Annotated in this window: 108 protein-coding genes, 3 pseudogenes and 1 riboswitch (1 of these 112 cut by a window edge); of the genes and pseudogenes, 59 read left to right on the plus strand and 52 right to left on the minus strand. The window is 73.1% G+C overall.

What is annotated here, in order from left to right; all coding sequences use genetic code 11:
- Positions 1–216 precede the first annotated feature (216 nt).
- Both ACIRJT_RS32825 and ACIRJT_RS32830 read left to right on the plus strand, forming a co-directional pair.
- Entirely contained in the window at positions 217–933 is a 717-nt protein-coding gene (locus tag ACIRJT_RS32825) for a lysophospholipid acyltransferase family protein (RefSeq protein WP_403916501.1), read from the plus strand.
- 64 nt (positions 934–997) lie between these two features.
- A complete protein-coding gene (locus tag ACIRJT_RS32830; protein ID WP_403916503.1) occupies positions 998–2,050 on the plus strand; it encodes an NAD-dependent epimerase/dehydratase family protein in 1,053 nt (350 codons plus the stop codon).
- Between the two features lie 100 nt (positions 2,051–2,150).
- Here the strand turns inward: ACIRJT_RS32830 and ACIRJT_RS32835 are convergent, their stop codons facing one another.
- The 7 genes from ACIRJT_RS32835 to ACIRJT_RS32865 form a co-directional block, all read right to left on the minus strand.
- The gene (locus ACIRJT_RS32835; RefSeq protein WP_403916506.1) at positions 2,151–2,939 is read right to left on the minus strand and encodes an urease accessory protein UreD; all 789 of its coding nucleotides are present in this window, start codon (positions 2,937–2,939) and stop codon (positions 2,151–2,153) included.
- Positions 2,936–3,613: an urease accessory protein UreG gene (gene ureG, locus ACIRJT_RS32840; RefSeq protein WP_403916509.1), complete on the minus strand. Its 678-nt coding sequence runs from the start codon at positions 3,611–3,613 to the stop codon at positions 2,936–2,938. The genes ACIRJT_RS32835 and ureG overlap by 4 nt, the downstream gene beginning before the upstream one ends.
- A 21-nt stretch (positions 3,614–3,634) precedes the next feature.
- Positions 3,635–4,297, minus strand: coding sequence for an urease accessory protein UreF (locus ACIRJT_RS32845; RefSeq protein ID WP_403916512.1), 663 nt, complete (start codon positions 4,295–4,297; stop codon positions 3,635–3,637).
- 11 nt (positions 4,298–4,308) lie between these two features.
- On the minus strand, positions 4,309–6,030 hold the full coding sequence (locus tag ACIRJT_RS32850; RefSeq protein WP_403916515.1) for an urease subunit alpha: 1,722 nt from the start codon (positions 6,028–6,030) through the stop codon (positions 4,309–4,311).
- On the minus strand, positions 6,023–6,334 hold the full coding sequence (locus ACIRJT_RS32855) for an urease subunit beta (RefSeq protein WP_403916518.1): 312 nt from the start codon (positions 6,332–6,334) through the stop codon (positions 6,023–6,025). The genes ACIRJT_RS32850 and ACIRJT_RS32855 overlap by 8 nt, the downstream gene beginning before the upstream one ends.
- Positions 6,335–6,347: 13 nt before the next feature.
- Positions 6,348–6,650, minus strand: a complete 303-nt coding sequence (locus ACIRJT_RS32860; protein WP_403916521.1) for an urease subunit gamma — start codon at positions 6,648–6,650, stop codon at positions 6,348–6,350.
- Between the two features lie 138 nt (positions 6,651–6,788).
- Positions 6,789–7,409, minus strand: coding sequence for a TetR/AcrR family transcriptional regulator (locus ACIRJT_RS32865; protein WP_403916524.1), 621 nt, complete (start codon positions 7,407–7,409; stop codon positions 6,789–6,791).
- A gap of 126 nt (positions 7,410–7,535) precedes the next feature.
- Here ACIRJT_RS32865 and ACIRJT_RS32870 point away from each other — a divergent pair, with 126 nt between their 5' ends.
- Positions 7,536–8,519 carry an ABC transporter permease gene (locus ACIRJT_RS32870; protein WP_403916527.1) on the plus strand — a complete coding sequence of 328 codons (984 nt, stop codon included), beginning with the start codon at positions 7,536–7,538 and terminating at the stop codon, positions 8,517–8,519.
- An 85-nt stretch (positions 8,520–8,604) separates the two neighbouring features.
- Here the strand turns inward: ACIRJT_RS32870 and ACIRJT_RS32875 are convergent, their stop codons facing one another.
- Positions 8,605–8,889 carry a type II toxin-antitoxin system Phd/YefM family antitoxin gene (locus ACIRJT_RS32875; RefSeq protein ID WP_069753014.1) on the minus strand — a complete coding sequence of 95 codons (285 nt, stop codon included), beginning with the start codon at positions 8,887–8,889 and terminating at the stop codon, positions 8,605–8,607.
- Between the two features lie 84 nt (positions 8,890–8,973).
- On the opposite strand from ACIRJT_RS32875, the gene ACIRJT_RS32880 reads away from it, so the two are divergent.
- The 3 genes from ACIRJT_RS32880 to ACIRJT_RS32890 all read left to right on the plus strand — a co-directional run bounded on the left by ACIRJT_RS32880 (position 8,974) and on the right by ACIRJT_RS32890 (position 10,935).
- On the plus strand, positions 8,974–9,579 hold the full coding sequence (locus ACIRJT_RS32880; protein ID WP_403916531.1) for an ATP-dependent Clp protease proteolytic subunit: 606 nt from the start codon (positions 8,974–8,976) through the stop codon (positions 9,577–9,579).
- Positions 9,580–9,616: 37 nt separating this feature from the next.
- Entirely contained in the window at positions 9,617–9,922 is a 306-nt protein-coding gene (locus tag ACIRJT_RS32885; RefSeq protein ID WP_403916533.1) for a hypothetical protein, read from the plus strand.
- Positions 9,923–10,275: 353 nt separating this feature from the next.
- Positions 10,276–10,461, plus strand: a riboswitch (cyclic di-AMP (ydaO/yuaA leader).
- Positions 10,462–10,464: 3 nt separating this feature from the next.
- Positions 10,465–10,935, plus strand: a complete 471-nt coding sequence (locus tag ACIRJT_RS32890) for a C40 family peptidase (RefSeq protein ID WP_403916536.1) — start codon at positions 10,465–10,467, stop codon at positions 10,933–10,935.
- A gap of 66 nt (positions 10,936–11,001) precedes the next feature.
- On the opposite strand, the gene ACIRJT_RS32895 is transcribed toward ACIRJT_RS32890, so the two are convergent.
- Positions 11,002–11,661 (minus strand): LysE family translocator, encoded by a 660-nt coding sequence (locus tag ACIRJT_RS32895; RefSeq protein ID WP_403916539.1) that lies wholly within the window; start codon positions 11,659–11,661, stop codon positions 11,002–11,004.
- 72 nt (positions 11,662–11,733) lie between these two features.
- Between ACIRJT_RS32895 and ACIRJT_RS32900 the strand changes: the two genes are divergently transcribed.
- Positions 11,734–12,657: a LysR family transcriptional regulator gene (locus ACIRJT_RS32900; protein WP_403916542.1), complete on the plus strand. Its 924-nt coding sequence runs from the start codon at positions 11,734–11,736 to the stop codon at positions 12,655–12,657.
- A gap of 14 nt (positions 12,658–12,671) precedes the next feature.
- On the opposite strand, the gene ACIRJT_RS32905 is transcribed toward ACIRJT_RS32900, so the two are convergent.
- Positions 12,672–13,103 (minus strand): ATP-binding protein, encoded by a 432-nt coding sequence (locus ACIRJT_RS32905; RefSeq protein ID WP_403916545.1) that lies wholly within the window; start codon positions 13,101–13,103, stop codon positions 12,672–12,674.
- A gap of 235 nt (positions 13,104–13,338) precedes the next feature.
- On the opposite strand from ACIRJT_RS32905, the gene ACIRJT_RS32910 reads away from it, so the two are divergent.
- Positions 13,339–14,193 carry a helix-turn-helix domain-containing protein gene (locus ACIRJT_RS32910; protein ID WP_403916548.1) on the plus strand — a complete coding sequence of 285 codons (855 nt, stop codon included), beginning with the start codon at positions 13,339–13,341 and terminating at the stop codon, positions 14,191–14,193.
- A gap of 9 nt (positions 14,194–14,202) precedes the next feature.
- Positions 14,203–14,454, plus strand: a complete 252-nt coding sequence (locus tag ACIRJT_RS32915; protein ID WP_403916550.1) for a DUF397 domain-containing protein — start codon at positions 14,203–14,205, stop codon at positions 14,452–14,454.
- Here ACIRJT_RS32915 and ACIRJT_RS32920 read toward each other — a convergent pair.
- The gene (locus ACIRJT_RS32920) at positions 14,447–15,607 is read right to left on the minus strand and encodes an 8-amino-7-oxononanoate synthase (protein WP_403916553.1); all 1,161 of its coding nucleotides are present in this window, start codon (positions 15,605–15,607) and stop codon (positions 14,447–14,449) included. The two genes, ACIRJT_RS32915 and ACIRJT_RS32920, sit on opposite strands and share 8 nt — an antisense overlap.
- A 202-nt stretch (positions 15,608–15,809) precedes the next feature.
- Here ACIRJT_RS32920 and bioB point away from each other — a divergent pair, with 202 nt between their 5' ends.
- The 4 genes from bioB to ACIRJT_RS32940 all read left to right on the plus strand — a co-directional run bounded on the left by bioB (position 15,810) and on the right by ACIRJT_RS32940 (position 19,963).
- Complete coding sequence (gene bioB / locus ACIRJT_RS32925; RefSeq protein ID WP_403916556.1) at positions 15,810–17,096, plus strand: biotin synthase BioB; 1,287 nt, start codon at positions 15,810–15,812, stop codon at positions 17,094–17,096.
- Positions 17,089–18,432 carry an adenosylmethionine--8-amino-7-oxononanoate transaminase gene (locus tag ACIRJT_RS32930; protein ID WP_403916559.1) on the plus strand — a complete coding sequence of 448 codons (1,344 nt, stop codon included), beginning with the start codon at positions 17,089–17,091 and terminating at the stop codon, positions 18,430–18,432. Before bioB ends, ACIRJT_RS32930 begins: the two co-directional genes overlap by 8 nt.
- Before the next feature lie 6 nt (positions 18,433–18,438).
- Complete coding sequence (bioD, locus tag ACIRJT_RS32935; protein ID WP_403916562.1) at positions 18,439–19,134, plus strand: dethiobiotin synthase; 696 nt, start codon at positions 18,439–18,441, stop codon at positions 19,132–19,134.
- A 151-nt stretch (positions 19,135–19,285) separates the two neighbouring features.
- A complete protein-coding gene (locus ACIRJT_RS32940; RefSeq protein ID WP_403916565.1) occupies positions 19,286–19,963 on the plus strand; it encodes a class I SAM-dependent methyltransferase in 678 nt (225 codons plus the stop codon).
- A 62-nt stretch (positions 19,964–20,025) separates the two neighbouring features.
- Here the strand turns inward: ACIRJT_RS32940 and ACIRJT_RS32945 are convergent, their stop codons facing one another.
- Together ACIRJT_RS32945 and ACIRJT_RS32950 are read right to left on the minus strand one after the other, a co-directional pair.
- A complete protein-coding gene (locus ACIRJT_RS32945; protein ID WP_398361448.1) occupies positions 20,026–20,397 on the minus strand; it encodes a fic family toxin-antitoxin system, toxin component in 372 nt (123 codons plus the stop codon).
- Positions 20,394–20,621, minus strand: a complete 228-nt coding sequence (locus tag ACIRJT_RS32950; protein ID WP_010062312.1) for a hypothetical protein — start codon at positions 20,619–20,621, stop codon at positions 20,394–20,396. Before ACIRJT_RS32950 ends, ACIRJT_RS32945 begins: the two co-directional genes overlap by 4 nt.
- A gap of 117 nt (positions 20,622–20,738) precedes the next feature.
- On the opposite strand from ACIRJT_RS32950, the gene ACIRJT_RS32955 reads away from it, so the two are divergent.
- The 6 genes from ACIRJT_RS32955 (at position 20,739) to mug (ending at position 26,830) form a co-directional block, all read left to right on the plus strand.
- Entirely contained in the window at positions 20,739–21,173 is a 435-nt protein-coding gene (locus tag ACIRJT_RS32955; protein ID WP_403916568.1) for a GNAT family N-acetyltransferase, read from the plus strand.
- A 245-nt stretch (positions 21,174–21,418) separates the two neighbouring features.
- Complete coding sequence (locus ACIRJT_RS32960) at positions 21,419–22,756, plus strand: hemolysin family protein (RefSeq protein WP_403916571.1); 1,338 nt, start codon at positions 21,419–21,421, stop codon at positions 22,754–22,756.
- Positions 22,753–23,772 carry a hemolysin family protein gene (locus ACIRJT_RS32965; protein WP_403916574.1) on the plus strand — a complete coding sequence of 340 codons (1,020 nt, stop codon included), beginning with the start codon at positions 22,753–22,755 and terminating at the stop codon, positions 23,770–23,772. The genes ACIRJT_RS32960 and ACIRJT_RS32965 overlap by 4 nt, the downstream gene beginning before the upstream one ends.
- A gap of 43 nt (positions 23,773–23,815) precedes the next feature.
- Entirely contained in the window at positions 23,816–24,685 is an 870-nt protein-coding gene (locus tag ACIRJT_RS32970; RefSeq protein ID WP_403916576.1) for an SGNH/GDSL hydrolase family protein, read from the plus strand.
- Positions 24,686–24,783: 98 nt separating this feature from the next.
- Positions 24,784–26,226 (plus strand): adenylosuccinate lyase, encoded by a 1,443-nt coding sequence (gene purB, locus ACIRJT_RS32975; protein ID WP_403916579.1) that lies wholly within the window; start codon positions 24,784–24,786, stop codon positions 26,224–26,226.
- A 19-nt stretch (positions 26,227–26,245) separates the two neighbouring features.
- Positions 26,246–26,830 (plus strand): G/U mismatch-specific DNA glycosylase, encoded by a 585-nt coding sequence (gene mug / locus ACIRJT_RS32980; RefSeq protein WP_403916581.1) that lies wholly within the window; start codon positions 26,246–26,248, stop codon positions 26,828–26,830.
- A 32-nt stretch (positions 26,831–26,862) separates the two neighbouring features.
- Here the strand turns inward: mug and ACIRJT_RS32985 are convergent.
- A pseudogene (locus tag ACIRJT_RS32985) lies at positions 26,863–27,219 on the minus strand (ABC transporter permease); the annotation flags it as partial.
- On the opposite strand from ACIRJT_RS32985, the pseudogene ACIRJT_RS32990 reads away from it, so the two are divergent.
- Together ACIRJT_RS32990 and ACIRJT_RS32995 are read left to right on the plus strand one after the other, a co-directional pair.
- Positions 27,219–27,512 (plus strand): annotated as a pseudogene (locus ACIRJT_RS32990) (response regulator transcription factor); the annotation flags it as partial. The pseudogenes ACIRJT_RS32985 and ACIRJT_RS32990 overlap by 1 nt on opposite strands.
- Positions 27,513–27,612: 100 nt before the next feature.
- Positions 27,613–28,770 carry an ROK family transcriptional regulator gene (locus tag ACIRJT_RS32995; protein WP_403916584.1) on the plus strand — a complete coding sequence of 386 codons (1,158 nt, stop codon included), beginning with the start codon at positions 27,613–27,615 and terminating at the stop codon, positions 28,768–28,770.
- Between the two features lie 222 nt (positions 28,771–28,992).
- Here the strand turns inward: ACIRJT_RS32995 and ACIRJT_RS33000 are convergent, their stop codons facing one another.
- Both ACIRJT_RS33000 and sigJ read right to left on the minus strand, forming a co-directional pair.
- Positions 28,993–29,763, minus strand: a complete 771-nt coding sequence (locus ACIRJT_RS33000; protein ID WP_403916586.1) for a GntR family transcriptional regulator — start codon at positions 29,761–29,763, stop codon at positions 28,993–28,995.
- A gap of 285 nt (positions 29,764–30,048) precedes the next feature.
- On the minus strand, positions 30,049–30,933 hold the full coding sequence (gene sigJ / locus ACIRJT_RS33005) for an RNA polymerase sigma factor SigJ (RefSeq protein WP_403916589.1): 885 nt from the start codon (positions 30,931–30,933) through the stop codon (positions 30,049–30,051).
- Between the two features lie 122 nt (positions 30,934–31,055).
- Here sigJ and ACIRJT_RS33010 point away from each other — a divergent pair, with 122 nt between their 5' ends.
- Positions 31,056–31,886 carry an alpha/beta fold hydrolase gene (locus ACIRJT_RS33010; RefSeq protein WP_403916591.1) on the plus strand — a complete coding sequence of 277 codons (831 nt, stop codon included), beginning with the start codon at positions 31,056–31,058 and terminating at the stop codon, positions 31,884–31,886.
- 75 nt (positions 31,887–31,961) lie between these two features.
- On the opposite strand, the pseudogene ACIRJT_RS33015 reads toward ACIRJT_RS33010, so the two are convergent.
- Positions 31,962–32,804, minus strand: a pseudogene (locus ACIRJT_RS33015) (DMT family transporter); the annotation flags it as partial.
- Positions 32,805–32,851: 47 nt separating this feature from the next.
- Between ACIRJT_RS33015 and ACIRJT_RS33020 the strand changes: the two are divergent.
- The 5 genes from ACIRJT_RS33020 to ACIRJT_RS33040 all read left to right on the plus strand — a co-directional run bounded on the left by ACIRJT_RS33020 (position 32,852) and on the right by ACIRJT_RS33040 (position 41,864).
- The gene (locus ACIRJT_RS33020; protein ID WP_403916593.1) at positions 32,852–34,309 is read left to right on the plus strand and encodes a PLP-dependent aminotransferase family protein; all 1,458 of its coding nucleotides are present in this window, start codon (positions 32,852–32,854) and stop codon (positions 34,307–34,309) included.
- Positions 34,310–34,437: 128 nt separating this feature from the next.
- Positions 34,438–36,030, plus strand: a complete 1,593-nt coding sequence (locus ACIRJT_RS33025; protein ID WP_403916595.1) for an alkaline phosphatase D family protein — start codon at positions 34,438–34,440, stop codon at positions 36,028–36,030.
- A 52-nt stretch (positions 36,031–36,082) separates the two neighbouring features.
- Complete coding sequence (locus ACIRJT_RS33030) at positions 36,083–37,465, plus strand: SWIM zinc finger family protein (protein WP_403916596.1); 1,383 nt, start codon at positions 36,083–36,085, stop codon at positions 37,463–37,465.
- Positions 37,462–40,302 carry a DUF6493 family protein gene (locus ACIRJT_RS33035; protein ID WP_403916599.1) on the plus strand — a complete coding sequence of 947 codons (2,841 nt, stop codon included), beginning with the start codon at positions 37,462–37,464 and terminating at the stop codon, positions 40,300–40,302. The genes ACIRJT_RS33030 and ACIRJT_RS33035 overlap by 4 nt, the downstream gene beginning before the upstream one ends.
- A gap of 101 nt (positions 40,303–40,403) precedes the next feature.
- Positions 40,404–41,864: a GNAT family N-acetyltransferase gene (locus ACIRJT_RS33040; RefSeq protein WP_403916829.1), complete on the plus strand. Its 1,461-nt coding sequence runs from the start codon at positions 40,404–40,406 to the stop codon at positions 41,862–41,864.
- Here the strand turns inward: ACIRJT_RS33040 and ACIRJT_RS33045 are convergent.
- Positions 41,764–43,011, minus strand: coding sequence for a trans-sulfuration enzyme family protein (locus ACIRJT_RS33045; protein WP_403916600.1), 1,248 nt, complete (start codon positions 43,009–43,011; stop codon positions 41,764–41,766). The two genes, ACIRJT_RS33040 and ACIRJT_RS33045, sit on opposite strands and share 101 nt — an antisense overlap.
- Positions 43,012–43,070: 59 nt before the next feature.
- Between ACIRJT_RS33045 and ACIRJT_RS33050 the strand changes: the two genes are divergently transcribed.
- From ACIRJT_RS33050 to ACIRJT_RS33060, 3 genes are all read left to right on the plus strand, one after another.
- Positions 43,071–43,550, plus strand: coding sequence for an Lrp/AsnC family transcriptional regulator (locus ACIRJT_RS33050; protein WP_371622254.1), 480 nt, complete (start codon positions 43,071–43,073; stop codon positions 43,548–43,550).
- Positions 43,551–43,649: 99 nt separating this feature from the next.
- Complete coding sequence (locus ACIRJT_RS33055; protein ID WP_403916603.1) at positions 43,650–45,338, plus strand: DUF885 domain-containing protein; 1,689 nt, start codon at positions 43,650–43,652, stop codon at positions 45,336–45,338.
- A 55-nt stretch (positions 45,339–45,393) separates the two neighbouring features.
- Positions 45,394–46,275 (plus strand): ATP-grasp domain-containing protein, encoded by an 882-nt coding sequence (locus tag ACIRJT_RS33060; protein ID WP_403916605.1) that lies wholly within the window; start codon positions 45,394–45,396, stop codon positions 46,273–46,275.
- Positions 46,276–46,300: 25 nt separating this feature from the next.
- On the opposite strand, the gene ACIRJT_RS33065 is transcribed toward ACIRJT_RS33060, so the two are convergent.
- Positions 46,301–46,795: a rhodanese-like domain-containing protein gene (locus ACIRJT_RS33065; protein WP_403916607.1), complete on the minus strand. Its 495-nt coding sequence runs from the start codon at positions 46,793–46,795 to the stop codon at positions 46,301–46,303.
- Between the two features lie 88 nt (positions 46,796–46,883).
- On the opposite strand from ACIRJT_RS33065, the gene ACIRJT_RS33070 reads away from it, so the two are divergent.
- Entirely contained in the window at positions 46,884–47,330 is a 447-nt protein-coding gene (locus tag ACIRJT_RS33070; protein ID WP_403916610.1) for an Lrp/AsnC family transcriptional regulator, read from the plus strand.
- A 22-nt stretch (positions 47,331–47,352) separates the two neighbouring features.
- Here ACIRJT_RS33070 and ACIRJT_RS33075 read toward each other — a convergent pair whose 3' ends face one another.
- The 3 genes from ACIRJT_RS33075 to ACIRJT_RS33085 all read right to left on the minus strand — a co-directional run bounded on the left by ACIRJT_RS33075 (position 47,353) and on the right by ACIRJT_RS33085 (position 52,516).
- Positions 47,353–50,406 carry an AAA family ATPase gene (locus ACIRJT_RS33075; RefSeq protein ID WP_403916612.1) on the minus strand — a complete coding sequence of 1,018 codons (3,054 nt, stop codon included), beginning with the start codon at positions 50,404–50,406 and terminating at the stop codon, positions 47,353–47,355.
- Positions 50,403–51,572 (minus strand): exonuclease SbcCD subunit D, encoded by a 1,170-nt coding sequence (locus ACIRJT_RS33080; protein ID WP_403916614.1) that lies wholly within the window; start codon positions 51,570–51,572, stop codon positions 50,403–50,405. The genes ACIRJT_RS33075 and ACIRJT_RS33080 overlap by 4 nt, the downstream gene beginning before the upstream one ends.
- A 317-nt stretch (positions 51,573–51,889) precedes the next feature.
- Complete coding sequence (locus ACIRJT_RS33085) at positions 51,890–52,516, minus strand: YigZ family protein (protein ID WP_403916617.1); 627 nt, start codon at positions 52,514–52,516, stop codon at positions 51,890–51,892.
- 75 nt (positions 52,517–52,591) lie between these two features.
- Here ACIRJT_RS33085 and ACIRJT_RS33090 point away from each other — a divergent pair, with 75 nt between their 5' ends.
- Positions 52,592–53,044, plus strand: coding sequence for a CoA-binding protein (locus ACIRJT_RS33090; RefSeq protein ID WP_403916619.1), 453 nt, complete (start codon positions 52,592–52,594; stop codon positions 53,042–53,044).
- A gap of 46 nt (positions 53,045–53,090) precedes the next feature.
- Positions 53,091–53,912, plus strand: a complete 822-nt coding sequence (locus ACIRJT_RS33095) for an aminoglycoside N(3)-acetyltransferase (RefSeq protein ID WP_403916621.1) — start codon at positions 53,091–53,093, stop codon at positions 53,910–53,912.
- A gap of 66 nt (positions 53,913–53,978) precedes the next feature.
- Here the strand turns inward: ACIRJT_RS33095 and ACIRJT_RS33100 are convergent, their stop codons facing one another.
- The 3 genes from ACIRJT_RS33100 to ACIRJT_RS33110 form a co-directional block, all read right to left on the minus strand.
- Positions 53,979–54,533, minus strand: a complete 555-nt coding sequence (locus tag ACIRJT_RS33100) for a YbaK/EbsC family protein (protein WP_403916624.1) — start codon at positions 54,531–54,533, stop codon at positions 53,979–53,981.
- A 44-nt stretch (positions 54,534–54,577) separates the two neighbouring features.
- On the minus strand, positions 54,578–55,150 hold the full coding sequence (locus tag ACIRJT_RS33105; RefSeq protein WP_403916627.1) for a helix-turn-helix domain-containing protein: 573 nt from the start codon (positions 55,148–55,150) through the stop codon (positions 54,578–54,580).
- A 173-nt stretch (positions 55,151–55,323) separates the two neighbouring features.
- Complete coding sequence (locus tag ACIRJT_RS33110; RefSeq protein WP_403916630.1) at positions 55,324–56,073, minus strand: acyltransferase; 750 nt, start codon at positions 56,071–56,073, stop codon at positions 55,324–55,326.
- Between the two features lie 178 nt (positions 56,074–56,251).
- Between ACIRJT_RS33110 and ACIRJT_RS33115 the strand changes: the two genes are divergently transcribed.
- Complete coding sequence (locus tag ACIRJT_RS33115; protein WP_403916633.1) at positions 56,252–56,782, plus strand: gamma carbonic anhydrase family protein; 531 nt, start codon at positions 56,252–56,254, stop codon at positions 56,780–56,782.
- 138 nt (positions 56,783–56,920) lie between these two features.
- On the opposite strand, the gene ACIRJT_RS33120 is transcribed toward ACIRJT_RS33115, so the two are convergent.
- Positions 56,921–57,358 carry a DUF4442 domain-containing protein gene (locus tag ACIRJT_RS33120; protein ID WP_403916831.1) on the minus strand — a complete coding sequence of 146 codons (438 nt, stop codon included), beginning with the start codon at positions 57,356–57,358 and terminating at the stop codon, positions 56,921–56,923.
- A gap of 121 nt (positions 57,359–57,479) precedes the next feature.
- Here ACIRJT_RS33120 and ACIRJT_RS33125 point away from each other — a divergent pair, with 121 nt between their 5' ends.
- On the plus strand, positions 57,480–58,574 hold the full coding sequence (locus ACIRJT_RS33125) for a hypothetical protein (RefSeq protein ID WP_403916636.1): 1,095 nt from the start codon (positions 57,480–57,482) through the stop codon (positions 58,572–58,574).
- 47 nt (positions 58,575–58,621) lie between these two features.
- Here ACIRJT_RS33125 and ACIRJT_RS33130 read toward each other — a convergent pair whose 3' ends face one another.
- From ACIRJT_RS33130 to ACIRJT_RS33145, 4 genes are all read right to left on the minus strand, one after another.
- Positions 58,622–59,467, minus strand: coding sequence for a spermidine synthase (locus ACIRJT_RS33130; protein WP_403916638.1), 846 nt, complete (start codon positions 59,465–59,467; stop codon positions 58,622–58,624).
- Positions 59,468–59,540: 73 nt separating this feature from the next.
- Positions 59,541–60,716, minus strand: coding sequence for an elongation factor Tu (tuf, locus tag ACIRJT_RS33135; protein ID WP_403916641.1), 1,176 nt, complete (start codon positions 60,714–60,716; stop codon positions 59,541–59,543).
- Positions 60,717–60,811: 95 nt separating this feature from the next.
- Complete coding sequence (locus ACIRJT_RS33140) at positions 60,812–60,967, minus strand: hypothetical protein (RefSeq protein WP_403916644.1); 156 nt, start codon at positions 60,965–60,967, stop codon at positions 60,812–60,814.
- 53 nt (positions 60,968–61,020) lie between these two features.
- Complete coding sequence (locus ACIRJT_RS33145; RefSeq protein WP_403916646.1) at positions 61,021–61,734, minus strand: DNA alkylation repair protein; 714 nt, start codon at positions 61,732–61,734, stop codon at positions 61,021–61,023.
- A 49-nt stretch (positions 61,735–61,783) separates the two neighbouring features.
- Here ACIRJT_RS33145 and ACIRJT_RS33150 point away from each other — a divergent pair, with 49 nt between their 5' ends.
- The gene (locus ACIRJT_RS33150; RefSeq protein WP_403916648.1) at positions 61,784–62,506 is read left to right on the plus strand and encodes a TVP38/TMEM64 family protein; all 723 of its coding nucleotides are present in this window, start codon (positions 61,784–61,786) and stop codon (positions 62,504–62,506) included.
- 178 nt (positions 62,507–62,684) lie between these two features.
- The gene (locus ACIRJT_RS33155; RefSeq protein ID WP_402018045.1) at positions 62,685–63,566 is read left to right on the plus strand and encodes an undecaprenyl-diphosphate phosphatase; all 882 of its coding nucleotides are present in this window, start codon (positions 62,685–62,687) and stop codon (positions 63,564–63,566) included.
- Between the two features lie 143 nt (positions 63,567–63,709).
- Here ACIRJT_RS33155 and ACIRJT_RS33160 read toward each other — a convergent pair whose 3' ends face one another.
- From ACIRJT_RS33160 to ACIRJT_RS33180, 5 genes are all read right to left on the minus strand, one after another.
- Positions 63,710–64,852 carry a hypothetical protein gene (locus ACIRJT_RS33160; RefSeq protein ID WP_403916651.1) on the minus strand — a complete coding sequence of 381 codons (1,143 nt, stop codon included), beginning with the start codon at positions 64,850–64,852 and terminating at the stop codon, positions 63,710–63,712.
- Entirely contained in the window at positions 64,849–65,424 is a 576-nt protein-coding gene (locus ACIRJT_RS33165; protein WP_403916654.1) for a sigma-70 family RNA polymerase sigma factor, read from the minus strand. The genes ACIRJT_RS33160 and ACIRJT_RS33165 overlap by 4 nt, the downstream gene beginning before the upstream one ends.
- A complete protein-coding gene (locus ACIRJT_RS33170) occupies positions 65,421–65,657 on the minus strand; it encodes a hypothetical protein (protein ID WP_403916656.1) in 237 nt (78 codons plus the stop codon). Before ACIRJT_RS33170 ends, ACIRJT_RS33165 begins: the two co-directional genes overlap by 4 nt.
- A 173-nt stretch (positions 65,658–65,830) precedes the next feature.
- Entirely contained in the window at positions 65,831–66,397 is a 567-nt protein-coding gene (locus ACIRJT_RS33175) for an AAA family ATPase (protein WP_403916659.1), read from the minus strand.
- Positions 66,398–66,415: 18 nt separating this feature from the next.
- Positions 66,416–70,693 (minus strand): molybdopterin-dependent oxidoreductase, encoded by a 4,278-nt coding sequence (locus ACIRJT_RS33180; protein ID WP_403916662.1) that lies wholly within the window; start codon positions 70,691–70,693, stop codon positions 66,416–66,418.
- Between the two features lie 427 nt (positions 70,694–71,120).
- Between ACIRJT_RS33180 and ACIRJT_RS33185 the strand changes: the two genes are divergently transcribed.
- The 4 genes from ACIRJT_RS33185 to ACIRJT_RS33200 are packed head-to-tail and all read left to right on the plus strand — an operon-like array spanning position 71,121 to position 75,487.
- Positions 71,121–71,861: a class I SAM-dependent methyltransferase gene (locus ACIRJT_RS33185; protein WP_403916665.1), complete on the plus strand. Its 741-nt coding sequence runs from the start codon at positions 71,121–71,123 to the stop codon at positions 71,859–71,861.
- Positions 71,858–72,988 (plus strand): pyridoxal-phosphate dependent enzyme, encoded by a 1,131-nt coding sequence (locus ACIRJT_RS33190; RefSeq protein WP_403916668.1) that lies wholly within the window; start codon positions 71,858–71,860, stop codon positions 72,986–72,988. Before ACIRJT_RS33185 ends, ACIRJT_RS33190 begins: the two co-directional genes overlap by 4 nt.
- A complete protein-coding gene (locus tag ACIRJT_RS33195) occupies positions 72,985–74,208 on the plus strand; it encodes an ATP-grasp domain-containing protein (RefSeq protein ID WP_403916671.1) in 1,224 nt (407 codons plus the stop codon). The genes ACIRJT_RS33190 and ACIRJT_RS33195 overlap by 4 nt, the downstream gene beginning before the upstream one ends.
- Before the next feature lie 10 nt (positions 74,209–74,218).
- Complete coding sequence (locus ACIRJT_RS33200; protein WP_403916674.1) at positions 74,219–75,487, plus strand: MFS transporter; 1,269 nt, start codon at positions 74,219–74,221, stop codon at positions 75,485–75,487.
- Between the two features lie 46 nt (positions 75,488–75,533).
- On the opposite strand, the gene ACIRJT_RS33205 is transcribed toward ACIRJT_RS33200, so the two are convergent.
- A complete protein-coding gene (locus ACIRJT_RS33205; RefSeq protein WP_403916835.1) occupies positions 75,534–76,157 on the minus strand; it encodes a sigma-70 family RNA polymerase sigma factor in 624 nt (207 codons plus the stop codon).
- Positions 76,158–76,607: 450 nt separating this feature from the next.
- The gene (locus ACIRJT_RS33210; protein ID WP_403916677.1) at positions 76,608–77,279 is read right to left on the minus strand and encodes a hypothetical protein; all 672 of its coding nucleotides are present in this window, start codon (positions 77,277–77,279) and stop codon (positions 76,608–76,610) included.
- A 237-nt stretch (positions 77,280–77,516) separates the two neighbouring features.
- Here ACIRJT_RS33210 and ACIRJT_RS33215 point away from each other — a divergent pair, with 237 nt between their 5' ends.
- From ACIRJT_RS33215 to lnt, 4 genes are all read left to right on the plus strand, one after another.
- A complete protein-coding gene (locus ACIRJT_RS33215) occupies positions 77,517–78,578 on the plus strand; it encodes a ferric reductase-like transmembrane domain-containing protein (RefSeq protein ID WP_403916679.1) in 1,062 nt (353 codons plus the stop codon).
- Positions 78,579–78,659: 81 nt separating this feature from the next.
- Positions 78,660–79,529, plus strand: coding sequence for a universal stress protein (locus tag ACIRJT_RS33220; RefSeq protein ID WP_403916682.1), 870 nt, complete (start codon positions 78,660–78,662; stop codon positions 79,527–79,529).
- Between the two features lie 82 nt (positions 79,530–79,611).
- Positions 79,612–80,124: a nuclear transport factor 2 family protein gene (locus tag ACIRJT_RS33225; protein WP_403916684.1), complete on the plus strand. Its 513-nt coding sequence runs from the start codon at positions 79,612–79,614 to the stop codon at positions 80,122–80,124.
- 194 nt (positions 80,125–80,318) lie between these two features.
- Positions 80,319–82,031 (plus strand): apolipoprotein N-acyltransferase, encoded by a 1,713-nt coding sequence (gene lnt / locus ACIRJT_RS33230; protein WP_403916687.1) that lies wholly within the window; start codon positions 80,319–80,321, stop codon positions 82,029–82,031.
- On the opposite strand, the gene ACIRJT_RS33235 is transcribed toward lnt, so the two are convergent.
- On the minus strand, positions 81,955–82,860 hold the full coding sequence (locus ACIRJT_RS33235) for a Gfo/Idh/MocA family protein (protein WP_403916690.1): 906 nt from the start codon (positions 82,858–82,860) through the stop codon (positions 81,955–81,957). The two genes, lnt and ACIRJT_RS33235, sit on opposite strands and share 77 nt — an antisense overlap.
- Positions 82,861–83,003: 143 nt before the next feature.
- On the opposite strand from ACIRJT_RS33235, the gene ACIRJT_RS33240 reads away from it, so the two are divergent.
- Both ACIRJT_RS33240 and ACIRJT_RS33245 read left to right on the plus strand, forming a co-directional pair.
- On the plus strand, positions 83,004–83,516 hold the full coding sequence (locus tag ACIRJT_RS33240; RefSeq protein WP_403916692.1) for a DinB family protein: 513 nt from the start codon (positions 83,004–83,006) through the stop codon (positions 83,514–83,516).
- A 113-nt stretch (positions 83,517–83,629) separates the two neighbouring features.
- Positions 83,630–84,100, plus strand: coding sequence for a hypothetical protein (locus ACIRJT_RS33245; RefSeq protein ID WP_403916695.1), 471 nt, complete (start codon positions 83,630–83,632; stop codon positions 84,098–84,100).
- A 30-nt stretch (positions 84,101–84,130) separates the two neighbouring features.
- On the opposite strand, the gene ACIRJT_RS33250 is transcribed toward ACIRJT_RS33245, so the two are convergent.
- The 7 genes from ACIRJT_RS33250 to ACIRJT_RS33280 all read right to left on the minus strand — a co-directional run bounded on the left by ACIRJT_RS33250 (position 84,131) and on the right by ACIRJT_RS33280 (position 90,284).
- A complete protein-coding gene (locus tag ACIRJT_RS33250) occupies positions 84,131–84,652 on the minus strand; it encodes a hypothetical protein (RefSeq protein ID WP_403916698.1) in 522 nt (173 codons plus the stop codon).
- Between the two features lie 133 nt (positions 84,653–84,785).
- Positions 84,786–85,469, minus strand: a complete 684-nt coding sequence (locus ACIRJT_RS33255) for a uracil-DNA glycosylase (protein WP_403916700.1) — start codon at positions 85,467–85,469, stop codon at positions 84,786–84,788.
- Between the two features lie 92 nt (positions 85,470–85,561).
- The gene (locus tag ACIRJT_RS33260) at positions 85,562–87,142 is read right to left on the minus strand and encodes an ABC transporter substrate-binding protein (protein WP_403916703.1); all 1,581 of its coding nucleotides are present in this window, start codon (positions 87,140–87,142) and stop codon (positions 85,562–85,564) included.
- Between the two features lie 118 nt (positions 87,143–87,260).
- The gene (locus ACIRJT_RS33265) at positions 87,261–88,016 is read right to left on the minus strand and encodes an SDR family oxidoreductase (RefSeq protein WP_403916705.1); all 756 of its coding nucleotides are present in this window, start codon (positions 88,014–88,016) and stop codon (positions 87,261–87,263) included.
- Positions 88,017–88,047: 31 nt separating this feature from the next.
- A complete protein-coding gene (fabG, locus tag ACIRJT_RS33270; protein WP_030582031.1) occupies positions 88,048–88,809 on the minus strand; it encodes a 3-oxoacyl-ACP reductase FabG in 762 nt (253 codons plus the stop codon).
- Positions 88,810–89,028: 219 nt separating this feature from the next.
- The gene (locus ACIRJT_RS33275) at positions 89,029–89,412 is read right to left on the minus strand and encodes a DUF3037 domain-containing protein (RefSeq protein ID WP_403916708.1); all 384 of its coding nucleotides are present in this window, start codon (positions 89,410–89,412) and stop codon (positions 89,029–89,031) included.
- Positions 89,409–90,284, minus strand: a complete 876-nt coding sequence (locus ACIRJT_RS33280; RefSeq protein ID WP_403916711.1) for a HipA family kinase — start codon at positions 90,282–90,284, stop codon at positions 89,409–89,411. Before ACIRJT_RS33280 ends, ACIRJT_RS33275 begins: the two co-directional genes overlap by 4 nt.
- Before the next feature lie 211 nt (positions 90,285–90,495).
- Between ACIRJT_RS33280 and ACIRJT_RS33285 the strand changes: the two genes are divergently transcribed.
- The 8 genes from ACIRJT_RS33285 to ACIRJT_RS33320 all read left to right on the plus strand — a co-directional run bounded on the left by ACIRJT_RS33285 (position 90,496) and on the right by ACIRJT_RS33320 (position 96,579).
- Positions 90,496–90,915, plus strand: a complete 420-nt coding sequence (locus tag ACIRJT_RS33285) for a hypothetical protein (RefSeq protein ID WP_403916714.1) — start codon at positions 90,496–90,498, stop codon at positions 90,913–90,915.
- Positions 90,912–91,379 (plus strand): hypothetical protein, encoded by a 468-nt coding sequence (locus ACIRJT_RS33290; protein WP_403916717.1) that lies wholly within the window; start codon positions 90,912–90,914, stop codon positions 91,377–91,379. The genes ACIRJT_RS33285 and ACIRJT_RS33290 overlap by 4 nt, the downstream gene beginning before the upstream one ends.
- 380 nt (positions 91,380–91,759) lie before the next feature.
- On the plus strand, positions 91,760–92,458 hold the full coding sequence (locus ACIRJT_RS33295; RefSeq protein WP_403916720.1) for a hypothetical protein: 699 nt from the start codon (positions 91,760–91,762) through the stop codon (positions 92,456–92,458).
- An 11-nt stretch (positions 92,459–92,469) separates the two neighbouring features.
- Positions 92,470–92,619, plus strand: coding sequence for a hypothetical protein (locus tag ACIRJT_RS33300; protein ID WP_403916723.1), 150 nt, complete (start codon positions 92,470–92,472; stop codon positions 92,617–92,619).
- Positions 92,620–93,130: 511 nt separating this feature from the next.
- Positions 93,131–93,436: a hypothetical protein gene (locus tag ACIRJT_RS33305; protein WP_403916726.1), complete on the plus strand. Its 306-nt coding sequence runs from the start codon at positions 93,131–93,133 to the stop codon at positions 93,434–93,436.
- A 235-nt stretch (positions 93,437–93,671) separates the two neighbouring features.
- Positions 93,672–94,688: a winged helix-turn-helix domain-containing protein gene (locus ACIRJT_RS33310; RefSeq protein ID WP_403916729.1), complete on the plus strand. Its 1,017-nt coding sequence runs from the start codon at positions 93,672–93,674 to the stop codon at positions 94,686–94,688.
- 147 nt (positions 94,689–94,835) lie between these two features.
- Positions 94,836–95,549, plus strand: coding sequence for a C39 family peptidase (locus tag ACIRJT_RS33315; protein WP_403916731.1), 714 nt, complete (start codon positions 94,836–94,838; stop codon positions 95,547–95,549).
- Positions 95,550–95,589: 40 nt separating this feature from the next.
- Positions 95,590–96,579: an alpha/beta hydrolase gene (locus ACIRJT_RS33320; RefSeq protein WP_403916734.1), complete on the plus strand. Its 990-nt coding sequence runs from the start codon at positions 95,590–95,592 to the stop codon at positions 96,577–96,579.
- A 92-nt stretch (positions 96,580–96,671) separates the two neighbouring features.
- On the opposite strand, the gene ACIRJT_RS33325 is transcribed toward ACIRJT_RS33320, so the two are convergent.
- Positions 96,672–98,450: a S8 family serine peptidase gene (locus ACIRJT_RS33325; RefSeq protein ID WP_403916737.1), complete on the minus strand. Its 1,779-nt coding sequence runs from the start codon at positions 98,448–98,450 to the stop codon at positions 96,672–96,674.
- A 203-nt stretch (positions 98,451–98,653) separates the two neighbouring features.
- Complete coding sequence (locus tag ACIRJT_RS33330; protein WP_403916838.1) at positions 98,654–101,455, minus strand: ATP-binding protein; 2,802 nt, start codon at positions 101,453–101,455, stop codon at positions 98,654–98,656.
- A 198-nt stretch (positions 101,456–101,653) separates the two neighbouring features.
- Here ACIRJT_RS33330 and ACIRJT_RS33335 point away from each other — a divergent pair, with 198 nt between their 5' ends.
- A complete protein-coding gene (locus ACIRJT_RS33335; protein WP_403916740.1) occupies positions 101,654–102,103 on the plus strand; it encodes a Rieske (2Fe-2S) protein in 450 nt (149 codons plus the stop codon).
- Here ACIRJT_RS33335 and ACIRJT_RS33340 read toward each other — a convergent pair.
- The gene (locus ACIRJT_RS33340) at positions 102,090–102,767 is read right to left on the minus strand and encodes a cysteine hydrolase (RefSeq protein WP_403916743.1); all 678 of its coding nucleotides are present in this window, start codon (positions 102,765–102,767) and stop codon (positions 102,090–102,092) included. The two genes, ACIRJT_RS33335 and ACIRJT_RS33340, sit on opposite strands and share 14 nt — an antisense overlap.
- 158 nt (positions 102,768–102,925) lie before the next feature.
- Here ACIRJT_RS33340 and ACIRJT_RS33345 point away from each other — a divergent pair, with 158 nt between their 5' ends.
- Positions 102,926–103,396 (plus strand): pyridoxamine 5'-phosphate oxidase family protein, encoded by a 471-nt coding sequence (locus ACIRJT_RS33345; protein ID WP_403916746.1) that lies wholly within the window; start codon positions 102,926–102,928, stop codon positions 103,394–103,396.
- A gap of 52 nt (positions 103,397–103,448) precedes the next feature.
- Here ACIRJT_RS33345 and ACIRJT_RS33350 read toward each other — a convergent pair whose 3' ends face one another.
- Complete coding sequence (locus ACIRJT_RS33350; RefSeq protein WP_403916749.1) at positions 103,449–104,375, minus strand: LysR family transcriptional regulator; 927 nt, start codon at positions 104,373–104,375, stop codon at positions 103,449–103,451.
- A gap of 74 nt (positions 104,376–104,449) precedes the next feature.
- On the opposite strand from ACIRJT_RS33350, the gene ACIRJT_RS33355 reads away from it, so the two are divergent.
- A complete protein-coding gene (locus ACIRJT_RS33355) occupies positions 104,450–105,526 on the plus strand; it encodes a DMT family transporter (protein WP_403916752.1) in 1,077 nt (358 codons plus the stop codon).
- Here ACIRJT_RS33355 and ACIRJT_RS33360 read toward each other — a convergent pair.
- Positions 105,513–106,844, minus strand: a complete 1,332-nt coding sequence (locus tag ACIRJT_RS33360) for an aminotransferase class I/II-fold pyridoxal phosphate-dependent enzyme (protein WP_403916755.1) — start codon at positions 106,842–106,844, stop codon at positions 105,513–105,515. The two genes, ACIRJT_RS33355 and ACIRJT_RS33360, sit on opposite strands and share 14 nt — an antisense overlap.
- Positions 106,845–106,879: 35 nt before the next feature.
- Between ACIRJT_RS33360 and ACIRJT_RS33365 the strand changes: the two genes are divergently transcribed.
- Positions 106,880–107,575, plus strand: coding sequence for a pyridoxamine 5'-phosphate oxidase family protein (locus ACIRJT_RS33365; RefSeq protein ID WP_403916758.1), 696 nt, complete (start codon positions 106,880–106,882; stop codon positions 107,573–107,575).
- A gap of 81 nt (positions 107,576–107,656) precedes the next feature.
- Here ACIRJT_RS33365 and ACIRJT_RS33370 read toward each other — a convergent pair whose 3' ends face one another.
- Positions 107,657–108,613 (minus strand): DMT family transporter, encoded by a 957-nt coding sequence (locus ACIRJT_RS33370; RefSeq protein ID WP_403916761.1) that lies wholly within the window; start codon positions 108,611–108,613, stop codon positions 107,657–107,659.
- Between the two features lie 159 nt (positions 108,614–108,772).
- Positions 108,773–109,687, minus strand: partial view of an EamA family transporter gene (locus tag ACIRJT_RS33375; protein WP_403916763.1) — the 3' portion only. 117 nt of this gene lie beyond the right edge of the window; only the last 915 of its 1,032 coding nucleotides appear in the window; its start codon lies off the right edge, out of view; it ends in the stop codon at positions 108,773–108,775.

Consider the following 109,687-nt stretch of genomic DNA (forward strand, 5'->3'; position numbering starts at 1 on the left):
AGGCCGGCGCCGGGGGGGAGGGGCCCCGGCCGGGGGTGCCCCCGCGGGCGGGGCCGGGGGGGGGGTCCGCGGGGGGCGCCGGGTGGGCTCGGGGCGCCGGGGGGGGCGGGGGCCTCGGGTTGGGCCCCCGCCACCACCGTGACCTGGTAGTACGCAGCCCTGAACCCGGCAGTACAGCCCTGACGCCGACCCGGCAGAGCGAGGTGCACCCGCAAGGTGTTCTATTACGTCCTGAAATATGTCGTGCTGGGGCCCGTACTGCGGCTGCTGTTCCGGCCCCGGATCGAGGGCTTGGAGAACATTCCTACGGGCGGCGCGGCGATCGTCGCGGGCAACCACCTCTCCTTCTCCGACCATTTCCTGATGCCGGCCATCATCAAGCGCCGCATCACCTTCCTGGCGAAGGCCGAATACTTCACGGGCCCGGGGATCAAGGGCCGGCTCACCGCGGCCTTCTTCCGCAGCGCGGGCCAGATCCCGGTGGACCGGTCCGGCAAGGACGCCGGGCAGGCGGCCATCCGCGAGGGGCTCGGTGTGCTGGGCAAGGGCGAGCTGCTGGGGATCTACCCGGAGGGCACCCGCTCGCACGACGGCCGCCTCTACAAGGGCAAGGTCGGGGTCGCGGTGATGGCGATCACCGCCCAGGCTCCGGTGATTCCCTGCGCCATGGTCGGCACCTTCGAGATCCAGCCGCCCGGCCAGGTCGTGCCGAAGATCAAACGGGTCGCGATCCGCTTCGGCGAACCGCTCGACTTCTCCCGCTACGCGGGCATGGAGAACCAGAAAGCGGCGATCCGGGCCGTGACGGACGAGATCATGTACGCGATCCTCGAACTCTCCGGCCAGGAGTACGTGGACGAGTACGCGGCCAAGGTGAAGGCGGCCGAGCAGGAGGCCGCGCCGCCGAGGAAGTTCCCGGGGCTCCGACGCTGAGCGCGAATACGCCACCGGCAGAGCGCCCTCGCCCCCGGCGGGTCCGCTCCCCTAGCGTCGGGTCATGAGTAGAGGACACGCGTGGGTGCTGGGTGCGACGGGCCAGATCGGGCGGGCCGCGGTGCGGGCGCTCGCCGCGGACGGCTGGGAGGTCACCGCGGCCTCGCGCGGCGGCGGCCGGGACGAGGGTTGGGACGCCGGGGTCCGGGCGGTGGGGCTCGACCGGGACGAGGAGGGGGCGCTCGGCCGGGCGCTGGGCGACGGCTGTGACGTGCTGGTCGACATGGTGGCGTTCGACGGCGCGCACGCCCGGCAGCTGACGGGGCTGGCCGGCCGGATCGGGTCGGCCGTCGTGATCTCCAGCGGGGCGGTGTACGAGGACGACCGGGGCCGCAGCTTCGACACACAGGCTTCGATCGACGGCTTCCCCCGCTATCCGGTGCCGCTGCCGGAGACCTGGCGCACGGTGGCACCGGGTGACGCCTCGTACGCGACGCGGAAGATCCTGCTGGAGCGGGAGCTGCTGGCGGCGGGCGAGGAGCTGCCGGTGACGCTGTTGCGCGCGGGCGCGGTCCACGGCCCGTACTGCCGCACACCGCGCGAGCTGTACGTGGTGAAGCGGCTGCTCGACGGACGGCGGCGCCGGGTGTTCGCGTACGGCGGGGAGAGCCGCTTCCATCCGGTGCATGTGTCCAACGCGGCGGAGCTGATCCGGCTCGCCGCCGGGAATCCGGGCTCCCGCGTGCTGAACGCGGCGGACCCCGAGGCCCCCACGGTCGCGGAGATCGCATCGGCGATCGACGGTGTGCTGGGGCGGGAGACGGAGACGGTGCTGATCGACGGCGCTTCCCCGGAGGGGCATGTCGGGGTGACACCGTGGAGCGGCGCCCACCCCGTGGTCTACGACATGGGGGCCGCCGAGGAACAGCTCGGCTACCGCCCGGTTACCGGGTACGTCGAGTCGCTGCCGGAGACGGTCGAGTGGCTCGCCGGGCAGCTGGCGGAGCGCGACTGGCGCGAGGCGTTCCCGAAGATGCTCAAGAACTACGGCGCATGGCTCTTCGACTACGCGGCGGAGGACGTCTGGCTGGAGGCGCACGACCGGGGACGGCGCTGAGCGGTCCCCGGTCGGGCGCCTCCTGGGTGATCCAGGCTTCGGCGCGGCGTGCGGAGCGCTGATGAGGTTCGCCGAGCGGACTCCGTCGGCCGGGCCGCCTTCAACCCGTGTCACGGTCCGCCTTCAGCCCGTCCAGCAGCTCGCGCATCGCCTCGTCCAGGATCCCGCGCAGCAGGCGGGCGTCGGCGGCCACGGCGGTCACCAGGACGGCGGGGCCGGCCAGTGGGGTCAGGGCGGCGGTGGGTCCGAGGAGGCGTGCGGGGAGCGGGGCGTCCTCGAAGGCGGGGTCGACGAGGAGCAGCTGGCCGACGGCCCGGTGGCCACCGAGGACGGCGGGGCCGTCCCAGCCGCCGGGAGCGTCGGGCCCGTAGGCCAGTTGCTGGTCCAGGAGCGGGCGGCCCGCGCGGTGGACGGTGAGCCGGGTGGTGAGCGCGCCGGTGGGCTCGCCGTGGCGGCCGAGGATCTGTTCCTCGCGCAGCAGCAGGCGGGCGGTGGGGGCGAGTCGGACCCGGGTGGTCTGGTGGAGGTCGCTGCCGTGGGCGGAGACGAGCTGTTCGGGGAGCCAGTGCAGCACGGCCCCCTCCCCCGCGGACAGGTCCACCCCGTACGTGGACGGGCCGGTGTCCGCCCGTGGGCCCGGGAGGGCCACGGTGGCCGCCGCCGAGTCCACGGTGAGCCGCGCCCCGTCCGCGATGTCCGCCCCGATCGCCAGCCGGTCGCCGTTGAGCGGGGCGCTCATCGCGCCGACGACGGTGACCCGGGCGTACGCGGCCAGCGGCGAGCGGGTGCGACGCAGGGCGAGCGGCCCGTCGCTGACCAGGACGGGCAGGGCGGTCCCGCCGCGCCCGTCTGGCTCGGCGCGCAGCCGGGCCGTCGCGCGGACGCTCACGCGGCCCAGGCGGCGAGCTGTGCCCGCACCCAGTCGGCGACCGGGCCGACGCCTTCGGTCGAGGTCAGCGAGGTGAAGGCGACGGGGAGTTCGCCGCGCTGCTTCTCGGCGTCGAGGGCCATCTGCTCCAGGTCGGAGCCGACGTAGGGGGCGAGGTCCGTCTTGTTGATGACCAGGAGGTCGGCGGTGGTGACGCCGGGGCCGCCCTTGCGCGGGATGTCGTCGCCGCCCGCGACGTCGATGACGAAGATCTGCGCGTCGACCAGCCCCTTGGAGAAGGTGGCGGTGAGATTGTCGCCGCCGGACTCGACGAGGATCAGGTCGAGCGGGCCGACCGCGTCCTCCAGGTCCTCGACGGCTTCGAGGTTGGCGGAGATGTCGTCGCGGATCGCGGTGTGCGGGCAGGCGCCGGTCTCGACGGCCTGGATCCGCTCGGGCGGCAGGACCGCGTTGCGCAGCAGGAAGGCGGCGTCCTCCTGGGTGTAGATGTCGTTGGTGACGACGGCGATGGACAGCCGGTCGCGCAGTTCGCGGCAGAGGGCGGCGACGGTGGCCGTCTTGCCGGAGCCGACGGGACCGCCGAGGCCGATGCGCAGGGCGCGCCGGGTGCCGTCGGGGCGGGTGGCGTCGGCGCTGACGGCGCCGGGGCCGTCGTGGGAGTGGCCGAGGTGCATGGGGGCTCCAGTGGGTGACGATTACGAGGCGAAGAGGCGGACCGGCCAGGCGGCGTGCGCCTCGGCGGTGATGTCGAGGAGCGGCGCCGAGGCGGCGGGCAGGGCGTCGATGCCCTGCCGGGCGGCCTCGGCGGCCTGTTCGGCGACCCGGTCCAGCTCGGGGGCGAGCCGGGCTAGTACGGCGGTGGCATGGAAGGGGTCGAGGGAGAGGAGCCGGACGACGGCGGTGGCGGGCCCGCTGACGGTCTCGTACGCGACCCAGTGGGCGGCGTCCACAGGGGCCAGCCCCGCCGACCGTGCGGTGAGCCCGAGGACGACCGGCTGGTGGGCGCCGCGCGGCCGGGCCGCCGCGAGCGCGTCCAGTTCGGGGCCCGGCCAGGTGGCGCGGGCCGCCCGCATCAGCTGCCGGCCCAGCTTCCGGGCGGTGGCCCGCAGGGCGGGCGAGGGCGTACGGGCGTCGGCGGCCTCGTCGAGGGCGAGCGGATCGAGGCCGTGGGCCGCCGCCGCGGCGAGGGCGGCGGCGGTGAGGCCCGTGGTGTGCAGGCGGCCCCGGCAGAAGTCGGCGAGGGAGTCGGCGTCGAGGACGCGTCCCTCGGCGACGGCCGGTTCGGCGCCGCCGGAGTGGGCGTGCCCTCCGGCGGGGAACCGGCCGTCGGCGAGGACGAGGAGTGCGGCGCGTGACATGGCGGGTCCGCTCAGAAGAGGAAGTAGCGCTGGGCCATGGGCAGTTCCGCCGCCGGCGCCGGCTCGACCGGATCTCCGTCGATCGTGACGGCGAAGCTGTCGGGGTCGACGTGGACCTGCGGCACGGCGTCGTTCTCCCGCATGTCCGCCTTGGTGACGCCCCGGGTACTGGTGATCGGCACGAACCGCTTGTGCAGGGCGAGGCGTTCGGGCAGCCCGTCCTCGATCGCGGCGGCGGAGACGAAGTTGAACGAGCTGTGGGCGGCCGCGCGTCCCAGGGCGCCGAACATCGGCCGCGGCAGGACCGGCTGGGGCGTCGGGATGGAGGCGTTGGCGTCGCCCATCTGCGCGTACGCGATCTGGCCGCCCTTGATGACGGTCTGCGGCTTCACGCCGAAGAACGCCGGGTCCCAGAGGACGAGGTCGGCGAGCTTGCCGGTCTCCACGGAGCCGATCTCCCGGTCCAGTCCCTGCGCGACGGCGGGGTTGATGGTGTATTTGGCGACATAGCGACGGACTCGGTGGTTGTCGGCCCGCCCGTCCCCGGGCAGGGCTCCGCGACGCTTCTTCATGACGTGGGCGGTCTGCCAGGTCCGCAGGACCACCTCGCCGATCCGCCCCATGGCCTGGGAGTCCGAGGAGATGATCGAGATGGCCCCGAGGTCGTGCAGGATGTCCTCGGCCGCGATGGTGGAGGGCCGGATCCGGGACTCCGCGAAGGCGAGGTCCTCGGGGACGGCGGGGTTGAGGTGGTGACAGACCATCAGCATGTCGAGGTGTTCCTCGATGGTGTTGACGGTGTGCGGCCGGGTGGGGTTGGTCGAGCTGGGCAGGACGTACGGCTCGGAGACCACGCTGATGATGTCGGGCGCGTGTCCGCCGCCCGCCCCCTCCGTGTGGTACGCGTGGATCGTCCGGCCGGCGATGGCGGCGAGAGTGTCGGCGACGAACCCGGCCTCGTTGAGGGTGTCCGTGTGGATGGCGAGCTGCGCGCCCGTCCGCTCGCAGACGGTGAGGCAGGCGTCGATGACGGCGGGCGTGGCACCCCAGTCCTCGTGGATCTTGAATCCCAGTGCGCCGCCGCGCAGTTGGGAGTGCATGGCCTCCCGCGACATCGTGTTGCCCTTGCCCAGCAGCCCGATGTTGACCGGGAAGGTCTCCAGCGCCTCGAACATCCGGGCCAGGTGCCAGGGCCCCGGGGTGACGGTGGTGGCCTTGCTCCCCTCGGCGGGGCCGGTGCCGCCGCCGACGAGGGTGGTGATGCCGCTGGAGAGCGCCTGGTCGACGAGGGTCGGCGAGATGAAGTGGACGTGGGCGTCGACCGCTCCGGCCGTGAGCAGCTTCCCGTTGCCCGCGATGATCTCGGTCTCCGGGCCGATCACCACGTCGGGGTGGACGCCGTCCATGGTGTCCGGGTTCCCGGCCTTGCCGATGCCGGTGATCCGGCCGTCCCGGATGCCGATGTCGGCCTTGACGATGCCCCAGTGGTCGATGACGACGGCCCCGGTGATGACGGTGTCGGGCGCGCCCTCCGCGCGGGTGGTGCGGGCCTGGCCCATCGACTCCCGGATCACCTTGCCGCCGCCGAACACCGCCTCGTCGCCCGCGCGTCCGGGGCCACCCGAGCGGTCCTCCTCGATCTCGACGAGCAGATCCGTGTCGGCGAGCCGGATCCGGTCGCCGGTGGTGGGTCCGAACAGGTCGGCGTAGACGGCTCTCTCGAGGTCAGGCATCGAGGGCTCCTCCGGTTTCGCCGCGCAGGCCGGGGACGACGCGGCGGCCGGCGAGGGGGACGAGTTCGACCTCGACGGGGATGCCGGGCTCGAAGCGGACCGCCGTGCCGGCGGCGATGTTCAGCCGCAGCCCGTGGGCGGCGGCGCGGTCGAGGCGCAGCCCGGGGTTGGCCTCGGCGAAGTGGTAGTGGGAGCCGACCTGGACGGGACGGTCGGCGGCGTTGAGGACGGTGAGGCGGGTGACGGTCCGCCCCTCGTTGAGGGGGATGTCCCCCTCCCCGTACAGGATCTCTCCGGGAATCATCGGCGCGGCCCCGTCAGACGATCGGGTCGTGGACGGTGACGAGCTTCGTGCCGTCCGGGAAGGTGGCCTCGACCTGGACGTCGTGGAGCATCTCGGGGATGCCTTCCATGACCTCGTCCCGGGTGAGCAACTTACGCCCGGAGGACATGAGTTCGGCGACGGTGCGGCCGTCCCGGGCGCCTTCCAGCAGATGCGCGGTGATCAGGGCGACGGCCTCGGGGTGATTGAGCCGCAGCCCGCGTGTCCGGCGCTTCTCGGCCACGTCGGCGGCCACATGGATGAGCAGACGCTCCTGCTCGTGCGGGGTCAGTTGCACGCTTCCACCTCATCGTCTTCCGTCCGGCTCCGGCTCCGGACGCAGCGGGACCCTATCCCCGTTCAACAGTTCGTTGAACGGGGAACGGCCCCCTCGCGACCAGGCATTGCACGTTAGGGCGGAAGTTTTTCCATTGCGTTAACTGATCTTTTGCGGGTTCATGGACATCAACCCGCACAACCCGTTCTCCAGCACTTCGGGGCGCACGTCCCCGAAGAGCGCCTCCTGCACGATGAAGCCCTGCGCCGTCGCGATCAGCGTGCGCGCCACATCGTCGCCGGGCACATCGCTCGCCAGGATCCCGGCGGAACGGTAGGCGTCGACGAGCTTCGTCCAGGCGACGCGCATGGTGGCGTAGCCGTCGTCGAGCAGCGCGGCGAGCCGTTCGTCGCGCAGCGTCTCGGACCAGAGCTGGACGACGAGCGCGGCGAAGGCCCTGCGTTCCAGCCCGTGCACCTCCCCCGCGAGCACCCCGCCGAGCACCCGGCCCAGCAGTGCGTCCGGAGTGGGCGGCGGCGTCATGCGGGAGGCCTCCTCGAAGGCGCCGCGGATGACGGCGAAGGTCTCCTCGGTGATGGCCGCGATGATGTCCTCCTTGCCGGGGAAGTAGCGGTAGACCGCCCCGGCGGACAGACCCGCCTCCTTGAGGACGTCCTGCATGGACGTGCCGTGGAATCCGTTGCGGGCGAAGCAGCGCGCCGCACCGTCGAGGATCTGACGGCGACGGGCGTCGAGGTGTTCCTGGGATACGCGAGCCATGGTGTCAATCTAAAACGAACATTCCTTCTTGACAATCCCGCACGGCGCGCCGACAGTGGGAACGAGACGTAAAACGAACGATCCTTCTCTTGGAATTCTCTGTCGCCGCACGAATCGAGGCCCCTCATGTCCACCGCACCCAACCGCCGCGCGGTGGCGGTGATCCTGCTGATCCCCCTGATGGTGACGCTCACCCTGTGGGCCTTCGCCTGGCCCGCCGCCCGGATCGCCCCGCACGGCCTCCCGGTCGGGGTCGCGGGCCCGGCACCGGCGGCCCAGCAGCTGGAACAGCGCTTCGGGCAGCGTGACGGCGCGTTCGACGTGCACCGCTTCGACGACGAGGCCGCCGCCCGCACCGCGATCGAGGACCGGGTCGTATACGGAGCCGTCGTCGTCACCCCGCAGGGGCCGCACCTGCTCACCGCCTCGGCGGCGAGCCCCGTCGCCTCCCAGCTGCTGCGCGAGGCCGTGACGGCGTCCGCGCCCGAGGGCGCGCCGGTCCGGGTCACCGATGTGGTCGCCGCGCCGCCCGGGGACCCGCGCGGCAGCGCACTCGGCGCGAGCGTCCTGCCGCTGGCCCTCGCGGGCATGGCGGCCGGAGCGGTCGTCACCCTGATGGGACTGCGCGGGGCGCGGGGCGCGGTGACCCTCGTCGGGTCGGCCTCGATGGTGGGCCTCGTCGCCACCTCCGTGGCACACAGCTGGCTCGGCGTGGTCACGGGCGGCTGGTGGGCGGAGGCGGGAGTGATCGCGCTCACCGTGCTGGCCATCGGTTCGGCGGTGGCCGGACTCGCCGCCCTGTTCGGGCCGCGCGGCATCGGACTCGGCGCGCTGCTGATGGTCCTGCTGGGCAACCCCTTCTCCGGCGTCACCAGTGCACCGGAGTTGCTGCCCGAGCCCGTGGGCGCGATCGGCCAGTGGCTCCCGCCGGGCGCGGGCGGTTCACTGCTCCGCTCGGTCGCCTTCTTCGACGGGAGCGCGGCGGGCGGCGCCGTCCTGACGCTCTCGCTGTGGTCGCTGTTCGGCCTGGCGGCGGTGCTGTTCGCCCGCCGGGCGCCGACAGTGGCGGAGCCGGCCGAACCCGACCGGGAGCCGGCCCTGACCGGCTGAGCACCGGAACCACCCCGGCCGAGCCGGGCGCCCCTCCCGCCGGAGGGGCGCCCGGCTTCGTGCTGCCCCGGGGACAGCCGCGGTCTCAGGCGTCCCGACCGTCGCGGGGGCGGTGCTCGGCGGCGATGCCGAACCTGCGCCGTTCGCCCTGAGCGGATGGCGCGGAGCCGATCGAGGAGACCGAGCTGATCACCTGCTCCTCGGCGGCGGACTCATCCTCTTCGAGTCGTTGCAGGTCAGCGGCGGAAACCAGGGCGATGAGCGGCTTGCCGTGCCGCGTCACCACCACGCGTTCACCGCCGTAGACAACGCGGTTGATCAGTTCGGCGAGCTCCGCCCGTGCTTGCGTCACCGGAATCTCGTAGGCCATAGTCCCCATCATAACCTTCTGTACGTCCTGTACATTTTTTACGGACGGGCAGACGGATGGTCAGCTCCAGGAGAGAGGCACGCCATGATCCGCCCCGCCGCCCGCTACGTACTGCCGGAGTTCACCGAGCGCACCGCGACCGGAACCCGGACGCTGGACCCGTACTCCAAGCTGTTGTCCGAGCGGATCGTCTTCCTCGGGAGCCCGATCGACGACATCGCCGCGAGCGATCTCATCGCCCAGTTCATGTATCTGGAGCACGCCGATCCCGACCGGCCCCTGTCGCTCTACATCAACTCCCCCGGCGGCACGTTCCAGGCGATGGCGGCGGTCTACGACACGATGCGATTCCTGACCTGCGAGGTGGAGACCTTCTGCCTGGGACAGGCGGGCTCCTACGCCGCGGCCCTGCTGGCCGCCGGGGCGAAGGGGCGCCGACATGCGCTGCCGGGCGCGCGGGTAGTCATTCAGCAGCCCGCGATGGAGGAGCCGATGCGGGGCCAGCCGTCCGACCTGGAGATTCACGCGCGCGAACTGGTGCGCACCCGCGAGATGTTCGCGGCCATGCTGGTCCGGGACACGGGCCGGACCGCGGAGCAGATCACCGCCGACATCGAGCGCGACACCATCCTCGACGCCGAGGCCGCCCTCGCCCACGGGCTGGTCGACCACGTCGTGGAGAGCCGCTGACTCTCCCGGTCGCCGTACGACGCGAGGTGAAACGCCGATGGAGCCACCCGATTTCCCACCGCTGCCCGCACTGACCCGGGCCGAGGGCGAGTTCGTCGACTGCTATCTGGCCGTGCTCGACCAGGTGGGCCGGATCAATCCGGCCCATGGCAGCGACACCTACAGCGCACTGCGGGCCGCCCAGGCCCTGGCCTCCCGGGCGGCGGCCCTGCGCGAAGCCCTGGCCCTGATGCACGAGCGCGGCGAGTCGCGGATCCACGCCGCCACCCTGGCGCGGGCCCTGCGCGTCCTGGACGGGGAGCGCAGGGCGGGCCGGGTCGCGATGCCGCCGCCCGTGAACTGACCGGCCCCGCGCACGGGGAGCGCCATACGGGAGCGGACCGGTCGGAGCCGCGCACGACACGCCCGGTCCCGGGACCGATTCGCCTCGCTCGTTCGGCGTAGGCGATCACCCGCACGAGCGACGGCTCAACTTGCGTTCGACGCACGGTCCGTACTCGAAAAGCACCCTTTCGTCGCTGGTACGAGGGTGTGCGCCCGGCTCGCGGGCGAGCGCGAATCCGACCTGTCCACCCGAATGGATCAGTGGTGAGGAGACTCACAAACCGCTGTTTCAGCTCGGAAATCCGGCACCGGGTGAGTCAAGATCCCTGGGACGACAAGCCCCCGCCACCGCGGCGGGGCGGTCCGGGCGGACGCCGAGTCCTGCCGCCGCCCGGATGACTGGTCGACAGGAGTGGATCGGCAGGAGTGGAGGACCCGAGCACAACGGGCCGACCGGGAGACCGGGAAGCCCTCGGGGTGAAGCCGCGTCAGCGGCCGGGCGACTTCGCCAGCCCGAACCCGACAGGTCATCCTTCACAGGCGGCTGACGAAGGGTTGCGCATGTCTGCGCAGGTTCATGTCCCGTCTCTGTTCGCCCGGGTCGGCACGGCCTCGGTACTCACCCTGGCCGTGACGTCCTCGATGCTGGCGCCCGGTCTGGTGAACGACGCCGAGGCCGCCACCCACTCGACGAAGGCGCTGAAGGTCGCCGCGTCGAAGAAGGGGGCTCCCTACAAGTACGGAGCGGCCGGTCCCAGCCGCTTCGACTGTTCGGGGCTGACGGTCTATTCGTTCAAGAAGGCCGGCAAGAAGCTTCCCCGCACGGCACAGCAGCAGTACAACAAGACCCGTCACATCGGGAAGTCGCAGCGCAAACGCGGTGACCTCGTCTTCTTCCATTCGGGGCGCAGCGTCTACCACGTGGGCATCTACGCCGGGGCCGGGAAGATCTGGCACTCCCCCAAATCGGGGGACGTGGTGAGACTGGCCAAGATCTGGTCCAAGAGCGTCTGGTACGGACGGGTCCGCTGACCCGCCGACCGGACGCTCTTCCCGTGCGGACGGCCCCGCCCGTCCCCGGGGCCGCCCGCGGCGCGCTCAGCGCAGCAGCGGGCCGGTGACCAGCGCCAGTCCCAGACCGGTGAGCGCCACCCCGCTGCCGCCCTCGATGGCGCGGGCGGTACGCGGGCGGCGCAGCCACCGGCCCAGCCGGTCCACGAGCAGGGCGACGGCCGGGAACCAGATCAGCGCCAGCACCACCACCAGGGCCGCGAGCAGCAGGGTCCTGGGCAGCGGCGGCTGACCGTGGGGCACGAACTGCGGCAGCAGGCTGAGGAAGAGGACCGGGGCCTTCGGGTTGAGCGCGTTGGTCAGGAACCCCTGGCGCAGCGCGCGTCCGAGCTCCCTGGGCGCGGGCCGCTCCGGCTCGCCCTCCCTCGTACCGGAGGGTGAGCCGGAGCTGTCCTGCGGGGGCCGGCGGCGGATCGCGTACAGCGCGCTGATCCCGAGGTAGAGCACGTACGCGCCGCCGAGCAGCTGGACGGTGCGGAAGAGCACCGGCATGGTCACCAGCACCGCGGCGAGTCCGGCGACCGCGAGCGCGGTGTGCACCAGCAGCCCTCCGGCGACGCCGAGCGCGGTGGCCAGGCCCGCGGTGCGCGAGGCCAGGGCGTTGCGTACGACGACGGTGAAGTCGGCGCCGGGCAGCGCGACCATCCCGGCGGCGACCCCGGTGAAGGCGATCAGTTGTGCGTCCATGGGTCCACCTTGGACCGGCGGAGCCATTAGCGTGTACTTGCAATCTTCTGGGTCTGCCTAAAGGAACGCTTCATGTACGACCCGACACGGCTCGCGGCGCTCGTGGCGGTCGCGGAGGCCGGATCGATCACCCGGGCCGCCGCCCGCCTGGGCTACACCGCGCCCGCGCTCTCCCAGCAGCTGGCCAAACTGGAGCGGGAGACCGGGGCGGTGCTGCTGGTGCGCCACCACCGTGGGGCGCGGCTGACGGCGGCGGGCGAGCTGCTGGCGGGCCGGGCCCGGCGGGTCCTGGACGAGCTGGACCAGGCGCGGCACGAGCTGGCGCGACTGGCCGGGCTCTCGGGCGGCAGGCTGCGCGTGGGGACGTTCACGACGGCCGGGATCCATCTGCTGCCGCCGGTCCTGAGCGCGTTCCGGCGGGCCCATCCGGAGGTCGAGCTGGCCGTCGCCGACTACGAACCGCCCGGCGGGATCGCGGCAGTGGTCGCGGGCGAGGTGGACCTCGCCCTGACCCACGCGTACGAACCGGCGGCGGCCGAGCCCCCGTCGGCGGGCGTCCTGGTCGAACCCCTGCTGGTCGAGGAGCTGGTGCTGGTCACCTCGGTGGGCCATCGGCTCTCCGAGGGCACCGGGCGGCTGCCGGTCGGCGAGCTGGCGGGGCGGCCGCTGATCAGCAGCGCGCCCTCCCATCCGCCCCGGCGCGGGGTCGAGAACGCGCTCGCCGAGGCCGGGGCGACGCCCGCCGTGGTCTGCGAGTCGCCCGGCTACGCGTTGGTGTGCGCGCTGGTCAGCGCGGGGCTCGGGGTGGCGGTGGTACCGGAGATGGTCGCCTCGATGGCGGCGGCCCCGCTGTCGGTCCGGCGGCTGGAGCCCGCTTCGTTCCGCCGGACCATCTCGGTCGTGCACCGGGGCGACCGGTCGACCGCCGCGGCGGCGACGCTGCTCGCGCTGTTGCGCGGCGGTTTCGGCCGCGGGAGCACGGTCCCGGCGCGGTGAGCTTCACCGCGGGGTCAGCCCTGGGCCGGGACGGCCCAGGGGAGGGCGATCCAGACCGTCTTGCCGCCCTCGGCGGTCGGGGTCACCTGGACCCGCCCACCGCGCTCCTTGGCCAGCGCCCGGATGATGACCATGCCGCGGCCGTTGTCCTGTCGTACGGCGGCGGGCAGCCGCTGGGGCCAGCGGGGGTGACTGTCCGTGACGCCGAGATACAGTTCCTCGTCGCGTTCGAGGCGCAGGTCCACGGTGAAGGTGGGCGACTGGCCGAACGTGTGCTGGACGGCGTTGGTGGCCAGCTCCGAGACGATCAGCCGGATGGTGTCGGCGAAGTCCGTGTCGTCGGGCAGGCCCCACTGGGCCAAGGTCCTGGCGACATGTCTGCGGGCCGATGAGACCGAGACCGGATCGGTCGGCAGCGTGACGGTTGCTTCCTGATGGTCTGCCATGGCGACGCCGTCCCTTTCCCGCCCTGGCCGACCGGCGGCCGGCCAGGATTGTGCTTCGCGCCAGATTGCCATTGATGCAGCTCCCTGTAACGGCGTTCGGCCAAGATATGCATATATCTGTCGCTCGAAGCGGTGAATTCGGGACCCGTACGGCGTGGACGGACGGCACACTGACCCCTCTGCGGGTCGGCTCCGGTGACGGACCGGCCCTTCGCGACAGCAGAAGGAGACCGGCATGCTGCACGGCCCCGTCGTCCGACGCCGCAAGCTCGGTGAGGAGCTGCGGAGTCTGCGCCACGCCTCCGGGCTGACCAGCCGGGACGCGGCGCGGCTGCTCGGCTGGCACCAGTCGAAGGTGAGCCGCATCGAGACGGGCGCGAGCGGGGTGACGCCCGCCGACGTCTCACGGCTTCTGGACGTCTACGCGGTGCGCGACACCCAGCTGCGTTCCCTGCTCGAAGTCCTCGCGGGGTCGGCGGGCGGCGGCGGTTCGGGCTGGTGGCACGCCTACCGGGGGCTGATCCCGCCGCAGTACCGCGATTTCATCAGCCTGGAGTCGCAGGCCAGTACGGTCCGGACGCTGGAGACCTCGGTGGTGCCGGGACTGCTCCAGACCGCGGGATACGCACGGGCCGTGACCCGCGCCTCGCTGGACGGGTTACCGACGGGCAGGCTCGACTCCCTGGTCGAGGTCCGGCTGACCCGCCAGCGGGTGCTGCGCGCGAGCCCTCCGCTGCGCTTCACCGCCGTGCTGGACGAGGCGGTGCTCCACCGTGAGGTGGGTGGGCCGGAGGTGATGAGGGACCAGCTGCACCACCTGACTCAGGTTGCTCAACTACCGCATGTGCAACTGCAGTTGCTGCCGTTCTCGGTCGGTGGACACGTCGGACTCACGGGCCCTTTCGTTATCTTCTCCTTTCCGAACATTTCTGATCTGGATGTGGTCGTTCTTGACCACTTGACGAGTAGCCTCTATCTGGAACGGAAAGAAGACCTTGACGCGTACAGCTCGGCCTTCCGTTCCTTGCAGGCGCACGCGCTGTCACCAGAACGCTCGCTGGACCTCATCACCGAGATCAGACGCAGCTAAGGGGCCGCCATGTCAGACCGTCCCGCACTGTCCGCCGCACCGCCGTCGTCCACAGCGCCGCCCGCGCCGCGGTGGCGGCGCAGCAGCCGCTCGACCGGGATGAACAACTGCGTGGAGACCGCCCTGTTGGGCGGCGCGCTCCTCGGCGTACGCGATTCCAAGGACGTGCACCGGCCTCCGCTGCGCTTCTCGGCAGCGGCCTGGAGCACGTTCGTGGACGGGCTCGGCCCGCACGGAGCCGAGCCACCGCGCTTCAACTGACCGGAGCGTCCGCCTGCCGGGGAGCGGTGGCGAGGACCGTGGCCACCGCGGTCGTGATCTGCTCCTCGGTCAGGTCGGCCCGCGCGGTCAGCCGCAGCCGCGAGACGCCGTCCGGTACCGACGGCGGGCGGAAGCAGCCCACCGCCATCCCGGCCGCGCGGCAGTCGGCCGCCCAGCGCACCGCCGCGTCCGCCGAGGGCGCCCGGACGGAGACGACGGCCGCGTCGGGCCGGACCGCCCTCAGCCCGGCGGCGGTGAGCCTGCCGTACAGCGAGATGGCCGCCTCCCGGGCGCGGGAAGCCCGTTCGGGCTCCCGGCGCAGCACCCCGAGGGCGCCGAGCGCGCCGCCGGCCGCCGCCGGGGCGAGTCCGGTGTCGAAGATGAACGTACGGGCCGTGTTGACCAGGTGGTCGATGACCCGGGCGGGCCCCAGGACCGCTCCGCCCTGGCTGCCCAGCGACTTCGACAACGTGAGCGTGGCCACGATCCCGTCGCCGCCCGCCAGCCCGGCCGCGGCGAGCGCGCCGCGACCGCCGTCGCCCAGCACGCCGAGGCCGTGGGCGTCGTCCACCAGCAGGGCGGCGTTGCCGGAGCGGCAGACTTCGGCCAGGGCGGAAAGCGGGGCGGCGTCGCCGTCGACGGAGAACACCGAGTCGGTGACCGCGAGGACCCGCCCGTCGTGCGCCCGCAGGGCCTTCTCGAACGCCTCCGGGTCGGCGTGGGGCACGACGGCGGTCTCGGCGCGGGAGAGCCGACAGCCATCCACGATCGAGGCGTGGTTGCCCGCGTCGGAGACGATGAGGGAGCCGCGCCCGGTCAGCGCGGTCAGCGCGGCGAGATTGGCCGCGTATCCGGAGGAGAGCACGAGGGCAGCCTCGAAACCGCAGAACGCGGCGAGCTCCTGTTCCAGCCGGGCGTGCAGGGCGGTGGAGCCGGTGACCAGGCGGGACCCCGTCGCCCCCGCCCCCCACCGACGGGCGGCGCCGACGGCGGCGGCGATGACCTCCGGGTGCCGGGTGAGGCCCAGGTAGTCGTTGCTCGCGAGGTCCAGCAGCTCCGGCTCGGAGCCGCGCGGACGCAGGGTCCGTACGAGTCCGGCGGCGGCCCGGCTGCGGGCCTCGGCGTCGATCCAGTCGAACGGGGCGAAGGACATGGGGCGGTCCCTTGGGTAGGCGGGCCCTCGGCGGGCGGCTCCGCGCGGACGGTCCGGTGCGGACGGTCCCTTTGTAGGCAGCCAACAGACCCTAACCGGGTGCGCAGCAGGTCAGGGTGTGGCAATACACACACCCTCGCCCGGGTCTCCTGTCTGGTTCCTCCTTGGCTGGAGGCGGTGCCGTACGCCAGGATCATCTTTCATGGACCTGCTGAACACGCTGGTGGACAAGGGGCTGCGGCGCGAACTGCCGACCCGCGAAGAAGCGCTCGCCGTACTGGCGACCTCCGACGACGAGCTGCTCGACGTGGTGGCGGCCGCCGGGAAGGTGCGCCGTCAGTGGTTCGGGCGGCGCGTCAAGCTCAACTATCTGGTCAACCTGAAGTCGGGGCTCTGCCCCGAGGACTGCTCCTACTGCTCGCAGCGGCTCGGTTCGAAGGCCGGGATCCTCAAGTACACCTGGCTGAAGCCGGACGAGGCGTCCAAGGCCGCCGCCGCCGGAGTGGCGGGCGGCGCCAAGCGGGTCTGCCTGGTCGCGAGCGGGCGCGGTCCGACGGACCGGGACGTCGACCGGGTCTCGAAGACCATCGAGGCGATCAAGGAGGAGAACGAGGGCGTCGAGGTGTGCGCCTGCCTCGGCCTCCTCTCCGACGGGCAGGCCGACCGGCTGCGTTCGGCGGGCGCCGACGCGTACAACCACAACCTCAACACGTCCGAGGAGACGTACGGGGCGATCACCACCACCCACACGTACGCGGACCGGGTGGAGACCGTGCAGCAGGCCCAGGCCGCCGGGCTCTCGGCGTGCTCCGGGCTGATCGCCGGGATGGGCGAGAGCGACAAGGACCTGGTCGACGTCGTGTTCGCGCTGCGGGACCTGGACCCGGACTCGGTGCCGGTGAACTTCCTGATCCCGTTCGAGGGGACGCCGCTCGCCAAGGAGTGGAACCTCACCCCGCAGCGCTGCCTGCGCATTCTGGCGATGGTCCGTTTCGTCTGCCCCGATGTCGAGGTGCGGCTCGCGGGGGGCCGTGAGGTGCACCTGCGCTCGATGCAGCCGCTGGCGCTCCACCTGGTCAACTCCATCTTCCTGGGCGACTACCTGACGAGTGAGGGCCAGGCCGGCCAGACCGACCTGGACATGATCGCGGACGCCGGTTTCGAGGTGGAGGGCGCGGGCACGACGACGCTGCCGCGCCACCGGGCCGACGCCCTGAGCGGCGGCTGCGGCACGCAGGACGCCACGGCGGAGCCCGGCTGCGGATCGCACGGGACCGCCGGAGCCGCGGGCTGCGGTTCCCACCAAGGCGGCGGTGGCTGCGGACCGTGCGGCGGCCACGGTGAGCGGGAGCGGCAGCCGGCGGGCGGCGTCGGGAGCACCGGGGAGGGCGTGCCGGCCTCGCGCACGGACGCGGCCGGAGCGGCGCGCACGGATCTGGTGGCCGTCCGCCGCCGCGGCGCGGGAACGGATCTCGCGCCCAATGCCTGAGCCGTACGCCCCCGCACTCCCCGTGTCCGCCGCGCCGAAGCCCTACGCACCGGACGAACTGCGGGCCCTGGACCGGGCGCACGTCTGGCATCCGTACGGTCCGATGCCCGGCCGCCAGGAGCCGCTGATCGTGGAGTCGGCCTCCGGCGTACGGCTACGGCTCGCCGAACCCGCCGAGGGGCGGCACGAGTTGGTGGACGGCATGTCCTCCTGGTGGTCGGCGGTGCACGGTTACAACCACCCGGTCCTCAACGAGGCCGCGCGCGGCCAGCTGGACCGGATGAGCCATGTGATGTTCGGCGGACTCACCCATGAGCCCGCCGTGCGGCTGGCGACCCGGCTGGTGGAGATCACCCCCGGACCGCTCCAGCACGTCTTCCTCGCCGACTCGGGGTCCGTCTCGGTGGAGGTCGCGGTCAAGATGTGCCTCCAGTACTGGCGTTCGGCCGGGCGTCCGGCCAAACGGCGGCTGCTGACCTGGCGCGGGGGGTACCACGGGGACACCTGGCAGCCGATGTCGGTGTGCGACCCGGAGGGCGGGATGCACGAGCTGTGGTCGGGGGCCCTGCCCCGCCAGGTCTTCGCCGACGCCCCGCCGGACGGATTCGACGCGGAGCCGGACGCCGCCTACGTGACGCATCTGCGGGAGCTGATCGCCGAGCACGCCGACGAGCTCGCGGCGGTCATCGTGGAGCCGGTGGTGCAGGGGGCCGGCGGGATGCGGTTCCACTCCCCCGCCTATCTGCGGGTGCTGCGCGAGGCCTGCGACGAGCACGACGTCCTGCTGGTCCTCGACGAGATCGCGACGGGATTCGGGCGTACGGGCAAGCTGTTCGCCGCCGGGCACGCCGGGATCTCGCCGGACGTCATGTGCGTCGGCAAGGCCCTGACCGGCGGTTATCTCACGATGGCGGCGACGCTGTGCACCACCCGGGTGGCCGAGGGCATCTCCAGCGGCGAGGTGCCGGTGCTGGCGCACGGCCCGACGTTCATGGGCAATCCGCTGGCCGCGTCGGTGGCCTCCGCCTCCGTGGACCTGCTGCTGGGACAGGACTGGGAGGGCGAGGTGGCGCGGATCGGCGCGGGCCTGCGCTCCGGGCTCGCTCCCGCCGCGGACCTCGCCGGGGTGGTGGACGTACGCGTCCTGGGGGCGATCGGGGTCGTCCAGCTCGACCGCGAGGTGGACATGGCGGCGGCGACCCGCGCGGCCGTGCGCGAGGGCGTCTGGCTGCGGCCGTTCCGCGATCTCGTCTACACGATGCCGCCGTACGTCACGGGGGACGAGGACGTGGCGCGGATCTGCCGGGCCGTGTGCGCGGCGGCGCGGGAGGGCTGAGTCGATATGTCGATGATTCTGGTGGTGTCCGGTACGGGCACGGAGATCGGCAAGACCGTGGTGACCGCCGCGGTGGCGGCCACCGCGCGGGGCCGCCGGGTCGCGGTGCTCAAGCCCGCGCAGACCGGGCTCGCCCCCGGGGAGCCGGGCGACGCGGCGGAGGTCGCGCGCCTGGCGGGGAGCCAGGTGACGGCGGTCGAACTGGCCCGCTTTCCGGAGCCGTTGGCTCCGGCGACGGCCGCCCGGCGGGCGGGGCTCGTGCCCGTGCGGCCGTTCGAGGTCGCCGAGGCCGCGGAGAAGTTGGCCACCGAGCACGACCTCGTCCTGGTGGAGGGTGCGGGCGGTCTGCTCGTGCGGTTCGACGACGAGGGCGGCACCCTCGCGGACGCGGCCCGTCTGCTGTCCGCGCCGGTGCTGCTGGTGGCCCCCGCGGGCCTGGGCACGCTGAACGCCACCGCGCTGACGGCCGAGGCGCTGCGGAACCGGGGGCTGGGCTGCCGGGGCGTCGTGATCGGCAGCATGCCGGCGGAGCCGGACCTCGCGTCCCGCTGCAACATCGAGGACCTGCCGGTGGCGGCCGGTGCGCCGCTGCTCGGCGCGGTGCCGGCCGGCGCGGGTTCACTGTCGGGCGCCGCCTTCGCGGCACGCGCGCCGGGCTGGCTGGCTCCGGAGCTCGGCGGGACCTGGGCGGTCGCGCGCTGACGGGGCGCGCCGGGGGCGTCCGGGCGGTCCTGGGGGATCCCCGTCCGGACGGTCCGCGAGGATTCCCGGCGGGGCGATCCGGGGGAGAATCGTGGAGGAACGTCACGTCCGCTCCTCAAGGGTCACGACCACTCCTCGACGGAGGTCCGTCATGCAGCCGCGCAGCAGGAAGCTCCCCCGGGACGCCGTGCACCACCCGGTCTTCGCCCGCTTCTACGCACGGGTGAGCGTAACCGCCGACCTGAAGGGCGGCATCGCCGCCTACCGCGAGGAGCTTCTGTCGGGGCTCTCCGGCCGGGTCATCGAGATCGGCGCGGGAAACGGGCTGAACTTCGCCCACTACCCCGGGGCCGTCTCGGAGGTCGTGGCGCTGGAGCCGGAACGCTCACTGCGGCAGCTCGCCGCCCGCTCCGCCCTGCGCGCGGAGGTGCCGGTGGACGTGGTGCCGGGGGCGGCCGAGGCGTTGCCGGTCAAGAGCGAGGCCTTCGACGGGGCGGTGGCGTCCCTGGTCCTGTGCACCGTACGGGATCTGCCCCGGGCGCTCGCAGAGATCAGCCGGGTCCTGCGGCCGGGCGGCGAGCTGCGGTTCTTCGAGCACGGGTCGGCGTCGGGCCGGGCGCTGGCCACGGTGCAGCGGGTGGCCGACCGGACCCTGTGGCCGTTGCTCTTCGGCGGCTGTCACACGGCCCGGGACCCGCTGGCCGCGATCGAGGCGGCGGGCTTCGAGATGGGCACGTACCGCAGGCTGCGGATTCCGGAGAGGGGCCTCCAGGTGCCCTCCTCCCCCTGCGTCCTCGGCGTGGCCCGCAAGCCGTTCACCGAGGGCTGAGGCTGCGGGCTGGGGGCTGCGGGGCGTCTCCCCCGGTCTGTCGTGGCCAGTTCCGCCCGGCCTCACACGCTCCACTGCCGCAGCTCGTCGGCGATGGCGCGCACGTCCGCCTTGCCCTGCTTCACCAGCAGCGCCAGATCGCGGACCTGCTCGGGCGAGGTGATGACCTTGAGCCCGGAGGCGACGAGGTAGCCGTACGCGACGGCCGAGGCGAACATCGCGTTGGAGCGTTCGAGTGCGGGCACGTGCAGCAGCAGCTGCAACAGGGCGGCCGCCCGCGTGTGCGGGTCGCTGTAGACGGCGCTGCCGAAGATCTCCGCGTCATGCCGTGCGACGGCGGCGACGAGCGCCCCCCAGTCGACGACCTGCGGGTCTCCGGGCGTCTTGTGCTCGGCGACCATCAGCAACCAGGAAAGGTCGATCCGAAGATTCAACGGGTGCCTTCGCGCTCCGGGCCGAACTCCTCGGCGAACACCGACTCGTACTGCTTCATGAAGTCGGCCGCGGCCTCGACGAAGGTGTGTCCCACCTCACCCGCGTCCTGCTGGACGAGTTCCTCTATGTAGCGGTTCACGCTCATCCCCCTCTGGAGCGCGCGCTGCCGCGCGGCCTCGGCGGTGGCCTCGTCCACTCGAACGTTCAGCTGAGTCTTGGGCACCCGACCACGCTAGCGCGGCCGTGCTAGCACCGGCAAGAGGAGTGCGGGGCCCCGGGGGGCGGGGCCCCGCGCCCGGACTGTGGAACGCGATCGACGCCCGTCACCGCGGATGGTGGGATGGCCGTCATGAACGATCTTTCGATACGGTCCGCGACCCCGGCCGACCTGGACGAGGTCCTCGCCTTCTGGAAGGTGGCCGCCGAGGGCACCAGCATCAGCGACGACGGTGACGGAATCGCACGCCTGGTGGAACGCGACCCGGACGCCTTGATGCTGGCGGAGCGGGAGGGGGCGTTGGTGGGCACGGTCGTCGTGGGCTTCGACGGCTGGCGCTGCCATCTCTACCGGCTCGCGGTCCACCCGGACCAGCGGCGCCGGGGCGTGGGCGGCGCCCTCCTGGCGGCGGCCGAGGAACGGTTCGTCGCGCTGGGCGGGCGGCGCGCCGACGCCATGGTCCTGGACCGCAACACGTCGGCCCACCACGCCTGGCGCGCGGCGGGTTACGAGCCCCAGCCGCAGTGGAGCCGCTGGGTGAAGCACCTGACCGGCTGAGCGGTACGGCGGGGACCGGCCGCGATACGGCATGCTCCGGCGCTGCGGCGGCTTCGGGCACGGTACGGCGGACATCGACGCGGTGGGCGGGGCGGTGCTGGGCAGACGCCTACGATGACATGCCCTCCGTCACCCCCTGCCGAAAGGTGTGAGCGTCCGCCCATGGGCGAGCCTCCAGTAGCCGATCACCGCGGACGCCGCGCGGTCACCCCGCCCCTGCCCGATCATGGGACGGAGGTGAACCGATGATCGAAGTGCTTCTGCTGCTCGTCGCCCTGCTGCTCTGCGTCGCCTGCGGCGCGTTCGTCGCGGCGGAGTTCTCCCTGACCACGGTGGAGCGCGGCGAGCTCGAACGGGCCGTCGATCGGGGCGACCGGGGCGCCGCGAGCGCCCTCAAGGCCGTCCGGAGCCTCACCTTCCAGCTCTCGGGGGCCCAGCTCGGCATCACCGTCACCAATCTGGTGATCGGCATGCTCTCCGAGCCCTCCATCGCCAAGCTGATCCGCGGCCCCGTCGAGGCGGCGGGGCTGCCTCCCGCCGCCGCGTCCACCCTGGCGCTCGTCCTCGGTACGGCGCTGTCGACGGTGGTTCTGATGGTGGTCGGCGAACTGGTCCCGAAGAACTGGGCGATCTCCTCCCCGCTGGCGGTGGCCAAGGCGGTGGCCACCCCGCAACGCGTGTTCACCGCGCTGTTCCGCCCCTTCATCAGCCACCTCAACAACACGGCCAACCGGATCGTGCGCCGCTTCGGCCTGGAGCCGACCGAGGAGCTGGCCTCCGCCCGCAGCCCGCAGGAGCTGGTGGCGCTGGCCCGGCACTCCGCGAAGGCGGGTGCGCTGGAGGCGGACACGGCCGAACTGTTCGTCCGCACGCTGAACCTCTCGGAGCTGACCGCGGAGAACGTGATGACACCGCGGGTGCAGGTGACCGCACTGGAGCTGCACGCGACGGCCGAGGACGTCGCCAACGCCACCCGGGCGACCGGCCTGTCCCGCTTCCCCGTCTACCGGGGCAGCCTGGACACCGTGGTCGGCGTGGCCCACATCAAGGACGTGCTGGCGATCCCCGCCGACCGGCGGCCCCGTACCAGGGTCTCGGAACTGCTGCGCGAACCCCTGCTCGTGCCGGAGACGCTCACCGTGGACCGGCTGCTGGACCGATTGTCCGGGAGGCTCGCCATGGCCGTGGTGATCGACGAGTACGGCGGGACCGCCGGGGTCGCGACGCTGGAGGACATCGTGGAGGAAGTCGTCGGCGAGGTCCGCGACGAGCACGATCCGCACGAGACGCCGGACCTCGCCGCCGCCGGCGAGGACGCCGACGGACGGACCCTGTGGTCGGCCGACGGGGCGGCGCGCACCGACCAGCTCCGCAGGATCGGTCTGCGGGTGCCGGACGGGCCCTACGAGACCCTCGCGGGCCTGGTCGCCGCCGAGATCGGACGGATCCCGACGGTCGACGACAGCGTCGAACTGGAGGGATGGCGGATCGACGTGGTCGACGCCTCGGGCCGCCGTGCCGCGCGGGCCCTGCTGCACGCCCCGCTGCCGGGGTCCGAGGACCGGACGGAGGACGAGCGGTGATCGTTCTCCAGCTCTTCGTCGGCCTGCTGACCCTCGTGGCCAACGCCTTCTTCGTGGGCGCCGAATTCGCCCTGATCTCCGTGCGCCGCAGCCAGATCGAACCGGAGGCCGAGGCCGGGAACCGGCGGGCCCGCAGTGTCATCTGGGGCCTGGAACACGTCTCCGCGCTGCTCGCCGCCGCCCAGCTCGGCATCACGCTCTGCACCCTGGTGCTGGGCATCGTCGCCGAACCGGCCATCGCGCATCTGCTGGAGCCGGCCTTCGACGCGGTGGGAGTGCCGCACGGGCTGGTCCACCCGCTGTCGTTCGTCATCGCGCTGGGCGTGGCCACCTATCTGCACATGCTCCTGGGCGAGATGGTGCCGAAGAACATCGCACTGGCCGAACCGGCGCGGAGCGCCCTGCTGCTGGGCCCCCCGCTGGTGGCGATGGCCCGCGCCCTGCGGCCGGTGATCTTCGCGATCAACGCGTTCGCCAACACCCTGCTCAAGCTGTTGCGGGTGGAGACGAAGGACGAGGTCTCCGCGACGTTCTCGGACGACGAACTGGCCCGGCTGGTCCAGGACGCCGGGGACGCCGGGCTGGTCGACGACCGCTCCGCGCAACGCCTCCACCACGCCCTGGAGCTGGGACGCCGGCCGGTACGGGACGTGGTCATGCCCGTCGACCGGGTGCTGTACGCCAGGGTCGGCACCACCCCGGAGGAGCTGGAGCGGCTCTCGTCCGAGTCCGGGTTCTCCCGCTTCCCGGTGATGGACAGCGAGCAGCGCATCCTCGGCTACCTCCATGTGAAGGACGCCCTGGACGCGACGCCCCGGGACGTTCCTTTCCCGGTGACGGCGATGCGGCCGATCGCCCGCGTACGGGCGGCGACCCCGCTGGACGACGTGCTCACCGCTCTGCGACGCAGCCGGACCCATCTGGCGGCCGTTCTCGACGAGGACGACCGGCTGGCCGGCATGGTCACGATGGAGGACGTGCTCCGCGAACTCGTCGGACGGCCGGGGTCCCGCTGACCTGCTGGCCTCCCGGCCTACCGACCGGTACGCTCATCTGGCCATGGAATTGAATGCCTCCTACACCAGTCTCGTCGCGGTCGGCGACTCGTTCACCGAGGGCATGTCGGACCTGCTCCCCGGCGGCGCCTACCGGGGCTGGGCCGACGTCCTCGCCGCCCGGCTCGCGGTCCGGTCCCCCGGTTTCCGGTATGCCAACCTCGCCGTACGCGGGAAGCTCATCGGCCAGATCGTCGACGAGCAGGTGGAGGCGGCGGCCTCGCTCCGGGCCGATGTGGTCACCCTCGTCGGCGGGCTCAACGACACGCTGCGCCCGAAGTGCGACATGGGGATGGTCAGGGGGCGGCTCGAAGAGGCCGTGGAGCGTCTCGCACCGACCTGCAAGCAGTTGGTGCTGATGCGCAGCCCCGGGCGGAGCGGACCGGTGTTCGACCGGTTCCGCCCCCGGGTGGAGGCGCTGTTCGCCCTGATCGACGATCTCGCCGGTCAGCACGGCGCCGCGGTGGTGGATCTCTACTCCGCACCCTCGATCGCCGATCCCCGGATGTGGGACGTCGACCGGCTCCATCTCACCACCGAAGGCCACCGGCGCGTCGCCGAGGCCGTCTGGCAGACCCTGGGACTGCCGGCCGAACTGGACTGGCGTACGCGGATGCCCGCGACCGCGCCGCCGCGCTGGGCGGCCCGGCGAACGGAGGACGTCCGCTTCGCCCGTCAGCACCTGGCCCCCTGGATCGGGCGGCGGCTCACCGGCCGCTCCTCCGGCGACGGGCGCTCGGGCGCCCAGATCGACGCCACGACGGGCCGGGCCTTCTGGATCACGCCGGCGGACACGGAGAACCCGGGCCCGGTGACGGGGTGGCGCCGTGCCGTCTCCCCCGACGCCACGGTGGGCACCGCGGAGACCGACTGAAGCGGTCGCGCGGGCCGGCGCCCCCTGGCTCCTTCGTAGCAAGCCACAAACCGGGGCGCGTCGCTGGCCTGCACGAACCGCCAGTAGAATCCCTTTACGTGACTGCTGTGTCTGCGAAGCCTCGCATCCCCAATGTCCTGGCCGGCCGCTACGCCTCCGCGGAGCTGGCCGTCCTCTGGTCCCCCGAGCAGAAGGTGAAGCTGGAGCGTCAGCTGTGGCTGGCGGTGCTGCGCGCTCAGAAGGACCTCGGGATCGAGGTGCCCGAAGCGGCGCTGGCCGACTACGAGCGGGTACTGGACCAGGTGGACCTGGCCTCGATCGCCGAGCGCGAGAAGATCACCCGGCATGACGTGAAAGCCCGGATCGAGGAGTTCAACGCCCTCGCCGGTCATGAGCAGGTCCACAAGGGCATGACCTCCCGGGACCTGACGGAGAACGTCGAGCAGCTCCAGATCCGCCTTTCGCTGGAGCTGATGCGCGACCGCACCGTGGCCGTGCTGGCCCGGCTCGGCAAGCTCGCCGCGGAGTACCGCGAGCTCGTGATCGCCGGACGCTCGCACAACGTCGCCGCGCAGGCGACGACGCTGGGCAAGCGCTTCGCGACCGCGGCCGACGAGATGCTGGTGGCCCACGGCCGCCTGGAGGACCTCCTCTCCCGCTACCCGCTGCGCGGGATCAAGGGCCCGGTCGGCACGGCGCAGGACATGCTGGACCTGCTCGGCGGCGACGCGGGCAAGCTGGCCGACCTGGAACAGCGCATCGCCGGGCACCTCGGCTTCGCCGAGGCGTTCACCTCGGTCGGTCAGGTCTACCCCCGATCGCTCGACTACGACGTGGTCACCGCTCTGGTGCAGCTCGCCGCGGCGCCCTCCTCGGTGGCGAAGACGATCCGCCTGATGGCCGGCCACGAGCTGGTGACCGAGGGCTTCAAGCCCGGCCAGGTCGGCTCGTCCGCGATGCCGCACAAGATGAACACGCGCTCCTGCGAGCGGGTGAACGGTCTGATGGTGATCCTGCGCGGCTACGCCTCGATGACCGGCGAGCTGGCGGGCGACCAGTGGAACGAGGGCGACGTGTCCTGTTCCGTGGTCCGCCGGGTGGCGCTCCCGGACGCGTTCTTCGCGTTCGACGGCCTCCTGGAGACCTTCCTGACGGTGCTGGACGAGTTCGGCGCGTTCCCTGCCGTCGTGGCCCGCGAGCTGGACCGCTACCTTCCGTTCCTCGCCACCACCAAGGTCCTGATGGGCGCCGTACGGGCCGGAGTGGGCCGCGAGGTGGCGCACGAGGCGATCAAGGAGCACGCGGTCGCCTCCGCCCTCGCGATGCGGGAGCAGGGCGCCGAGCGCAACGAGCTGCTCGACAAGCTCGCCGCGGACGAGCGGATCCCGCTGGACCGCGCGCAGTTGGACGAGCTGATGGCCGACAAGCTTTCGTTCACGGGTGCCGCCGGCGACCAGGTGTCGTCGCTGGTCGCCCGGATCGGGAAGATCACCGAGCAGTACCCCGAGGCCGCGAAGTACACCCCCGGCTCGATCCTCTGACCGGCACCGCCCTCACCGCATGACCCCCGAAGAGCTGAGCGCCGCCCGTGACCGCATCGTCCCCGATGTGGCCGCGGGCGGTCTGCGCGTGCTCTTCTGCGGCATCAACCCGAGCCTGACGACGGCGGTGACGGGGCACCATTTCGCTCACCCCGGGAACCGGTTCTGGCCGGTCCTGCACCGCTCGGGTTTCACGCCCCGGCAGCTGCGTCCCTCGGAGCAGGCCGAGTTGCTCGGTCTCGGACTCGGCATCACCAACGTGGTGGCGCGGGCCACGGCCCGGGCCGACGAGCTCGGCACGGACGAGTTCCGGGAGGGCGGGGCCGCTCTGACGACGAAGGTCGAACTGCTCGCGCCCCAGTGGCTCGCGGTGGTCGGCATCACCGCCTACCGCACGGCCTTCGGGGAGCCCCGGGCCCGGATCGGCCCCCAGGACCGCACGGTCGGCGGCGCCCGTGTGTGGGCTCTGCCCAACCCCAGCGGCCTCAACGCCCACTGGACGGTCCAGACCATGGCCGAGGAGTACGCCCGCCTCCGGGCAGCCGTCGTCCTCGCCCGGCCCACGACCGACCGGCCCGGCCCCGGTCCCGCCCCGGCCGACTGAGCCGCTCCGGGCCCGCGCCTCTTCCCCGGTCCTCACGCGTCCCGGCTGCGGACCGCCCACCAGCCCGCCAGGAGCGCTGCCGCCGCCCATAGGGCGGTCACCGCCAGGCCGGTCCACGGCCCCGGACCGTCTCCCGGGTTCTGGTGCAACACCGCCTGCCCCGCGCGATCGGGCAGATAGGTCACCACCGCGGTGGCAACGTCCACCAACACGAAGGGGACGATGAGGAAGAGCGGTATGAGCAGGCCGAGCACCGCTACCGCGCTCCGCAGGAGCGCCGCGAGGCCCGCCGCGAGCAGCGCCATCAGCGCCAGGTGGATCCCCCCGCCGATGGCGGCACGCAGCGCACCCGGGTGCCCCGGGCCGATCGCGTGCTCCCCGGGGAAGAGTGGCCGAGGGGGAGTCCCTGCTGTTCCCGGCTGCGGTCCGGCAGCTCGCCGCCGAGTACGGGACGGACAGAGCACGGGCCGCTCTCGACCGGGCGGCGCTCACCGAGCGGGAGGCGGCGGTGCTCCGGTTGATGGCCCGGGGCCTGTCGAACGCGGAGATCGCGGCCACCCTCGTCGTCGGGGTCGAGACGGTGAAGTCCCATGTCAGCTCGGTCCTGGCGAAGTTGGGGGCCAGGGATCGTACCCAGGCGGTCATCGCCGCGTACGGGTCCGGGTTCGTCGCTCCGGGGTGACCGAGGTTGCGGCTCGATACCGGCTTCCCTCGCTGCTCGCAGGGGTCCCGGCCAGCGAGTACGATCCGGCAGACATGCGCACGAGCTGGGAGGACATACCGTGGGCCGGCTGACCGGTGGGGACCCCTCGCTGTTGCGACGGATCAATTCCGCGGTAGTGCTGCACGCCCTGAGAGGGGCCGGCGCGCCGACGCTTACGGACCTGACACGGATCACGGGGCTGTCCCGGCCGACGGTCGAAGGGGTCGTCGAGGGGCTGTTCGAAGCGGGTCTCGTGGTCGAGGCGCTGCCCGACGAGGGCGAGGCGCGGCGCCAGGGGCGCCCTGCCCGGAGGTTCCGTTTCCGGGCCGAGGCGGGGCATCTCCTCGGGGTGGAGATCGGTCCGCACCGGGTGTCGGCGCTCATCTCGGGGCTCGACGGCCGGATCATCGGGGCGGGTTCGCGCGCTGTGTCGGAGACCGCCGGCGCGGACGACCGGCTCGACCAGGTCCGGGCCGTCATCGCGGACGTACTGCGACGCACCGGGGTGGCCCGGAGCAGTCTGCGTGCGGTCGGTGTGGGCAGTCCCGGGATCGTGGAGGCCGACGGCACCGTGCGGCTGGGTACGGCGCTGCCGGACTGGACCGGCCTCGCGCTCGGCGAGCGGCTTCGCCGTTCGTTCCGCTGCCCCGTGCTCGTCGAGAACGACGCCAACGCCGCCGCGGTGGCCGAGCACTGGAAGGGCGCGGCCACCGAGTCCGACGACGTGATCTTCGTGCTGGCGGGGCTGAGCCCCGGGGCGGGGTCCTTGATCGGCGGACGTCTGCACCGGGGGTACGGCGGGGCCGCCGGGGAGATCGGCGCTCTGCACCTGCTGGGCAGGGACGTGACGCCGGAACATCTGCTGTCGACGACGGACACGCCGCTCGACCCGCTGGACGAGCTCGCGGTGGCCGCGGTGTTCGCCAAGGCCCGGGAGGGCGACGCGGGGGCCCAGGCGGCGGTCGAGCGCTTCCTTCAGCGGCTGGTGCACGATGTGGCGGCGCTGGTGCTGGCACTCGACCCGGAGCTGGTCGTGGTCGGCGGCTGGGCCGCCGGACTGGACGGGGTCCTGGAACCCCTGCGCAGGGAGCTGGCCCGCTACTGCCTGCGCCCGCCCCGGGTGACCCTGTCGCTGCTCGGAGAGGCCGCCGTCGCGACGGGGGCGTTGCGGCTCGCGCTGGACCACGTCGAGGAGCAGTTGTTCGCCGTCGAAGGGGCCGTGACGGCCCGCCGCTGATCGGGGTGAGGGCCGCCACGCGGGCCGCGTGCGCATCGGTGGGTCACGGGCGCTGCCCCGGGAGCCGGGGGATCACGGGCGTTTCCCCCTGGACCGGTGGATCATCGGCGCCCCCGAGCCGGATCGGGCGGGGACAACGCGCGCCCGCCGGTTCCCGGGGACTGGAGTCCTCGAGAAGCGGCGGACGTGGGCCAAGGTGTGCGCGAGGGCAGGTCGGAGGCGTCAGGAGGCCTGGCGCTCCGGCTGTTCGTCGTGGCTGATCTCCAGCGCGCCGGAGTCCCCGAAGGTGAGTCGGCAGGTGTCCGCGCGGTAGGTGGCCACGGACACCGCCGCCGTTCCGTCCGCGGTGAAGTAGCGGGTGGTGACGACCAGGACGGGGGCGCCGGGGAGCCGGTCCAGTTCCTTGGCGTCGTCCGCCCGCGCCGAGCCGAGCTCCACGGAGCGGTCCTGGCCCTGCAGGCCGAGCCGGTGCAGCTCGCGCAGCACGCTGCGGGCGCGGACGGCGCCGGACGGGGCCTCTATGGCGGAGAGGTCGGGCACCGAGGAGGCGGGGATGTAGAGGAGCTCCGCCGCTACCGCCTGTCCCTGGGTGTCTCGGATACGGCGCACCACGTGCACCGGTTCGGCCGGGTCCGTTCCGAGCATGGCGGCCACCACCGCCGGGGCCTTGTCCATGGTGCTCTCGACCGGCTGCCACGCCTCGCCGCTGACGCCGCCCGTCCATTCGTGCTGGGCGGTGGAGACGGCGATGCCCACGCGCGGCGGGGCGACGGTCGTCCCGACACCGCGGCGGCGCTGCAGTCTGCCTTCGAGTTCGAGCTGCTCCAGCGCCTGCCGGAGCGTGGCCCGTGCGACACCGAACCGCGCCGCGAGGTCCCGCTCGTTGGGCAGGATCTCACCCACCGCGAAGTCCGAGTCGAGTGCCTCACTGAGCACGGTCTTGAGGTGCCAGTACTTCGGCTCCTGTACCGATTCCAGCTGCGTGGTCCCCACCCTGTCCTCCGCAATCGCCCAGCGTCTTTTTCCGCGACGTTATTTATTAAAGGTTCCTGTCTTAAGTGGAGACCCTAGGACGGCACACCTCCTTGGTCAAGACCAATACTTATTCCGTAACGGAACGAAACGGAACTCTGGCGCAGAGCGTTCACACGACGTTCTTGGCGCCGTGAGGCGAGCGCAGCACAGAGCCCCGCCATCACGGCGGATGGCGGGGCTCTGACCAGGGAGGCGGCGGACCCGTGAGTCGACGGGGGCCGAGGCGGCCGGTGGGGCTTTCGACTACGCGACGGGCAGTCCGGAAAGCTTGTCCGGATTACGAATGATATAGGCGCATTGAATGACACCTTGGCTGACTTCGATCTGGAAGACGGTGTCAGCCTTCCCCCCGACGAAGTAGACGGCGGCGGGCCCGCCGTTGAGCTCCACGATGCGGACCTCCCCGTCCGGGCCGAGGCTCCCCGCCACGGCGAGGAGGAAGCGGCCGACCTTGTCGGCGGTCTCGATGATCCGCCGCGGCGCCTTCGCCTTGCCGCCGCTGTCGCTGACCAGCCGGACGTCCGGAGCCAGCAGCACGAGCAGCTGCTCGATGCCGCCTCCGGAGGCGGCGGCCAGGAAGCGTTCGGTGAGATCGCGGCGCTCTGCCGGGTCCACGTCGTAGCGCGGCTTGCGCTCCTCCACATGCCGCCTGGCGCGACCGGCGAGCTGCCGGACGGCTTCCTCGGTGCGGTCGAGGGCCGTGGCGATCTCGGCGTACGGGAAGCCGAAGGCCTCCCGGAGCACGAACACCGCGCGCTCCAGCGGCGAGAGTGATTCGAGGACGACCAGCACGGCGAGCGATACGGAGTCGGCGAGGACGGCGCGCTCCGCCGTGTCGGGCACGGCGGGGCCGAACTCCGTGACCACCGGCTCCGGCAGCCACGGCCCCGTGTACGACTCCCGGCGCGACCGCAGATGCCGGAGCCGGTCGATGGCCAGCCGGGTGGTGATCCGCACGAGGAAGGCCCTCGGCTCCCGGACGTCCTCGCGCGCCGCCGCCGACCACCTCAGCCACGCCTCCTGGACCACGTCCTCGGCATCGGCGACGCGGCCGAGCATGCGATAGGCGACACCGGTGAGAACGGGCCGGTGTTCTTCGAAGAGCTCGGTCGCGGCGTCGACGGTCATCGGTCCATCCCAGCCCACCGGTCACGCGCTGTCCAGCGGGAATCGCCGCACCCCTTGAACTGCGGGCTACCCGGCGGTAATTGTTGTTGACGAGATGTCTACCCACTCCAGGGAGCAGCAGCATGACCACCACGGTCTCCTTCGCCGTCGCGACGGCCGACGGCCCCCGTCCGGTCTCGGTCGCCTACGAACGGACCGGCTCGGGCGCACCGTTGCTGCTCCTGCACGGCATCGGGCACCATCTGCGGGCCTGGGACCCGGTGACACGGATCCTGGCAGCCGAGCGCGAGGTGATAGCCGTGGACCTGCCCGGCTTCGGCAGCTCGCCCGCGCTGCCGGACGGGGTTCCCTACGATCTCGCGAGCGTCGGCCGGGCGCTCGGAGCCTTCTGCGCCGAACTCGGCCTGGACCGCCCCCATGTGGCCGGGAACTCGCTGGGCGGCCTGCTCGCGCTGGAGCTGGGGCGCACCGAGCTGGTGCGGTCGGTGACCGCGCTGTCCCCGGCCGGCTTCTGGACCGAGGCGGAACGGCGCTACGCCTTCGGCGCCCTGCGGACGATGCGCCGGAGCGCGCTGGCCCTGCCGGTGGGGCTGATCGAGCGCCTGTCGCGCAGCGCGGCCGGCCGGGCGGCCCTCACGAGCACCATCTACGCCCGGCCCGGCGGGCGTTCACCGGAGGCCGTCGTCGCCGAGACGCTCGCGCTGCGCGGAGCGACCGGCTTTCACCAGACGCTGGAGACCGGCAGGGGCCTGTTCTTCGGCGACGACGTGAAGGACGTCCCCGTCTCCGTCGCCTGGGGCACCCGGGACCGGATACTGCCGCGCAGGCAGGGGGTCCGCGCCAAGAGGGTGATCCCCGGCGCCCGGCTCGTTCGGCTGCCCGGCTGCGGGCACGTCCCGATGAGCGACGACCCCGCGCTCGTGGCCCGCGTCATCCTGGACACCAGCCGCTGAGCCGGCCGGTCGGGGCGTCGGCGCCCCGAGGGCCTCTCGCCGCCCGAGGACGCCGGAACCGTACGCCACACCGGCACCGACCAGGAGACTCCCCACGCCCTGCGCGATGCCGTACGTCCCGGCCCCGACGAGAGGCGCCGTCAGGGCGGCGGAGACCGGGATCAGGCCCGAGAAGAGCGTGGCGCGTTCGGCTCCGATGCGCTGTATCCCGCTGTACCAGCAGACGAACCCGATCACGGTGACGACGACGGCCTGCCAGAGAAGGGCCGCCGCCTCGCCGCCCGTAGGGACGCGCAAAAAGGATCCGCCGTCCATCAGCAGCCCGAGCAGCGCCGACTCGACGGCGGCGACGCCGCAGACCGTCGCGGAGAGCAGCTTCGGGCCGAGCGGCCGCAGCACGGGGACGGCGAGGACCGCGAAGCCGACCTCGCCCGCGAGCGCGCCCACCGAGAAGAGCACTCCCGCCAGGTCGGTACGCCCCCAGCCCTGAACGGCGAACGCCCCGACGGCGACGAGCCCGGCCGCGTACAGCGTGACGCGGGACGGGCGGCGACCGTCCAGCAGCGGGACGAGCACGCCGACCACGATCGGCGCACAGCCCACGAAGACGCCCGGAACGGCTGGTTCCGCCGATTGTTCGGCCGCCAGGACCGCCAGGTTGAAACCGACCATGCCCACAGCGGCGAGCAGGGCGAGCCGCCCCCACTGGCGGCGGGTGAGACTCCGGAGCCGGACCGTCGATGAGTCGGGGTCGCGCCGCAGGAGCGGGACGAGCAGGAGCGCGGCGAGAGCGTAGCGGAGGGCCTGGCCGCCCGCGAACGGGTAGTCGCCGAGGACGCTGTTGGCCGTGAAGGATGCCCCCACCAGCACACACGCGAGGGCCGCGAGGAGGGCCCCGCGCAGAGAGGTTGCGTTCATGGGGTCGACGCTAGGGTCGGTGGAGGACCGGTTTAAGGTCCACTTCCATGACGTCTTCGGGGACCAATCCGCATCGTCCGTCGGCGAAGTCCCTCTCTCCGGCGTGGGAGTTGCTGCTGCCCGCCGCCGCCGCGCCGGCGCGCGGGCGGGGGCGCGCGCTGTGCTCCGCGCTGCGGGAAGCGGTCCGCTCCGGCCGCCTCGCGGCCGGCACCAGGCTGCCCTCCAGCCGTGAGCTCGCCGCCGATCTGGGGGTGTCGAGAGGACTGGTCACCGAGGCGTACGAGCAGCTCACCGCGGAGAGCTATCTGCGCAGCGGGCAGGGCGCGGGTACCTGGGTGAGCGAGGGCGTACGCGCGGCGGAGCGTCCCGTACGCGACCGCGCGCCGCGCGCGGCGGACGCGCTGGTGGACTTCCGGCCCGGTACCCCCGATCTGTCCCTCTTCCCGCGCAGCGCGTGGAGCGCCGCCCAGCGGACGGTGTTCGGCCGACTGCCGCACGGCGCGCTGGGCTACCCCGATCCGCGCGGGCTGCCGGAACTGCGTGAGGCCTTGGCCAGACTGCTCGCCCGGCGCCGGGGGGTGGTGGCCGATCCTGAGCGGCTGGTGGTCTGCTCGGGGGTGGCCCAGGCGACGACCCTGCTCGGCTTCGTGCTCCGGGACGAGGGCGTGGCCTCGGTCGGGGTGGAGGATCCGGGCAGCCCGGAACACGCCTCGCTGTTCGCGGCGACCGGTCTGGGCACCGTCCCGCTGCCCCTCGACGACGACGGCCTCGCCCTCGCACCCCTGAAGCGCTCCGGCGTGCGCGCCGTGGTGACCACGCCCGCGCACCAGTTCCCCACCGGCATCGGGTACTCGGCGCAGCGCCGCGGCGAGCTGCTCGACTGGGCGCGGGACGCGGACGCCGTGATCATGGAGGACGACTACGACGGGGACTTCCGGTACGACCGGGCGCCGGTGGGCGCCTTGCAGGGACTGGATCCCGAGCGGGTCGTGTACACCGGTTCCGTGAGCAAGTCGCTGGCTCCCGGCCTGCGGCTCGGCTGGCTGATCGCCCCCGCCGCCCTCACCGAACGGATCGTCGCGCGCAAACGGACCATGGATCTGGGCAACCCGGTGATCGACCAGGCCGTCCTGGCCGACTTCATCGTGCGCGGCGGCTACGACCGGCAGTTGCGCCGCTGCCAACGGGCCTACCGGGAACGCCGGGACGCCCTGGTGGCAGCGCTCGACGAGCACTTCCCCGGCGCGACGGTCAGCGGCATCGCGGCGGGCCTGCACATCATCGCCCGGCTGCCCGCGCGGTACGGCCCCGAGGAGGCCTTCCTGGAGCGGGCGGCCGCGGCGGGCATCGCGCTGCGGCCACTGCGCGACTGCGGAACGGCCGGCTCCGAGGACGGCACCCTGCCCCTCGTCCTGGGCTACGCCCATCTCGCTCCCGGCGACATCGTCCGGGGGATCGCCGCGCTGGCGGCCGCGTGGCGTTCCGGCCGGCCGGGTCCCGGCTGACCGGTTCCGTTCACCCGGGGTTGGGGCTCCGTCCGCCACGAGGCACTAGGCATGGGCGAGGACCGGCGCCGGTCTTCGGCCTTCTCGCGAACGGCGCACCATCCGCCCACCACCCCGGAGGCGCTTCGATGCCCTACCGTCCGCACCGTCCGCGTGTTTCCTCGCCCGGCCGCCGCGCCGTCCTGCGCGGCTCACTGATCGCCCCGGCGGCGGTCGCCCTCTCCCCCGCGACCGCTGCGGCGGTGCCCGCGCTGCACCTGGCGGGGCGGCCCGAAGCGTCCTGGGGTGTGCAGGTGGGCGGTGTCACCTCCTCGTCGGCGCTCCTGTGGGTGCGCTCGGACCGGCCGGCCCGGATGCTGGTGGAGACCTCGGCGACCGAGTCGTTCCGACGGGTCCGCCGGTGGCACGGGCCGTCGATCGGCCCCGGAACCGACTTCACCGGCACCACACCGCTGTACGGCCTGCCCGCGGGCGAACAGGTGCACTACCGGGTGACGCTCTCCGACCCGGCCGATCCGCGCCGTACCGGCAAGCCGGTGTACGGGACCTTCCGTACCGCTCCGGCCCGGCGCCGCTCCGGGGTGCGGTTCCTGTGGTCGGGCGACATCGCGGGGCAGGGCTGGGGCATCAACCCGGACATCGGCGGCTACCGCGTGTACGAGGAGATGCGCCGTCTGGACCCGGACTTCTTCCTGTGCAGCGGCGACAGCATCTACGCGGACGGCCCGCTGGAGCCGAGCGTGACGCTGCCGGACGGCCGGATCTGGCGCAATGTCATGACCGCGGAGAAGGCGAAGGTCGCCGAGACGCTGGACGAGTACCGGGGCAACTTCCGCTACAACCTGCTCGACCGGAACGTCCGCCGCTTCAACGCGCAGGTGCCCTCCGTCGTGCAGTGGGACGACCACGAGGTGCGCAACAACTGGTATCCCGGCCAGATCCTCGACGACGCGCGCTACACCGAGAAGAACGTGGACATCCTCGCGGCACGCTCCGTGCGCGCCTTCCACGAGTACGTGCCGCTCGCGCCCTCGTACGGTTCCGGGCGGCGTTCGCGGATGTACCGGGTCGTGCACCACGGGCCGCTGCTCGACGTGTTCGTGCTCGACATGCGTTCGCACCGCAACGCCAACTCCCCGGGCCGCCAGACCGAGGAGACGACGGGCATCCTCGGAGCCGAGCAGGCGCGGTGGCTGAAGCGCTCGCTGGCCGCCTCCCGGGCGGAGTGGAAGGTGATCGCCGCCGACATGCCGCTCGGCCTCGTGGTCCCGGACGGCGCGACGGACTTCGAGGCCGTGGCGCAGGGCGATCCCGGGGCTCCGCTCGGGCGGGAGCTCCAGATCGCCGAACTGCTCCGGTTCGTCAAGCACCGCAGGATCACCGGCACCGTGTGGCTGACGGCCGACGTCCACTACACCTCGGCCCAGCACTACACGCCCGAGCGGGCGGCGTTCAAGGACTTCGCCCCGTTCTGGGAGTTCGTGTCGGGGCCGCTGGCGGCGGGCGGTTTCCCGGCCAACGCGCTGGACGGCACCTTCGGCCCGGACCGGGTCTTCGTGCGGGCTCCCGACCGGGCCAACGTCTCGCCGATGGAGTCCCCGCAGTATTTCGGCGAGGTGGAGATCGACGGCGACAGCGCGGAGCTGACGGTGCGGCTGCGGGCCGAGGGCGGAGCGGTGCTGTTCACCAAGGTGCTCCGGCCGGGCCGCGTCGGGCAGTGAACCGGGGCTGGGTCGAGGCCCGTTGTCAGTGGTGGGTCCTACGCTTTTTCCCATGACCCGATCCGTTCAGGCCTTGGCCTACGCACGCCCGTCCTCCCTGACGTCATCGCAGGTGGGGCCCTCTCTCGGTCTGGAGACCGCGGGGGGCCTCACCCCGCGCGGAGCGGAGGCGCACCCTCGGTTCTTCGCGGGCTTCCTCTCCGATCCGCGGACAGCGGCACGCGGGCTGCTGGCGGTCGCGGACGTGGCGGCGGCACGCTACTACCAACGCGCGTTGCCCGCCTCCCTGGACCCGGTGGTGACGGGCAACGGCGACCGGCTGCGCTTTGAGTCGTTCTCCGGTTGCTGCGGGGTGTACGCACGCCTCGACGTGCTCCAGGAAGGCCTGGACGGCCGGGAGACCGGCCATGGAACGACGAACGTGGACGTCAATCCTCCGCTGCGGGAGGCGCTTTCGCGGATCACGGCGCACGATCCGCTGCATCTGCGGGTGGGGCCGCAGGAGATGGCGGTGACCACGCTGGAGGGTGGTCCGGTGGTGGAGAAGAAGGTGCCGCTGCCCGACCGGTGGCTTCGCGGTTTCGCCGAGGCGCAGGTCGCCTCGGCCGGATTCGATCTGCGGGCCGAGCTGACGGCGGCGCAGGCGGTGGCGTTCCTGCGGTCGCTGCCCCGCTCCCCCACCTCGGGCCGGGCGGCACGTGGCGCCCGGTGGGTGGTGGCGTCGGGCGGATCCCTGCGCCCGACGACCCGTCCCGTGCCGGGCGCGGTGTGCCTGCCGGGCCCGGAGCGGCTGGTGGCGTTGCAGCGGGTGCTGCGCGACGCGACGGCCCTGCGGGTGTACGGGCCGGTGGCCGACGGTGTGGCGGCGGCGAGCGCCTGGGAGGTGGTGCTGCCGGGGATGCGGCTCACGCTGACGCTCTCGCCCGACTCCTCGCGGGGATTCTCGGGCGAGGGCGGTGTCCTGGAGGCCCTGGCCACGGATGACGCGGCGGCCGACGCCGAGCTGGTGTCCGTGCTGCTCGCCTGGGAGCCCAGGATCGAACCGGCTTCGCTGGCCGAGCAGTCGGGGCTGGGCGTGGAGCGGGTGCGGGCCGCGCTGACCCGGCTCGGCACGGCGGGCCGGGTCGGCTACGACCTGGCGGACGCCGCGTACTTCCACCGGGAGCTGCCGTACGACGCGGACCGGGCGGAGCGGCACAATCCGCGTCTCGTGGCCGCTCGCAGGCTGGCCGGTGAGGGCGCGGTGTCGCTCGACGGTGCGCGGGCGACGGTCGTCTCCGGGGACCGCCGCTACCAGGTGCGCGAGAGCGACTCCGACGTCAGCTGCACCTGCCAGTGGTGGGCGGACTACCGGGGTCGACGAGGGCCCTGCAAACACGCGCTCGCGGTGCGCATGGTCCGCCGGGGTGCGACGGTCGCCGGAGGCGTGCGATGAACGAGCTGCTCACCGCTGTACGGGCGGGGCGCCACCACGACGTGCCGCCGCTGGTGCTCGATCTGGACGTGCCCGGCCGCCGGTCCGCGCTCGCCGGGCTGAAGGAGCTGCGCAAGGAGGTGCGGAGCTGGGACTGGCAGCGGCGGGACAGGATCCGCAAGGCGCTGCTGGTGGCCGGCGCGGGCTGCCACACCGGGGCCGCGGGGTGCGCCGCCTGGATCGGGGGTCGTGATCTGCGCGACTGGACCCGCTCCCCGTATCCGTTGATCCTCGCCTCGCTCAAGGACCGCGATCCGGCCTGGCTGGGTGATCTCGCCCAGCGGCTGGCGGAGCGTTCGGTTCTCTCCGATACGGAGTACGCCTTCGTCGGCGAGCTGGCGCGGATCGCCCAGGTCCCGATTCCGGTCACGGACAACCTGGTGACGGGCTGGACCGAGTTGGTCAGCACGGCGCGTTGGCGCGGCCGGACCCGGCGTCCGCTGACCGACATCCTGCGGGACGACCCGCACACGGCCGTGCTGGCGCCCCGGTTGTTCGAGATGCCGGAGCTGCCGCCGCAGGTCGACTGGTACGACGCGCCCAATTCGCAGGACCACTGGCCCGGCGCGCTGTGCGCCCTGGCCGACGACGGGGTGCTGGACCGGCCCCATCTGGTGGAGCGGTGCGTGACCCGTCTGACGCGCGGCGGCAAATCCGTCGACCAGCGGTTCTTCCTGGCTGTTCTCCAGCGACTGGGGGCGACGGAGGGAGAGGAGAGCAGGCATCTGCGTGACTGGACGGCGATGGCGGCGGACGGGATCGCGCCGGTCGCCTCGCACGCGCAGCAGGTGCTCGTACGTCTCGACGCTCGGGGCGAGTTGTCCACCCGGGAGCTGGCGGAGGTCTCCGGCGCGGTGCTCTTCCGCCAGGAGAAGAAGCTGGTGCGCGCCCAGTTGACCCTGCTGGGCAAGGTGCTGCGCCGGGACGCCGCTACGGCGGGCGAGCTCCTTCCGGCGGTCGCCGAGGCGTTCGGCCACGAGGGCATCGACGTCCAGGAGCGGGCCCTGAAGCTCGTCGCGCGGTATCTGCCCGCGGTCGCCGGCCCGGAGGCGCGGGAGCAGTTGGCCTCCGCCGCCGGACGGTTGGGCCCGCTGCACCGGGAGACGGTCGCTGCCCTGTTCGGCGATCTCGTGGAGGAGGAACCGCAGGGGGCGTACGAGGAGTTCCTGCCGCCCGCGCCGGTGCTGCGGCGTCACGAACCCGCGCCGGAGACCGTGGCGGAGCTGGTCGAGGAGGTGGCCGCCCGGGTGAAGTCGCATGCGTCGGAGCGCTGGATCCCCTCCTCGGCCGTCGCGGACCTCTCGACCGGGGTCACCGGCTTCGAGCGCACGCTCGACGGGCTCGTCCGCCTGGCCCGGACCCACCGGGAGGAGTTGACGGCAGCCCTGCGGGAGGCGCTGGCCGGGGTGCGCTTCGTCGAGCACGGCCTGGGTCCGTACATGGTCGACCCGCGGTCCGTCTCGACCTCGCACGGGATCTCCGTCATGGTGGCCTCGCTGCTGGGCCTGGTCTCCGAGCGGGACAGGGTCGCGTGGCGGGCGGAGACGGCCGTGAAGGGGGCGGACGCCTGTGCCCATGCCGCGTTGAACGGGGTGCTGCTCGACCGGGCCTGGGAGGCGGCGGAGGCGATCACGGTCGGAGAGGCGCCGTTCCTGCTGGCCACACCGACCTGGCACACGGGGGCGGTCGAAGCGGCCGAGCTCGTCGACCGGCTGCGGACCTACCGGGAGCTGGGCGCCCGCCCCGGCCCCGCCGACTTCGCCCAGGCCCTGCTGCGGGTCCGCCGGGGAAGTGGTCCCGAGGGGGCGGAGGCCGCCGCGGCGGCCGAGGCGCTGGGTACCGGAGAGGGCGACCGGCTGGCCGCCTGGATCCGTGCCGACGAGCCGGTGGCCCCGGTGCTGCGGCATCCGGCGACCGCCGCCTCCCGCCCGTCGGCGCGCAATTGGTGGCAGCGGACGACGACCGGGGCCCGCCAGGTGCTGTTGGCGACCCGGGAGCGGTCGGTGATCGGGCGTGAGTTCCCGGAAGCCTTCCACTGGCTGGGCGAGGCCCAGCCCCCCCGGGCCCGGGAGTGCTACCACTGGGGCCCCGAGCGGTCCGCGCACTGGACGGCGACCCTGCCCGAGGATCCGGAGGCGTTGGCCGCGTGGTTGATGCCGGACCTGCTGTTCGCCGCCGACCAGGGGCAGCGGGGAGCCGTCGGGTTCCTGCCGGCCCTGGCGGAGAGCGCGGGCGAGGTGGGTGGGGCGACACATCTCGCGCTGGCCTACGGTCTCGGCGCACGGTATCCGGAGGACCGGACGGCGGCGGCGGACGCCCTGCTCGTGCTGGCGGCGGGGGGCCGGCTGGACGGTGCGTCGCTCGGGCGGGAGCTGGCGATCCTGGTCGACCGCGACCTGGTGAAGGTGAACCGCACGGCCGATGCGCTCGGCACGGTGGCCGCGACCGGCGCGTATCGGACGGTGCTGACCGTGCTGGCGGCGATGCTGCCCGGTCTGCTGGCGTACGAGAAGACGCCCCGGGGGCTCGGCGACCTGCTGTCCGTGGCGGCCGAGTGCGCCGAACGCTGCGGTACGGGCGGGATCCCGTCGATAGCCGGGCTCGCGGCGACGGCGGGGCGCAAGGGCTCCTCCCAGACGGTCCGCCAGGCCGCCCGGCTGCTCGCCACGTTTCCCGCCGTGGCGGAGGGTCCCTCTCCCGAAGGCACCGAAGTCCCCGAAATCCCCGACGCCCCGGAGGTCGACGAGGCCACCGCACCGGGCCGGAAGGATCAAGAAGCGACCGGTCCCGGAATCTGACCGAAAACGACGATAGGCGACCAGATCAACACGTAACCCATCAGTCACAGGGCGTTCGTGATCAGGCAACACCGTTCGTTCACAGTGAGGACATGACTGATGTGACCTCCGCGAAAAGCGCCCGCCGCCCGCACCACTGGCGGCGGGACCTGATCGAACTGGCCGCCCTGTTCACCGCCGTGGCCGTGGCCGACGCCATCGCCAACCTCATCGGACACCAGCCGGACGGGCCCTATCTGCTCGTGGTGTCGGCGGTGGCGCTGGTGGCCACCGCGGCGTTCCACACCTGGTGGGCGCGACGGCACAGTCACGCTCCCCCGTCCGGTGAGGGGGGCTCCGCGCCGGGCGGAGCGGAGGCGGCCGCGCACGGGGCGCGGGACAGCGCGGCAGCGGAGGCCGGGGGCAGCGGTGCGGGCGGGATCGCCGGCGCCGAGGAGACCGCCCTGTGGCGGATGCGGACGACCGTGCGCGACGCCCCGGGCAGCCTGGCCGCGCTGTGCGTGGCCCTCGCCGGGCTCCGGGTGGACATCCTCACCCTGGGGACCCACCCACTCGCGCGGGGGACCGTCGACGAGTTCCTGCTGCGGGCTCCGGCCTCGCTCCAGGCGCGGGAACTGTCCCGCGAGATCGCGGCGGCCGGCGGCGCGTCCACGTGGATCGAGCGGGCGGACGCCCACGATCTGGTCGACATCCCGACCCGGGTGCTGTCGCTGGCCACCCGGACGGCGCTCGACGCGGCCGAGCTGCCGCTCGCCCTGCGCCAGCTGCTCGGCCGGTGCACCATCCACTCGCTGCCCGCCCTGTCCGTCACCGGACGACCGACCGGGGAGAGCGCCCCGGTCGAGAGCGTGCTGGAGGAGACCGTGATGCGGCTGCGCGACCCGTCCGGCGGGGTGATCTCCGTCGAGCGGCCCTATCTGCCGTTCACGCCGACCGAGTTCGCGCGGGCGCGTGCCCTCGTCGAGCTGGACGCCCGGCTCGGCCCGCGGGTGCCGCGCGGCGAGGACGTCCTCACCCTGCCCGAGGGCAACGAGATCACCGTGCGCCGCGCGGACCGCGACGACCTCGCCGCCGCCCGCGCGATGCACGACCGCTGCTCGCAGCGCACCCTGGGCCTGCGCTATCACGGCCCGGTCGCGGACGCTGACCGCTATCTCGACCATCTGCTGAGCCCCCGCTTCGGCCGTACCCTGGCGGTGCAGACGGCCTCCGGCAAGCTGGTGGCACTGGGCCACCTCCTCTGGGACGGCGACGAGACCGAGGTCGCCCTCCTCGTCGAGGACGGCTGGCAGCGCCGGGGCATCGGCTCCGAGTTGCTCGGCCGCCTGGCGGCCCTCGCCGTGGAGGCGGGCTGCGAGAGCGTGTACGCCGTGACGCAGTCCCACAACACGGGCATGGTGGCGGCGATGCGCGCGCTGGAGCTGCCCCTCGACTACCAGATCGAGGAGGGGACGCTCGTCATCACCGCACGGCTGACGGCCGGCCGGCCGACGACTGACCGGCCGCGGACGACCGAAGGGCCCGCTCGGCCGTCCGCGCCGACGGAAGGGGCCCGTCGCTGAGCGCCTGGCACAGGTCGGCCCACAGGTCCTCGACGTCCTCCAGGCCGACCGACATCCGCAGCAGCCGGTCACCGACGCCGGACGCCCGCCGGTCTCCCTCCTCCACGATGCGGTGGCTGATGGAGGCCGGGTGCTGGATCAGCGAGTCCACGCTGCCGAGGCTGACGGCGGGCGTGATGAGCCGCACCCCGGAGATGACCCGGTGCGGGTCGCCGTACACCTCGAAGGAGATCATCGCGCCGCCGATCCGCGGGTAGTGCACCCGGGCGATCCGCGGGTCGGCGGTGAGCCTGCGGACCAGTTCGGCCGCGCTCGTCGAGGCCGCCCGTACGCGTACCGGAAGCGTGGACAGACCGCGCAGCAGGAGGTAGCCGGCCAGCGGGTGCAGCACTCCGCCGGTGGCGAACCGGACCTGGCGCAGGGTGGCGGCGAACTCCTCGTCGCAGGCGACGACGCCGCCCATGACGTCCCCGTGGCCCCCGAGGTACTTGGTGGCGCTGTGCAGGACGATCCGCGCGCCGAGTTCGACGGGGCGCTGCAGGACGGGGGTGGCGAAGGTGTTGTCGACCAGCAGCGGGACGGTTCCGCAGGCGTGGGCGACGGCCCGGATGTCGACCTCGGCCAGCGTCGGGTTGGCCGGCGTCTCGACCATCACGAGCCCGGTGTCCGGGCGGATGGCGTCGGCGATGCCCGCCGGGTCGGTCCAGGTCACCTCGGTGCCCAGCAGCCCGGCGCCGAGCAGATGGTCACTGCAGCCGTAGAGCGGGCGGACCGCGACGACATGGCGCAGCCCCTGGCTCGCGCGGGCGAGCAGGACCGCGGTGAGCGCCGCCATCCCGCTGGCGAAGGCGACCGCGCTCTCGGCGCCCTCCAGCCGGGCGAGGGCCGTCTCGAAGCGGCCCGTGGTGGGGTTGTCCAGCCGGGCGTAGACGGGCGGCCCGTCGGGGCGGGCCCCGGTGGTGGCGAAGGCGTCGATGCGCATCGCCTCGCCGCGCGAGTCGTAGGAGGGGTAGGTGGTGGACAGGTCGATCGGCGGGGCGTGCACACCGAGGGAGGCGAGGTCGTCGCGTCCGGCGTGCACGGCTTCGGTGGCGAGAGCCCTGGACGGGGTGGGGGCAGGGGGCGTCATCGAGACTTCGTTGTCCATGCCGTCACTCTGAACAGCTACCGGTTCGTAGCGGCCAGATCCCGTGCTACGTTCGCGGCATGTCCGATTCCGTCGCTCTCGATCCGGTGGATCTACAGATTCTGCGGCTGTTGCAGAACGATGCGCGGACCACGTACCGGGAGCTCGCGGCCGAGGTCGGCGTGGCCGCTTCGACCTGCCTGGACCGGGTGGCCCGCCTGCGCCGCTCCGGGGTGATCCTCGGGGACCGGTTGCGGCTCGACCCGGCGAAGCTCGGCCGGGGTCTCCAGGCACTGCTCCTGGTACAGGTCCGGCCGCACCGCCGGGAGCTCATCGGGCCGTTCGTCGAACGTGTCAGGTCCCTGCCCGAGTCGCGCGCGCTCTTCCATCTCACCGGTCCCGACGACTATCTGGTGCAGGTCGCGGTGGCCGACGCGGCGGATCTGCAGCGGCTGGTGCTGGACGAGTTCACCTCGCGCCGGGAGGTGGCCCGGGTGGACACCCGGCTGATCTTCCAGCAGTGGGACTGCGGCCCGCTGCTGCCGCCCGCCGGGAGCTGAGCGCCGGAAACGTGCCGGGACACGCCGGGATGATCGTCTTTCGGACGCCCGGGGCCCCCGGTGATGACGAAGAGACCACCGGCGTACGAGGATGTCCGCATGTCAGACACTTCGAGCAGCGCGCTGCCCCGTCAGGTCGCCGACGCCTACGTCGACGCAATCATCGAACTCGACCCCGTCACGGGCACCTATCTGGGTGTGTCCGAAAGCTCGCGCCGGCTGCCCGACTTCTCACCGGCCGGTCAGGACGCGGTCGCCGACCTCGTCCGCGCGACGCTGCGGGAGCTGGACGCCGCCGAGCGGCGTCCCGGTGCGGACAGCGATGCCGAGCGGCGCTGCGGACGCCTCCTGCGGGAACGTCTGACGGCGCAACTCGCCGTGCACGAGGCCGAGGAGGGCCTGCGGACGGTCTCCAACATGCAGTCGCCGGCCCACAGCATCACCGAGGTCTTCACCCTCACGCCGACCGCGACGGACGAGGACTGGGCGGCGGTCGTGGAACGGCTGCGGGCGGTGCCCGCCGCGCACGAGGGGTACCGCGCCTCGCTGGCGCTCGGTCTGGAGCGCAAGCTGTACGGCGGTCCCCGCGCGACGGCCACGTTCGTCGGGCAGCTCACGGAGTGGGGCGGGGAGGGCGAGGGCGCGGCGTTCTTCGCGGAGTTCGTCGCCCCCGGCCCCGCGTCGCTGCGGGCGGAGCTGGACGAGGCCGCCCGGCTCGCGACGGCGTCGGTGCTCTCCCTGCGGGACTGGGTGCGCGACGTCTACGCCCCGGGCATCGAAGGGGCCCCGGACCCGGTCGGCCGGGAGCGCTACGCCCTGTGGTCGCGGCAGTACAACGGCACCGACCTGGATCTCGACGAGGCGTACGCGTACGGCTGGTCGGAATACCACCGGCTGCTCGCCGAGATGAGGACCGAGGCCGAGAAGATCCTGCCCGGGGCCGGTCCCTGGGAGGCGCTCGCCCATCTCGACGTGCACGGCAAGCACATCGAGGGCGTGGACGAGGTCCGCGAGTGGTTGCAGGGCGTGATGGACGAGGCGATCGAGGCGCTGGACGGCACGCACTTCGATCTCGCCGAGCGGGTACGGAAGGTGGAGTCCCGCATCGCGCCGCCCGGCGGGGCCGCCGCGCCGTACTACACCGGTCCCTCCGAGGACTTCTCCCGCCCCGGGCGCACCTGGCTGCCCACCATGGGCGAGACCCGCTTCCCGGTGTACGACCTGGTCTCGACCTGGTACCACGAGGGCGTTCCCGGCCACCACCTGCAGATCGCGCAGTGGACGCACGTCGCCGACAGCCTCTCCCGCTACCAGGCGTCGGTCGGCATGGTCAGCGCGAACGCCGAGGGCTGGGCGCTGTACGCGGAGCGGCTGATGGACGAGCTGGGCTTCCTGCCCGACGCGGAACGGCGGCTCGGCTATCTGGACGCGCAGATGATGCGCGCCTGCCGGGTGATCGTCGACATCGGCATGCACCTGGAGCTGGGGATTCCGGCGGACTCCCCCTTCCACCCGGGCGAGCGTTGGACTCCTGAGCTGGCCCAGGAGTTCTTCGGCAACCACAGCAGCCGTCCCGCCGACTTCGTGGAGAGCGAGCTGACCCGCTACCTGTCGATGCCGGGGCAGGCCATCGGCTACAAGCTCGGGGAGCGCGCCTGGTTGCTCGGCCGGGAGAACGCGCGGGCCGCGCACGGCGACGCGTTCGATCTGAAGACCTGGCACATGGCGGCGCTCTCCCAGGGATCGCTGGGCCTGGACGATCTGGTCGACGAGCTGTCGCGGCTCTGATCCGAGTGGTGCGTACGCTCCGGAGTCCCGATCGGTGGAAGTGAGGCAGCCTGACGTGAGCGAGCGGAACGGATTCCTTTTCTGCGCCGACCCGTTGCGGCCCTCCCGGCCCGATCCGCAGTTCGCCGACGAGGTCGCGGCGGCGCGTGCGACCGGCGGGCGGATCGCGCTGCTCGATCATGACGCGCTGCTCGCGGGCGACGCGGCCGGGGCGGTGGCCCGGGTCGCGAGGGACTCGGGGCCGTACTGGTACCGGGGCTGGATGATTCCCTCCCGACGGTACGCGGAGCTGGAGGCGGCGCTCGGCGCCCGGGGCTGCGCCCTGCTCACCGGTGCCGCCGCATACCGGCGGGCACATGAACTCCCGGGGTGGTACGAGGAGTTCGCCGAACTCACACCGCGCAGCGTCTGGCGTGCGACGCCTCCGGGGGCTCCGCCGCCCACCGCCGACGAACTGGCCGGGCTCGCGGCGCCCCTGGGCCCGGGGCCCGGCATCGTGAAGGACTTCGTAAAGTCCCGCAAGCACGAGTGGCACGAGGCGTGTTACGTGCCGGAGCTGGCGGACGCGGAGCAACTGGCTCGCGTGGTGGGCCGGTTCGTCGAACTGCAGGGCACGTTCCTCTCGGGCGGCCTGGTGCTGCGGTCCTTCGAGCCGTTCGTCGCGGGCGGCGAGGCGCGGGTGTGGTGGGTCGACGGGGAGGCGGTGCTCGTCACCGCCCACCCCGACACCCCGGGCGCGGTGTCCGTTCCCGAACCGGCACTCCCGCGGGAGGCGGTGGGCCGACTCGGGCCGCGCTGGGTCACCACCGACCTGGCATTGCGCGAGGACGGGGTGTGGCGGGTGGTGGAGGTCGGCGACGGTCAGGTCAGCGGCCTGCCCGCCGGGGCGGAGGCCGGGGCCCTGTTCGCCGCGCTGGCAGGCGCCGGGCCGTGCTGACCTCCGCCCGGCCCCGGCCCCGGCCTCAGCAGCCGCAGTCGGCGGCGTCGGCCGGCGCGGTGAGCGGGTCGGCTCCGCGCCGCTCGACGCCCTCCCAGGTCTCGAAGGCGAATCCCTCACGCGCCCAGTACTCGAAGCCGCCGAGCATCTCCTTTACCTGGTAGCCCAGTTGGGCGAGGGCCAGGGCCGCGCGGGTAGCACCGTCACAGCCCGGCCCCCAGCAGTACGTGATGACGGGGACGGCCGGGTCCAGCAGTGCCGCCGCCCGCTCGGGGATCAGCGCGGTGGGCAGGTGCACCGCGCCGGGCACATGCCCCTGGTCCCAGGAGGCGGTGGAGCGGCTGTCCAGGACGACGAACCCGGGATCACCGTCGGCGGCCAGCGTGGAGGCGACGTCGGAGACATCGGCGTGGAAGGCGAGCGACGCGCCGAAGTGGGCCGCCGCGGCAGCGGGAGAGGCGGGCGCGACGCGCAGGACGGGGTTGTCGGCCGTGGCCGCGATGTGCGAGGTCATGACCATGAATCTATGACCGTGGAACAGGACCGGGAAGTGAGATTCCCCGGCGCTCCTCTTGATGGGCCGGGAATTTCCCTGTTGTCTCGGCCGAGTGACCGACTATTCCCCGGACGCCACCGACTGGCGCATCCTCGACGTCCTCCAGCGCGACGGCCGCGCCACTTTCGCCGAGCTCGCACGTGCCGTCGCCATGTCCCCGAGCGCCGTGACGGAGCGGGTGCGCCGACTGGAGGAGCTGGGGGTGATCAGCGGGTACGTGGCGGTGGTCGACGCCGAGCGGCTCGGGCTGCCCCTTCTCGCCCTGGTGCGCCTGCGCTACCCGAACGGGAACTACAGGCCCTTCCACGACCTGCTGGAGACCACGCCGGAGATCATCGAGGCGCACCACGTCACGGGCGACGACTGCTTCGTCCTCAAGGTCACGGCCCGCTCGATGAGGCATCTGGAGGAGACCACCGGGCGGATCGGCGCACTGGGGGCCGTCACCACCAGCGTCGTGTACTCCTCGCCGCTCCCCCGCCGGGCGATCGGCCGCTGACCCCGGCGGCGGCCCGGGCCGGTCACAGGCGGTGGCGGACGGACGAGCCCTGACGCTCCTTCACCACTTCGAGCCGGACCGGGATCCGGCGGCGCAGGTCGGCCACATGGCTGACGATGCCCACGCTGCGGTCCCGTTCCCGCAGGGAGTCCAGTACGTCGAGCACCTCGTCCAGGGTCTGGTCGTCCAGGCTGCCGAACCCCTCGTCGATGAAGAGGGTGTCCAGACGTACGCCGCCGGCCTCCTCGGTCACGACGTCGGCCAGGCCCAGCGCGAGCGCCAGCGAGGCGAAGAACGTCTCCCCGCCGGACAGCGTCGCGGTGTCCCGTTCACTGCCGGTCCAGGCGTCGACCACATGCAGCCCGAGCCCCGCTCTGCGTCCGCCGGTGCGGGCGTCGGAGTGGACCAGGGTGTAGCGGCCGGAGGACATCCGCTGCAGCCGTGCGGTGGCGGCGGCCGCCACCTGTTCGAGGCGGGCGGCCAGGACGTACGCCTCCAGGCGCATCTTGCGCTCGTTGTCGGCGGAGGTGCCCGCCGCCAGACCCGCGAGCCGGGCGACCCGCTCGTACTCCTGGCGCACCGGGCCCAGCCGCCGCACCTCGTCGGCGGCCTCACGGGAGAGTCGGGTCAGCTCGCCGCAACGCTCGTCGGCGGCGGCGCGTGCGGAGGACGCCTCGCGCAACAGCCATTCCGCCGTCTCGAACTCGCCCTGTGCGGCCGGTGGATGAGCCGGGGGCTGCTCGGCCGCCTCCCGGGCGTCGCGTTCGGCGCGGCGGTCGGCGACCGCCGCGGCCTCGGCCTGCCAGGCGTCGACGCGGTGCTGGAGGTCGCGTTGGGCGGCGGCGTCGAGGAGGGTCGCCGCGGCGTCCTCCGGGGTGTCGAAGCCGGCCCGGAACGCCGCGTCGGAGAGCCGGCCGTCGGCCTCCTTGCGCTGCCGGTCGGCGTCCCGTTCGGCGCGCACCGCGTCGGCGGCCTCCGCGAGGAGCGCCACGCGCCGGGTGAGGCGTTCGGCGTACGCGGCGACGGACCCGGACTCGTCGCGGACAGCGGCGAGTTCATCCCGCAGCACGGTCTGCTCGCGGTCGAGCGCCTCCCGGCGGGACGTGCGGGCGGCGGCCCGGCGCTCGGCCTCCCGCCGGAGTTCGAGGCGCCCGAGGTGCTCGCGCTCCGCGGCGTCGAGCGCCTCGCGGGCGGCGTGCGTTCCAGCGGCGAGGCGGTGCGTCTCGGCGTGCTCGGCGGCCAACCGGTCGACGGTGTCGCGGAGTTCGGCGACGGACGGGCCGGGGTCCGTCGTCGCCCCGCTGTCGCTCCCGCCCTCGACGGGCTCCGCCGGGGCACCGGCGTCGCGGGCCTCCGCCTGCGCGGTGGCGTGGCGTTCGCGGACGAGCCCGAGGGCCTGCTCGGCGCGGGCGCGGGTCTCCTCGGCGTGCCGGTGGGCGGTGAGGGCGGCCTCCTCGGTGGCCCGGTCGACGTGGCCGTCGCCCTCGGTGGCGGGGGCCGGGTGCTCGGCGGAGCCGCAGACGGTGCAGGGCGCGCCGTCGACGAGTCCGGCGGCCAGCTCCGCCGCGATGTCCCGCAGTCGGCGCTCCCGCAGCCCGAGCCAGGCCTCATGGGCGTCGAGGGCGCCTTCGCGGACTTCGGCGAGCGTCCGCCGGGCGGCCAGGACCTCGGCGGCCAGCGCGTCGCGGCGGCGGGCGGCCTCCAGCCTGCGGCGGGCCGGGGCGAGGAGTCCGGCGAGCTGTTCGGCGCGGGTCGCGGCCTCCTGTGCCGTCGCGATGCGTTCCCTGAGTCCGGCGTGGACGGCATCCCAGCCCGCCAGCCATGCGTCCGTGTCCCGGACGGTCGCGTCGTCGGCCCGGGACTCGCGCTCCAGCCGGTCCCGTTCCTCGTCGATCGCCGCGCTGCGCGCCTCGGCCCGGCGGGCCGCCTCCAGGCCGCCCAGCTCCTGCCGGAACCGGCGCTCCAGCTCGGTGAGCCGGTCGGGGCCCGCGTCGGCGAGGTCGGGCGGCAGCTGCGCCCTGGCCCGGTCGAGGGCGTCGCCCGCCCGGCGGTGGGCCCGCTCCGCCTCCTCGCGCAGGTCCAGCGCGGGGGCGACGCGGTCCGCCCTGCGGGCGCGCTCCAGCTGCTCCTGGCAGCGGTCGTACTCGGGCCGCAGCTCCTCCAGGGCCGCGGCGCGCCGCACGGTCTCCTCGTGCCGCTGCTGGAGGCGGGCGAGTTCGCGCGCGGTGTCCAGGGCGTGGCGCGCCGCCCGCTGCCGGCCCTCGGCCCCGGTCAGGACGCAGTGGGCGATGCCGAGCCGTTCGCGGGCCGTGGACCGGGCGATGGCGGCCCACTCCAGAACGGCTTCGGCGAGACCGGGTTCGCCGGGCCGTGCGGTGATCGGTGCGGCCTCGGCCCCGACCGGCCCGGCCGCCTGGGCGATGCGCTGGGCGAGGGCGAGGATCCGCTCGTCGGCGGCGGTGACCCTGGCCTCGGCGCCCCGGCGCAGCTCGGCGAGGCGTTCCTCGACGGCGGCGAAGCGGCGGGTGTCGAAGAGCCGGCCGAGGAGTTTTCCGCGGGCCTCGGCGTCCGAGCGCAGGAAGCGGGCGAAGTCGCCCTGCGGCAACAGCACCACCTGGCAGAACTGGTCCCGGCTCATGCCGATGAGCTGGGTCAGCTCCTCGCCGATCTCCTGGTGCGACTTGCTGAGCGCCTGCCAGCCCCGCTCGGGGTCGTGACCGCGCAGCCGGCTCTGGGCCTTCTCCATGGTGAAGCCGTCGCCGCGCTTCTTGGGACGGGGCTGGGCGGGACTGCGGGTGACTTCGAGGCGTCGGCCGCCGACGGTCAGTTCCAGCTGCACCTCGGTGGGCAGGTCCGCCGGGGCGTGGTCGCTGCGCAGGGAGGCGCCGGGGCTCTGCCGGGCGCCGGGGACGGCTCCGTACAGGGCGAAGCAGACGGCGTCCAGGACGGAGGTCTTCCCGGCGCCGGTGGGTCCGTGGAGCAGGAAGAGACCGGCGGAGGAGAGGGCGTCGAAGTCGACTTCCTGGGTGGCGCCGAACGGGCCGAAGGCGGTGATGCTCAGGCGGTGCAGTCTCACCGGGACACCTCGCGCACGGTCTCGTCGACCCGTACGTCGTCGAACGCGGCCCGCAGCACGGTGCGTTCGAGGTCGTTCGGGCCGCTGCCGCCGCGGACGTGGGCGACGAAGTCCTCGGCGATCTGGTGGTCGTCGCGGCCCTGGAGGCGCTGGGCGTAGGACGCCCCCGGGTCGTCCGGAGGCCGCTCGGGGTCGAAGACGAGGCTGAGCGTGTGCGGGAAGCGCCGGGCGAGGCGGGCCATGGGTTCGGCGGGGCGCACCGGATCGGTGAGGGTGGCCTCGACCCAGGCGTGCTCGTGGCGGTCCAGGACGGGGTCCTCCAGCAGGGTGTCGAGCCGGCCCCGGAGCCGGGCCAGGGGCCGCTCCACGGGGCAGTCGATCCGTTCCCCGGCCGCGATGTCCCCGTCGCCGTCGAGGTCGATGAGCCACATCGTCTTGCGGTGGTCGGCCTCGGAGAAGGAGTAGGCGAGCGGGGAGCCGGAGTAGCGGACGCGGCTCGTGACCCGCTGGGAGCCGTGGAGGTGGCCGAGGGCCGTGTAGTCGACGCCGTCGAAGACCCCGGCCGGGACCGCCGCGACCCCGCCGACGGTGATGTCGCGTTCGCTGTCGCTGGGCTCCCCGCCCGCCACGAAGGCGTGCGCGAGGACGACGGAGCGGGTGCCTGCGGGACGGGTGGCGAGGTCGGCGCGGACCCGGTCCATGGCGGCGGTGAGGACCGCCTCGTGGCCGGCCCTGGCCGCCCGGAGGGTGTCCTTGACCAGGGCCGGTTCCAGGTAGGGCAGCCCGTAGAACGCCACGTCGCCGTGGTCGTCGGCGAGCACGACGGGGGTGGCGCAGTTCTCCGGGTCGGTCCGCAGGTGGATCCCGGCCCGCTCGAAGAGCCCGGCGCCGACGCCGAGCCGGCGGGCGGAGTCGTGGTTGCCGGAGATCATGACGGTGGGGACGCCCGCGGCGGCGAGCCGGTGCAGCGCGCGGTCGAACAGCTCGACGGCGGTGAGCGGCGGGACGGCCCGGTCGTAGACGTCGCCCGCGACGAGGACGACGTCCACCTCGCGTTCGCGGACGCTCGCCACGAGGTGGTCGAGGTAGGCGGCCTGGGCGTCGAGGAGGGAGACACGGTGGAAGGACCGGCCCAGGTGCCAGTCCGAGGTGTGCAGGATCCTCACGCCATCACTCCAGCGGATCCGGTCGGCGCCATCGCTCCGCCGGTTTTGGCCCGCATCGCCGTCCCCCCGGTTTTGGCCCGCATCGCCGTCCCCCCGGTTCCGGCCTGCCCCGCCACCCCGCCCGTCGTGGCCCGCATCGTCACTCCGCCGATTCCGGCCTGCATCCTCGTCCTCCACCCCGTGGGCCGCGCACCGGCGGCCCGTGATCCCGCTCGGCACCGACCACGCTAACGCCGCCGGGCCGCCGAACCCGCATCGATCATGATGTCGGCGTCCGTGGGATTGCCCTCATCGGGCGCGTTCGCACCTCGGCGCCGTCACATGTCGCCGTACGCCTCGCCGCCCAGCTCCAGCACGGCGGTCCCCGCGGTCGCGTCGGCCAGCCAGGCGGTGAACGCCTCCACGTCACCGTCCGGCAGCCCGATGTCGATGGTGACGGCCTCGGCGTACCGCACCTCGCGGACGTCCCGCCCGGTGGCCCGCAGGTCGTTCTCCAGCTTTCCGGCCCGTTGGTGGTCGACCCGGATCGTGGCGAGCCGGAAGCGCTGCCGGGTGATGGTGCCGAGCGCGTCGAGGGCTTCGCCGACCACTCCCCCGTACGCCCTGATCAGCCCGCCCGCCCCGAGTTTGACCCCGCCGTAGTAGCGGGTGACGACCGCCACGGCGTACCGCACCTCCCGCCGCATGAGCATCTGGAGCATCGGAACACCCGCGGTCCCGCCGGGTTCGCCGTCGTCGCTCGCCTTCTGTACGGAGGCGTCGGCGCCGATCACGTACGCGAAGCAGTTGTGGGAGGCGGCCGGGTGCTCCTTGCGGACGCGGGTGACGAAGTCCTGCGCTTCCTGTTCGGTGGCGGCGGGGGCGAGGGAGCAGAGAAAACGGGATCGGTTGATCTCGCATCCGTGCACACCCGCGCGGGCGACGGTCCGGTACTGCTCCTGCATCCGTCCACCCTATGCGCCGCGGGGAGGACGGGTTCCGGCGGGAATGAGCGGGCGGGGGCTGTCGGTTGTCCCGGCATGAACGCAGACGGCACAGCGGACGACACGGACGACACGTACGCGGACCCCGCGACGATCAGGCGGATCCTCCAGGACACGGGCGACACCTGGGCGGTGGTGGGCCTGTCCGGCAACCGTTCCCGGGCGGCCCACGGTGTGGCGGAGGTCCTTCAGCGGTTCGGCAAGCGGGTGGTGCCCGTGCACCCGAAGGCCGAGACGGTGCACGGGGAGCAGGGATACGCCTCGCTCGCGGACATCCCCTTCCCCATCGACGTGGTGGACGTGTTCGTCAACAGCGAGCTGGCGGGCGCGGTCGCGGACGAGGCGGCGGCGGTGGGCGCGAAGGCGGTGTGGTTCCAGCTCGGCGTCGTGGACCCGGACGCCTTCGGGCGGACGCGCGCGGCAGGGCTGGACATGGTCATGGACCGGTGCCCGGCGATCGAGATCCCGCGGCTGGACGGGACCGCCTGAGCGGACCGGGTGTGCGGGACGTCCCGGGGCGGGAAGAATCCCCGCCGTGGACGACGTACTCGACGCGGACGTACTCGACGGGGCCCGGACGACGACCGCTCTGACCGCGCTGGGCGTACGGCCCGGCGATGTACTCCTGGTGCACGCCTCGCTGCGCTCGCTCGGACCGGTGACGGGCGGTGCGCGGAGCGTGCTGGGCGCGCTGCGCCGGGCCGTGGGGCCGGAGGGGACCCTGGTGGTCCCCTCCTTCACCCCGGAGAACTCCGACACCTCCCCGCACTACCGCGAGCGGGTCCGGGGCCTGGACGCGGGGGCGGTCGACGCCGTGCGCGCCTCGATGGAGCCGTACGACCCGTCGCTGACCCCCGCGCCGTCGATGGGCGCGCTGGCCGAGACCGTACGGACGGCTGCGGGGGCCGGGCGCAGCGCGCATCCGCAGACCTCGTTCGCGGCTCTCGGCCCGGACGCGGCGCGGCTGCTCGCCGGGCACCGGGCCGACTGCCATCTCGGGGAGGACTCGCCGCTGGCCCGGCTGTACGGGGCGGATGCCCGGATTCTGCTGCTCGGCACCGGCTACGCCACGTGTACGGCGTTCCACCTGGGCGAGTACCGGATGCCCGGTCCGCCGCGCCGCGGCTACCGCTGTGTGGTGATGTCGCGGGGAGTGCGCCGGTGGTGGGAGCACGAGGATGTCGCCCTGGACGACGGGGATTTCGCCGCCCTGGGCGCGGCGTTCGAGGATGCCGCGGCCGACGGTGACGTCCGCGCGGGACGCGTGGGCGCGGCCGACTGCAGGCTCGTCCGGCTGCGCCCCGCCGTCGACTTCGCCACGGGCTGGCTCACGGAGCACCGGGCGACCGGGCGCTGACCCAGGCCGCCCGGAGGCCGGCCCCGGCCGCCCGCAGGGGAGTCGAGACGCCCCCGGAGGCAGGAGTCAGACGCCGAGGCCCTCGACGAGGACGGCGCCCGGGAGGGCGGCGAGCGCCTTGCCGGGGACGATGAGCTTGCCGCGTCGGCTGCCGCTGCCGATCAGGACCCATTCCTCGTCCACCACGGCGGGGTCCAGCAGGAGGGGCCAGGCGGCGGGCAGGCCGATCGGGGTGATGCCGCCGTACTCCATACCGCTCTCGCCGACCGCCGTGTCCATCGACGCGAACGAGGCCTTGCGGGCGCCGAGGTGTTTGCGGACCGCGCCGTTGACGTCGACCCGGGTGCGGGAGAGCACCACGCAGGCGGCGAGGGTGACGTCCTGGCCGCGCTTGCCCGCCACGACGACGCAGTTGGCCGAGGTGTCCAGCAGTTCCACGCCGTAGTGCTCGGCGAAGACCGCGGTGTCGGCGACGGCCGGGTCGCTGTCGACGTGGATGACCTGCTCGGCGGTGAAGTCGCCCCAGCCGGCGGTCAGGGCCGTGACGACGGGAGCGGGGAGCAGGTCGAGCCGTTCCGCAGCGGGAGCGGCGTCCTCGAAGGTTCCGATGGGTGCGCGCATGGCGCTCACGCTAACAGCGGCGGGGGTGGGTCCGTCCGGGCGTCTCAGCGGACGGGCGGGATGGCGACGGCCATGGTGAACACAGCCGGTTCGGCGCCCTCGTTGCGGTAGCCGTGCGGCACGTGCGCCTCGAAGGTGGCGGAGGTCCCGGCGGGGACGAGGTGGGTGCGGCCGTCGACGAGGAGGGCCAGTTCACCCTCGGTCGCGTGGAGGAGTTCGACGGTGCCCTCGGGGTGCGGGTCGGAGGTGGTGCCCTCACCCGGCATCAGCCGGCAGGACCACAGTTCGAGCGGGCCGCGGGCCTCGGCGCCGACGAGGAGCGTCTTGGAGCTGCCCGCCTCGGTGGACCACATGCGGACGGCCCGGCTCTCCGGTACCAGCCGGACCTGGCCGCCCTGTTCGGGGTCGAGGAGGGTGGTGATGCTGACACCGAGCGCGTCGGCCAGTTTGACGGTGGTGCCGACGCTCGGGTTCGTCCGCGCCTGCTCGATCTGGATGATCATTCCGCGGCTGACCCCGGCGCGGGCCGCGAGGGCGTCGAGGGTGAAGCCGCGCTCCCCCCGCCAGCGTTTGAGGTTGCGGGCCAGCGACTGGGTGAGCTGGTCGAGGTCGGACACGTACCGTCCCTGCGGTGGATGGCGGAGTGCGGGTGGCGGAGTTCGACGTACCCGGTGCGGCGTGCTGAGTGCGGCGTGCCGAGTCGTGTTACGGCGCGCGTGCCGGGGTCAAGAATATTGCACCGCCGTACGGTGCACTTCCCGCGTCCGGCGGGTCGTACCGCCACCGCCGCCTACGGCGATTCCCGTGCCTCGTCCAGCTCCGCGAGGGCCAGCAGCTGTTCGGGCGTGACGCCCTCGGGGATCGGCACGGGCGCCGGGGTGCGCAGGGGCGGCTGCCACCCCTTCTCCGGGTCCCAGCTGCGGACGACCCGGGCGGGAGCCCCCGCGACCACCGCGTGGTCGGGCACCTCGCCCCGGACGACCGCGCCGGCGGCGACCACCACGTTCCGGCCGAGCCGGGCCCCGGGCAGGATCACCGCACCCGTGCCGATCCAGCACCCGGGCCCGATCGCCACCGGTTCCATCCGGGGCCACTGCTTGCCCACGGGCTCGTGCGGGTCGTCGTAGCTGTGGTTGGTCGAGGTGATGTAGACGTACGGGCCGCAGTAGGTGTCCGGGCCGATCGTCACCGTGGTGTCCGCGATCACATGGCTGCCGCGCCCCAGCACCACGCCGTCGCCCAGCGTGAGGACGGTGTCGGGGCCGAGGTCCAGGTCCGGCATCATCCCGGCCGTGAGCGTGACCTGCTCGCCTATGACGCAGTGCGCGCCGAGCTCGATCCACGGCTCCCCGAACACGGTCCCCTGCGGGAAGGCGAGCCGGGTCCCCGTGCCGATCGCGCGGAACCGCAGCCGCCCGGGGTGCTCGGCGGTGACCGCGCCCGCCCGCTGCGCCCAGGACCAGCCGAGGTGGACCGCGCGGGAGGCGGCCCGGCGCGGCCAGCGGGCGAGGGGGGAGAACGCGTTTCGGTTCTTCGGCACGCGCTCACGGTAGTCGGCGGCGCGGTGGGCGATCCGGGCGATGACCTGTGATGTTCGCCCCACCGGGCGCTGTGCGCCGGGAGTCGTCCCCTACCGTGTGAGGCGGCCCGGCCCGGCGGATCCGAGCGAGTCCGCGGGGAAGGCCCAGGAGCACCACACCGGCGCGAAGGAGCAGGCGATGGCGGAGCAGGCGTTGATCACGGGCATGGGCGGCAGGGAGCCGGACATCGACGTGGACGCGTTCGTGGCCCCGACCTCCGTGGTGATCGGCGAGGTGACGCTCGCCCCGGGCTCCAGCGTCTGGTACCAGGCCGTGCTGCGGGCCGACTGCGGTCCCATCACGCTCGGTCCCGACAGCAACATCCAGGACAACTGCAGCGTGCACACCGACCCCGGGTTCCCGCTCACCGTGGGCGCGCGGGTCTCGGTCGGCCACAACGCGGTGCTGCACGGCTGTGTGATCGAGGACGACGTGCTGGTGGGGATGGGCGCGACGGTGCTCAACGGCGCGCACATCGGGGCGGGTTCGCTGGTCGCGGCGCAGGCCCTCGTGCCGCAGGGGATGCGGGTGCCGCCGGGCTCGCTCGTCGCGGGGGTGCCCGCGAAGGTGAAGCGGCCGCTGACCGCCGAGGAGCTGGAGGGCATCCGTTTCAACGCGGCCGGGTACGTGGAGCTGGCGAAGGCCCACCGTGAGGCGCACGGGGGCTGAGGCCCGGATTCCGGCCGCCAGCGCACCCGGGCCGCCGCCCCTTCCCGCTCGGGGAGGGGCGGCGGCCCGGGTGCGTACGGCGGACTCTCAGCCGTTGGGACGTCTCAGCTGTTAGGGCGTCTCAGCCGTTGGGACGTCTCAGCTGTTGGGGCGCAGGGTCCACACGACGGTCATCTCGCCGGTGACCGCGCCGTCGGCGCGCCGGATCTCGATGACCACGGGGAATTCCGGCCGCCGGCCGGCGTCGAGCTCGGCGACGACGTCGGCGATGGGGCGGCCGAGGGTCGCGGTCGCGGTGACCTCGCCCTTGGCGAGCTTCTTGTAGCCGATCTCGGCCTTCACGGCGAGCGGCACGGCGCGCGACATCTGGTCGCCGAAGGCGGCGATGACGATCGCGCCGCTGGCGGACTCGGCGAGCGTGAACATCGCTCCGGCGTGGGGGCCGCCGAGGTGGTTGTGGTAGTCGGCCTGGTCGGGCAGCCGGACGACGGCGCGCTCCGGCGTCGTCTCCAGGAAGTCGAGGTTGAGGGTCCGGGCCATCGGGACCGTCGCGACGAGCATCTCGCCCACGGTCATCTGTTCAGCGCTCATGCCCGAAGGTTACTCACCAGTAGCACCGTTTGGCCATCCCCTTGTGACGGCTCTGGGACAGGGCGGCCGTAGAAGTGGCCGGGTGCCCCATCTATGGTTACTGGCCATGTGGCCAGGAACGCAGCCGCCCGGGGGCGAGCAGAACCCGCAGGACCAGAACCAGAACCCGTACCAGCAGCCGGGGTACCAGCAGCCGAATCCCTATCAGCAACCGGGATATCCGCCGCAGGGCCAGCCCGGGCAGCCCACGGAGCAGGGCTACGGATACCCGCAGGGCCCGCCCGCCGGGCAGCCCGGGTACCAGCAGCCCCATCCCTACCAGCAGCCGACGGTGCCGCAGTACGCCGTCCCGGGTCCGCCCGGCGGGCCGAAGCCCGGCGACGACAAGAAGAAGACGACGATCGTGGCGATCGTCGCGGCGACCGCCGTCGTGGTCGCCGCGGGCGTCACCGGTTTCCTCGTGCTCGGCAAGGACGACGAGGGTGGCAGGACCGTCGCCGACGACAAGAAGTCCGCGTCGCCGAGCGCCGAGCCCAGCGAGGCGGACACCGGCTCCGCGCCGCCTGCCGAGAACCCGCGGGGCTCCGAGAGCGACCCCAAGCCGGTCGTTCCGGGCTGGAAGGTCGTCACCAACCCCAAGTGGGGCACGCAGTTCGACGTTCCCGGTGACTGGGAGGTCGCGAGCTCGGGGATGTTCTCCGGCTTCGAGGACGCCAAGGAGCCCACCGGTAAGCCGGTCGCCGGCTTCACCGCGCCCGCCTACTACAAGAGCAAGTGGTGCGTCGACGACTCCGACGGGGACGGCAGCCAGGAGGACACCGGGCTCGCCGGCGTCGGGACGAAGGGCGCCCAGGGCGCCAAGAGCACCGACGAGGCCGCGAGGATCGAGGCCGCCAACTGGGTGTGGGCCGCCTACGCCCAGCTGGACCCCAAGACCAAGGTCAAGACCGGCAAGCCCAAGGCGTTCACCACGGAGTCGGGTCTCTCCGGCAGCGTCGTCCAGGCCACCGCGCTGGGCCTCGCCAACAAGGAGAAGTGCGACAGCGACGGGAAGTCGATCGCCTTCTCCTTCAAGAACTCCAAGGGCGACTTCTCGACCTGGGTCCTCTACGCCGCCGCCGGCGTCAAGGACGAGCTTCCGGACACCACCATCCAGAAGATCCTGAGCACGGTCCGCCTCTCCGGTGAGCCCACCGGCTGACCGGCCGCGCCCCGTCCCTTCCCGCCTCCGAACCGCCCGACGGAGCCTCAGCCGACGCTGAAGGCTCCGTCGGGCGGTTCGGGCGAGGCGACCGCGTCCACGTCCGTCACCGGGCGGGCCCCGCCGATGAACCGGGTCAGCGCGGGGCCGTGGGTGACCCGTGCGGGGAAGGCGTCGGCGGCGCAGGCCCGGACGAGCGGGGCCACGTCGAGGGGCGCGTACGAGGCGAGCAGGACGACGTTGCCGAAGCGCCGCCCGCGCAGTACGCCCGGTTCCCCGATCAGCGCGAGTTCCGGGAAGACCGCGGCGAAGTTCGCCAGCTGGGAGCGGAGGAAGGCGAACGGCGCGCTGTCGGCCAGGTTGGCGGCGTAGATCCCGTCCTCGCGCAGCGCCCGGCCCGCGGCCCGCGCGTACTCGACGGACGTGAGGTGCGCCGGAACACGGGAGCCGCCGAAGACGTCCGCGATCAGGAGGTCGGCGGAGGCGGGCACCGCGGCCTCCAGCCGCTCCCGGGCGTCGGCCGCGTGCAGGGAGATGCCGCCGTCCTCGGGCAGCGGCAGATGCTCCCGGACCAGCCGCAGCAGCCCCCGGTCCGCGTCGACGACGTCCTGGCGCGATCCGGGGCGGGTCACCGCCACGTAGCGGGGCAGGGTCAGCGCCCCGCCGCCCAGGTGCAGGACGTCCAGGGGCTCACCCGGCCCGGCCGCGCCGTCCACGACGTGGGCGAGCCGGCGCACGTACTCGAACTCCAGGTGGGACGGGTCGTCGAGGTCGACGTAGGACTGGGGCGCGTCGTCGACCGTGAGCAGCCAGGCCCGGTCGCGGTCCACGTCGGGCAGCAGCCGGGCGGTGCCGCAGTCGACCTCGCGGATGACGGGTATCGGCTCGTTCACGCCTCCATTGTCGCCTCCCGCGCACCGCTGCCCGCCACCCCCGGGACGAGGGGGTGGCGGGCAGCGGTGGTGCTCAGAGCAGCGCGATGACCGTGCCCGCGCCGACCGTGCGTCCGCCCTCGCGGATCGCGAAGCCGAGACCGGACTCCAGTGGCACGTCACGGCCCAGCTCCACGGTCATCGTGACCGTGTCGCCGGGGCGCGCGAGGGCCGACTCGCCGAGGTCGACGTCGCCGACGACGTCCGCCGTACGGATGTAGAACTGCGGCCGGTAGCCGGTGGTCACCGGGGTCGACCGGCCGCCCTCCTTCGTCGACAGGACGTACACCTGGGCGGTGAACCGGCGGCTCGGCACCACGCTGCCGGGCGCGGCCACGACATGGCCGCGGCGCACCCGGTCGCGCTCCACCCCGCGCAGCAGCAGCGCGACGTTGTCCCCGGCCTCGGCGGACTCCATCGGCTTGCCGAAGGTCTCCAGACCGGTGACGACCGTCTCGATGTCCGCGCCGAGCACCGCGACCCGGTCGCCGACGCGGACGGTGCCGCGCTCGACGGCGCCGGTGACGACGGTGCCCCGGCCGGTGATGGTCAGGACGTTCTCGACGGACAGCAGGAACGGCGCGTCGGTGTAGCGCACCGGAATCGGCACGTACGTGTCGACGGCGTCCAGCAGCCCTTCGACGGCCGCCGTCCACCGCGGGTCGCCCTCCAGCGCCCTGAGCCCGGAGACCCGGACCACGGGAACGGTGTCACCGCCGTACCCGTGCGCGGAGAGCAGCTCGCGGACCTCCAGCTCGACCAGGTCGGTCAGCTCCGGGTCGCCCGCGTCGGCCTTGTTGAGGGCGACGACGATGTGGTCGACGCCCACTTGACGGGCCAGCAGGACGTGCTCGGCGGTCTGCGGCATGATCCCGTCGAGCGCGGAGACGACGAGGATCGCCCCGTCGAGCTGCGCCGCGCCCGTCACCATGTTCTTGATGTAGTCCGCGTGACCGGGCATGTCGACGTGCGCGTAGTGGCGGGTGTCGGTCTCGTACTCGACGTGCGCGATGTTGATGGTGATGCCGCGCTGGGCCTCCTCGGGGGCCCGGTCGATCCGGTCGAAGGACACGTAGGAGGTGGAGCTGCCACCGCGCTCGCTGAGGACCTTGGTGATGGCGGCGGTGAGGGTCGTCTTGCCGTGGTCGACGTGGCCCATGGTGCCGATGTTGAGGTGCGGCTTGGTGCGCACGTAAGCCGTCTTGGACATGGCTCGTTCCTTGGAGAACTAGAAGCTGAGAAGAGAAGACCCCAGGGCCCCGCCGACCCTCCCCTTACGGGGTCCGCCGGACTGTCGGGGGAGGGTCAGCTTCGGGCGCCGCCGATGGGCGCTGCGGCGGCGGTGAACGCTGCCGCAGCCGCTGCCGCGGAGAACGCCGCCACGAGGGCCGCGTCGTTCTCGGCAGCCTTCGGCGCGTCCGCGACTGCGGACGGCGCTGCGGGGAAGGCGTACCGGAACATGCCCCTGATCATGGCCGGGCGGGGCGTCGCCGTCGAATGGTTTTCCCGACGCCTCAGAGGTTCTTGAGCGCCTCGCGCGCGGAGAGCGGCGACAGGCGTGTCCCCGCTCCCTCGACGAAGTCGCGTACGGCGGTGGGGTCGGTCCTGGCGTACTCCCGCAGGGCCCAGCCGATCGCCTTGCGGAGGAAGAAGTCGGGGTGGTCCGCGCGGCGCAGGCAGTAGCCGAAGAGCCGGTCGGTGTCGGTGGCTTCCCGGTAGCGCAGCTGGTGCAGGAGGGCGGTCCTGGCCGCCCAGAGGCTGGGGTCGTCGATCCACCGGTCCATCTCCCGGGCGAGCGCCGGATCGGCGGCGACCAGGGGGCCCGCGACATGCGCGGCGAGCACGTCGACCGTGTCCCACCAGGGAACGGTGGTCACGAGGTGGTGCAGGACGGGCAGGAAGCCCGAGGTGCAGCGGCCCGCGTACCGGCGCAGGTAGTCGGCGGCGAAGTACTGGTACTCCCGCTCCGGCAGCCGCCAGCAGCGCAGCGCGATCGCCGTGCAGTCCGCCTCGTCCGGCCGCCCGGCGCCCGCCAGGACGGTCCGTGACAGGGCCCGGCGCTCGGGGGTGGGGATCCCGAGAAAGGGGGCGACGTGCTTCATGTACGCGGCGGCTCCCGCGGCCCGTACGGGGTCGGCGGCCGGGGCGTAGACGGAGACGAGCCGCTCCAGCACAGTGTCGGCGAGGGCGCTGTCCGGCGGGACGGGGGCGTCGGCGGCGGGGTTCACGCGAGGCACATTACGGCGATCACACAGCGTTTTCGGTTACTCTCCCCGAATGTTCGACCCCGTCCCCTCCGCCCGGCCCGCCACCGGTCCCGCCCTGCGCCTCTCCAGGGCGCTGCTGTCGCCGTGGTCCCGGTTCTCGCTGCTCGTGGTCGTCCTGCTGGGGGCCGCGTCGACGATGCTGCTCTTCGAACCACAGCGGCTGCTGGCGTCGGGCTGGCCGGCCCAGCTGACCGGGGGCACGGCCGCGATGCTCTTCGGGCTGGCTTACGGGGCGCTGACGGTGGCGTTCGTGCCGCGCCCGCTGCTCAACATCGCCGCGGGCGCGTTGTTCGGGGCGCAGGCGGGTCTCGCGGCGGCGTTGGCGGGCACGGTGCTGGGCGCGGGCGTGTCGTTCATGCTGGGCCGGGTACTGGGCCAGGACGCGCTGCGGACCCTGCTGCGCGGGAGGCTGCTGACCGCCGCGGACGGGGTGCTGAGCCGGCACGGCTTCCGGTCCGTCCTGGCGCTGCGGCTCTTCCCCGGGATCCCGTTCGCCGCCGCCAACTACTGCGCGGCGACCTCCCGGATGAGCGCTCCGCCGTTCCTCCTGGCCACCGGGCTGGGGTCGATCCCGAACACGGCGGCGTACGTGATAGCCGGCAGCGAGGCCGCGTCGCCGACCTCGCCGGTCTTCCTGGCCGCCACGGGCTTCATCGTGCTGTCCGCTCTCGGCGGGGCGCTGGTCGCCTGGCGCAAGCGCCACCGGCTCGGCCGGGACACGCCGCAGGACTGAACGTACGGCGGCACGTGGACGACCGGTGCAGTAGGTCTGACGTTTACTTTCAGGCGATACGCTGCCCGCGACCTCGATGTCCTTGTTGTCCTTGACCGCACTCCGTACTCCGCACGCAGCCGACGGGCCCAGTCGTCCGTGGCCGATGCACGATCACCTCCGGGATGGCCAAAGCCCCATGAGCTGGTTCGAATCATTCGTCCTGGGACTCGTTCAGGGACTGACCGAGTTCCTGCCGATCTCCTCCAGCGCCCATCTGCGGCTGACCGCCGCGTTCGCCGGCTGGCACGACCCGGGGGCCGCCTTCACCGCCATCAGTCAGATCGGCACGGAGGCGGCGGTGCTCATCTACTTCCGCAAGGACATCGCGCGCATCCTGTCGGCGTGGTTCCGCTCGCTGACGGACCGTGCGATGCGCGGTGACCACGACGCCCAGATGGGCTGGCTGGTCATCGTCGGCTCGATCCCCATCGGTGTTCTGGGCATCACGCTCAAGGACCAGATCGAGGGACCGTTCCGCGATCTCCGGCTGATCGCGACGACGCTGATCGGCATGGGCATCGTGCTGGGCATCGCCGACCGGCTGGCCGCGCGCGACGAGTCGGGCGGCAAGCACCGGGTGGTGAAGGAGCGCAAGACGCTCAAGGAGCTGGGGGTCAGGGACGGCCTGATCTTCGGGTTCTGCCAGGCGATGGCGCTGGTCCCCGGGGTCTCCCGGTCGGGTGCGACGATCAGCGGTGGCCTGCTGATGGGCTACACCCGCGAGTCGGCCGCCCGCTACTCGTTCCTGCTGGCGATCCCCGCGGTGCTCGCCTCGGGCGCCTACGAGCTCAAGGACGTGGGCGAGGGCCATATCTCCTGGGGCCCGACGATCTTCGCGACGCTGGTGGCGTTCTTCGTCGGATACGCCGTCATCGCGTGGTTCATGAAGTTCATCACGACCAAGAGCTTCATGCCGTTCGTCATCTACCGCATCCTGCTCGGCATCGTCCTCTTCATTCTGATCTGGGCCGGGGTGCTCAGCCCGCACGCGGGTGAGTCGGCGGGCACCACCCCGTAGGCGTCGTGCGCCCCGCCCGGGAGCAGCCGGGCGGGGCGATCCAGCAGCGCAGCAGCCAGCAGCGCGGACAGATGGTCCCCACCGTACGGCGGGGGTCTGACAACGCCGGGGCGGAGCCGCACGCGGGCCCGTGGGCAGTCCGGCTACCGGTCGGCGAGGTCGTGGATGGTCGCGGTGCCGGAGCGGACGACCCAGGTACCGCTGCCGGGGAACGTTTCCTCCGAACGGGCTTTCAGGGCTTCGACGTCCAGGCCCGCGGGCCACTGTGTACCGAGCTCCGACCAGTGCACCCCTGTGAGGTCGATACCGGCCAGGTCGGCATCTCTCAGGTCAGCGGTGACGAAGTCGTCCAGCAGCGCGTGCAGAGAGTCCCCGTCGAGCGTGGGGGGCTTGTGTCCGAGCACCCGGCCGATGGCTCGGCACATCTCGGCTGTGCGGATGCCCACGACCTGGGCGACGAGTTCACGGTGGGCGGGGCTCCGGTCGGGGCCGGGTTCGAAGCCGAGGAGACCGACCAGGTCGATGGCGCGACCGTGAGCGACGTCCAGGGCGAGATCGAGGTCGTCGGCAACGTTGAGACGGAAGGTCAGGGAGATGCCTCGGTCGCGGGCGAGGTCGCGGGCGAGGGCGACGGCATGGACGTGAGCGAGATCCAGGGCGGAGGTCAGGTCCTCGGTGCGGGTGCGGACGGCGAGGAGGTCCGCGCGGGAGCCGAGTGCGCGGGCTTGTACGAGGCAGGCGGCGACAGCGGTGGCACGGCTGAGGTCGAGGTCGCCGGCGGCGGTGATGCCGAGGTCGCGAGCCAGGCCGCGGGCCAGGACGAGATCGTGGGCGAGGTCGTGGGTGAGGTCGCGAGCGAGGTCGACAGCGAGCGTGCGAGCGAGATGGGTGTCGTAGGGCGGATCGTCCTCCAGCGCCAGCGCGACACCGCGGGTGCGGGCGAGAACCTGGCTGACCCTCCTGATCTCGGGCTCGTTGCGCAGAGCCATGCGGTCCTCCGGCCCGATCGCCTGCAGGAGCGCCTCCGTCCTCAGGCCGTCGTGCGCTCCGCGGGAGTGACTGGCGGGTGCGGCGGGAGGCAGGATGGCGGCGAGTCCGGCCTCGGCGTCCAGGACTCCGTCGAGGCCGTCGACGGCGGTGTCGTGGTGAGAGAGGATGAGGATCTCCCGCAGGCCGGCCTCGATATCCAGGACGCCGTCGAGAGCACGGGTCAGGGCGGGCTGGACCCGGTCGAGCCGCTGGTGCGGTTCCGTTCCCTCGGGGTCGTATGCGGGGTGGCGGGTCACTGGCCCTCCTCGCGTTCCTTGATACGGGCGGCTACCGCCCGGCGGGCCTTCTTGAGGTTGGCGCGCACCGTCTCGGCCGACAGGCCGAGGTGGTCGGCGATGTCGGTGGGTGTGAAGCCGTTCAGGGTCCACGCCATGATCTGACGTTGTCTCGGGGGGAGGCCGCGCAGGATGAGCAGCGCGTCGTGCCGCACTTCCCACTCGGCGATGGCGTCGGGACGGGGCAGCAGGGACGTGGGCTCGGGAAGATCCTCGACGAGCTCTTCGAGCGTAGCGACCTTGCGTACCAGCGCACGGGAGGCGGCCTTGTGGACCCATGCCTTCGGATACTCGATGTCGCCCCAGCACCGGTAGGCGTCGATCATGCTCTCCTGCGCGATGTCCGCGGCGTCCCGCAGCCCGGCCCCTTGGTTGATCAGGAAGCCGACCAGCGAGCGCAGTTGCTCACGGTAGAAGGCGGCGAACTCCGCGTCCGTCCGCTGCCGGTCGCGGTCGTCCCGGACGAACGGGGCAGGCGGTGCGGGGGCGGCCGCCGAACGGTCAGCCCCCTCAGCCGGGTCCTGGATGTTCACGACGTACGGCCCTTCTCGCCGTCGGCCGGGGCGCCGACGATCCTCACGCACAGGTGGTGCCCGGTGTCACCGCGGTCGCCCAGTTCCACCGTTCCCCCCGTGGGCAACTTGCCGGTCATCTCCAGCAGATAGTGGTGCCGTTCCCGTTCACTCTGCGCCCGTCGGTGCAGCCGCAGCCAGAGCGCCGTCAGCGCGAAGGCTTTGGCGATGACGATCAGAACGAACACGGTCATGGCCGATTCCATTCGGGGGCCTCCTCTTCTTCATGGGTACCGGCCGCGAGGCCGTCATGAGTTGAGGGGCGATCAGGCTCTTGATCGTGAACTTCCCGAGCGGATTTTTTTCTGGGAGCAGAAGCGTGGACACGCTTCCCGGTGCCTGATCGGTAGGCCGGACGGCTGAGGCGTCAGGCCGGTGGCGGCGTCAGGCCGGTGGCGGTCAGGACCGCGTCGACCGTCTCGTCCACGGTCAGCTCCGCGCTGTCGATCCAGATCTTCTCGTCGGCCAGTTCGGTGCGCATGACGTCGTCCAGCGGGGACCAGTCCGTCGTCAGCGTCTTGTCCCTGGCGAGGTTGCGCTCCAGGGCCTTCGCGGCGCCCGGGGCCAGGACCACGCGGTGCAGCGGTACGCCGGTGAGCGTGGCGCGGTAGAAGTCGAGGTGGGCACGGCGTACGACGACGTCGTCGATGACCGGGAGGAAGCCCGCGGCGGCGAAACTGTCCGCCAGCAGGCAGGCGTTGCGGGCCCGGAGGAAGATCTGCCGGTCCGCCTCCTCGTCCTTCTCGGGCGAGGGCCACCGGCCGCCGGAGACGATGAGTTCCTGGAGGGCGTCCACCTCGATGTGGGCGGCGGTGGCGAAGCGGGCGGCGAGAGCCGCGGCCACCGTGCTCTTGCCGCTGCCGGGGATGCCGATCAGCAGGACGGCGCCCGTCGCCGGTGATCCGGTGTCGACCGGTACTTCTGTCCACCCCATGTGGCCACGCTCCCTCGTTCAGTACACGTCACGCACGTATCTGCGGTCCGAGGCTAGCTGCTTGACCTGCGCGGCCGCCGCGTCGGGTTCGAGTCCCCCGTGGGCGACGGCGATGTCGCGCAGGGCCCGGTCGACGTCCTTGGCCATGCGGGAGGCGTCGCCGCAGACATAGAGGTGGGCGCCGTCGCGGAGCCAGGACCAGAGCTGGGCTCCGTGCTCGCGCATCCGGTCCTGGACGTAGACCTTGGCCCGCTGGTCGCGGGAGAAGGCGGTGTCCAGCCGGGTGAGGGTGCCCGAGCGGCTCAGCGCGTCGAGTTCGTCGCGGTAGTAGAAGTCCGTGGCGCGGTGCTGCTCGCCGAAGAACAGCCAGTTGGCGCCGGAGTGACCGAGCGCCCGGCGTTCCTCCAGGAAGCCCAGGAACGGCGCGACTCCCGTACCGGGCCCGACCATGATCATCGGGGTGGCCGGGTCGACGGGCGGCCGGAAGCGGTCGTTGCGCTGGACGAACACCGACAGGGGGCTGTCCTGTTCGGCGTCGGCGAGGAACGTGGAGGCGACGCCCTTGCGCATCCGGCCGCGGTGGCTCTCGTAGCGGATCACGGAGACGGTCAGCCGCATCCGGTGGGGGTCCACGAGCGGGCTGGAGGCGATGGAGTAGAGCCGGGGCCTCAGCGGCCCGAGCACCTCGGCCCAGGCGGCGGCCGTGGCCCGTACCGGGTGTTCGGCGAGGACGTCGACGGCCTGCCTCCCCCAGATCCACCGGTCCCGCTCGCCCCTGTTGTCGGGGCGCAGCAGCTTCTTCAGGGACCGGTCCCCCGTCTGGTCGGCGACTAGGCGCAGCAGGTCCGGGGTGATGCGGGCGATGTCGAGGTGGCGGTGCAGGGCCGTCTCCAGGGCGACCGGGCCGTGTCCGGGGACGTCCACCTCGGCTGCGGGGTCGAGACCGGTGACGGCGAGCCATTCGGCCACCAGGTCCGGTGAGTTGAGGGGGTGTACGCCCAGCGCGTCCCCGGCCGTGTACGTCAGGGGGGTCTCGGCGTCCCGGGTGTCGATCGTGAAGGCGCGGACCTCCTTCGTCGCGCCGGGCAGGCTCAGGAGGCGGTTCCCGGTGAGGAGGGCGGTGACGGGGGCGGCGCGGGAGGGGCGGGCGGGCGCCGTCCCTCCGGGCGACACCGTCGGCGCGGCGGGCGGTGTGGCCGCTGTCCGCTCCGCTGTCCCTTCCGGGGTCGTCGCCTCCAGCGCCGTCCGGACCTCCTTGAGCCACTGGCCGAAGGGCTGTTCGTACTCCGGCTCGCAGTCGGTGCGCGGGACCAGCCGCTCCGCGCCCAGTTCGCCGAGGCGTTCGTCCAGGCGGCGGCCGTGGCCGCAGAAGTCGTCGTAGCTGGAGTCACCGAGCGCGAGTACGGCGTAGCGGACGCCTTTCAGGCCCGGGACCCCGGGGACGTTCAGCGACTCCCAGAAGGCGGAGCCGTTGTCGGGGGCGTCGCCGTCGCCGAAGGTGCTGGTGACGACGAGGAGGTCGGCCGGGTTCGGCAGGGCCGCGGGCGTCCCGTCGTCCATACCGAGGAGCGTGGTGCGGTGCCCCTCGGCGGCCAGCGTCCGGGCGGCCGTCGCGGCGACCTCCTCGGCGTTGCCGGTCTGCGAGGCCCACAGCACGACGACCGGCCGGCCCGGTTCGTCCGGGGTGCCCGCCGGCGCCGCGGGGGCGGGCTCCGCCGTCCCCGCGAGCCGGGAGTACGTCCCGGCGAGCACTCCGTTGACCCACAGCGCGTGGTCCGGGGCGAACGGGGCGCCCGCCGGAAGCACCGGGGTGCCCTCCGGCCGGGCGCCCAGGCCCGCGAGGAATCCGGCCAGATAGCGGCGTTCCGTCTCCGTGAGGACGGGTGGGGCGGTGTCCACCAGGCCGAACGTGCCCACCAGACCCGATGTGTTCACCGGACCCGATGTGTTCACCGGACCCGATGTGTTCACCGGACCCGATGTGCCCACCAGGCCGGAGGCGTCCACCGGGCCCGAGGTACCCATGAATCCGAGACCGGGGCCCCCGCCGGGCGCGGGCCGTTCCGCCTCGGCGGGCCCGCGGCGCGGCGCGGGTGCGGCGACCTTCACCAGCCGGACCGCGCACACCTTCAGCTCGGGCTGGAACGAGATCGGGTCGACCGCGTCGTTGGTCACGGCGTTCACGCCGAGGTACTCGCCGAACAGGTCGTTCCAGTGGAACGGGGCGAAGCACTCCCCCGGCCCGACCCGGTCGGTGATCCGGGCCGGAAGCACCGCGCGCCCGCGCCGCGAGGCGACCTCGACGCCGTCGTCCTCACCGATGCCCAGGACCGCCGCGTCGTCGGGATGGATCTCGACGAAGGGGCCCGGGTCGAGCCGGTTCAGCTTCGCGATCTTCGCGGTCTTGGTGAGGGTGTGCCACTGGTGCTGGAGCCGCCCGGTGTTGAGGAGATGCGGGAAGTCCTCGTCGGGCATTTCGGCCGGCGGCAGGTGCGGGCGGGCGTGGAAGACGGCCCGGCCGCTCGGCGTGGGAAAGGCGAGCCTCGGCACGCTCCCGTCGGGCCGCACGGTCAGCTCCTGGCTGACGCCGTCGTTGACGTAGCGCACGGGGTTGCGGGCCGGGCCGTCGACATCGGCGCTGGGCCACTGCACAGGTGTCTCGCGCAGCCGCTCGTACGTCACCCCGCGCAGGTCGTAGCCGGTGCGCGGGTTCGACGCCCGGGTGATCTCGGCGAAGACCTCCTCGGCGCTCGTGTAGCCGAAGGCGTCCTCGTACCCCATGGCGCAGGCCACCGCGGCGATGATCCGCCAGTCCGGCCAGGCCTCTCCCGGCGGGTCGGTGGCGCGGCGGGAGAGGGTGAGGGTGCGCTCCGAGTTGATCATCACGCCCTCGGACTCGGCCCAGAGGGCGGCGGGCAGGACGACATCGGCGTACGCGTTGGTCTCGGTGTCGGCGAACACGTCCTGCGTGACGACGAATTCGGCGGCCTCCAGACCCTCGATGACGGTCCGGCGGTTGGCGACCGAGGCGACCGGGTTGGTGCAGATGATCCAGCAGGCCTTGATCTCCCCGTCGGCCATGCGCCGGAACATGTCGACGGTGCCGCTGCCCGAGCCGTCCGCGCGCAGGGTGCCGGGCTCAACGCCCCACAGCTCCTCGGTGAAGGCACGTTCCTCGTCGACCAGGACCGATCGCTGGCCGGGCAGTCCGGGGCCCATGTAGCCCATCTCGCGTCCGCCCATGGCGTTGGGCTGGCCGGTGAGCGAGAACGGGCCGCTGCCGGGCCGGCAGATCGCCCCGGTCGCCAGGTGCAGGTTGACGATCGCGTTGGTGTTCCAGGTCCCGTGGGTGGACTGGTTGAGGCCCATCGTCCAGCAGCTCATCCAGTCGCCCGCCTCGCCGATCCAGCGGGCCGCCCGCCGGATGTCGTCCTCGGGGATGCCGGTGATCTCCGCGACGGCGGCGGGCGGGTAGTCGCGGAGGAAGGCGGGCATCCGCTCCCAGCCCTCGGTGTGCTCGGCGACGAACTCCGGGTCGGTGTGCCCGTTCTCGACGAGGAGGTGCAGCAGCCCGTTGAGGAGGGCCAGGTCGGTGCCGGGCCGGATCCGGAGGTACAGGTCGGCCTTGGCGGCGGTGGCGTTGCGCCGGGGGTCGACGACGATCAGCTTCGCGCCCGCCTTGACGCGCTCCATCATCCTCAGGAAGAGGATCGGGTGGCAGTCGGCCATGTTGGCGCCGGTGACGAGGAAGACGTCGGCGTGCGCGAAGTCCTCGTAGGAGCCGGGCGGTCCGTCCGCGCCGAGGGACAGCTTGTAGCCGCTGCCCGCGCTCGCCATGCAGAGCCGGGAGTTGGACTCGATGGTGTTGGTCCCGATGAAGCCCTTGGCCAGCTTGTTGGCGAGGTACTGCGCCTCCAGCGTCATCTGGCCGGAGACGTAGAGGGCCACCGCGTCCGGGCCGTGGGCGTCCAGTACGGACCGCAGCCTGCGCGCGGTCTCCGCGATGGCGGCGTCCCGGCCGAGCGGGGCGGGCTGCTCGCTGCGGTCGGGGCGGGCCAGGGCGGTGGTCAGCCGGCCGGGGGCGGCGAGGAGGTCCGCGCCGGTGGCGCCCTTGGTGCACAGCCGGCCTGCGTTCGACGGGTGCTCCTTGTCTCCCGAGGCCTTCACGACGGTGCGGCGGCCGTCGGGGCCGGCGGCGATGTCGAGGACGATCCCGCAGCCGACACCGCAGTACGAGCAGACCGTGCGCACCCGGTCGGTGGCGGGAGCGCACGGCGGCGGGGGCGGCACGGTCATGGGGGCCCTTCGGGGGCGGGCGTACCCGGAGGGACGCGGGGGCGGGCTGCGGTCACCCCCGAATCTAGGAAGGGCCCGTTACCCGGGGATGACACCGGGCGAACAGTGACGGTTACGTCGCCTGCACACCGCCCGGGGGCCGCCGGTGAGGCTCGGGCGGTGCGGGGTCGCGGCTCCGGCGTCGCACGGTGGCCGCCGGTGAGGCCCGCTCGGTGGCGGGCGGTACGGGGCGGGCGGTGCCGGGCGGTGGCCCCGGCGCCGCCCGGTGATCGCGGGGAACTTCCCGGCCGGGGCGGCCGACTACTGGAGAGACGCCGGGCGCGGGAGGCCCGTCCGGTGACGGAAACGGCGGCCGGTGACACGGCCGCCGGGGCGACGGCAGCAGCACACCCACGGGGCCCCCGGGCCCGGGAGGAGGCCGCGAGGCATGCACTGGTACGAGGACGACGCGCTCTGGTCCGATTTCGCCCCGACGATGTTCCCGGCGGCGCGGGCCGAGTCCGCCGCCGCGCTGGTCGCGTCCTCTCCTCTGCTGGACTTCCCACCGGGCACGAGAGTCCTGGACCTGTGCTGCGGGCCGGGTCTCTTCGTGGTGCCGCTGGCGGGGCGCGGGTACGAGGTGACGGGGGTCGATCTGTCGCCCTCCATGCTGGAGAGGGCCCGGACAGCCTGCGACACGGCGGGCGCCGAGGTCCGCCTGGAGCGCGCCGACATGCTCACCTACCGGCAGCCGGGCACGTTCGACGTGGTGCTGAACGTCTTCACGTCGTTCGGCTACTTCGACGAGGCCGAGGACAACCTCCAGGTGCTGCGCAACGCCCACGAGAGCCTCGCCCCGGGCGGGCAGCTCCTGGTGGACGTGATGGGCAAGGAGGTGCTGGCGGGCTGGATCGGGCGGCCGAAGGCGGTCGACCTGCCCGACGGCGCCTATGTCGTCCAGCGCGACACCGTCCTCGACAGCTGGCGGCGGCTGCGCACGGACTGGACGCTGGTGCGCGGTACGACGGCGCGGACGGCGTCCATCATCTCCTGGCTCTACTCGGCGGCCGAGCTGCACGCCCTCTTCGAGAGCGCGGGCTTCACCGACGTGGAGTGCTTCGGCGGGTTCGACGCGTCGGGCTACGACCAGCGCTCGGACCGGCTGATCGTGCGCGGGCGGCGCAAGTGAGGGCCGGGGCGGACGCCCGTCCCCGCGCCGCGGGGCCGGACGCTTCCGCGCGCCCGGCGGTCGCGACGGTCCACGAGCACATCACCGACGCGGTGAAGACCCCCGACCTGATCCGGCTGACCGGCGACATCGTCCTCGCCCGCTTCGAGACGATGAAGGTGTACGCCGCGCTCGGCGCGGTCCGCTCGCTGCTGCGCCGGGGCCGGGTGGTCCCGGGGCAGACCCTGGTCGACAGCTCCAGCGGGATCTACGCGCTGGCGCTCGCCATGGCCTGCCACCGCTACGGGCTGCGCTGCCACATCGTCGCCTCCACCACCGTGGACGCCACCATGCGGGCGCAGTTGGAAATCCTCGGCGCCACGGTCGACGCGATGCCGCCCTCGCAGAGCCTGCGACTGGACCAGGAGCTGCGGGTGCGCCACGTGCGCCGGCTGCTGGCGGAGCGGTCGGACTTCCACTGGATGCGGCAGTACCACGACCAGGTCCACCACGAGGGCTACCGGGAGTTCGCGGAGCTGCTCACCGGGGCGCTGCCCCAGGGTCCGCTGACCGTGGTCGGCGCGGTGGGCACGGGCGCGTCGACCGGTGGACTGGCCCGCGCGCTGCGGGAGTCGGGGCGGTCGGTGCGGCTGGTGGGCATCCAGCCGTTCGGCAGCGTGACGTTCGGGAGCGAGCGGTTCGAGGACCCGGAGGCGATCATCGCGGGCATCGGCAGCTCGATACCGTTCGGGAACGTCCGGCACGAGCTGTACGACACCGTCCACTGGCTGGACTTCCGCCATGCCATGGCGGGGGCGGTCGGACTGCTGCGGGAGCACGCGGTGTTCGCGGGCCTGTCCACCGGGGCGGCCCATCTGGCGGCGGCCTGGGAGGCGGCCCGCGATCCCGGGCGGCTGCATCTGGTGCTGGGCGCCGACACCGGACACCGGTACGCGGAGCGGGTGTTCGCCCGGCACGCCGAGGCCCTGGACCCGGCCGGGCTGCGGCCCCGGACCATCGCGTCGCCGGCCGACCTGCGGCCGCCGTGGTCGGTGATGGAATGGGCCGGGCGCGCCGCTCCGGAGGCCGCCAGGACCGTCGAGGGCGAAGTCCCCTCCCCCGTACCGACCGTGGAGCTGCTGCCATGACGATCGCCGCACTGGAGTCCCTGTCCTTCGGCCTGGGCCGGATGGCGGAGGCCGCCGCCGAAGCGGGGCACCGGCTGTGTCTGCTGACCGGCGACCGTTCGGTCTACCGGCACGAGCTGGCGGTCCTGCCACCGGACGCGCTGGACGTCGTGGACGTCGACACCACGGATCCGGAGGCCACCCGTCGCGCCCTGGCCGCCGTGCCGGGCCTGGCCGGGCTGATCAACACGACGGACACCTGGAGCGTGCCGGCCGCCGAGCTGGCCGCCGAACTGGGGCTCCCGGGCGCCGATCCCGGGGCCGTACGGCTACTGCGGGACAAGCGCCGGGTCCGGGAGACGCTGCACGCGCACGGGCTGAGCCGGAGTACGGCCGTATCCGTCCCGCCGGGTCCCGAGGGCGCCGGGGAGGTGCTGCGGGCAGTGGGGCTGCCCGCGGTCCTGAAGGACTCGGCGGGCACCTCCTCGCGCGCCGTGTGGATCGTGCACGACGAGGAGGCCCTGCACCGGGCGCTGGCGGAGGCGGGTCGACAGCGCCTGACCGGAGACCTGTTGGCCGAGGCGTTCCTCGCCGGTCCGCTGTACAGCGCGGAGACCATCGGCTGGGACGGGACCACCCGGCTGCTCGGGGTGCTGAGCCGCCAGACGTCCCGGGCGGCGGTGGTACGGGAGGAGGCGGCGGCGTTCCCGGTGGCGCTGCCCCAGGAGGAGCGGGCCGGGATCGAGGCGTGGGTGGGCCGGGTCCTGGCGGCGGCGGGGCACGTCCGCGGCTTCGCCCATGTGGAGTTCGTCCTGACCGCCGACGGGCCCGAGTTGGTGGAGATCAACCGCAGGATCGGCGGCGCGCTGGTCGGCGAGGTGCTGTGCCGGACGCTGCGGACCAACGTCTACACGGCCATGATGGACGAGGCGCTCGGCCGCCGCCCGGCACTGCTGGACGCCCCGCTCGACGCCACAGGGCCCGCGTACGGCTTCGTCCTCGTGTACGCGGAGCGGCCCGGGGTGCTGAAGGGCTGGCACGGCCTCGACGAACTCGGTGCGTTCCCCGGGGCGGTGGAGTGGTTCCCGGTCCGCGAGCCCGGCGAGAGCGTGGTCCACGTCGGTGATCAGCGGGGCTGTACGGGCATGGTGCTGGCCGAGGGGCGGACGGCGGAGCTGGCCCAGCACCGGGCGTGGAGCGCGGCCGTCCGGGTCCGTCCGGTCGTCGCCGGGGCGGCGTGAGCCCGGGGAGGTGAGCCGCCGCCGTACGGACCGTGGGCCGGGCGGCCGGGCCTCCGGGCGGCCGGGCGGCCCGCAGCTCACCGGCCCGCAGCGGTTCCTGCTGGGGGGCTCGTTCCTGATCACGCTGGGCAGTTTCGCCGTGCTTCCCTATATGTCGGTGCTGCTGCACCAGCGGCTCGGCCTCGGGCTCGGCACGGTCGGCATCGTGCTGGCCGTCGCCTCGCTGATCCAGTTCGCCGGCGGCGTGGTGGCGGGGCCGGTGACCGGGCGGATCGGGCTGCGGCGCGCGATGCTGCTGGCGCTGGGACTGCGTACGGCGGGGTTCGCCGCGTTCGTCCCCGGGCTGACCAGTCCGGTTCTGGCGGTCGGGGCGCTGTTGCTGGTGTCGGCGGGCGCGGCGCTGTACCTCCCGGCGAACAAGGCGTATCTGGTGGAGGGGGCGCCCGAGGAGCGGCGCCCCCGGCTGCTGTCGGCGAGCGGTTCGGCGTTCAACGCGGGGATGGCGCTGGGCCCTCCGGCCGCCGCGCCGCTCGTCATGGGCTCCCCCGGGGTGCTGTTCTCCTGTGTCACCGTGCTGTTCGCGCTCGTGGGGGCCGGGCACGCGCTGCTGCCGGCGGGCACCGCAGACCGGTCCTGTGACAGGTCGTCCGACGGGGCCTCCGCAGCGCCCGCCGCCGGGCGGACCCCGGAGTTGGGCGCACCGCGCCCCGGGCCCTCACCGTTCGTGGTGACCGTCCTGAGCGTGTACGCGTTCATGTTCTTCCAGCACTATCTGGCGCTGTACGCGGTCCCCCGGACGTCGGCGGCCTTCTACGGAGCCGTCCTGACGGGGTACGCGGCCCTCCTCGTCGTCGCCCAGCCGTTGCTGGCGGAACGGGTCGCCGCACTGAGCTACCCGGCCGCCCTGCGGTGGGGGTTCGGCGCGATGGCTGCGGGCATGGCGGCGATCGGAGCCGGGGGCCACGCGGGGATCGCGGTGGGCGGAACGCTGCTGTGCCTCGGGGAGATCGTGCTCTTCCTCAAGAACGACCTGGAGGCGCTGGCCCGTTCGTCGGCGACTCCGGCGAGCGTGTTCGGGCGTCAGCGGCTGGCGGCGGGCATCGGCGCGTTCGCCAGCGGGGTGGTGGGCGGGCAGTTGTACGGGGCGGCGGAGTCCGCGGGCTCGGCGCGGGGGTTCTGGGCGGCTGTCTGCCTCCAGTGCCTGTTGCTGCCGGTGTTCCTGCTCCGCCGGCGGCGCACCGCCCGGGACCCCGAGGGATCGCGGGCGGGCGCCGACTGAGGGGTGCGGGACACCTCTGAGGGATTCCCGTCCGGCGACAGGTCGGTCACGCCGATGCGGGGATCGGGCTCCGGTGCGCTTCGGCCGGTCCCGCGCGCCACTGCCCGGCGAGTTCGCGGCGGGCGCGGGCCACGCGGGAGCGCACCGTGCCGATCGGACAGCCCGCGGCGGCCGCCGCCTCCTCGTAGGACGCGCCCAGAAGCTGGGTGAGGACGAAGGCCTGGCGGCGCGCCGGGTCCAGTCGGCGCAGGGCGTCCAGCACCGCGACGGACTCCTCGAATCCGGGCAGTTGACGGGGCTGGGCGCGTTCCGCCGCGGTCTGCCAGTCCGCGGTGTCGGCGGTCCGGGGGCGCACGGCGGCGGCTCGGTGCCGGTCGATGACGACGCGTCGCGCGATCGACATCAGCCAGGTCCGGGCGCAGGAACGCCCCGCGAACCGGGCCAGTCCGCTCATCGCCCGGAGGTAGGTCTCCTGAGCCAGGTCGTCGGCCCCCGGGACGTCGGAGCTGAGGTAGGCGACGAATCTGCGGACGTCCTCGTAGGTCGCCCGGACGAAGCGGTCGGCTGCCTCCCGGTCCCCGCCTCCCGCCGCCAGCGCCCAGTCGGTGATCTGCCCGTCGTTCTGCCGGGCGGCCGGGACCCGGGGGTGGGGCGGGCGGGTGGTGGACATCCGGATGGCCGGCGGCCGGGAGGCGGGCGCGGCGACGGGGGGCGCGACGGGCCTCGCGACGGCCGGTGGTGCGGTGGCGGATCGCGCGACGGCGGGGCGTGCGGGCGCGGGTGGCGCGGCGACGGCAGGCGGTCGCACGGCGGCCGGTCCCGGTCGGACGGCAGGGCGTGCGGTCGCGGGTGGGGCGGCGGTGGGTCGTACCGTGGCGGTCGGCCCGACGGCCGGTCGCGCGGCGGCGGGTGGCCCGGCGGTGCGTAGCGCGGGAGCAGGATGTGTCACAGCGGTCCTTCGCGTCCTTGCGGAGCCGGCGGCAGCGGTCGCCCGGCTCCGGCGACCGGCCCCGGGCCCCCTGTTGGGGTGGCCCGGAGCACCGGCATGCCTGTCACGGGTGTGCGCGTGGCGCACACCCGTACCGCCTCCGGCGCACAGGAGCCGGAGGACGGATGGAGGTCAGAGGAGGCAGAGGGAGAGGGGCGGCCCGCGCCGGGAGATGGCGTGCAGGGCGAGAAGGTTCCGGAAGCGGCGGCGGGGCCGGCGGCGGACGCGTCGCCGGACGGACGGCGCGGGCGCGTGGGGCGTCGCGGACCACAGGCGCCGGGCCGTCCGCAGCGGTGCCCGGACGAACAGCACCAGACAGCGGCCCAGCCGGGCGAGCGCGACCTCGCCGCGCCACAGCCACCAGCCGCAGATCAGCCCGGCCGCCGCGTGGGCGGCGGCCATGCCGAGGGTGAACACCGCGCCGTCGAAGGCGGCCAGAAGCCCCAGCAGGCCCGAGGAGTCGCCGATCGCGACCTCGTGCGCGGAGTGGTTCATCGCGCCCGGCGCCCGCCCGCCGCCCGCGTGGTGCGCGCCGAAGCCGGACGGCAGCCAGGATCCGGCGCAGGCGAAGAAGGCGTGCAGCCCCAACTGGCCCAGGACATGGGCCGTCACGGTCACCGGAGCGCTCCGTTCCCGCGCGGCGAGCCACCATCCCGCACCGCACACCGGCAGCAGCGCGGCGGCCTGGACGAGCAGGGGCAGGGGCGCGCCGGACATCAGCGCGTGGCCGAGTCCGGACACGGCGACGCACACCACCGCGAACAGCGCGGTGCGTACGAGTCGGAGTGCGGTTCCGGCTCCCATGTCAGCCATCGTGCCAGTCGCACCCACCCCGGAGAGAAGGGCACCAGATGCCGAAACAACGGGAGTTCACCTTGTTTGCCCCACCAGCAGCACCATGTGATCCATGTCACATACAGCTGTCGGGAACTTTCCCGCGCCCGCGTCCGACTGCTCCAACAACGCGTCTGCGTAAGCCTCGTGGCCCGGGGCCGCCGCATCCGCCCCCGCCAGCCGATGCCCCCGCCCCGAAGAGGCCGCATGACGAACCCACTCCCCACCCCCGAACCGGCAGCGGCCGCCGAGATGCCCGAAAGCGCCGCGCCCGCCACCGGAACCGGACCTGAAGCCGCAGCCACCGACAGCGCCGCACCGGAAGACGGCCACGTCCCCTCCCCCCGGCAGCCGGGAGCTCCGAAACGGCCGACGCTCCGCTCCGACCTGCGGGCCTCGTGGCCCGACGGCCTGGTCGCGCTCCTCATCACCGCGGCGATCTTCGTCCTGCTCTACATACGCATCCGCAACAAGACCTCGTCCACGGTCACCGTGATGCCGTTCATGGCCGACGCGGGCGGCTTCTGGATGTACTTCCTCAGCCAGGCGTTCGGCTGGTCCGCCCTGCTCTGGGCCTGGGGGACCGTCATCCTCGGGCTGATGCTGTCCGGCCCCCGGCCGGGTCGCCTGCCGCTTTCGGGCCCCCGGCTGGAACGCCTGCACCGCACCACGAGCCTGAACACCATCGCCCTGATCGCGGCCCACGCCCTGCTGTTCGGGGCCGAACTGGTCCGGCACGACACCGCGTCCTGGAACTCCGCGGTCGCCACCGCCTTCGTGGAGGCCCTCGTCCCCGGCGGCTACGACTCGGGGACCGGCAAGATCGCCATCCCCATCGGCCAAGCGGCCCTGTACCTCGCGATCCCCCTCGGCCTGGTCTTCTACGTACGCCACCGCATCGGCCAGAAGACCTGGCGGATACTGCACCGCTGCGTGATCGTCGTCTACGTCCTCAGCGTCTGGCACACCCTGCTGTACGGGACCAACGTCTGGTACGACGGCTGGTTCCGCACGAGCGTCTGGCTGCTCCAGCTCCCGATCGCCGCGCTGCTGCTCCTGCGCCTGCTGCGGCCCGCCCGCCGCTCCGAGAAGCTGCCGGTCCGGCCCGGAGCGACCGCCGGGGCCCGCACCGGGTGGGTTCTGCGGGTGGGCGGAAGGCTCGCCGTGGTGGCGATCCTGGCGGCTCTGGTCGCGGTCGTGGCCAGTGGCAGCGACGGCGGGCGCAGCGTGCCCCCGGAGGACACCTCCTCCACCCACAACCACGACTGAGAGGGCCGTCCGCCCCCGCGCGTGCGCGCCGGCCGCCACCGCAAGTGAGAGCCGTCCGCCCGGCGACGTACGCTCGGAGGCATGACCACCAACGATCTTCCCGTGATCGCCGCAGTCGACGGTTCCACGCACAGTCGGCGGGCGCTCGACTGGGCCACCCACGAAGCCGTGCGGCGGGGGCTGCCCCTGCTGATCGTCCACGTCCGCCCGCTCACCCGGCAGGTCGACGAGGAGACCGGACGGCGCGAGGCGCAGACCCTGCTGGCCGAGTCCGTGCGCCGGAGCGCACTCATCGCTCCGGAGCTGCGGCCTTCGACGCTGGCCCCGCTGGACTTCCCGTCGGCGGCCCTGGTATCGCTCGGCCGGGACGCGTCGATGATCGTGGTCGGCTCGCGCGGGCTCGGCGGCTTCCGCTCGCTGATGGTCGGTTCCAACAGCCTCGCGACCGCGTCGATGGCGAGCTGTCCCGTCGTCGTCGTGCAGGAGGACCGCCCGGAGGGGGACGACGACCGCGCCGGGGACGCGGGGGCCTTCACCGACATCGTGGCGGGGGTGGCCGCCGACGAGAGCAGCGAGGCGGTCCTGGAGTTCGCCTTCGCCACCGCGGCTTCCCGGCCGGGCGCCCGGCTGCGGATCGTGCACGGCTGGACGATGTTCTCCTCGATGCTCGCGGGCGGCCCCGTCCTGGACCGGCAGGAGGCGGCGGGCTCGGCCGCGCGGACCCTGGCCGAGCTGACGTCGGGGTGGCACGAGAAGTACCCGCAGGTGGAGATCGTCCGGGAGCCGGTCAACGGTTCGGCCTCGCGCACCCTGGTGACCGCGTCGGCGACGGCGGCCCTGACGGTGGTCGGCCGCCGCAAGGGCGGCGAGTCGCTCGGGCTCGGGCTGTCCCCGGTGGCGCAGACGGCGGTCACGCACGCGCTGGGGCCGGTCGCCGTCGTGCCCTGCTGAGCCGACCGGTCGGTTCCGGCCCCGGGGGTCCCGTCGGTGCGGGCCCCTTGGCCTGGCGGGCGGTTTGACCGAGACTTGACCGATGACACAGCGTGTGGCACTCGCGACCGTGATGGACCGACTTGCCGTCGATGCGGTGATCACCGGATACGCGGTGGCCGTCGACGACGGGGCCTGGTCGGACTACGGCGCCCTGTTCACCCCGGACGGCCGCGCGGACTACCGGGGCGCGGGGGGCGTGGAGGGCCCGGCCGACGAGATCGCCCGGTGGCTGGAGGAGACGATGCGCCTCTTCCCCGTACGTCAGCACCTGATCGTCAATCGCCGGATCGACCTGGAGGACCTGGGCGGCTACACGGGCGACCGGGCCGAGGTGCGGGCCGACTACCTCAATCCGATGTGCCTGGCCCGGAAGGCGGCGAGCGGCTCGGACGCGGACGCGCCGGGGGGAGCTGGTTCCGGGCAGGCCGGGGGTGCGACGCCCGACTTCGTGACCGGCGGCCGCTACACCTTCGAGCTGCACCGCGCCGAACAGGGCTGGCTGATCCGCACGGTCACCGTCCACGAGAAGTGGCGCCGGACGCCGGGCGCGTAAACACTGCCGTCGCCCTGCCATCGCACTGTCGTCGCCCTGCCGTCGCCGCCGGCCGAGGGCGCCGGGTCCGCCCGCCCTGCCCCGCTCGGCCCGTGTCCTGTGTCCGGCGGGGATCACCTCCCCCACACTGGGTATCCAGGGGTTGACGCGGTGACGGCGATTGCCCGCCCGCGCACGACCGAGGAGGGCACGGCATGCGCATCCGGGGCGGGCGTCTCCCGGTCGGCCGGAACGCGGCCGGTGCGTCCGGCGCGGGCACGTCCGGTGACGGCACGTCCGGTGGTGGTGCCTCCGGTGGTGGGCCGGCGGCCGGTGGCCGGGGCTCCGCCGACCCGGGGGTGTTCTCGTCCTCCTGGACCCGGGGCGCGGCGGCGCTGCTCGCCGGGGCGCTGCCCGCGCTCGCCTTTCCCGCGCCCGGACTCTGGTGGTTCGCCTACGTCGCGCTGGTCCCCTGGCTGCTGCTGATCCGCACCGCGCGCTCCCCCCGCAGGGCCGCGCTGGACGGCTGGATCGGCGGCGTCGGCTTCGTCCTCGCGGTGCACCACTGGCTGATGCCGAGCCTCCACGTCTTCATCGTGCTGCTGGCCGCCCTGCTGGGGCTGCTCTGGGCTCCCTGGGGGCTGCTGGTGTCCCGGCTGCTCGGCGGGTCCCCTTCCGCGTCGCGTGCCGTCGCCGCCGTGGTGGTCGTGCCCTCCGGGTGGCTGATGATCGAGCTGGTCCGCTCCTGGGAAGGGCTCGGCGGGCCCTGGGGGCTTCTCGGCGCGAGTCAGTGGGAGGCCGCCCCCGCCCTGCGGGTCGCCTCGGTGGGCGGGGTGTGGCTGGTGAGTCTGCTGGTGCTCGCGGTGAACACCGGCGCGGCCCTGCTGGTCGTCGGCCGCGCGGCCCGTACGGCCGCCGGGGTCCTGCTGCTGGTGTGCGCCCTGTCCGTCGCGGCGGTGGCGGCCTGGGCGCCCCGGCCCGCGAGCACCGGCACGGTCAGGATCGCCGTCGTGCAGCCGGGCGTCGTGGAGGGGCCGGGAAGCGTCGCGCGCCGCTTCGACCGGGGCGAGGAGCTGACCCGTTCGCTGCGTGGCCGGGGCGTGGACCTGGTGGTGTGGGGTGAGAGCAGTATCGGCGCGGGTGCGTGGGAGCGCCCGGAGACCGCGCGGCGGCTGGCCGGGCTGTCCCGCCTGATCGGCGCGGACCTGCTGGTCAACGTGGACGCCCGGCAGACGGACGGCTCGGGGCGGTCGGGGATCTTCAAGTCGGCGGTGCTCGTGGGTCCCGGCGGGCCGACCGGGGACCGCTACGACAAGATGCGTCTGGTCCCGTTCGGCGAGTACGTCCCGGCCCGCTCCCTGCTGGGGTGGGCGACGTCCGTGGGCAAGGCGGCGGGCGAGGACCGGCTGCGCGGCGACCGGCAGGTGGTGATGACCCTGCCGGACGGGGCGCGGGGGCTGCGGATCGGTCCGCTGGTCTGCTTCGAGTCGGCGTTCCCCGACATGAGCCGCAGGCTGGTGCGCGACGGGGCACAGGTGATCGTCGCCCAGTCCGCCACCTCGACGTTCCAGGACAGTTGGGCCCCGGCCCAGCACGCCTCGCTGGGGGCGCTGCGGGCCGCCGAGAACGGTCGCCCGACGGTCCACGCGACGCTCACCGGGATCAGCGCGGCGTACGGGCCCCGGGGGGAGCGGGTGGGCCGCCCGCTCGGCACGGACGCGAGCGCGACGGAGGTGTTCGACCTGCCGCTGGCACGCGGGAGCACGCTCTACGGCCGGTTCGGGGACTGGCCGGTGCACGGGGCGCTGGCGGCGCTGGCCGTGCTGTGCGCCGTCGAGGGACTGCGGGCGCTCAGGAGGCCTGCTCCAGGGCCTCCCGGACCACCCGCTCGCACAGCTCATGGGTCGCCAGGGAGTCCCGGGCACTGAGCGTTTCGCCCCGGCGCACGGCGTCGAGGAAGGCGTGCACGCAGGCTTCGATGCCGCGCTGCCGGGCCACGGGGACCCAGTCGCCGCGCCGCCGCACACTCGGCTGCCCCTTGTGGTCGACGATGTCCGCGAGGTTGAGGACCTGTCGCTTGGTGTCCTGGCCGGAGACTTCGAGGATCTCCTCGGTCGATCCGTTCAGCCGGTTCATCATGCCGATCGCGGTGAATCCGTCGCCGGACAGCTGGAGCACCACGTGGTGCATCAGGCCGTCCACGATCCGGGCCCGCACGGTGGTGTGGTCGACGGTGCCCGGGACCAGGAAGCGCAGGGTGTCGACGACGTGGATGAAGTCGTCGAGGATCATCGTCCGGGGGTCCTCGGGCAGCCCGACCCGGTTCTTCTGCATGAGGATCAGCTCGCGCGGGTGCTCCGCGCACTGCGCGTAGCCCGGGGCGAAGCGGCGGTTGAAGCCGACGGCGAGGCTGACGCCGCGTTCCTCGGCGAGGGTCACCAGCCGCTCGGAGTCGGCGTACTCATAGGCGATCGGCTTGTCGACATAGGTGGCGACGCCGGCTTCGAGGAGCGGTTCCACGATCTGCGGGTGCACGGCGGTCGGGGCGTGGACGAACGCCGCGTCCAGCCCTGCGGCGAGGAGGGAGTCGAGGGTCGTGTGACGGGCGTCGGCCGGAACGCGGTGGGCGTCGCCGACCGCGTGGAGCGTGGTGGGGGTGCGGGTCTGCAGATGGAGTTCGACCCCCGGTACGGCCGTGAGCACCGGCAGGTACGCCTTCTGGGCGATGTCGCCGAGCCCGATGCAACCGATCTTCACGAGGTCTCCCTGTCGCCGTGCCGCGCCGCTGTGCGCGGCTGTTCGCGCCCCGGCAGCATACGTCGCCGCCGTCCTGCGCCCCTCTGCCGGTCCGCTCGCGAATCCCCTGGCCAGGGCCATGATCATGGGTCACTATGGCCCCCATGACTTTTCCGGAACGCTCCGAACCCGCTCTCGACGCAGCCGAACGCCCCATGCTGGAGGGCTGGCTCGACTACCACCGCGCGACCATGGCCATGAAGTGCGCGGGGCTGACGGACGCCCAGGTGCGCGAGGCCTCGGTGCCGCCGTCCGCTTTCACGTTGCTCGGGCTCCTCCGGCACATGGCCGAGGTGGAGCGCGGCTGGTTCCGTGAGGTGCTGGCGGGTGAGGAGTTGCCGGACCTCTACTCCACCGAGGAGGACCCCGACGGTGAGTGGCATGTGACGGGGTCGGACACCTGGGCCGAGGCGGATGCCGCCTGGCGGGCTGAGGTCACGGCGGCCCGGAGGAACGCCGCCGCGTATCACCTGGACGACTTCTCCCAGGGCGTCGGCTCCGCGGGCGAGCCGTTCAGTCTGCGCTGGATCTACACGCACATGATCGAGGAGTACGCGCGGCACAACGGCCACGCCGACCTGGTGCGCGAGCGCGTGGACGGCGCCACCGGCGACTGACGGCCCCATCCCCGGCGAGCACGGGCCGGGCGCCGTGCTGACCGGGTCACTCGTGCGGGCCATTCCCGGCGCACCGGGTCCCCCGAGGCCGGGTGGCACCGCAGAGTTGTCGGGTGCAGAGAACCAGAATCACCGCGGGACTCCTGGTCGGGCTGGCGGTCACAGCCGTCTCGGGCTGCGTGTCGGTGGAGCCCCGCGCCTTGCCCTCCCCGCAGCCGGGCACCACCGGACCTGTCCAGGACGTGGCCCCGCAGATCGTGCAGCCACCCGCCCGGGAGGCGCTGGAGGCCGTGCCGGATCCAAGCCCGTCGGCAGCCCTGCCGCCCTCCCCCGCGCCTTCGGCCGCCGGCTCCCCGGCCAAGGCTCCGCGCTCCGGACCCGCGGGGGCCTCCCGTCCCCGGGAGCGCCCGGACCCGCCGGAGCCCCCGCCCCGCCGGGCCCCGGGCATCCCGTCCGTCCCCGTGCCCGCCCTGCCGCGCGCCTCCGGCGGCGGGCCGGACGTCTGCGCGCTCGGCCGGGGGTACGGCGGCTGGCCCGCGGGCAGCCCGGAGTCCCGCATCTGCTCGCAGACGTACGGTCGCTGACGCTCCGGCCCCCGCGCGGGCCGGCGGAGGTCACTGCTCCCGCATGCGGAGCTCCAGGCGGTCGATGGCGGCGCGGACCCCGCCGCCGTACCCGTCGTCCGCGAGCGACTCGGCCGCGGCGCGGGCCCGCTGGAGGTGGATACGGGCCGAGTCGGGGCGCTGGAGCTTGAGGTAGTCCGCCGCGAGGTTGAGGTGCAGCGAGGGGTAGAACGCCCGGACGGCCGGGGTGTCCCGGTGTTCCGGCCCCCGGGCTCCGCCGCGCCTCTCGCCCGGCCCGTCGCCCTCACCCGGCTCCTCGGCGGTTCTCAGCCCCTCGGCGGCCGTCAGGGCGCGCAGATCCCAGGCCAGCTCGTCGCCGGGGTCGTCCTGGGTGTCGGCCATGTAGTGCGCGAGGGTGCAGCGGTGCAGGGCGTCACCGTCCGCTCCGAGCTCCGACCAGAGCGCGCCGAAGCGGTTGCGGGCCTCCTCCCGGTCACCTCCGTGGAGCAGCATGATCGCCTGGCCGATCCTGGTCATGACGGCGTCTTCGGACGCCTCCTGCTGCTCCACCACTGCGGTCTCCTCCGTCGCCGGTCCAGCCGGTTGCCGTCGGTCCGACGCTAACGCCGGGCTTGCGCATAACCGGTCAGACACGGGCGTCGGGGCCCGTAGGCCGGGTGTCGGCCGGGGTGTCGGCCGGGCTCCGTCAGCCGAGTCCGGGGATCCGCCAGTCGATCGGCTGATGGCCCTGGGCGGCCACGGCCTCGTTGATCTGCGTGAAGGGGCGGGAGCCGAAGAACTTCTTGGCGGAGAGCGGCGAGGGGTGCGCGCCCTTCACCACCACGTGGCGCTCCTCGTCGATCAGGGGCAGCTTCTTCTGCGCGTAGTTGCCCCAGAGCACGAAGACGGCCGGGTCGGGCCGGTCGGCGACGGCGCGGATCACCGCGTCGGTGATCTTCTCCCAGCCCTTGTTCTTGTGGGAGTTGGCCTCGCCGGCCCGGACGGTGAGCACGGCGTTGAGCAGCAGGACGCCCTGCTCGGCCCAGGGCATCAGATAGCCGTTGTCCGGGATCGGCAGGCCGAGCTCCTGCTGCATCTCCTTGTAGATGTTGCGCAGCGACGGAGGCGTCCTGACGCCGGGCCGCACGGAGAAGCAGAGCCCGTGCCCCTGGCCCTCGCCGTGATACGGGTCCTGGCCGAGGACGAGGACCTTCACCTTCTCGTACGGCGTGGCGTCCAGGGCGGCGAAGACCTGCTCGCGCGGGGGATAGACGGGTCCCTTCGCCCGCTCCTCCTCGACGAAGTCCGCCAGTTCCTTGACGTAGGGCTTCTGGAGTTCTTCGCCGAGGACGGCGCGCCAGGACTCGGGCAGCAGGTCGATATCGGTCACGTCCACAACCTCCGGTGAGCAACAGGTTCTTGATCCCAGAACCTACCGGGCGCCACTGACAACGGACCCCGGGAGCCCCTTCCGTACGGCGTCTACCAGCTGGCCTTGCGGTACAGCTCCCACAGCTGCATCACGGTCTGCGGGTCGAGTGCGCGCTCGCTGCCGCCGATGTCCTCGCCCGAGGCGACGTACAGCTTGCCCTGCCACAGCGGCAGCAGGCGGACGTCCTCGACGAGGATCTCCTGGGCCCGCTCGAACTGCTTGCTGACCGCGCCCCGGTCGCTCTCCTGCCGCGAGGCGGGGATCAGCTGCTGGGTGATCTCCTTGTTGACGTACGGCGTGCCGGTGACGCTCTCCTTGCCCACGAAGGGGGCGATGAAGTTGTCGGGATCCGGGAAGTCCGGGAACCAGCCGCGGCCGAAGACCGGGTACTCGCCCTTGTTGAAGCCTTCCTGGAAGGTCTTCCAGGGCTCGCCCCGCAGCGTGATCTCGAACAGCCCGGACGCCTCCAGCTGTCGCTTGAGCTCCTCGAACTCGGGCTCCGTGGAGGAGCCGTAACGGTCGGTGGTGTACCAGAACTTCATCTTCACGGGCTTGGTGATGCCGGCCCCGGTGAGGATGTCCTTCGCCTTCTTCACGTCCGGGTCGCCGAAGGTGTCGAAGAAGCTCGTGGTGTGTCCGGCGATGCCCTTGGGGACCATGGAGTAGAGCGGCTCGGCGGTTCCCCGGTAGACCTTGGCGACGAGGGCGTCGCGGTCCACGACGTGGGCGATGGCCTTGCGGACGGCGGGGTTCGCGGCGGCCGGGTCCTTCGGGTTGAAGACCAGGAAGCGGATGTCCGCGCCGGTGCTCTCGACGATCTGGAGGCCGGCGTTGTCGTCCTTGTTGTCCTCCAGGCTGACGACCTCCTCGGCGGTCAGACCCCGGTAGGTGGCGTCGATCTCGTCCGCCTTGAGCGCGGTCACCATGTCGGCGGACTGCTCGAAGTAGCGGATGGTGACCGCGTCGTTCTTCCGGTCGGCGAAGCCCTTGTAGTCCGGGTTCTTCTTCAGCTCGGCGGTGACCCGGTCCTCGTAGGACTCCAGGAGGTAGGGGCCGGAACCGGTGATCCTGCCGTCGTCGCGGATCTTGTCCTTGGGGTAGTCGCCGGGAGCGACCAGCGACATCGCGGGCGTGGCCAGGATGAACGGGAACGTGGCGTCGGACTTGTTCAGGTGGAAGACGACCGTGTCGTCGCCCTTGGTCTCGATCCGGTCCAGGGAGTCGAGCATCCCGGCCGGGCCGCCCTTGAAGTGGATGTCCACGATGCGGTCGATGGAGAACTTCACAGCCTCGGCGTCGAGCTTCTCGCCGTTGGAGAACTTGAGGTTCTTCTTGAGCGTGCACCGGTACGCCATGCTCGTGGCGTCCGTGAACTTGCAGGAGTCCGCCGCGTCCGGCTCCGGACTCGTACTGCCGGAGGGGAAGCTCACCAGAGTCTGGTAGACGTTCCGCATCAGCTCCCAGGAGCCGTCCCAGGCTGCCGCGGGATCCAGTGTGGACGGGGAGCTGGTCGTCCCGACGACTATCTTCTGGTCCGTTTCCGATCCACTGTCGGAAAGGAGACCGCAGCCGGCCAGCAGAGAAAGGGAAGCTAGGGCTGCAGCAGCCTGCAGACTGGCCCGGTAGAACACGCGCACGCTCCTCGATCAGCCATGGGTCGGCAGACCATACCGCAGCGCCCCACCGGGTCAATCCGGTGGCCCGGCGGGGCACTTGACTCAATCAGGGCCAAATCGGCTCAGGCCACTCTCAGCCCACGCCGGCGTTGAGGAAGATTCCCCCGTCGACCACGAGGGTCTGGCCGGTGATCCAGTCGGACTGCGCGGAGGTGAGGAAGGCAGCCGCGCCGCCGATGTCCTCGGGCACGCCGAGCCGGCCCAGCGGATAGGCGGCGGCCGCCTCCGCTTCGCGTCCCTCGTAGAGGGCCTCGGCGAACCTGGTCTTGACCACGGCCGGGGCGATGGCGTTGACCCGGACGACCGGGGCGAACTCGTGCGCCAGCTGGAGGGTCAGGTTGACCATCGCCGCCTTGCTCATGCCGTACGCGCCGATGAACGGCGACGCGGAGACCCCGGCGACCGAGGCGATGTTCACGATCGTCCCGCCGTTCTCCTTCTGCCAGGCCTTCCAGGTCTGCTGGGCGAAGCCCAGCGCCGAGATCACATTGGTCTCGTAGACCTTGCGGGCGACGTTCAGGTCGAGCTCCGCCATGGGACCGAAGACCGGATTCGTCCCGGCGTTGTTCACCAGGTGGTCGACCCGGCCGAAGGCCTCCATCGTGCGCTCGACCGCCACGGCCTGGTGCGCCTGGTCGTGCGCCTTGCCCGCGATGCCGATCACCCGGTCGGAGCCGAGCCGCTCGACGGCCTCCTTGAGGGCGTCCTCGCCCCGCCCGGTGATGGCCACCCGGTCGCCGCGGGCGACGAGCGCCTCGGCGATCCCGTAGCCGATGCCCCGGCTCGCGCCCGTGATGAGGGCGACCTTTCCGCTGTCCTGCACCGTCATGTTGTCCGCTGCCCTTCGAATCGGTTCCGGATCAGTTGAGGGGCCCGCCGGCCACGTACATGACCTGGCCGGAGACGAAGCCCGCGTCGTCGCCCGCGAAGAAGGCGATGGCGTTCGCGACGTCCTCGGGACGGCCGACGCGCTGGACCGGGATCTGGGTGGCGGCGGCCGCCTGGAACTCCTCGAAGCCCATGCCGACGCGGGCGGCCGTCTGCGCGGTCATCTCCGTGACGATGAAGCCGGGCGCGACGGCGTTGGCGGTGACGCCGAACTTGCCGAGCTCCTTGGCGAGCGTCTTGGTGAGGCCCTGGAGCCCCGCCTTGACCGCGGAGTAGTTGGCCTGGCCCCGGTTGCCGAGGGCCGAGGAGGAGGAGAGCGAGACGATCCGGCCGAACTTGGCCTCGACCATGTGGGCCTGGACGGCCTTCGCCATCAGGAACGCGCCCTTGAGGTGCACGTTCATCACGAGGTCCCAGTCGGACTCGCTCATCTTGAACAGCAGGTTGTCGCGGAGCACGCCCGCGTTGTTCACGAGGATCGTCGGCGCGCCCAGCTCTGCGGCGACCCGCGCGACGGCGGCTTCCACCTGGCCGGCGTCCGACACGTCGCAGCCGACGGCGAGCGCGGTGCCCCCGGCGGCGGTGATCTTCTCGACCGTGTCCTTGCAGGCCGCCTCGTCGAGGTCGAGTACGGCGACGGAACGGCCCTCGGCCGCGAGACGGACGGCGGTGGCGGCGCCGATGCCCCGCGCCGCTCCCGTCACGATGGCGACGCGCTGCTCGGTGGTGGACATGCTTGGTTCTCCTCGCCCTTGGATCGGGGCTCAGCGGGCGTCGGGAGTCTCCCTGACAGAGGGAATCCCGATCACTGAGCAACCGCTTAGTACCTTCAGCAGACGAGACGCTAGAAGCCCTGGCACCCGGTGTCAACGGCGTACGCCCCGGCGGGCCGCACGTCACACCGGGCGGGGAGCGCCCGCCGCTGTGCCGTCGCGGTCCGGCCGGGGCGTGGATCAGCGCACGAGGAGGTCGAGCAGCCGTTCCACCTCACCGGCCGGGTCGGTGGTCAGGCCGCTGTGCACAGCGCCGGGCTGGACGACCGTGGAGCGCGGGGCGATCAGCCAGCGGAACCGCCGCCCGGCGTCGTCGCCCGCCGCCTGGCCCGCGCCCTCACCGCCGCCGCAGACACCCTCGACGGCGCGCAGGGCGGCCCGCACCCCGATGACATCGGCCCGCGGGTCCAGCGCCTTCAGCTTCGCCTCGTCCAGGTGCGTGCGGGCGGCGACGAACGAGTGGGCCCGGCAGTAGACGAGCACCCCGGCGTTGAAGCACTCCCCCCGCTCGACCCGGGGCACGACACGCAGCAGTGCGTACTCGAAGACATCGCGCCGCGTCATCGGCCGCCCTCCTCACCGGTACGGGCGGCTGCCGCGGCGCGGTCGCCGCCGGGCTTCTGCCGCGGCGGCAGGCGCTCGGTGAGCCAGCCCGGGGCCTGGGAGGGCCGGGCCGCGGCCGGTGTGTCCAGGGTGATCCGCCCGTGGATGTCGGCGGCCCGCGCGAGCAGCGGTGCGATGTAGGCCCGGCGCACCTCGTCGACGGAGGCGAAGCCGGGCTCGTCGGCCAGCCAGACGTCCGGAACGGCGGCGGCGACCTCGGTGAGCAGGTCCTCGGTGACCAACGGGGCCAGCTCGGCGGCCGCGGCCGCGATGTCCGGCCCGAAGGACGCCAGGACATGGTCCGAGGCGTTGTACGGCTTGGCGGCGGAGGCCTGGGCGCCGGGCCAGTTGTGGTGCCAGATCATGGTCGCGCCGTGGTCGATGAGCCAGAGGTCGCCGTGCCAGACGAGCAGGTTCGGGTTGCGCCAGGAGCGGTCGACGTTGTTGATCAGCGCGTCGAACCAGACGATCCGCCCGGCCTCGGCCGCCCCGACCTCGTAGGCGAGCGGATCGAACCCGAACGAGCCCGGCAGGTAGTCCATCCCGAGGTTCAGTCCGCCGCTCGCGCGGAGCAGCTCCTGCACCTCCTCGTCGGGCTCGGCGAGCCCGATGACGGGGTCGAGCTCGATGGTCACCAGCTCGGGCACCCGCAGCCCCAGCCGACGGCCGAGCTCCCCGCAGATGACCTCCGCGACCAGCGTCTTGCGGCCCTGCCCCGCCCCGGTGAACTTCATGACATACGTGCCGAGATCGTCGGCCTCGACGATTCCGGGGAGCGAGCCGCCCTCCCGCAGGGGTGTGACATAGCGGGTCGCCGTCACCTTCGTTAGCACTTTCCCAGGCCACCCGTCTCTTCAACCTTGCGGACCACGATCGACTCAGGAGGGGCTGGGCACGGAATCCGCGCATCGACGGCTCTGGGGAGACTCCGAGGAGTCCGCACGACATGCGGTTCTCCCTGTTCCCGGCTTCCCGAGCAGTCCGTCGACGGCAGCGCACCCTCCGCTTCCGGCCTCCGAGATGAAGTGAGCATAGTAACCGAGGGTGATCACGAGCGAAACCACGGCGATATCCGGTGCGGCAAAGCGCAACCGCCGTGGCGTCGTCCGCAACACCCGCAAATCCCGCCCGTACAAGCTCGCACCGGCCGGACGGGCGAACAGCCGGTACAGCGGTAGAGCTTGCCCTCGCCGGGCGAAGACCGTTACCGGACAACCCTTCGACGTTTCGACGAACACGGTCGACGGCGACCCATACGATGCGCGCAGGTACGTCCACCTGGGGCAGGGAGCACCGATGCGGAAGCTTGTGTCCGTCGGTTTTGACTACGACAAGACACTCGAGGACCTCTTGATGGGGCGGCCGAAGAAGCCCGACTCGCCCTTCGGTTCACAGGAGGCCGGCGACAGACTCCACGCATCGGCGTGGCCCGATCTCGAAGCGATGGTCGGAGGGGACCGGTGACGACGCCTCACGATCCGGACCATCGCGCGGAGATCCTTGAGCTCTACAAGCTCGCCGTGGAGATGGCCGACCGCGTCTCCGCTCGCCGAGGGACCGCCAACGCCTTCTTCCTGTCCGTCCAGACCGCGTTCGTCGGCCTCGTCGGCTTCGGATTTCCGGAGCTCTCCAAGTCCTCCTGGTGGGCGGCGCTCGCCGTGGCTCTGGCCGGAGTGACCCTGTCCGCCACCTGGTGGCTCCAGCTTCGCAGCTACCGGGACCTCAACACGGCCAAGTTCAAAGGCATCAACAAGATCGAGGAGCACCTTCCGGTCAAGATCTTCGCGGACGAGTGGGAAGCCCTGCGCCGCGACCCGGTCGTCGGCTGGCGCAAGCGCTACGCCGAGTTGGGCACGTCCGAGCGCCTCGTGCCCCTGGTGTTCGTCGCGGCGCATCTGCTTCTGCTTGCCGGCGCACTGGCCGTGTGACCTCCCTCGACTCCCTCGCCGTCCTGATCCGGTCCGGTCTCCCTCTCCGACGCCGAGCCTCCCGAGGACTCGGACGCGCTGTTTCGCCTGTACGCGGCTGCACCACCTCCGGAGCGGTTGGTTCGGGCGGTGGTGTTCGACCGGGAGAGCAGCCGCCCGGACGTCGTCTCCGACGCCCCTGCCCGCAGTCCGAAGCTGTGCCATCGTGGCGGGCAGCCCGAGGGTGCGGGACCAGCGGGCGGCCCGGCCCGGAAGGAGTCGATCGCCTTGCCCGCATTCGACAGGGAACGACTGCGGACAACATTCTGGCCCGATGGGATGCGGCACGACAGCAGGCGACGAGGCAGGTCGACGCGGATGCGGATTTTCACAGGTGGCTGATGCGTACGTTTCCGGTGCTCGCCCATGATCTCGGGCCGGCGCCCGATGAAGATCTGGCGCACTGCATGACCGTCGCCGCGACGACAGAACGCTGCATTTCGTTGGCTCGCTTCGACGACTCGCTCATTTTGACCGACTGGCTCGTCGGCCTGTATGCGCCCCATGGCGACAGCCTCGCGCTGCGGACGATCTCCGGAGCCGTCGAACTCTACCGTGACGCGGCTCCGGTGCCCGAGCTGTACGCACACGCGACCGACTCTCTCAGGCGCGTGGTCGACCTGGTGCCCCGCGGAGGAGAGACCGAGACGGAACGGCTGAGCTGCAGGGCACTGATGAACCTCAGTACGCTTCTCGCCCTCGGCAGAGACACCCACAACCACCGGCAACGCACGCGAGCGAGCATCGAAGTCTGCGACGAGATCGTCGAGCGCTGGGAGTCGAGCAGCGACACCTGGCTGCGCGGGAATGTCGCCGCCACCCTGGTGAACAAGGCAATCAGCTATATGGAGATCGGCGAAGAGTCGGCGGCCGGACGCACCTACGCGCGCATCGTCGAATTATTCGCGGTGGACATTGCCGAGACCGGAAACCTCACGCTGCGCGAGCAGGTTTCCACCGCTCGAGATGCGCTGAACGGTTCTTCGCCTGCGAGGTGCCACAGCTCGGCGAGGCCCTCACACCGGGCGACCCGGCTCTGACGGGGTTTCCGGTGATCGTGCGCGCCGATGACGTCGTGACGGCCGATCCCGCGAACTCTTTCCTGCGGGAGCTCACCGGCCCCATCGTCGAACTCCGCACGCGCCCGGTAGCTGAGCGCGTCGCCTGGATGCGACGACGGCTCGACGCGGCGTGGGGCTGAGCGGAAATGGTCCTGGCCGGGCAGCAGCACCCGCAGGGGTGCGGACAGATGCGCGCGGCGGACGCGCGGCCGGCCGCCGCGCGTACCGGCCTGCGACCGCCTCCTGCCGCAGGGGCAGCGGCACCGGACCGCGCCGCGCTCCCGGGTGGTGCGGACGTCGGCGCCCCCTTCGAAGTCGGATACGACGGCGGCACCGCGACCGTCCGGACGTCCGCGATCCGCCCGAGAGCGACCACTGCGGCCACCGAAGACCCACATGCCACCACGGCTCCTTCACGCGAAACGCACAAGGCCTCGATCAGAAGCGCATGAACAGGCCAGAACGAGTCGACTTCGATGACCGATCTACCCCATATTGAGAATCGATCAAGTCATCTCTTTCCTCGTGACAACTGTTCCGACATCAACGAATCACGGGCTGGAAACCGACCCCATGAGGCGGCACTTCTCGCGTTCGAACGCCTGAACGGCCAAGGTCGGGCAGAGAAGATCGTGACGATACGGGGGAATCATGGGGCAGGACAGACTCGGAGCGAGACCCGGCGACCGCAGAATCACCCGCGCCACCCACTGGGCCGGCCTTCTGCTGTGCTGGGCTCACGTGATCGCGATGGCCCTCACCGCCGCCGAGGCCGTGCTCCGGCCGACAGCCGGCTGGTGGGTCGTCTCCTGGATGGTCACGGCCGCCCTGTTCATCGCCTGGGTCCTTCTCCGAACGGCCGAGAAGAGGCTTCTTTGCCAGGCGGCCGGCACGGAGGACGAAGAACCCGACTGCCCGTTCCCCGAGGCGCCCACGCACTACGACCGGGCCGCGTAGCCGGCCCCGGGGTCGACCTGACCCTCGGTCCGAGCTTCGATGCGCCGGCCGGGACGGAGGGGCCGAGTCGTGGCGGCGGAAGTGGACGCGCCGACCGCTTTCCGCCGACTCCGCCGCAGCCACCGCTCGACGTGACATATCCCGCCGCGAGGGCGGGTAGTGGCCTGTTCCCCGCCGGTGTTCGCGCGGCGGCCCGTGGGTGCGGTGGCCGGCGCCGCCTTCCGATGGAGCGTCCATGTTACGGATCCACTTCACGCCCGAGGACCTGACGCGGGTCAGGGTGGCCCAGGGGCCGGACTTCCTGTGGGAGATCGCCAACAGCGTGCAGACCCTGCAACGGACGGACGGGGAAAGGGTTTTCGGCGCGTGGCGCCGCTGGGCGCGGCCCCGGCTCCCGGAGAGCCGTCGCCTGCTCTCCCCGCTCCTGCCGCCCCGCGGCTACTCCCCCGACTTCCTCACCCCCACCTCCGGTGGCCGCACCACGCTCCGGACCGCCGTCGACACCCTGCTCGGAACACCGCGGCCGAGGCTGCGTGCGGAGCTGACCCGACTGGCCGGGTCGACGCGGCTGCCCGGCTGGGCCGGCTCCCTGGCCGAGGGCGACACGGACGCGCTCGCGCGGCTGGGCGAGGCGCTCCGCGCCTACCAGGCGGAAGCGCTCGTGCCGCATTGGCCGCACGTCCGCGCGGCCCTGGAGGCGGACCGCGCTCTGCGGACACGGCACCTGATGGACGGCGGCACCGAGGCGCTGCTGGCCGGGCTCGGGCCCGACGTCCGCTGGCGGCCGCCCGTGCTGGAGGTCACCTATCCGGTCGACCAGCTCCTGCGGCTGGACGGGCGGGGGCTGGTGCTCCAGCCGTCGTTCTTCTGCTGGCCCACCCCGACCACCCTCGCGGACGGCGGCCTGCCGCCCGTCCTGGTCCATCCCATCCACCACACGGCCGACTGGGCCGGGCCCACCGGGGTGACGGGACCGGCGACGGGCCGGGGCGCCCTCGGCCGCCTCCTCGGGCAGACCCGTGCGGACCTCCTGCGGGCCACCCGCGCCGGCTGCTCCACCGTTGAGGCGGCCCGGATGCTCCAAGTGACCCACCCGGCGGTCAGCCAGCACATGAACGTCCTGCGCGCGGCGGGGCTGACCACCACCGTCCGCACGGCCGGCCGCGCCTTTCACGTCGCGACCGCCGAGGGGCGCGCGCTGCTGGCCGCGGAGGACCGCCGCGCCGGTCTCGGGCCGGACGGCGAAGCGTAGCCGTAAGCCTGGGCTTACATCGCTTGTGCCCTGCTCGGCCGGGACCTCACGCTGTCTCCTGCCACCGCACCGCACCCGGCCGGACGGCCCCCACTGCCGTCCCCGCGCCGATGTCCCCGTACGGCCCCGTCCCCCACAGGAGCCCTCATGCGCGCGAGACTCGTCCCCAGCACGGTCGCAGCCCTCACCCTCGCAGCACTCCTCCTCCCCGGCACCGCTCAGGCGTCGCCCGCCCCCGCCGTCCCGGTCGTCGACGTGCGGGCCCACGACTCGACGGCCGGGACGGCCCTCGCCTCCGGGTACGACGAGCCGGGGACCCGGCTACGGGTCGCCGCCGGGCGAATGAGCGCCGCACGCTGGCTGGAGATCGACTACCAGGTCCAGGAGACCGGCTACTGGTGCGGCCCCGCCGCGACGCGGATCGCGCTCTCCGCCCGGACCGCCGCGCCGAGCCAGGGCGAGCTGGCCGCGCAGCTCGGCACGACCGAGGCGGGCACCGACCACATCGGCCAGGTCACCGGTGTGCTCAACGCCCGGCTCGGCGGCGGCTGGTACGAGACCAAGGAGATGCCGAACGACCCGCCCACCCAGGGGCAGCGGGACCTGCTGTGGCACGACGTCGCGTACGACATCGACCGCGGCTATCCGCTGGTCGCCAACATCGTCGCCCCGCCCGGCAACCAGCCGCCCGGCTACCCGCCGGACCAGACGATCTATCACTACTTCACCGTCTTCGGCTACGACGCGGTCGACCGCACCGTCCTCATCGCGGACCCCGCGTCCTTCGGCGGCAACCAGATCTACTGGATCTCCTTCGACCAGCTGGCCACCCTGATCCCACCGAAGGGCTACTCCGCCTGACTCCGCCCGCGACCCCACTCCCCTTGACCAGGAGGTCACGTTGAGCACGCAACGGCCCACCCGCAGAGGCGTCATGAAAGCCGCCGCCGGACTGACCGCGACGGCGGCACTCGGCGCGGCAGGCGTCATGGCATCGGCATCCGCCGCCCACGCCGTGGGCGACGGCTTCGGTCTGCGCGTCGTGGACCGCGACGAGCGAGATCCCCGCATGCGCTACTTCCGCTTCGCGACCGACGCGATCGGCTGGGACCCGGGCGTCAACGTCCTGCTTCCGGACGGCTACCACACCAGCGGGCGCAGGTACCCGGTCCTGTACCTGTTCCACGGGGGCGGCACCGGACAGGACTTCATCACGTTCGACCGGCTGGGCATCCGCGCCTGGACCGCCGGGAAGCCGATCATCGTCGTGATGCCCGACGGCGGATCCGCGGGCTGGTACTCCAATCCGGTCGGCTCCAACGTCGGCCCCCGCGACTGGGAGACCTTCCACATCGCGCAGTTGCTCCCGTGGGTCGACGCCAACTTCCGTACGTACGCCGAGTACGACGGTCGGGCCGTCTCCGGGTTCTCGATGGGGGGCTTCGGCGCGCTGAAGTACGCGGCCAAGTACTACGGGCACTTCGCCTCGGTCAGCTCCCACTCGGGACCGGCCAGCCTGCGACGCGACGCCGGGCTCGTCACCCACTGGGCGAACCTCTCCTCTGCCGCTGTGGAGTTGGGCGGCGCCACGGTCTACGGTGCGCCGCTGTGGGACGAGGCCCGGGTCAGCGCCGACAACCCGGTGCAGCGCGTCGAGAGCTACCGGAACAAGCGTGTGTTCCTGGTCGCCGGCACCAGCCCCGACCCGGTCAACTGGTTCGACACGGTCAACGAGACGCAAGTCCTGGCCGGTCAGCGGGAGTTCCGCGAGCGGCTCGGCTCGGCGGGCATCGGGCACGAGTGGCACGAGGTGCCCGGCGGCCACTTCGTTCGACCGGATCTCTTCCAGCGGGACCTGGACGGGATCGTCGCTCGCCTCCGTAAGGCCTGACGGGCCGCGCCACCGGCGTACGGCGGAGCCGCCGCGGGCCCGGGGAGACTTCCGGGCCCGCGGCGGCTCGCGGCGTTCCGCGCGTACGGCCGTCAGCCGGCGAAGCAGAGCGGCTGGCCGCCGGAGAAGGCGAAGCAGGAGACCTGGCGGGAGGCCGTGCCGCTGCGTCCGCCCCGGTCCGTGACGGTCAGCTGCACGGTGTAGGTGCGCTGGGCCGAGGGGTAGCGGTGGGAGGCGGTGGCGCCGGAGGCGGTCGTGCCGTCGCCGAACTTCCAGGCATAGGCGGCGATGTCGCCGTCCGGGTCGGTGGAGCCGGAGGCGTCGAAGGAGCAGTCCCCGTACCAGCAGGAGAGGGTGAAGGACGCGGTCGGCGCCCGGCCGGTCGGGGGTTCGGTGGTTCCGGCGGTGACCTGCTTGGTCAGGGTGCCGCTCTCGCCGCTGTCATCGGTGACGGTGAGCTCGACGTCGTAGGTGCCCGCCTTGGTGTAGGTGTGGGACGGCTTCGCGCCCTCGCCCTCGGTTCCGTCGCCGAAGTCCCAGGCGTAGGCGGCTATGTCACCGTCCGGGTCGGTGGAGCCGGAGGCGTCGAAGGAGCAGGCAGCGGTGGTCGTGGAGCACTGGGCGGTGAACGCGGCGACCGGCTTTCCGGGTTCGGCCGGGCCGCCGCCGAGGTCGGTGACGTCCAGCAGCCTGTTCGGGGAGGAGGAACCGGGGTTGGTGACGACACCGGAGAGGGCGTTGTCCACCAGGGCGTCCCGCACCTGCTGCGGAGTGGCGTCCGGGTGGGCGGAGAGGTGGATCGCCGCCGCGCCGGCCGCGTGCGGGGACGCCATGGACGTACCGCTCATGGTCTGGGTGCCGCCGCCCATCCGGGTGGAGACGATGGAACCGCCGGGGGCGAACAGGTCGAGGCAGCGGCCGTAGTTGGAGAAGCTGGAGCGGCCGTCGTTGCTGTCGGTGGAGCCGAGGGTGATGGCGGCGGGCAGCCGGGCCGGGCTGGTGTTGCAGGCGTCCCGGTTGTCGTTGCCCGCGGCGACCGCGACCGGGATCCCGGCGTTGATCGCGCCCTGGACCGCGTCGTCCATGGCCTGGTCGCTGCCGCCGCCGAGCGACATGTTGGCGACGGCCGGCTTCTGCGCGTTCCGGGCCACCCAGTCCATGCCCGCGACGATCTGCGAAGTGGAGCCGGAGCCCTGGCAGTTGAGGACCCGGACCCCGACGAGCTTCGCCTTCTTCGCGACGCCGTGGCTCTTACCGCCGACGGTGCCGGCGACATGGGTGCCGTGTCCGTGGCAGTCGGCGGAGTCGGCGTCGTTGTCGATGAAGTCGCGGCCCGAGGACGCGCGGCCCTCGAAGTCGGTGTGCTGGCGGTAGAGGCCCGTGTCCACGATGTACGCGGTCACGCCCTCGCCCTCGTTGGGGTAGGCGTACGAGGAGTCCTTGACGCCGTCGGCCCGGTCCAGGCCCCAGGAAGGCGGGTTGGGCTGGGTTCCGGTGGCCCGGGCCTCGGCGTCGGCCTGGACGTAGCGGACGCCGGGCTCGGCCGCCAGCTTCCGGGCCTGGGCGGCGGTCGCCTTGAGCGCGAAGCCCTTGAAAGCGGTGGAGTACACGGTGCGCACCGTGCCGCCGTGCTCGGCGACCAGGCCGGCGGCGGCCGTGCCCGCGGCGATCGAGGGCGCGTCGTCGAGGGCGACGATGTAGCGGCCGGGTATCGCCTCGGCCCGGTCCGCGCCGAGGATACGGCCCTCGGCGGGAGAGGCGGGGGCGGTCGCCCCGTGGGCGGGGGCGGTTCCGGCGAGTCCGAGCGCCATGGTCGCGGCGGCCGCGGTACACAGTGCGCCGAGAAGGCGCGGTCTGCTGGTTGTGCGCATGATCTGTTTGCTCCCTTGGCTCCGTGTGATGGGGAACCGTGCCGGGCCGCCGAGAGTTGGGGAGGGCGGCCCGGCACGGGTGGCACAGGAGCCGCCGCTCCGGGCTGGGGCGTGGGGCAGGGTGTGCGCCCGGGGCGACGACGGGGGCAACTCTCCGGTCCCGCCAGGGCCGGAACAATCCGTACGGCACTGCGTAGCGCCACCTATTCAATGGCCCCCGTACGCCCGGAATCATCCGGGACGCCGTCATAGCGGGTCTCCCGCACCGCGCCGCGGGCGGACACGTTCAGCTTCCGGAGCACCTTCGCGACGTGCTGTTCCACGGTGCGCGGCGACAGGAACAGCACGTCGGCGATCTCCCGGTTGGTGTGACCCGTCGCCACCAGGCGGGCGACGTCCCGTTCGCGCGGGGAGAGTTCGTTGCCGTATCCCCTGCGCCCCCGCCGAAGCCCCTGCGGAGCTCCGGCGCCCCGCTCGCGCAGGGCGCTGCGGCAGCGGGCGGCGTCCCGTACGGCACCCAGCTCCTCGAAGCGCGCGGCGACCGCGCGCAGCCGCTCCACCTCCCCTCCGGCGGCCCGCTCCGCGCACAACGCCGCCGGATACGGGGCCGGGAGCGCCGCGTACCGTTCGGCGGCACGGGCGTTCTCGCCCCGGCAGGCGGCGAGCGCGGCCCGCGCGGCGGGTGCGTCCAGGTCGCCGAGCCCGGCCGTGAACTCGGCGAGCACGTCGCGCGCTTCGGCGGCGCGGTCCGCCGCTCGGTACGCCGTCAGCGCGGCCGGAACCAGCTCCGCGGCCCAGGCCCAGACGCCCTTGCGACGGACCCGGCCCAGCGCCCGCGCGGCCTCCGCGCACGCCCGGTCGCTCTCGCCCCGCTCCAGCCGGATCCGTACGGCGGCGGCCGACGCGGCGGCGAGTGCGGGCGCCGGGGCGTTGACGGGGTCGCCGAGCGCCGCCGCGTCCAGGTGCTCCAGGGCCGCTTCCCACTCCCCGCGGGTCTCGGCGAGCAGCCCGAGGACGAGGTGGGCGTCGGAGGCGATGCCCGAGACGCCGGGCGCGTCGGCCAGGACCGTGCGGGCCCGGTCGGCGAGGCCGCGCCAGGCTCCACGCGACCAGGCCATGCGCAGGGCGGTGCCCTCGATGATGCCGCTGAGGAAGGGCGCTCCGGCCGCTTCCGCCAGCCGCACTCCCTCGTCCCGGAAGCGTTCGGCGTCGGCGGACCGGCCCGCCCAGGCGCAGGCGTCGGCCGCGTTGGCGCACATCCGGGCCAGCTCGACGCGCTCGGCCGGGCTCCGCCCGTCGACGAGCAGCTTCTCGGCCTCCTCGCGCACCGCGTCGCCGTCGCCGAGGCAGACCCGCAGCGCCAGATGGTTGCCGCGCACCGCGAGCCGCAGCGCCCGGTCGCCGTGTCGGGCGGCGAGTTCCTCGGCCCGTTCGGCCCAGTGCGCGTGGACGGCGACGGGGTGCTCGCCCCACATGGGCATGGCGAGGCCCGCCATGGCGCGGGCGGCCAGCTCGGGGCGTGTCTGCAGCTCGTCCACGGCCAGCTCGGTGTCCAGACGGCCCTGTTCGTGCCGGCCGGCCTGGTTGTTGAGCAGCAGTCCCAGGTTGAGCCGGATCTCGCCCCGTACGGCGTCCGGCAGTTCGGCGGAGGCCGCGGAGGAGACGACGCGGCGCAGCAGCCGGCTGGAGCGCCGGTGGGCCAGTCCGAAGAGGGCGGCCCGGCTGAGGCGCACCGCGAGCCGCGCCCGGTCCTCCTCCGGGAGGCGGGGGTCGTCCAGGAGCCCCTCGTAGAGCTCGACGGCGAGCGCCGCGTCACCGAGCCTCCGGGCGGATTCGGCGGCCTGTTCGGCGTAGGCGCGCCAGGCGGTCAGGTCGCCGGCCTGGCGGGTGTGGTGGGCGAGCTGGACGAGCGGCGGGGTTTCCTGGGCGGCCAGCACCGCGGTGGCGCGCCGGTGGAGTCGCCGCCGGTCCGGTCTCAGGAGCCCTTCGTAGACGGCCTGTTGGGCGAGACCGTGCCGGAAGCCGTAGCGGTCGTCCCCGCAGTCGTGGAGCACGCCCGCGCGCAGGGCCTCCCGGAGGGCGTCGGCCGCCTCCTCGCCGTCCTGGCCCGCCACCGCGCCGATCGACTCCTCGGCGGCGGGCACTTTCAGTACGGCGGTGGCGTGCACGGCGGCCGCTGCCGGCTCGGAGAGGCCCGCCACCCGCTCGGCCATGGCGTCGCGCAGGAGGAGGGGCACCGCACCGTGGGATCCGTCGAGTTCGCCCGGTTCCTCCAGGACGAATTCGAGGACGAAGGGGATGCCCGCCGTCCGTTCGTGCAGCCGGTCCGCCACGGCGGCGGGGACGTCACGGCCGGTCAGCGCCGCCGTGAGGGTCCTGACTCCGGCGACGTCGAGCGGGCTCAGCGGGAGGACCACCGAGGTGACGCCCGGCGGGTGCCGGTAGGCGCGGCCCAGCGGCAGCGCCCCGCTCCTGAGGTCCTCGCGACGGTAGCTGAGGACGGTGGCGAGGCCCGGCGGCGGGTCTTCGGCAAGGAAGCGGAGCAGGTCCCGGGTCCCGTCGTCGGCCCAGTGCAGGTCCTCCACGACGAGGACCACCGGGGACACCGCGGCGAGCAGTGCCCGCACGGCCCGGAAGAGACGGTGGGCCGCCGCCTGCGGATCGAGCAACGGGGCTGGTTCGGGCGGCAGTTGCTCGGCGAGTTCGGGAAGGTAGGGGCGCAGGGCCCCGCAGACCGGGTTGAGCCGCTCGGGGACCGCGCCCTCCAGGGTGCGCAGGACGTCGAAGACGGGACCGTACGGGAAGGGCTCGCGCAGCGGCGGGCAGGCGCCGGCGAGAACCCGGGTGCCGGGCGGGCGGCCGGGGCCGGGCACGGGGTGTCCGACTGCCTCGCGTATCAGCCGGGTCTTGCCGACGCCCGCCTCCCCCTCGATCAGGGCGACGGACGGAGGATGGGCGATCACATCGAGCAGGGCGTGCAGTTCTCCGGTCCGTCCGACCAGCACCAACGCGGACTCCCCTGACGGCGGCGGCAGATGTCGGCGAAACTACCCCCGGTCGACGGGGCCGTCCAGCGGCGTACCGGCATCCCGGCGTTCAGGCGCTCAGGTGTCCAGGCATCCCGGCGTGAACATGGCGCTGCGGGGGCACGTACCCCTGACCGAAGTGAGCGAGCCGGGAAGACCGACGAAGGGAATGCCGCGATGAGCGCAACGCAGGAGCACCGGAGCCTCCTCGGACGCCGCACGGTCGTCGCCGCGGTGGGAGCGGCCGGAGCGGCTGCCGCCCTCACGGCGTGCGGCGGATCGGACGGATCGGGAGGCTCGGACACGGTCGAGCAGCCCGGCAGCGGCGGCGGGAAGGGCAAAGAGGTGCTCGCCGCGACCGCGGACATCCCGGAGGGCGGCGGGGTGGTCTTCGCCGCGCAGAAGGTGGTGGTGACCCAGCCGCAGCCGGGAGAGTTCAAGGCGTTCTCGTCCTTGTGCACCCATCAGGGCTGCGCGGTCAAGGACGTCTCGAACGGCGCGATCACGTGCCCCTGCCACAACTCCACGTTCGACGCCGCCACGGGCGGCCCGACCGGCGGGCCCGCCACCCGGCCGCTGCCCGCCCGCGAGATCACCGTCGAGGGCGACTCGATCAGGCTGGCGTAGCGGACGGTTCGCCCACCTGTCCGCGCGGTCGCTTCCAACTGCCCAGGATCGCGGCGGTGGTGGTGACGGTGGCGACCAGGGCGAGCGTGTTGCGGACCATCGCGGAGGTGTACTCGGCGGGTACCCCCGCGATGGCGTCGGCCGGTACGACGGCCGTGTGGCCGAGGTTGACCGCGTCGAAGACGGCGTTGGGGATGGCGATGTTGGCCGATACGCCGGTGACGACGAGCGTCCGGCAGCCGAGGTTGCGCAGCAGAGCGCCGACGTCGGTGCCGGCCAGCGGCGAGAGGCCGTGCAGCCGGCGGACGACGAGGTCCTCGTCGGCCACCTCGATGGGTGGTGCGATCCGGACGGCGCTGCTGCCGGTGTGCTGCTGGACGGGCAGCCGGGCAGCGGCACGGAAGAGCCGCGCGTTGTGGTTGCCGCCGCGGCCGTCGGGGCGGCTCTCGGCGACCGCGTGCATCACCTGGACGCCGCTCTCGTGGGCGGCGTCGACGAGGTGGGCGATGTTGGCGAGTGCGCCCGACGATCGTGCGGCGGCGGCGAGTTCGGGCAGTGCGCTGTCCGGCCCCACGACGCCCTGCTGGCACTCGACGGTCAGCAGGACGGTGGTGGCGGGTTCGATCAGCTCGGTGAGCCGCTCCTGTGATGGTCTCGACGGCACGGTCGCTCCCCCTTCCGGTGTCCGCCGCCCGGGAAGACGGGCCCCGGCGGGCGAACTTCCGTGATCGGACCGGGCGCGCGAGAGTAGCGGCCATTGCGTCACGAAGGAAGAGCGTCCATGATTTCTGACCCGTAGTCAGAACCCAGGAGAGGGCGGCCATGACCGATACCCAGCGACGAGGCCGCCGGATCATGATGACGCCCGCGGAGCGGGACGCCTATCTCGGCGAACAGCGCACCTGCCGGGTCGCGACGCTCGGTCCCGACGGCGCTCCGCACATCGGCGCCCTGTGGTTCGTCTGGGACGGCGGCTCCCTCTGGCTGTACTCCATCACACGCAGCCTGCGCTGGTCACAGCTGCGCGGTGACGCCAGGATCGCCGTGGTCGTGGACAACGGCGAGGGGTACGAGGAGCTGCGCGGCGTGGAGCTCACCGGCCGGGCGGAGTTCGTCGGCGAGGCGCCCCGCACGGGCGAGCCCTGCCCCGAACTCGTGCAGGCGGAGCAGCTGTTCCCCGTGAAGTACTTCGGCATGACGCAGATGCCGCACGACGGGCGGCACGCCTGGCTGCGGCTCACGCCGGAGGCGATCACCTCCTGGGACTTCCGCAAACTCGCCGATCTCGCCTGAGCCCCCGGCCGCCCCGGACCCGGCCCCGCCTCCGGCCTCCGGCCTCCGGGGTTCATCCGCCATCCGCCGCCACGCCCGCACTCACGCCCGCGCCCGCCGTCCGCAGCGCCTTCACCGCGGCGCGGACCGACGGCCGACGGTCCGCGTCCGTGCGCCAGACCGCGTGGACGTGCCGTCGCACGGTCTGCCGCACCGGCACGAGCCGCACGCCTTCGGGGACCGGGCCGCGCCCCAGCCGCGGAGCCACGCAGACGCCGAACCCGGCTGCGATCAGAGCGAGTTGCGTGTGGTGCTCACCTGCCAGGTGGGCGATGCGGGGCTCGATACCCCGGGAGCGCAGGGTGAACATCAGCCACTCGTAACAGAATTCGCCCTCCGGCCAGGACACCCACTCGTCGTCCGCGAAGTCCTCCAGCTCCACCTCGTCACGGTCCGCCAGCGGGTGTCCGGTCGGCATGGCGATGTCCGGTGCGTCGTCGAGGAGTTCGGCCTTGGCCAGCCCGCCGGGCACGGGCAGCCGCTTGTTGCTCCAGTCGAGCACGACGGCCAGGTCGACGTCGCCGCGGAGCACCGCGCGCAGCCCCTGCTCGGGCTCCAGCTCCCGGGTGCGGACGGTCAGATCGGGGTGGTCCGCGCGCAGGGAGGTGAGCATCGCGGGGAACAGCCCGCGGGCCGCGGTCGGGAAGGCGCTGATCCGTACCTCGCCGACGACCTCGCCGCGCTGCGCCTCGATGTCGGACTGGGCCAGTTCCACCTGCGACAGGATCCGCGCGGCGTGGTCGGCGAGCAGGCGGCCGGCATCGGTGAGGCGGACGCCGCGGCCGTATCTGGCGAGCAGCCGCTGCCCCACCTCGCGCTCCAGCTTCGCCAGTTGCTGGGAGACCGCCGACGTCGTGACGTGCAGCCCGTCGGCCGCCCCGCTCACCGAGCCGTGGCGGGCGAGGGCGTCCAGCGTGCGCAGCCGCTCCAGATTCAACATGTAAGCGATGCTACGCGATCGAGCGAAGAAGGATTCACTTGTTCTAATACGTCATCTTCGCCAGGGTGGACCTCATGAGCGCTCCCTGCGAGCCGAGGGCCACGGCCCCGGCGTCAGCACCTCCCCCGCCGCCGGCCCCGACCGCCCCGACCGCGCCCACCGCGCGGCGCCCTGCCCTCGACTGGCGGATCCGGTTCGCCGGGCTCTCGCTCATCTGGGGGTTCAGCTTTCTGCTGATCAAGGTCGGGACCGAGGGCTACGCCCCGTTCCAGGTCACCTTCGGCCGGCTGCTGGCCGGTACGGCGGTCCTGGTCGCCGCCATGGCGCTGCGCCGGGACCGGCTGCCGCGCTCCGCCCGGACCTGGGGGCACCTCACGGTCGCGGCGTTCCTCCTCAACGCGCTGCCGTTCTCGCTCTTCTCCTACGCGGAGCTGACGATCCCCTCGACGCTGGCCGGGATCTGCAACGCCACCTCGCCCCTGTGGGGCATGGCACTCTCGGTGGTCGCCCTGTCGGAGGACCGCCCGACCCGCCGCCGGGTGGCCGGTCTCGGCGTCGGCTTCCTCGGCGTCCTCACGGTGCTGGGCGCCTGGCAGGGCTTCTCCGGCCTGGATCTGCCGGGTACGGGCATGGCGCTGCTCGCCTCGTTCTGCTATCCGGTCGGCTGGATCTACGTCCGCCGCACCCTGGCCGGAACGGGATCGTCGACGCTGGCGCTGACGGGCAGCCAGCTCTTCCTCGGCACTGTGCAACTGGCCGTGGTGACACCGGTGTTCACCTCGGCGCCCACGTCCTTCCCGCTGCTCCCGACCCTGTCGGTGCTCGCCCTGGGCGCGCTGGGCACGGGCCTCGCGGTGCTGCTCCAGTACGGCCTGGTCCAGGAGGTCGGCCCGACGACGGCCCAGATGGTCACGTACTTCATCCCGGTGATCGCGACGGCGGCGGGCGTCGCGCTGCTCGGCGAACAGCTGAGCTGGAACACTCCGGTCGGAGCAGCGATCGTCCTCGTCGGGGCGGCCCTCACCCAGAGTCGGGCGCGCCCTGCCGCGGTGCCGGAGCCCGCGGGGGCCCCGGCCGCCGCCGCACCGGAGTCCGCGGCGGACCGAGCCGTCCCGCCGGGTGCGGACGCGGCCGGCCTCAGCCGTAGCTGACCGGCCGCGCCGGACCCGCGGCGGCTGCCACCGCGTCCGCCAGGGGCCCGATGTCCGCCGCCGTGAGCGGGGAGACGGTGAGCCGCACACCCGGGGGCGTGTCCATTCGGAAGCGGGCGCCCGGGGCGGCGGCCCAGCCCGCGTGGAGCAGCCGGGCGACCGCTCCGGTCTCATCGCTCACGGGCACCCACACATTCATCCCGCTGCGGCCCCGGGCGCTCACGCCGCGCTCCGCCAGGGCACGGATGAGCGCGTCCCGGCGATCACCGTAGGACCGGGACACCGCAGGGGTGTCGACGGCGCCCGAGGTCCACAGCTGGAGCACGGCGCGCTGGAGCAGCCGGCTGACCCAGCCGGGCCCGAGCCGCTGCCGCCCCGCCACCCGGTCGACCGTGACGGCGTCCCCGGTGAGCGTGGCGACCCGCAGATCGGGGCCGTACGCCTTGGCCGCCGAGCGGATGAACGCCCAGTGGGCCGTCACCCCGGCCAGCGGGTGCAGCGGCAGGTCGACGATGGCGTGCCCGTGGTCGTCCTCGATCAGCAGCACGTCCGGGTGGCGCCCGAGGACCGCACGCAGCTCCCGGGCGCGCGGCGCGTCCAGGGACGCGCCGGTCGGGTTCTGCGCCCGATCGGTGACGACGAGGGCCCGCGCCCCGGCCCGCAGCGCCCGCTCCACATCCGCGGGCAGCGGACCGGAGTCGTCCACGCCGACCGGTACGGCGCGCAGCCCGAGCGCCGGTACGAGGTCGAGCACGCTGCCCCAGCCGGGGTCCTCCACCGCCACCGCGTCGCCCGGCCTGAGGTGCGCCGCGAGGACCCGCTCGATGGCGTCCAGGGCTCCGGACGTCACGGCGACCGGCCCGGCGGGGACCCCGTCGGCGTCCAGCCCCGCGCGGGCGTACGCGGCGAACTCCGCGACCACCGCCGCCTGCCCGTAGAGTCCGCGGCTCTCCGCGTCGGCGGCGGCGGCCGCGGCGAGCGCCGGCCCGAGGTCGGGCAGCAGCTCCGGATCGGGATTGCCCTCGCCCAGGTCCCGTACGCCCGGGGGCGCTTCGATCCGCAGCGATCCGCGCGATGTGCTGGCCGGGGCGGGACGCACCCGACTACCTCGGCGCCCGGCCGTCTCGATCACGCCGCGCTCGCGCAGCGTCCGGTAGGCGGCGGCCACGGTATTGGGGTTCACCTCCAGACGTGCCGCCAACTCCCGCATGGGGGGCAGCACATGGCCCGGCGGAAGGTCCCCGGAGCCGACCCCGCGCTCCACACTCGCGGCGATCTCCGATGCACGTCGCCCACTGATCCGATACTCTCCTAGCACAAACGACAGTATGCACTAGTGCAATGGAGTTCGCCATGCAGCACCCCGCAGCGCCCGCCGACACGGGCTCCGGCGTCGCCGCCCCCTACCTGCCCACCGACCGCACGGTACCCACCCGGTCCAAGGAGCGCGCCTCCTACGACCGCGAGCTGGTCCACTCCATCCTCGACGAGGCCTACCTCTGCCACCTGGGTTTCGTGCGCGACGGCGCCCCGGTCGTCCTGCCGACCCTCTTCGGCCGGATAGGAGAGCGGCTGTACGTCCATGGCTCGACGGGATCGCGACCGCTGCGGTCGGCGAAGGGCGCCGACCCCGGTCTGCCGGTCTGCCTGACGGTCACCCATGTCGACGCCCTCGTGCTGGCCAGGTCCGCCTTCCACCATTCGATGAACTACCGCTCGGTGGTGGTGCACGGCACGGCCGTGACGGTGACCGACCCCGAGGAGCGCCGACTCGCCCTGGACGCGATCGTGGAGCAGGTCGTGCCCGGCCGCTCCCACGACTCCCGGCCGGCCGACGCCAAGGAACTCGCCGCGACGGCGGTGATCCGGCTGGACCTGGACGAAGTGTCCGCGAAGGTCCGCACCGGCGGGCCCAACGACGAGCCCGAGGACGGCGCCCTCCCCCACTGGACCGGCATCGTGCCGCTCACCCGGGGCTATGCGGCGCCGGTCCCCGCGGACGACATGGATCCGGCCATCGCCGTACCGGACTACCTGTCCGCGCTCTGAACGCCGACGGAGGCCGCGGCAGCCGTGGCGGGCCGGGGCTGCCGCGACAACACCACCTCAGCCCCTACCGGACCGGGCCCGTCACACCGCCGGCGCCTCCCTCCGGCGGGCCGCCGCGCCGCGCGCCTCCGCCAGGGCCAGTCCGGCCACGGCGGTCAGCAGGAGCAGCGTGCCGAGGACCGTGGCCGCCGTCAGCCGCTCCCGCAGGACGGTCACCGCGATGACGGCCGCGCTCACCGGCTCCAGCAGCATGATCACGGAGACGGTGGCCGATCGGACGGCGGCCGCCCCGGCGAAGTACAGCGCGTAGGCCAGCGCCGTGGGAACCGCGGCCACGTAGACCAGCAGCCACAGCACCTGCCCCGTCTCGGCGGTGTGCGGCACCAGCCCCTCGACCATCGCCATGGGCAACAGGCCCACCGCTCCGATACCGAACGCCCAGGCGCTGGTGGTCAGCGCGTCACCGCCGCCGCCGTCCCGCCCGAGCAGACGGGTGAGCACCGTGATGGCCGCGTACCCGGAGGCGGACAGCAGCGCGAGCAGCACCCCGACCGGCACGACGTCGCCGCCCTCGCCGCCCAGGACCAGCACGACGAGCCCGGCCAACGCACCGGTCACGGCGGCCAGGCCGCCCCGGCCGAGGCGTTCGCCCAGCAGCAGACGCGCCCCGACGGCGATCAGGACGGGCCCGGCGCCGAGCGTGACGACGGTGCCGACCGCGAGGCCGGTGACCTCGACCGCCGCGAAGTACGCGCTCTGGAACACGGTGAGACCGATGCCGGTACCGAGGATCCGGAGCAGCCGACGACGCCGGGGTTCGACCTCCCGCGGCGCCCGGCGGGGACGCAGGGCGAGCGCGCCGACGAGCAGGAGGAGGCCGCCCGCGCAGCGCCAGAAGGACAGCGCGAGGGGGCCGAGATCGCTGACCCGGAAGATCAGGGACGCCGCCGCGCCGGCGGTGCCCCAGGCGACTCCGGCGACGACGAGGTACAGCATGCTCCGCCCGACGGGCAGCGCGGAACCAACAGGGATGGACATGTGACTTCTCCAGAGGAGGACAGGGTGGCAGGTCGCTCGGCTCCGCACGCGGGCAGCGACGAGCCGCTCGGGGACTGCCCGAGCCCGGTCTTCGTCAGGAGTGGCCGCCCGCGCTAGGCGGCAGGAGGCGGCAGCACAGTCAGATGCATGGCCGTCACACTAATGCGGGGCCCGGCCGCCGGACAACTCACCCTCGACGGCCCCTGCCACCGCGCCCGCACCGGCGCCGGAGGCGACGGGACCCGACGGGGGCTTCGGCGCGGCGGACTGGGCGATGAACGCGCCGGTCAGGACCACGAATCCGCCGATGAGCTGCGGCGCGGAGAGGTGCTCTCCGAGGAGCACCCAGGCCAGGCCGGTGGCGATGACCGCTTCGAGGCAGGCGACGACCCCGGCCACCTGGGGCGAGAGCAGCCGGACGGAGACGACCCCGGTGGCGTACGCGAGCACGGTGGCGAGCAGCACGATCCAGCCGAGCAGCAGCCAGGCGGGCACCTCGTTGCCGTTCATGCCCGCGCTGCCGCCGAGCAGCGACCAGTCCATGCCCCAGGGGCGGGCGACGACGGTGAGGACGGCCGCGCCGACGATCAGTCCGTACGCGATGACCCCGACGGGGTGAGGAGGCTCGGCGTGCTTGCCCCGGCCGTCCCGGCCGTCCTGCCCACCGTGGTCGGAGAGAACGAAGTAGCCGACCTGGCAGCAGGCCGCGCCGAGGGCCAGCAGCAGGCCGAGCAGGTCGAACTTGAGCCCCGACCAGACCTCGACGACACACGCCAGGCCGCCCACCGCCAGCACCACGCCGACCGCGGCGGCCCGGGTGACGGGCCTGCGCTGCACGAAGCGGACCCAGCCGAGGACCAGCGCGGGCGCCAGGTACTCCACCAGGAGCGCCACACCGACCGGGATGCGGGAGATGGAGGCGAAGTAGAAGGCCTGGACCCCGGCCACCGCGAACAGGCCGAACCCGGCCAGCAGCGCGGGGCGTTCCCGTACGAGATTGCGGTGGCGCCAGGCGACCGGGAGCATGACGACGGCGGCGCCCGCGACGCGCAGCCAGACCACGTGCAGCGGATC

Source organism: Streptomyces sp. NPDC102283 (genome assembly GCF_044766265.1).
In the GTDB taxonomy this organism is placed as follows: Bacteria; Actinomycetota; Actinomycetes; order Streptomycetales; family Streptomycetaceae; genus Streptomyces.

Bases quoted from the DNA above. Each gene is read 5' to 3' on its own strand.
- ACIRJT_RS32830 (WP_403916503.1), top strand. From the start codon at position 998: ATGAGTAGAGGACACGCGTGGGTGCTGGGTGCGACGGGCCAGATCGGG.
- ureG (WP_403916509.1), bottom strand. From the start codon at position 3,613: ATGCACCTCGGCCACTCCCACGACGGCCCCGGCGCCGTCAGCGCCGAC.
- ACIRJT_RS32845 (WP_403916512.1), bottom strand. From the start codon at position 4,297: ATGTCACGCGCCGCACTCCTCGTCCTCGCCGACGGCCGGTTCCCCGCC.
- ACIRJT_RS32850 (WP_403916515.1), bottom strand. From the start codon at position 6,030: ATGCCTGACCTCGAGAGAGCCGTCTACGCCGACCTGTTCGGACCCACC.
- ACIRJT_RS32855 (WP_403916518.1), bottom strand. From the start codon at position 6,334: ATGATTCCCGGAGAGATCCTGTACGGGGAGGGGGACATCCCCCTCAAC.
- ACIRJT_RS32865 (WP_403916524.1), bottom strand. From the start codon at position 7,409: ATGGCTCGCGTATCCCAGGAACACCTCGACGCCCGTCGCCGTCAGATC.
- ACIRJT_RS32870 (WP_403916527.1), top strand. From the start codon at position 7,536: ATGTCCACCGCACCCAACCGCCGCGCGGTGGCGGTGATCCTGCTGATC.
- ACIRJT_RS32875 (WP_069753014.1), bottom strand. From the start codon at position 8,889: ATGGCCTACGAGATTCCGGTGACGCAAGCACGGGCGGAGCTCGCCGAA.
- ACIRJT_RS32880 (WP_403916531.1), top strand. From the start codon at position 8,974: ATGATCCGCCCCGCCGCCCGCTACGTACTGCCGGAGTTCACCGAGCGC.
- ACIRJT_RS32885 (WP_403916533.1), top strand. From the start codon at position 9,617: ATGGAGCCACCCGATTTCCCACCGCTGCCCGCACTGACCCGGGCCGAG.
- ACIRJT_RS32890 (WP_403916536.1), top strand. From the start codon at position 10,465: ATGTCTGCGCAGGTTCATGTCCCGTCTCTGTTCGCCCGGGTCGGCACG.
- ACIRJT_RS32895 (WP_403916539.1), bottom strand. From the start codon at position 11,661: ATGGACGCACAACTGATCGCCTTCACCGGGGTCGCCGCCGGGATGGTC.
- ACIRJT_RS32900 (WP_403916542.1), top strand. From the start codon at position 11,734: ATGTACGACCCGACACGGCTCGCGGCGCTCGTGGCGGTCGCGGAGGCC.
- ACIRJT_RS32905 (WP_403916545.1), bottom strand. From the start codon at position 13,103: ATGGCAGACCATCAGGAAGCAACCGTCACGCTGCCGACCGATCCGGTC.
- ACIRJT_RS32910 (WP_403916548.1), top strand. From the start codon at position 13,339: ATGCTGCACGGCCCCGTCGTCCGACGCCGCAAGCTCGGTGAGGAGCTG.
- ACIRJT_RS32915 (WP_403916550.1), top strand. From the start codon at position 14,203: ATGTCAGACCGTCCCGCACTGTCCGCCGCACCGCCGTCGTCCACAGCG.
- ACIRJT_RS32920 (WP_403916553.1), bottom strand. From the start codon at position 15,607: ATGTCCTTCGCCCCGTTCGACTGGATCGACGCCGAGGCCCGCAGCCGG.
- bioB (WP_403916556.1), top strand. From the start codon at position 15,810: ATGGACCTGCTGAACACGCTGGTGGACAAGGGGCTGCGGCGCGAACTG.
- ACIRJT_RS32930 (WP_403916559.1), top strand. From the start codon at position 17,089: ATGCCTGAGCCGTACGCCCCCGCACTCCCCGTGTCCGCCGCGCCGAAG.
- bioD (WP_403916562.1), top strand. From the start codon at position 18,439: ATGTCGATGATTCTGGTGGTGTCCGGTACGGGCACGGAGATCGGCAAG.
- ACIRJT_RS32940 (WP_403916565.1), top strand. From the start codon at position 19,286: ATGCAGCCGCGCAGCAGGAAGCTCCCCCGGGACGCCGTGCACCACCCG.
- ACIRJT_RS32955 (WP_403916568.1), top strand. From the start codon at position 20,739: ATGGCCGTCATGAACGATCTTTCGATACGGTCCGCGACCCCGGCCGAC.
- ACIRJT_RS32960 (WP_403916571.1), top strand. From the start codon at position 21,419: ATGATCGAAGTGCTTCTGCTGCTCGTCGCCCTGCTGCTCTGCGTCGCC.
- ACIRJT_RS32970 (WP_403916576.1), top strand. From the start codon at position 23,816: ATGGAATTGAATGCCTCCTACACCAGTCTCGTCGCGGTCGGCGACTCG.
- mug (WP_403916581.1), top strand. From the start codon at position 26,246: ATGACCCCCGAAGAGCTGAGCGCCGCCCGTGACCGCATCGTCCCCGAT.
- sigJ (WP_403916589.1), bottom strand. From the start codon at position 30,933: ATGACCGTCGACGCCGCGACCGAGCTCTTCGAAGAACACCGGCCCGTT.
- ACIRJT_RS33010 (WP_403916591.1), top strand. From the start codon at position 31,056: ATGACCACCACGGTCTCCTTCGCCGTCGCGACGGCCGACGGCCCCCGT.
- ACIRJT_RS33020 (WP_403916593.1), top strand. From the start codon at position 32,852: ATGACGTCTTCGGGGACCAATCCGCATCGTCCGTCGGCGAAGTCCCTC.
- ACIRJT_RS33025 (WP_403916595.1), top strand. From the start codon at position 34,438: ATGCCCTACCGTCCGCACCGTCCGCGTGTTTCCTCGCCCGGCCGCCGC.
- ACIRJT_RS33030 (WP_403916596.1), top strand. From the start codon at position 36,083: ATGACCCGATCCGTTCAGGCCTTGGCCTACGCACGCCCGTCCTCCCTG.
- ACIRJT_RS33035 (WP_403916599.1), top strand. From the start codon at position 37,462: ATGAACGAGCTGCTCACCGCTGTACGGGCGGGGCGCCACCACGACGTG.
- ACIRJT_RS33045 (WP_403916600.1), bottom strand. From the start codon at position 43,011: ATGGACAACGAAGTCTCGATGACGCCCCCTGCCCCCACCCCGTCCAGG.
- ACIRJT_RS33050 (WP_371622254.1), top strand. From the start codon at position 43,071: ATGTCCGATTCCGTCGCTCTCGATCCGGTGGATCTACAGATTCTGCGG.
- ACIRJT_RS33055 (WP_403916603.1), top strand. From the start codon at position 43,650: ATGTCAGACACTTCGAGCAGCGCGCTGCCCCGTCAGGTCGCCGACGCC.
- ACIRJT_RS33065 (WP_403916607.1), bottom strand. From the start codon at position 46,795: ATGGTCATGACCTCGCACATCGCGGCCACGGCCGACAACCCCGTCCTG.
- ACIRJT_RS33085 (WP_403916617.1), bottom strand. From the start codon at position 52,516: ATGCAGGAGCAGTACCGGACCGTCGCCCGCGCGGGTGTGCACGGATGC.
- ACIRJT_RS33090 (WP_403916619.1), top strand. From the start codon at position 52,592: ATGAACGCAGACGGCACAGCGGACGACACGGACGACACGTACGCGGAC.
- ACIRJT_RS33100 (WP_403916624.1), bottom strand. From the start codon at position 54,533: ATGCGCGCACCCATCGGAACCTTCGAGGACGCCGCTCCCGCTGCGGAA.
- ACIRJT_RS33115 (WP_403916633.1), top strand. From the start codon at position 56,252: ATGGCGGAGCAGGCGTTGATCACGGGCATGGGCGGCAGGGAGCCGGAC.
- ACIRJT_RS33120 (WP_403916831.1), bottom strand. From the start codon at position 57,358: ATGACCGTGGGCGAGATGCTCGTCGCGACGGTCCCGATGGCCCGGACC.
- ACIRJT_RS33125 (WP_403916636.1), top strand. From the start codon at position 57,480: ATGTGGCCAGGAACGCAGCCGCCCGGGGGCGAGCAGAACCCGCAGGAC.
- tuf (WP_403916641.1), bottom strand. From the start codon at position 60,716: ATGTCCAAGACGGCTTACGTGCGCACCAAGCCGCACCTCAACATCGGC.
- ACIRJT_RS33140 (WP_403916644.1), bottom strand. From the start codon at position 60,967: ATGTTCCGGTACGCCTTCCCCGCAGCGCCGTCCGCAGTCGCGGACGCG.
- ACIRJT_RS33150 (WP_403916648.1), top strand. From the start codon at position 61,784: ATGTTCGACCCCGTCCCCTCCGCCCGGCCCGCCACCGGTCCCGCCCTG.
- ACIRJT_RS33155 (WP_402018045.1), top strand. From the start codon at position 62,685: ATGAGCTGGTTCGAATCATTCGTCCTGGGACTCGTTCAGGGACTGACC.
- ACIRJT_RS33170 (WP_403916656.1), bottom strand. From the start codon at position 65,657: ATGACCGTGTTCGTTCTGATCGTCATCGCCAAAGCCTTCGCGCTGACG.
- ACIRJT_RS33175 (WP_403916659.1), bottom strand. From the start codon at position 66,397: ATGGGGTGGACAGAAGTACCGGTCGACACCGGATCACCGGCGACGGGC.
- ACIRJT_RS33180 (WP_403916662.1), bottom strand. From the start codon at position 70,693: ATGACCGTGCCGCCCCCGCCGCCGTGCGCTCCCGCCACCGACCGGGTG.
- ACIRJT_RS33185 (WP_403916665.1), top strand. From the start codon at position 71,121: ATGCACTGGTACGAGGACGACGCGCTCTGGTCCGATTTCGCCCCGACG.
- ACIRJT_RS33195 (WP_403916671.1), top strand. From the start codon at position 72,985: ATGACGATCGCCGCACTGGAGTCCCTGTCCTTCGGCCTGGGCCGGATG.
- ACIRJT_RS33205 (WP_403916835.1), bottom strand. From the start codon at position 76,157: ATGTCCACCACCCGCCCGCCCCACCCCCGGGTCCCGGCCGCCCGGCAG.
- ACIRJT_RS33210 (WP_403916677.1), bottom strand. From the start codon at position 77,279: ATGGGAGCCGGAACCGCACTCCGACTCGTACGCACCGCGCTGTTCGCG.
- ACIRJT_RS33215 (WP_403916679.1), top strand. From the start codon at position 77,517: ATGACGAACCCACTCCCCACCCCCGAACCGGCAGCGGCCGCCGAGATG.
- ACIRJT_RS33220 (WP_403916682.1), top strand. From the start codon at position 78,660: ATGACCACCAACGATCTTCCCGTGATCGCCGCAGTCGACGGTTCCACG.
- ACIRJT_RS33225 (WP_403916684.1), top strand. From the start codon at position 79,612: ATGACACAGCGTGTGGCACTCGCGACCGTGATGGACCGACTTGCCGTC.
- lnt (WP_403916687.1), top strand. From the start codon at position 80,319: ATGCGCATCCGGGGCGGGCGTCTCCCGGTCGGCCGGAACGCGGCCGGT.
- ACIRJT_RS33240 (WP_403916692.1), top strand. From the start codon at position 83,004: ATGACTTTTCCGGAACGCTCCGAACCCGCTCTCGACGCAGCCGAACGC.
- ACIRJT_RS33265 (WP_403916705.1), bottom strand. From the start codon at position 88,016: ATGACGGTGCAGGACAGCGGAAAGGTCGCCCTCATCACGGGCGCGAGC.
- fabG (WP_030582031.1), bottom strand. From the start codon at position 88,809: ATGTCCACCACCGAGCAGCGCGTCGCCATCGTGACGGGAGCGGCGCGG.
- ACIRJT_RS33275 (WP_403916708.1), bottom strand. From the start codon at position 89,412: ATGACGCGGCGCGATGTCTTCGAGTACGCACTGCTGCGTGTCGTGCCC.
- ACIRJT_RS33295 (WP_403916720.1), top strand. From the start codon at position 91,760: ATGCGTACGTTTCCGGTGCTCGCCCATGATCTCGGGCCGGCGCCCGAT.
- ACIRJT_RS33305 (WP_403916726.1), top strand. From the start codon at position 93,131: ATGGGGCAGGACAGACTCGGAGCGAGACCCGGCGACCGCAGAATCACC.
- ACIRJT_RS33310 (WP_403916729.1), top strand. From the start codon at position 93,672: ATGTTACGGATCCACTTCACGCCCGAGGACCTGACGCGGGTCAGGGTG.
- ACIRJT_RS33315 (WP_403916731.1), top strand. From the start codon at position 94,836: ATGCGCGCGAGACTCGTCCCCAGCACGGTCGCAGCCCTCACCCTCGCA.
- ACIRJT_RS33325 (WP_403916737.1), bottom strand. From the start codon at position 98,450: ATGCGCACAACCAGCAGACCGCGCCTTCTCGGCGCACTGTGTACCGCG.
- ACIRJT_RS33335 (WP_403916740.1), top strand. From the start codon at position 101,654: ATGAGCGCAACGCAGGAGCACCGGAGCCTCCTCGGACGCCGCACGGTC.
- ACIRJT_RS33345 (WP_403916746.1), top strand. From the start codon at position 102,926: ATGACCGATACCCAGCGACGAGGCCGCCGGATCATGATGACGCCCGCG.
- ACIRJT_RS33350 (WP_403916749.1), bottom strand. From the start codon at position 104,375: ATGTTGAATCTGGAGCGGCTGCGCACGCTGGACGCCCTCGCCCGCCAC.
- ACIRJT_RS33355 (WP_403916752.1), top strand. From the start codon at position 104,450: ATGAGCGCTCCCTGCGAGCCGAGGGCCACGGCCCCGGCGTCAGCACCT.
- ACIRJT_RS33365 (WP_403916758.1), top strand. From the start codon at position 106,880: ATGCAGCACCCCGCAGCGCCCGCCGACACGGGCTCCGGCGTCGCCGCC.
- ACIRJT_RS33370 (WP_403916761.1), bottom strand. From the start codon at position 108,613: ATGTCCATCCCTGTTGGTTCCGCGCTGCCCGTCGGGCGGAGCATGCTG.